This window comes from Mesorhizobium sp. CA6, from assembly GCF_020165035.1.
Classification (GTDB): domain Bacteria; phylum Pseudomonadota; class Alphaproteobacteria; order Rhizobiales; family Rhizobiaceae; genus Mesorhizobium.
Genome location: NZ_JAIUHI010000021.1, coordinates 1 through 84,932 on the forward strand (window position 1 = coordinate 1; position 84,932 = coordinate 84,932).

The 84,932-nt window shown below is 63.8% G+C and carries 78 protein-coding genes and 1 pseudogene; 34 read left to right on the top strand and 45 right to left on the bottom strand.

What is annotated here, in order from left to right; all coding sequences use genetic code 11:
- The 5 genes from LB526_RS25495 to coaD form a co-directional block, all read right to left on the bottom strand.
- Window positions 1-614, bottom strand: a 614-nt coding sequence (locus tag LB526_RS25495) for an S-adenosylmethionine:tRNA ribosyltransferase-isomerase (protein WP_224630218.1), incomplete at its 3' end; no start/stop codon positions are given.
- 90 nt (window positions 615-704) lie between these two features.
- On the bottom strand, window positions 705-1,154 hold the full coding sequence (locus tag LB526_RS25500) for a DMT family transporter (protein WP_095765301.1): 450 nt from the start codon (window positions 1,152-1,154) through the stop codon (window positions 705-707).
- A gap of 10 nt (window positions 1,155-1,164) precedes the next feature.
- Window positions 1,165-1,677, bottom strand: coding sequence for a peptidylprolyl isomerase (locus LB526_RS25505; RefSeq protein ID WP_095765300.1), 513 nt, complete (start codon window positions 1,675-1,677; stop codon window positions 1,165-1,167).
- Between the two features lie 29 nt (window positions 1,678-1,706).
- Window positions 1,707-2,297, bottom strand: coding sequence for a peptidylprolyl isomerase (locus LB526_RS25510; RefSeq protein WP_411909041.1), 591 nt, complete (start codon window positions 2,295-2,297; stop codon window positions 1,707-1,709).
- An 18-nt stretch (window positions 2,298-2,315) separates the two neighbouring features.
- Complete coding sequence (coaD, locus tag LB526_RS25515) at window positions 2,316-2,816, bottom strand: pantetheine-phosphate adenylyltransferase (RefSeq protein WP_140696281.1); 501 nt, start codon at window positions 2,814-2,816, stop codon at window positions 2,316-2,318.
- Between the two features lie 191 nt (window positions 2,817-3,007).
- Here coaD and LB526_RS25520 point away from each other — a divergent pair, with 191 nt between their 5' ends.
- The gene (locus LB526_RS25520; protein ID WP_095765297.1) at window positions 3,008-3,160 is read left to right on the top strand and encodes a hypothetical protein; all 153 of its coding nucleotides are present in this window, start codon (window positions 3,008-3,010) and stop codon (window positions 3,158-3,160) included.
- A gap of 41 nt (window positions 3,161-3,201) precedes the next feature.
- On the opposite strand, the gene gyrA is transcribed toward LB526_RS25520, so the two are convergent.
- On the bottom strand, window positions 3,202-5,988 hold the full coding sequence (gyrA, locus tag LB526_RS25525; RefSeq protein WP_224528955.1) for a DNA gyrase subunit A: 2,787 nt from the start codon (window positions 5,986-5,988) through the stop codon (window positions 3,202-3,204).
- A 163-nt stretch (window positions 5,989-6,151) separates the two neighbouring features.
- Window positions 6,152-6,982, bottom strand: coding sequence for a helix-turn-helix domain-containing protein (locus LB526_RS25530; protein ID WP_224528958.1), 831 nt, complete (start codon window positions 6,980-6,982; stop codon window positions 6,152-6,154).
- An 85-nt stretch (window positions 6,983-7,067) separates the two neighbouring features.
- Between LB526_RS25530 and LB526_RS25535 the strand changes: the two genes are divergently transcribed.
- The gene (locus LB526_RS25535) at window positions 7,068-7,601 is read left to right on the top strand and encodes a hypothetical protein (protein WP_224528975.1); all 534 of its coding nucleotides are present in this window, start codon (window positions 7,068-7,070) and stop codon (window positions 7,599-7,601) included.
- A gap of 145 nt (window positions 7,602-7,746) precedes the next feature.
- A complete protein-coding gene (locus LB526_RS25540) occupies window positions 7,747-8,376 on the top strand; it encodes a MarC family protein (protein WP_224528978.1) in 630 nt (209 codons plus the stop codon).
- A gap of 31 nt (window positions 8,377-8,407) precedes the next feature.
- Here LB526_RS25540 and LB526_RS25545 read toward each other — a convergent pair whose 3' ends face one another.
- From LB526_RS25545 to LB526_RS25555, 3 genes and pseudogenes are all read right to left on the bottom strand, one after another.
- Window positions 8,408-8,833 (bottom strand): OsmC family protein, encoded by a 426-nt coding sequence (locus LB526_RS25545; protein WP_224630219.1) that lies wholly within the window; start codon window positions 8,831-8,833, stop codon window positions 8,408-8,410.
- Window positions 8,834-8,916: 83 nt separating this feature from the next.
- Window positions 8,917-9,314 (bottom strand): annotated as a pseudogene (locus tag LB526_RS25550) (DUF2306 domain-containing protein).
- Window positions 9,315-9,348: 34 nt separating this feature from the next.
- Window positions 9,349-9,864, bottom strand: coding sequence for a single-stranded DNA-binding protein (locus LB526_RS25555; RefSeq protein ID WP_140841185.1), 516 nt, complete (start codon window positions 9,862-9,864; stop codon window positions 9,349-9,351).
- 236 nt (window positions 9,865-10,100) lie between these two features.
- Here LB526_RS25555 and LB526_RS25560 point away from each other — a divergent pair, with 236 nt between their 5' ends.
- From LB526_RS25560 to LB526_RS25600, 9 genes are all read left to right on the top strand, one after another.
- A complete protein-coding gene (locus LB526_RS25560; protein ID WP_224630220.1) occupies window positions 10,101-10,415 on the top strand; it encodes an ArsR/SmtB family transcription factor in 315 nt (104 codons plus the stop codon).
- Window positions 10,412-10,885, top strand: a complete 474-nt coding sequence (locus LB526_RS25565; protein WP_224630221.1) for an SRPBCC family protein — start codon at window positions 10,412-10,414, stop codon at window positions 10,883-10,885. Before LB526_RS25560 ends, LB526_RS25565 begins: the two co-directional genes overlap by 4 nt.
- Before the next feature lie 27 nt (window positions 10,886-10,912).
- On the top strand, window positions 10,913-11,515 hold the full coding sequence (locus LB526_RS25570) for an ATP-dependent Clp protease proteolytic subunit (RefSeq protein WP_095765288.1): 603 nt from the start codon (window positions 10,913-10,915) through the stop codon (window positions 11,513-11,515).
- Between the two features lie 75 nt (window positions 11,516-11,590).
- Window positions 11,591-11,869 carry a hypothetical protein gene (locus LB526_RS25575; protein ID WP_224544440.1) on the top strand — a complete coding sequence of 93 codons (279 nt, stop codon included), beginning with the start codon at window positions 11,591-11,593 and terminating at the stop codon, window positions 11,867-11,869.
- 801 nt (window positions 11,870-12,670) lie between these two features.
- Entirely contained in the window at window positions 12,671-15,592 is a 2,922-nt protein-coding gene (gene uvrA, locus LB526_RS25580) for an excinuclease ABC subunit UvrA (RefSeq protein WP_224630222.1), read from the top strand.
- A 28-nt stretch (window positions 15,593-15,620) separates the two neighbouring features.
- Window positions 15,621-16,085 carry a GNAT family N-acetyltransferase gene (locus tag LB526_RS25585; protein ID WP_224601288.1) on the top strand — a complete coding sequence of 155 codons (465 nt, stop codon included), beginning with the start codon at window positions 15,621-15,623 and terminating at the stop codon, window positions 16,083-16,085.
- 26 nt (window positions 16,086-16,111) lie between these two features.
- Window positions 16,112-16,915 carry a DUF72 domain-containing protein gene (locus LB526_RS25590; RefSeq protein WP_263483462.1) on the top strand — a complete coding sequence of 268 codons (804 nt, stop codon included), beginning with the start codon at window positions 16,112-16,114 and terminating at the stop codon, window positions 16,913-16,915.
- 141 nt (window positions 16,916-17,056) lie between these two features.
- Window positions 17,057-17,314: a hypothetical protein gene (locus LB526_RS25595; RefSeq protein WP_095765284.1), complete on the top strand. Its 258-nt coding sequence runs from the start codon at window positions 17,057-17,059 to the stop codon at window positions 17,312-17,314.
- Window positions 17,315-17,429: 115 nt separating this feature from the next.
- Complete coding sequence (locus LB526_RS25600) at window positions 17,430-18,575, top strand: GGDEF domain-containing protein (protein WP_224630223.1); 1,146 nt, start codon at window positions 17,430-17,432, stop codon at window positions 18,573-18,575.
- A gap of 23 nt (window positions 18,576-18,598) precedes the next feature.
- Here the strand turns inward: LB526_RS25600 and LB526_RS25605 are convergent, their stop codons facing one another.
- The 6 genes from LB526_RS25605 to urtA all read right to left on the bottom strand — a co-directional run bounded on the left by LB526_RS25605 (window position 18,599) and on the right by urtA (window position 24,891).
- Entirely contained in the window at window positions 18,599-18,775 is a 177-nt protein-coding gene (locus LB526_RS25605) for a hypothetical protein (protein ID WP_095765283.1), read from the bottom strand.
- Window positions 18,776-19,038: 263 nt separating this feature from the next.
- Window positions 19,039-19,734, bottom strand: coding sequence for an urea ABC transporter ATP-binding subunit UrtE (urtE, locus tag LB526_RS25610; RefSeq protein ID WP_140841175.1), 696 nt, complete (start codon window positions 19,732-19,734; stop codon window positions 19,039-19,041).
- 70 nt (window positions 19,735-19,804) lie between these two features.
- Window positions 19,805-20,551 carry an urea ABC transporter ATP-binding protein UrtD gene (gene urtD / locus LB526_RS25615; RefSeq protein WP_140841173.1) on the bottom strand — a complete coding sequence of 249 codons (747 nt, stop codon included), beginning with the start codon at window positions 20,549-20,551 and terminating at the stop codon, window positions 19,805-19,807.
- 6 nt (window positions 20,552-20,557) lie between these two features.
- Window positions 20,558-21,784 carry an urea ABC transporter permease subunit UrtC gene (gene urtC, locus LB526_RS25620; protein WP_224630224.1) on the bottom strand — a complete coding sequence of 409 codons (1,227 nt, stop codon included), beginning with the start codon at window positions 21,782-21,784 and terminating at the stop codon, window positions 20,558-20,560.
- Complete coding sequence (gene urtB, locus LB526_RS25625) at window positions 21,781-23,397, bottom strand: urea ABC transporter permease subunit UrtB (protein ID WP_224630225.1); 1,617 nt, start codon at window positions 23,395-23,397, stop codon at window positions 21,781-21,783. The genes urtC and urtB overlap by 4 nt, the downstream gene beginning before the upstream one ends.
- Window positions 23,398-23,580: 183 nt before the next feature.
- Complete coding sequence (gene urtA / locus LB526_RS25630; protein ID WP_095765278.1) at window positions 23,581-24,891, bottom strand: urea ABC transporter substrate-binding protein; 1,311 nt, start codon at window positions 24,889-24,891, stop codon at window positions 23,581-23,583.
- Window positions 24,892-25,198: 307 nt separating this feature from the next.
- Between urtA and LB526_RS25635 the strand changes: the two genes are divergently transcribed.
- On the top strand, window positions 25,199-25,588 hold the full coding sequence (locus LB526_RS25635) for a hypothetical protein (RefSeq protein ID WP_224630226.1): 390 nt from the start codon (window positions 25,199-25,201) through the stop codon (window positions 25,586-25,588).
- A gap of 58 nt (window positions 25,589-25,646) precedes the next feature.
- Here the strand turns inward: LB526_RS25635 and LB526_RS25640 are convergent, their stop codons facing one another.
- From LB526_RS25640 to LB526_RS25650, 3 genes are all read right to left on the bottom strand, one after another.
- Window positions 25,647-27,218, bottom strand: a complete 1,572-nt coding sequence (locus tag LB526_RS25640; protein WP_224630227.1) for a GMC family oxidoreductase — start codon at window positions 27,216-27,218, stop codon at window positions 25,647-25,649.
- Window positions 27,219-27,266: 48 nt separating this feature from the next.
- Complete coding sequence (locus tag LB526_RS25645; protein ID WP_224630228.1) at window positions 27,267-27,815, bottom strand: gluconate 2-dehydrogenase subunit 3 family protein; 549 nt, start codon at window positions 27,813-27,815, stop codon at window positions 27,267-27,269.
- A 74-nt stretch (window positions 27,816-27,889) separates the two neighbouring features.
- Window positions 27,890-28,285, bottom strand: coding sequence for a VOC family protein (locus LB526_RS25650; RefSeq protein ID WP_224601306.1), 396 nt, complete (start codon window positions 28,283-28,285; stop codon window positions 27,890-27,892).
- A gap of 240 nt (window positions 28,286-28,525) precedes the next feature.
- On the opposite strand from LB526_RS25650, the gene LB526_RS25655 reads away from it, so the two are divergent.
- Window positions 28,526-28,831, top strand: a complete 306-nt coding sequence (locus LB526_RS25655; protein ID WP_095765274.1) for a ribbon-helix-helix domain-containing protein — start codon at window positions 28,526-28,528, stop codon at window positions 28,829-28,831.
- On the opposite strand, the gene LB526_RS25660 is transcribed toward LB526_RS25655, so the two are convergent.
- Complete coding sequence (locus tag LB526_RS25660; protein WP_224630229.1) at window positions 28,828-29,538, bottom strand: DeoD-type purine-nucleoside phosphorylase; 711 nt, start codon at window positions 29,536-29,538, stop codon at window positions 28,828-28,830. The two genes, LB526_RS25655 and LB526_RS25660, sit on opposite strands and share 4 nt — an antisense overlap.
- Before the next feature lie 104 nt (window positions 29,539-29,642).
- Entirely contained in the window at window positions 29,643-32,228 is a 2,586-nt protein-coding gene (gene cckA, locus LB526_RS25665) for a cell cycle histidine kinase CckA (protein ID WP_224630230.1), read from the bottom strand.
- Window positions 32,229-32,439: 211 nt separating this feature from the next.
- Between cckA and LB526_RS25670 the strand changes: the two genes are divergently transcribed.
- Window positions 32,440-33,081, top strand: coding sequence for a flagellar biosynthetic protein FliO (locus tag LB526_RS25670; RefSeq protein ID WP_224630231.1), 642 nt, complete (start codon window positions 32,440-32,442; stop codon window positions 33,079-33,081).
- Between the two features lie 117 nt (window positions 33,082-33,198).
- Here LB526_RS25670 and dksA read toward each other — a convergent pair whose 3' ends face one another.
- Window positions 33,199-33,615: an RNA polymerase-binding protein DksA gene (gene dksA, locus LB526_RS25675; protein ID WP_095765270.1), complete on the bottom strand. Its 417-nt coding sequence runs from the start codon at window positions 33,613-33,615 to the stop codon at window positions 33,199-33,201.
- 246 nt (window positions 33,616-33,861) lie between these two features.
- On the opposite strand from dksA, the gene LB526_RS25680 reads away from it, so the two are divergent.
- From LB526_RS25680 to LB526_RS25695, 4 genes are all read left to right on the top strand, one after another.
- Window positions 33,862-34,365 (top strand): SixA phosphatase family protein, encoded by a 504-nt coding sequence (locus LB526_RS25680; protein WP_095765607.1) that lies wholly within the window; start codon window positions 33,862-33,864, stop codon window positions 34,363-34,365.
- A 63-nt stretch (window positions 34,366-34,428) separates the two neighbouring features.
- On the top strand, window positions 34,429-35,901 hold the full coding sequence (locus LB526_RS25685) for a YcjX family protein (RefSeq protein ID WP_224630232.1): 1,473 nt from the start codon (window positions 34,429-34,431) through the stop codon (window positions 35,899-35,901).
- On the top strand, window positions 35,898-36,980 hold the full coding sequence (locus tag LB526_RS25690; protein WP_224630233.1) for a YcjF family protein: 1,083 nt from the start codon (window positions 35,898-35,900) through the stop codon (window positions 36,978-36,980). Before LB526_RS25685 ends, LB526_RS25690 begins: the two co-directional genes overlap by 4 nt.
- Before the next feature lie 99 nt (window positions 36,981-37,079).
- A complete protein-coding gene (locus tag LB526_RS25695) occupies window positions 37,080-37,634 on the top strand; it encodes a hypothetical protein (protein WP_224630234.1) in 555 nt (184 codons plus the stop codon).
- Window positions 37,635-37,683: 49 nt separating this feature from the next.
- Here the strand turns inward: LB526_RS25695 and LB526_RS25700 are convergent, their stop codons facing one another.
- The 7 genes from LB526_RS25700 to LB526_RS25730 form a co-directional block, all read right to left on the bottom strand.
- Window positions 37,684-38,673 (bottom strand): ABC transporter ATP-binding protein, encoded by a 990-nt coding sequence (locus tag LB526_RS25700; protein WP_224630235.1) that lies wholly within the window; start codon window positions 38,671-38,673, stop codon window positions 37,684-37,686.
- A gap of 8 nt (window positions 38,674-38,681) precedes the next feature.
- Window positions 38,682-39,641 carry an ABC transporter ATP-binding protein gene (locus LB526_RS25705; protein WP_224532029.1) on the bottom strand — a complete coding sequence of 320 codons (960 nt, stop codon included), beginning with the start codon at window positions 39,639-39,641 and terminating at the stop codon, window positions 38,682-38,684.
- The gene (locus tag LB526_RS25710) at window positions 39,638-40,609 is read right to left on the bottom strand and encodes an ABC transporter permease (protein ID WP_140542780.1); all 972 of its coding nucleotides are present in this window, start codon (window positions 40,607-40,609) and stop codon (window positions 39,638-39,640) included. The genes LB526_RS25705 and LB526_RS25710 overlap by 4 nt, the downstream gene beginning before the upstream one ends.
- Window positions 40,609-41,604: an ABC transporter permease gene (locus LB526_RS25715; protein WP_224602813.1), complete on the bottom strand. Its 996-nt coding sequence runs from the start codon at window positions 41,602-41,604 to the stop codon at window positions 40,609-40,611. Before LB526_RS25715 ends, LB526_RS25710 begins: the two co-directional genes overlap by 1 nt.
- A 61-nt stretch (window positions 41,605-41,665) precedes the next feature.
- The gene (locus LB526_RS25720; protein ID WP_224630236.1) at window positions 41,666-43,327 is read right to left on the bottom strand and encodes an ABC transporter substrate-binding protein; all 1,662 of its coding nucleotides are present in this window, start codon (window positions 43,325-43,327) and stop codon (window positions 41,666-41,668) included.
- A 4-nt stretch (window positions 43,328-43,331) separates the two neighbouring features.
- Window positions 43,332-44,249, bottom strand: coding sequence for a proline iminopeptidase-family hydrolase (locus LB526_RS25725; protein WP_224630237.1), 918 nt, complete (start codon window positions 44,247-44,249; stop codon window positions 43,332-43,334).
- Between the two features lie 38 nt (window positions 44,250-44,287).
- On the bottom strand, window positions 44,288-45,799 hold the full coding sequence (locus tag LB526_RS25730) for a leucyl aminopeptidase (protein ID WP_224630238.1): 1,512 nt from the start codon (window positions 45,797-45,799) through the stop codon (window positions 44,288-44,290).
- Window positions 45,800-46,057: 258 nt separating this feature from the next.
- On the opposite strand from LB526_RS25730, the gene LB526_RS25735 reads away from it, so the two are divergent.
- Window positions 46,058-46,954 (top strand): LysR substrate-binding domain-containing protein, encoded by an 897-nt coding sequence (locus tag LB526_RS25735; protein WP_224532034.1) that lies wholly within the window; start codon window positions 46,058-46,060, stop codon window positions 46,952-46,954.
- A 78-nt stretch (window positions 46,955-47,032) separates the two neighbouring features.
- Here the strand turns inward: LB526_RS25735 and LB526_RS25740 are convergent, their stop codons facing one another.
- The 3 genes from LB526_RS25740 to LB526_RS25750 are packed head-to-tail and all read right to left on the bottom strand — an operon-like array spanning window position 47,033 to window position 49,856.
- Window positions 47,033-47,557 carry a hypothetical protein gene (locus LB526_RS25740; protein ID WP_224630239.1) on the bottom strand — a complete coding sequence of 175 codons (525 nt, stop codon included), beginning with the start codon at window positions 47,555-47,557 and terminating at the stop codon, window positions 47,033-47,035.
- A 46-nt stretch (window positions 47,558-47,603) separates the two neighbouring features.
- Entirely contained in the window at window positions 47,604-48,812 is a 1,209-nt protein-coding gene (locus LB526_RS25745; protein ID WP_224630240.1) for an MFS transporter, read from the bottom strand.
- A 60-nt stretch (window positions 48,813-48,872) separates the two neighbouring features.
- A complete protein-coding gene (locus tag LB526_RS25750; protein ID WP_224630241.1) occupies window positions 48,873-49,856 on the bottom strand; it encodes an AraC family transcriptional regulator in 984 nt (327 codons plus the stop codon).
- 140 nt (window positions 49,857-49,996) lie between these two features.
- On the opposite strand from LB526_RS25750, the gene LB526_RS25755 reads away from it, so the two are divergent.
- Together LB526_RS25755 and LB526_RS25760 are read left to right on the top strand one after the other, a co-directional pair.
- Window positions 49,997-51,832: a monovalent cation:proton antiporter-2 (CPA2) family protein gene (locus LB526_RS25755; RefSeq protein ID WP_224630242.1), complete on the top strand. Its 1,836-nt coding sequence runs from the start codon at window positions 49,997-49,999 to the stop codon at window positions 51,830-51,832.
- Window positions 51,833-51,841: 9 nt separating this feature from the next.
- Window positions 51,842-52,390 carry a DUF924 family protein gene (locus LB526_RS25760; RefSeq protein WP_224630243.1) on the top strand — a complete coding sequence of 183 codons (549 nt, stop codon included), beginning with the start codon at window positions 51,842-51,844 and terminating at the stop codon, window positions 52,388-52,390.
- Window positions 52,391-52,460: 70 nt separating this feature from the next.
- Here LB526_RS25760 and folK read toward each other — a convergent pair whose 3' ends face one another.
- The 3 genes from folK to folP are packed head-to-tail and all read right to left on the bottom strand — an operon-like array spanning window position 52,461 to window position 54,173.
- Entirely contained in the window at window positions 52,461-52,973 is a 513-nt protein-coding gene (gene folK, locus LB526_RS25765) for a 2-amino-4-hydroxy-6-hydroxymethyldihydropteridine diphosphokinase (RefSeq protein ID WP_224630244.1), read from the bottom strand.
- A complete protein-coding gene (folB, locus tag LB526_RS25770) occupies window positions 52,957-53,316 on the bottom strand; it encodes a dihydroneopterin aldolase (protein WP_095765255.1) in 360 nt (119 codons plus the stop codon). The genes folK and folB overlap by 17 nt, the downstream gene beginning before the upstream one ends.
- 2 nt (window positions 53,317-53,318) lie before the next feature.
- Entirely contained in the window at window positions 53,319-54,173 is an 855-nt protein-coding gene (folP, locus tag LB526_RS25775) for a dihydropteroate synthase (protein WP_224630245.1), read from the bottom strand.
- 84 nt (window positions 54,174-54,257) lie between these two features.
- On the opposite strand from folP, the gene LB526_RS25780 reads away from it, so the two are divergent.
- Together LB526_RS25780 and LB526_RS25785 are read left to right on the top strand one after the other, a co-directional pair.
- The gene (locus LB526_RS25780) at window positions 54,258-54,878 is read left to right on the top strand and encodes a DUF922 domain-containing Zn-dependent protease (protein WP_095765253.1); all 621 of its coding nucleotides are present in this window, start codon (window positions 54,258-54,260) and stop codon (window positions 54,876-54,878) included.
- A 210-nt stretch (window positions 54,879-55,088) separates the two neighbouring features.
- Window positions 55,089-56,573 carry an MDR family MFS transporter gene (locus tag LB526_RS25785; protein ID WP_224630246.1) on the top strand — a complete coding sequence of 495 codons (1,485 nt, stop codon included), beginning with the start codon at window positions 55,089-55,091 and terminating at the stop codon, window positions 56,571-56,573.
- A gap of 150 nt (window positions 56,574-56,723) precedes the next feature.
- Here the strand turns inward: LB526_RS25785 and LB526_RS25790 are convergent, their stop codons facing one another.
- From LB526_RS25790 to LB526_RS25800, 3 genes are all read right to left on the bottom strand, one after another.
- Entirely contained in the window at window positions 56,724-57,755 is a 1,032-nt protein-coding gene (locus LB526_RS25790; RefSeq protein WP_224630247.1) for an NAD(P)/FAD-dependent oxidoreductase, read from the bottom strand.
- Window positions 57,756-58,146: 391 nt separating this feature from the next.
- Entirely contained in the window at window positions 58,147-58,467 is a 321-nt protein-coding gene (locus tag LB526_RS25795; protein ID WP_095765250.1) for a 2Fe-2S iron-sulfur cluster-binding protein, read from the bottom strand.
- 101 nt (window positions 58,468-58,568) lie between these two features.
- Window positions 58,569-58,937: an Hpt domain-containing protein gene (locus LB526_RS25800; RefSeq protein WP_140542794.1), complete on the bottom strand. Its 369-nt coding sequence runs from the start codon at window positions 58,935-58,937 to the stop codon at window positions 58,569-58,571.
- Between the two features lie 300 nt (window positions 58,938-59,237).
- Here LB526_RS25800 and LB526_RS25805 point away from each other — a divergent pair, with 300 nt between their 5' ends.
- Window positions 59,238-65,351: a kinesin gene (locus tag LB526_RS25805; protein WP_224630248.1), complete on the top strand. Its 6,114-nt coding sequence runs from the start codon at window positions 59,238-59,240 to the stop codon at window positions 65,349-65,351.
- A 99-nt stretch (window positions 65,352-65,450) separates the two neighbouring features.
- On the opposite strand, the gene LB526_RS25810 is transcribed toward LB526_RS25805, so the two are convergent.
- Genes LB526_RS25810 through LB526_RS25825 form a run of 4 tightly spaced genes read right to left on the bottom strand, consistent with a single transcriptional unit; the run spans window position 65,451 to window position 69,528 of the window.
- On the bottom strand, window positions 65,451-66,104 hold the full coding sequence (locus LB526_RS25810) for an ABC-type transport auxiliary lipoprotein family protein (protein WP_224630249.1): 654 nt from the start codon (window positions 66,102-66,104) through the stop codon (window positions 65,451-65,453).
- 37 nt (window positions 66,105-66,141) lie between these two features.
- The gene (locus LB526_RS25815; RefSeq protein ID WP_224532045.1) at window positions 66,142-67,515 is read right to left on the bottom strand and encodes an MCE family protein; all 1,374 of its coding nucleotides are present in this window, start codon (window positions 67,513-67,515) and stop codon (window positions 66,142-66,144) included.
- A 14-nt stretch (window positions 67,516-67,529) separates the two neighbouring features.
- Window positions 67,530-68,342, bottom strand: coding sequence for an ABC transporter ATP-binding protein (locus LB526_RS25820; RefSeq protein ID WP_140694926.1), 813 nt, complete (start codon window positions 68,340-68,342; stop codon window positions 67,530-67,532).
- A gap of 1 nt (window position 68,343) precedes the next feature.
- Window positions 68,344-69,528, bottom strand: coding sequence for an ABC transporter permease (locus LB526_RS25825; RefSeq protein ID WP_224630250.1), 1,185 nt, complete (start codon window positions 69,526-69,528; stop codon window positions 68,344-68,346).
- 77 nt (window positions 69,529-69,605) lie between these two features.
- On the opposite strand from LB526_RS25825, the gene dgcA reads away from it, so the two are divergent.
- Window positions 69,606-70,589, top strand: a complete 984-nt coding sequence (dgcA, locus tag LB526_RS25830) for an N-acetyl-D-Glu racemase DgcA (RefSeq protein ID WP_224630251.1) — start codon at window positions 69,606-69,608, stop codon at window positions 70,587-70,589.
- Here dgcA and LB526_RS25835 read toward each other — a convergent pair.
- Window positions 70,560-71,774 (bottom strand): MFS transporter, encoded by a 1,215-nt coding sequence (locus tag LB526_RS25835; RefSeq protein ID WP_224630252.1) that lies wholly within the window; start codon window positions 71,772-71,774, stop codon window positions 70,560-70,562. The two genes, dgcA and LB526_RS25835, sit on opposite strands and share 30 nt — an antisense overlap.
- A gap of 185 nt (window positions 71,775-71,959) precedes the next feature.
- Window positions 71,960-72,790: a UDP-2,3-diacylglucosamine diphosphatase gene (locus LB526_RS25840; RefSeq protein ID WP_140841106.1), complete on the bottom strand. Its 831-nt coding sequence runs from the start codon at window positions 72,788-72,790 to the stop codon at window positions 71,960-71,962.
- Window positions 72,791-72,911: 121 nt separating this feature from the next.
- Here LB526_RS25840 and LB526_RS25845 point away from each other — a divergent pair, with 121 nt between their 5' ends.
- The 3 genes from LB526_RS25845 to LB526_RS25855 all read left to right on the top strand — a co-directional run bounded on the left by LB526_RS25845 (window position 72,912) and on the right by LB526_RS25855 (window position 77,602).
- Window positions 72,912-73,691, top strand: a complete 780-nt coding sequence (locus LB526_RS25845; RefSeq protein ID WP_224630253.1) for an SDR family oxidoreductase — start codon at window positions 72,912-72,914, stop codon at window positions 73,689-73,691.
- A 162-nt stretch (window positions 73,692-73,853) separates the two neighbouring features.
- Complete coding sequence (locus LB526_RS25850; RefSeq protein ID WP_224630254.1) at window positions 73,854-76,178, top strand: NADP-dependent malic enzyme; 2,325 nt, start codon at window positions 73,854-73,856, stop codon at window positions 76,176-76,178.
- Window positions 76,179-76,378: 200 nt separating this feature from the next.
- The gene (locus LB526_RS25855) at window positions 76,379-77,602 is read left to right on the top strand and encodes a DUF2865 domain-containing protein (protein ID WP_411968156.1); all 1,224 of its coding nucleotides are present in this window, start codon (window positions 76,379-76,381) and stop codon (window positions 77,600-77,602) included.
- Here the strand turns inward: LB526_RS25855 and gltX are convergent.
- Window positions 77,520-78,893 carry a glutamate--tRNA ligase gene (gltX, locus tag LB526_RS25860; protein WP_224630255.1) on the bottom strand — a complete coding sequence of 458 codons (1,374 nt, stop codon included), beginning with the start codon at window positions 78,891-78,893 and terminating at the stop codon, window positions 77,520-77,522. The two genes, LB526_RS25855 and gltX, sit on opposite strands and share 83 nt — an antisense overlap.
- 711 nt (window positions 78,894-79,604) lie before the next feature.
- Here gltX and LB526_RS25865 point away from each other — a divergent pair.
- The 5 genes from LB526_RS25865 to LB526_RS25885 all read left to right on the top strand — a co-directional run bounded on the left by LB526_RS25865 (window position 79,605) and on the right by LB526_RS25885 (window position 84,786).
- Window positions 79,605-83,381 carry a vitamin B12-dependent ribonucleotide reductase gene (locus tag LB526_RS25865; protein ID WP_224630256.1) on the top strand — a complete coding sequence of 1,259 codons (3,777 nt, stop codon included), beginning with the start codon at window positions 79,605-79,607 and terminating at the stop codon, window positions 83,379-83,381.
- A gap of 8 nt (window positions 83,382-83,389) precedes the next feature.
- Window positions 83,390-83,590 (top strand): type II toxin-antitoxin system HicA family toxin, encoded by a 201-nt coding sequence (locus LB526_RS25870; RefSeq protein ID WP_127863793.1) that lies wholly within the window; start codon window positions 83,390-83,392, stop codon window positions 83,588-83,590.
- Between the two features lie 4 nt (window positions 83,591-83,594).
- A complete protein-coding gene (locus tag LB526_RS25875; RefSeq protein ID WP_140841094.1) occupies window positions 83,595-83,801 on the top strand; it encodes a type II toxin-antitoxin system HicB family antitoxin in 207 nt (68 codons plus the stop codon).
- 109 nt (window positions 83,802-83,910) lie between these two features.
- The gene (locus LB526_RS29865; RefSeq protein WP_095765236.1) at window positions 83,911-84,360 is read left to right on the top strand and encodes a DUF4145 domain-containing protein; all 450 of its coding nucleotides are present in this window, start codon (window positions 83,911-83,913) and stop codon (window positions 84,358-84,360) included.
- Between the two features lie 54 nt (window positions 84,361-84,414).
- Window positions 84,415-84,786 carry a VOC family protein gene (locus tag LB526_RS25885; protein WP_224532054.1) on the top strand — a complete coding sequence of 124 codons (372 nt, stop codon included), beginning with the start codon at window positions 84,415-84,417 and terminating at the stop codon, window positions 84,784-84,786.
- The last annotated feature ends 146 nt before the right edge of the window (window positions 84,787-84,932 follow it).

Below are 84,932 nucleotides of genomic sequence, written 5' to 3' on the forward strand. Positions count from 1 at the left end.
CCCCCCGCGAACAGCTCCGGGGTGAAATGCAGGCCAGCGGTAGGCGCGGCGACCGCGCCTTCCTCGCGCGCATAGATCGTCTGATAATCGGCGCGGTCGCGCTCGTCGTCCTCGCGCTTCGACGCAATGTAGGGCGGCAGCGGGATATGCCCGACGGCATGCAGCGCCTCGTCGAGAAAGGCGCCCGACAGATCGAAGCCGAGCAGCGCTTCGCCGCCCTCGCCTTTTTCAAGCACCGTGGCGTCGAGCCGGCCCAGAAAGCAGGAACTGCCGTCATGGCCGAACTGGATGCGGTCGCCGGCGGCGATGCGCTTGCCCGGCCGCATGAAGGCCAGCCAGCGGTCGGGACCGGTGCGCATGTGCAGCGTCGCCTCGACCTGCGCCGCCGCTTCGCCGCGCAGCCTGATGCCCTTCAATTGCGCCGGGATGACTTTGGTGTCGTTGAACACCAGCACGTCGCCGGCCTCGAGCAGCGACGGCAGGTCCCGGACCGTCCGGTCCTCGAAACCGGTGTCCGGCCTCACCACCAGCAGCCGAGCGCTGTCGCGCGGCTCGGCCGGCCTGAGCGCGATGCGGTCTTCGGGAAGATCGAAATCGAAGAGGTCCACTTTCATGCCTGCGGCAATAACCCGATCGCCGCGCTCTCGCCACCGTCTTGTTGCCGCGCCTTGCGAGCAATTGCCGTCGAACGAAACAGCCGACGCTCAGGTCAGCCGCACCAGCAGCGCTCCGGCCAAGAGCAGCACAGCGCCGGCGACGCGGCCAAGCGAGATTTCGCGCACCGCCACGCCAAGGAAGCCGGCGCGGTCGATCAGCATGCCGGCGATCAGCTGACCGGCGACCAGGAAGGCCATCAGCGCCGCCGCGCCGATGCGTGGCGTGAGGATCGTCGACAGCGTCACATAGAAGCCGCCGAGCATGCCGCCGGCGACGAACAGCCAGGGCGCCGGCGCCTTCCAGTCGAGCGAGATGCCCTGCAGCTTCACCACCGAAATCGAGATGATGCCAAGCACGATGGCACCGGACAGGAAGGAAAAGGCGGCGGCCGCGACCGGAAGGCCGAGGCCCTTAGCCAATTGCGAATTGATCGGCGCCTGGATGGCGATGAAGGCGCCGGACAGGATGCCGAGCAGAGACCAGACAGCGCCCATCATGGTTCCGCCTTTACTTGACGTCTGCCGCGACTTTCAGCGACACGATCTTGTCGGGATCCTGCACCGGCTCGCCGCGCTTGATCTTGTCGACATTCTCCATGCCTTCGATGACCTGGCCCCAAACCGTGTACTGGCGGTTGAGGAAGGCCGCGTCGTCGAAGCAGATGAAGAACTGCGAGTTCGCCGAGTTCGGGTTCTGGGCCCTAGCCATCGAGCAGGCGCCGCGGCCGTGATTGGCGTTGGAGAACTCGGCCTTGAGGTCCGGCTTGTCGGAGCCGCCCATGCCCGCGCGCGACGGCGCATAAGTGGGCTTGCTCGAATTGCCAAACTTGACGTCGCCGGTCTGCGCCATGAAGCCGTCGATGACGCGGTGGAACACCACGCCGTCATAGGCGCCTTCGCGCGCCAGCTCTTTAATGCGCGCAACATGGCCGGGCGCAAGCTCGGGATACATTTCGATGACGACCGGGCCCTTGGTCGTTTCCATGATGAGCGCGTTCTCGCGGTCTTTGATCTCAGCCATGTCGGAAAATCCTTTGAAAATTGAGGGAGTTACTTGCTGTCGGCGGCGATGCGAACCTTGATCATGCGGTCGGGGTCGGTGACCGTGCCGTTGTCGGGCTCGTCGCCCTTCTTGATCTTGTCGACGAGATCCATGCCGCCGACCACCTTGCCGACGATGGTGTACTGGCCGTCGAGGTTCGGCGCCGGCGCGAACATGATGAAGAATTGCGAGTTGGCCGAGTTCGGGTCCTGCGAACGGGCCATGCCGACCACGCCGCGCGCGAACTGCTCGCTCTGCGAAAACTCGGCCGGCAGGTCGGGAAGATCGGAGCCGCCGGTGCCGACGGCTTCAGGGTTGAACCCCTTCTTCATGTTGCCGAATTTGACGTCGCCGGTCTGCGCCATGAAGCCGTCGATGACGCGGTGGAAGGCGACGTTATCGTAAGCGCCGTCGCGCACCAGCTTCTTGATCTGCGCGACATGCTTGGGCGCCAGATCGGGACGCAACGCGATGGTCACGTCGCCGTTCTTGAGCGTGATGATCATGGTGTCTTCCTTGTCGGCGGCGACGGCCGGCAAGGACGCCGCGAAAAGGCCGGCAACCACGACAAGGAACGAAGCGAGCTTCTTCAGCTGCATGGGTATCTCCGGGAAAACCTATTTGGTGAACTTGGCGGCGAGCGCGCCGGCAACGGCCGCAGGCACGAACGGGCGGATATCGCCGCCCATCGACGCAATCTGGCGCACAAGTGTGGCGGTAATGGTGCGCACCGAAGGGCTGGCGGGCAGAAAAACCGTCTGCAATTCCGGCGCCATCGTCTCGTTCATGCCGGCCATCTGCATTTCGTAATCGAGGTCGGTGCCGTCGCGCAGCCCCCGGATCATGATCGAGGCGCCGTGCTTGCGGGCCGCGTCGATGACCAGCCCATCGAAGGACACGACCTTGATACGATCGCTGTCGCGACCGAATTCGGCCTTGGTTGCGGCCTCGATCAACTCAACGCGTTCCTCGAAGGAAAACAACGGCTTCTTGCCCGGATGAATGCCGATCGCCGCATAGACGGTATCGGCCACCGCCAGCGACGCTTTAAGCACATCGAGATGGCCATTGGTCAGCGGGTCGAAAGAGCCGGCGTAAAGGGCGGTGCGTTCCGTCATGGCAGGCTTCTAGCGAGCCTCTCGGACAAAGGCAAATCTCATTAGTTGCATTGCCGTGAACCTTTTCGCGCCGATGAACGACAGATGAATGCGGCAATCACGAACATTTCACGCAGCGTTCACTAGGTTGCCGCTTCAAGAGGTGAAACCAAATCCCCACCTCATCGTTGTACGCCCAGGAGAACACGCAAATGCTGATCTACATGCTTGCCACTGCAATGACCATTGTGATGCTGATCGCGACTGCATTCGGGTTGCATCAGGAAGCAGCGCGAGTGCGCGTCAAGGCCAATACCAAGCGGCTCGATGGTTTCGCCCATCGCAACGTCTACCGTCGCCACTGATCATGATCGCACCGGCCCAGAGAGGCCGGTGAAGCTTGAACCTATTCGCCTTCGCCCATGTCGTCGGTGCCGGTCTCGCTTGAAGCCACGTCTTCGGCCTCTTCGTCCGACTGCGGTTCCGAAATCCGCTCCACCGATACAACCTTCTCGCCTTCGGCCGTGTTGAAGATCGTCACGCCCTTAGTGGCCCGGCTGGCGAAGCGTATGCCGTTGACCGGCACGCGGATGACCGTGCCGCCGTCCGAAACCAGCATGATCTGATCGTCATTGCCGACCGGGAACGTCGCGACCAGCCGGCCGATCTCGGCTACCTTCGACACATCGGTGGCGCGGATACCTTTGCCGCCGCGGCCCGTCAGCCGGAAATCGTAGGACGACGAGCGCTTGCCGTAGCCATATTCGGTCACCGTGAGCACAAGCTTCTCATGCGCCTTGAGGAACTCGTAGCGCTCCTCGGAAAGCTCGGCTTCCTCGCCGATTTCCTCATTGGTGAGCGCGATCTCCTCCTCCTCGCCGGCTCCGCCGGCGGCAAGCCTGCGCTCCGCCGCGGCGCGCTTCAGATAGGCCGCGCGCTCTGCTGGCGACGCATCGACGTTCTCGATGATGGACATCGAGATGATGCGGTCGGTCTCGGCCATGGTTATGCCGCGCACGCCGACGGAATTGCGGCTCTGGAACACACGCACATCGGAGACCCGGAAACGGATGCACTGGCCGGAATTCGCGGTCAGAAGCACATCGTCATTGTCGGTGCAGGTCTCGACGCCAAGGATCTCGTCGCCCTCTTCCTCCAGCTTCATGGCGATCTTGCCGTTGCGGTTGACCTGGACGAAGTCGGACAGCTTGTTGCGGCGCACGGTGCCGCGCGTGGTCGCGAACATCACATCGAGCTCGCCCCAGCTGGTTTCGTCCTCCGGCAGCGGCATGATCGTCGTAATGCGCTCGCCCTGCTCGAGCGGCAGCATGTTGATCAGCGCCTTGCCGCGCGATTGCGGGTTTCCGATCGGCAGCCGCCAGACCTTTTCCTTGTAGACGATGCCGCGCGAGGAGAAGAACAGCACCGGCGTGTGCGTGTTGGCGACGAACAGGCGGGTGACGAAATCCTCTTCCTTGGTCGACATGCCGGAGCGGCCCTTGCCGCCGCGGCGCTGCGCTCGGTAGAGTGAAAGCGGCACGCGCTTGATGTAGCCGGAATGGCTGACGGTGACGACCATGTCCTCGCGCTGGATCAGGTCCTCGTCTTCCATATCCGAACCGCCGTCGGTCAGCTCGGTGCGGCGCGGTGTGCCGAACTCGTCGCGGACCGCGACCAGCTCGTGCTTGACGATCTGCTGGATACGCGCGCGCGATGACAAAATATCAAGGAAATCGACGATTTCAGCGCCGATCTGGTTCAATTCGTCGGCGATCTCGTCGCGGCCGAGCGCGGTCAGGCGCTGCAGGCGCAGGTCAAGAATGGCGCGCGCCTGTTCCTCGGACAGATTATAGGTGCCGTCCTCGTTGATGCGATGGCGCGGATCGTCGATCAGCTGGATCAGCGGAGCGACGTCGTGTGACGGCCAGCGCCGCTCCATCAACTGCTCGCGCGCCGTCTGCGGATCCGGCGCGGTGCGGATCAGCTTGATCACCTCGTCGATATTAGCGACCGCAATGGCCAGACCGACCAACACATGCGCCCGCTCGCGCGCCTTGCGCAGCAGATATTTCGTGCGACGGCTGACGACTTCCTCGCGGAAGCCGACAAAGGCCTTCAGCATGTCGATCAGCGTCAGCACTTCCGGCTTGCCACCGTTGAGCGCCACCATATTGGCGCCGAACGAGGTTTGCAGCGGCGTGAAACGGTAGAGCTGGTTGAGGACAACGTCGGCTACGGCGTCGCGCTTCAACTCCACGACGACGCGGTAGCCCTGGCGGTCGCTCTCGTCGCGGATGTCGGAAATGCCCTCGATGCGCTTGTCGCGCACCAGCTCGGCCATCTTCTCGATCATCGAGGCCTTGTTCACCTGATAAGGAATCTCGGTGACGACGATGGATTCGCGGTCATTGCCGCGCTGCTCGATCTCGACGCGGCCGCGCATGACGATCGAACCGCGGCCCGTCGAATAGGCATTGTAGATGCCCGAACGGCCAAGCACGATGCCGCCGGTCGGGAAATCCGGACCGGGCACGATCTCCATCAGCGCCGTCAGGTCGATCGCCGGATTGTCGATGAGAGCGATGGCGCCGTTGCAGACTTCGACGAGATTGTGCGGTGGAATGTTGGTGGCCATGCCGACGGCGATACCGCCGGAGCCGTTGACCAGAAGGTTCGGGAAACGGGCCGGCAGTACCTTGGGCTCGCTGCCGGACGCATCATAAGTATCCTGAAAATCGACGGTTTCCTTGTCGATGTCCTCCAAGAGCTCATGCGCGACCTTGGTGAGCCTGGACTCGGTGTAGCGCATCGCCGCCGGCGGATCGCCGTCGATCGAGCCGAAATTGCCCTGACCGTCGATCAGCGGCACGCGCAGCGACCAGTCCTGCGCCATGCGCACCAGCGCGTCATAGATCGAGGCATCGCCATGCGGATGGTATTTACCCATCACGTCGGCGACCGGGCGGGCCGATTTCACATATTTGCGGTTCCAGTGGTAGCCGCTCTCATGCGAGGCATAGAGGATGCGGCGATGCACCGGCTTCAGGCCGTCGCGCACGTCGGGCAGCGCACGGCTGACGATCACGCTCATGGCGTAATCGAGATAGGAGCGCTGCATCTCCTCGATGATCGAAATCGGCTCGATGCCGGTGGGGCCGCCGTCCGGCCCGCGCGGTGTCTTCTGGTCGGTCAAATCAGGTCACAATCCAGTCGGGAATCACTCACCGCTTATATAGGAAGCCTCGCCGAAACTCCAATGTCGGCCGGACTTTTCCAGAGACAATTTTGATGGCAATTTCAAATGGATATCGCTGATTGCGACGATATGGCCAAGGTCGATTTCGCTTCAGCCGGCGTTAGCGCCCTCTGGTCCGTCTGGCGCGATACGCGCCGGGAGCTTGTCCCATCTCGCGCCGGAACCGGCGGTTGAAGGTCGACAGATCGTTAAAGCCGGCATCGAAGGCGATCGTCGAGATCGCCGCGCTCGAGCTGCGCAGACGCACCGCGGCGCGGTGCAGCCTCGTCCTCAGCAGGAATTGATAGGGCGTCATGCCGGCAACCTGCCGGAACGTGCGCAGGAAGTGAAACGGGCTTGTCGCCACGCCGGCAGCGAGCTTGGCAAGCGACAATGGTCGATCGGCGTTGAGCTCGATCAGCCGCACCGCCTCGGCAACGCGTTTCTGGTCGCGGCGGCTGGGCGCCCGGCCAGCTGTGGAAGTGTCGGCCGCAGCCGTGGCGACCGCCCCGGCCATGCGCAGGCCGAGTTCCTCGAATGCGTCGCCGTCGCCCGCTTCCCGTGCCGCCTCCGCCTCGGCCAGCAGAGGCGCCAGCGCCGGCAAGGGCGGCAGGCGTGGATGGGTAAAGCCGAGCCGTTTCACATCCGGCAGGTCGGCCAGGACGCGCTCCAGATAGGCCGGCGAAAAATGGAAGGAGAGGCAGCGGTCGCCGGCGCCGTGCTCATGCCCGCATTCATAGCAGGCGCCGGGATTGCCGAGCAGGAGGGCGCCCGGCGCCAGCATCGCCGTCCCCTGGCGCGTGCGATAGCGGAACGTGCCCCTGGTCACGGCGGCGACGCAAAAGCTGCAATGCTCTTCCTCGAATGGCTTGTCGCCGGCGACGGCCGTGCACACCACGTCGGACACCTGCCAGCCATGTCCGGAAGCCAGAGTCTTCTGCGCGGTCGTCATGGCTGAAAGATAGCAATTTTTCCCAAGCGTAGAACCCTGCCATACCGCTATTGCTAGCCCTCTCCTGACAAACGAGGCAGCAACAATGACCGATCCTTTTGCCGAGGCCCTGCACAGCGACGGCCCAAAACCGGACCTTGCCGAAAAGCTGAAACTCTATGGCCGCTTCATCGGCGCATGGACGTTCGATGCCACACGCATTCTCGAGGATGGCACAAGGCTCACGGGTCGCGGCGAAGTGCATTTCGGCTGGGTTCTCGAAGGCCGCGCCGTGCAGGACGTCTGGATCTTGCCCGCGCGGAACACCGGGGTCCAGACTTCGCTCGGAGCATGGACCTTCTACGGCACCACATTGCGTGTCTACGATCCGGGCGCCGACGCCTGGCACATCTTCTGGAGCGACCCGCGCAACCAGTATTACAGCCGCCAACTCGGCCACACCGAGGACGGCACGATCGTCCAGGTCGGTACGGACGGCACCGGCGCGTCTGTGCGCTGGAGCTTTTCACGCATCACCGAAAACTCGTTTCGCTGGCTCGGCGAGCGCTCGCATGATGGCGGCGCGACCTGGCGAATGGAGGTCGAGTTTCTGGCTCGTCGCCTAAATGAACCTCGATAGCGATCGAAAAGCCGCAAGGAATTGAAAGCGATCCCTCGCGCCTGCTTTCACAGCTTCGCACACCATTTCCTTCCGCTTTCCAGCGCCACAGCTTTGCTCTACCAATTGCAAAACCTGGGCTTCGCCCGGCGGGAGGGGACCAGCGATGCCGAGTTTCGACAGCCTGTTCAACGCCTTCGTCACCATCCTGGTGACCATCGACCCGCCGGGACTGGCGCCGCTTTTCCTGGCCGTGACGCGCGGCATGAACCGTGACGAGCGCCAGCAGGTTTCGATCCGCGCCTCGGTGATCGGCTTCCTGGTCATGGCGCTGTTTGCGATTGCCGGCGCCTCGATCCTGTCGGTGTTCGGCATAACGCTGCCGGCCTTTCGCGTCGCCGGCGGCTTCCTCTTGTTCTTCATCGCCTTCGAAATGGTGTTCGAGCGCCGTCAGGACCGTAAGGAGAAGATCGGCGACGTCGCCATCACCAAGGACATGATTCACAATATCGCCGCCTTCCCGCTGGCAATCCCGCTGATCGCCGGTCCGGGCGCCATCTCGGCAACCGTGCTGCTGTCGGGCTCCTTCCAGGGTTTTGGCGCACAGGCGGCGCTGGTCGGCATCATAGCGATCTGTCTGGTGATCACCTTTCTGGTTTTCGTGCTGTCCGAGCGTATCGACCGCATCCTCGGCCAGACCGGCCGCTCGATCCTGACCCGTCTGCTCGGCGTCATCCTCGCGGCGCTAGCCGTTCAGTTCGTGGCGGACGGCATCAAGGCGCTGATGGCCGCTTGAATAAGTATCGTACTGCCTACTGCCTACTGCCTCACTTCGCCGCCGTCTCGACCACCTCGAAATCATGCGTGATGGTCGCCGTCTTGGCCATCATGGCTGAAGCCGAGCAGTATTTTTCGATCGACAGATCGATCGCGCGTTTCACCTTGTCGTGCGACAGGGCTCTCCCCTTGACGATGAAATGCATGTGGATGCGGGTGAACACCTTTGGATCGGCTTCGGCTCGGTCGGCGTCGAGCTCGACCACGCAATCCTCGACCGCCTCCCGGCCCTTCTCGAGGATGTGCACGACATCATAGGCCGAGCAGCCGCCGGTGCCGATCAGCACCAGTTCCATCGGGCTCGGTCCCGGCGTCTTGCCTTCCGGCCTGTGCGCCGCGCCCAGCACGACCTTGTGGCCGCTGCCGGACTCGCCGACGAAGGTGCGTTCCTCGACCCATTTGATGCGTGCTTTCACGTTGACCTTCCTTGAGAAATTGCCGTCCGCCAAGGCGTGTTGATATTCAGGTCAGGCCGGCCTCACCTGAATATCAACACGCCTTACTGGCCGAACACAACGGCGTGCATGATCCGGCCGGCAGCAGCGTGAAGATGCCGGCGCCGACCAGCGCGAACAGATAGAGCTTGATCATGGCGCCGCGATGCGCGGTTACCTTATGCGTGTGCGCATACCAGGCCGCCAGCGGCATGGTGACCAGCACCAGGATCGACAACAGATGGATCGGGCTGAACGGAGCGACGAGCCGGATCTGCTGGATCCAGAAACTCGATATGGCGATGACCAGCATCAACGCCACGCAGGTGTAGCCCAGCACACGATGACGCACAGTACCTTTCGGCAGCGCCAACTGGGCGCCGCCGATGGCCAAAGCGGCGAAGGCCGCGAATGCATGCCACGGAATGGGAGGCGACGCCGACAGAAGCGGTCCGAGCGACATCACGCCTTCCCCTCAGACGGCCGTTTCGAGACGCTTAGAACGGGATCTCGTCGTCCAGCTCGCGTGACGAGCCGCCGCCCCTGGAGCCGCCACTGCCGCCGCGGTTGAAGCTTTCATTCGGGCTGGACTGGCCGAAATCCGAGCCTCGGCTGTTGCCGCCACCGGAATAATTGCCGACCTGGCCGCCGCCGCCCTCGCCGCGCGCGTCGAGCATCTGCAACTCGCCTCGGAATTTCTGCAGCACGACCTCGGTGGTGTATTTGTCGGCACCGGTCTGGTCCTGCCATTTGCGGGTCTGCAGCTGACCCTCGACATAGACCTTCATGCCCTTCTTCAAATACTGCTCGGCCACCTTGGCGAGCTGGTCGTTGAAAATGACGACGTTATGCCACTCGGTCTTTTCCTTACGCTCGCCCGAGTTCTTGTCGCGCCAGCTTTCCGACGTGGCGATGCGAATGTTGACGACCGGATCACCGGAATTCAGGCGGCGGATTTCAGGATCCGCTCCGAGATTGCCGACCAGAATGACCTTGTTGACGCTACCCGCCATCTTACTTCTCCGCGCTCATCCGAAACAAATTTCAAGTCGCTCACCTTATAGCCTGCGGGTCGTCGCCGCCCGCAAAAGGCTGGCTTTTCCCACAAGGTTTTTGTTCTCTTTTCGTTCTAGTCGTAGCTGCACTTTCTGTCAAGGAATGTCAGCAAAGGCAGGGTTGGACGTGCGTTTTGATATGGCGATCAAATAGAAGCTTGCCAAATCGATAAGTATCGACTTATGCTTCTGCCATGATCGAAGCAGAGATTTTCCGCGCTCTGGCCGACCCGACGCGACGCGCAGTTTACGAGCGGCTGGCCGCTGGCGAGATCAGCGTGAGCGAGCTGCGCGCCGGCATGAGTGTGTCGCAGCCGGCGGTCTCGCAGCACCTTGCCGTGCTGCGCGGCGCCGGCCTGGTGGTCGAGCGGCGTGCCGGCCGCAACGCCTATTACCGCGCCGATCCGCAGGGGCTCGACCCGCTGCTCGGCTGGATCGAACGCTACCGCGCCTTCTGGCCGGAACGCATCGAGAAGTTGAAGACGGTTCTGAAGGGAATGGACCAATGACGGCAACCGAAAACCCGATTGTCAACGAAGCGCCGCTCAGCTTCGAATGCGACCTCCCTGAGCCGCCGGAAAAGGTCTGGCGGGCGCTGACCGAGCCGGAACTGCTCGCCGCCTGGATGATGCCGAACGACATCAAGCCGGAAGCCGGCAGCCGCTTCGCCTTTGTCGGACCGGATGCGCCGATCGAATGCGAGGTGCTCGACGCCGAGCCCGGCAGGCTGCTGCGCTATTCCTGGCGCGAAAAACCTGGTGCTGACGACGGCGGGCTTCCACCCTTCGACAGTGTCGTCACCTTCACGCTTGCCGGCACGGCCTCGGGCGGCACACATCTCAGCATCGTGCATGACGGCTTCGTGCCGGTCGCACAGCCTCTTATCGCTGTCTCCGGCGCCGGCTGCGGGCTTTCGCTCGACGCGCGCAAGAACCCGACCGCCGCCAATGCGCCCTGCATGATGCTGCGCGCGGCCTGATCAAAAAGAGGACCGAGGAAACCCGTCATGAGCATTGCCAATCTGGTGCCGATGGTCATCGAGCAATCGAGCCGCGGCGAGCGTTCCTTCGATATCTTTTCGCGGCTGCTGCGCGAGCGCATCGTCTTTATCAATGGCGAGATCAACGACAACGTCTCGGCTCTGGTTTGCGCACAGCTCCTGTCGCTGGAATCGGACCACCCCGACAAGGAGATCTCGCTTTACATCAACTCGCCGGGCGGCATGGTGACCAGCGGCTTCGCCATCTACGACACGATGCAGTACATCTCCTGCCCGGTGTCGACGGTCTGCATGGGCTTTGCCGCCTCGATGGGCTCCTTCCTGCTGATGGCCGGCGCGCCGGGGCGGCGGATCGCGCTGCCCAACACAAGGATCGTGCTGCATCAGCCGCTGGGCGGCTTTCAGGGCCAGGCCTCAGACATCCAGCGCCATGCCGAGGACATCGTGCGTACCAAGCAGCATATGACCGAGCTCTACGCCAAGCATTGCGGCCGGACCTACGAGGAGGTCGAGCGCACGCTCGATCGCGATTACTTCATGAGCGCCGCGGAAGCCAAGACTTGGGGCCTTGTCGACCACGTCTACGACACGCGCAAGAAAGCGGCCTGACGTTGCGGGAAGGCGCGCGGCAAATTGATCGCCGCGCGTCTGGCATTGCCCTAGCCGCGTCCCTATAGTCCGCGCATGATCGATCCGTTCCAATCCAGGCACTTGTGCGTTGCCCTCGCCGCGCTTGCCGGCGCGCTGGTGGCCGGCGCCGCCCTTGCCGACGACAGTTCGGCGCAGAAACTGCCTGGCGTCAGCGGCGACTACCGCATCGCCAAGCCGGCGCCGCAGCCGGAACCAGACGCGCTACCGGCCGGCAGCGACGGTTCCTTCAAGATCGGCGACACCGATGTCAGGATCGGCGGCAGCATAACGATCGATATGGCGACGGGCGGCGCTCGGATCCCGAACCATTGATCGCGAGCGGGTCAAACGCGAACACCACAAAATGTAAGCCCCGCCACTGCTTCCGCAGGTGGACGGGGCTTTCATGGATCTGATAATCCAATTTTAGCCGGGAGTGGACTGCCGGCGTTCTGTTTCGGATGCAACGCGGCGTTCAGCCGACGATCCGACTATCGTCTCTAATTGTTAAGAATCGGCAAGTCACGGTTTGTCGGGCCGGCGTTTCAAGTCTGCCCTGGCACTTATGCCCGCCGCGGCTCCATCTCAGTGTGGAGCCTCAAGGGACTGTCCGGTGGCGTCATGCTCCGCTCCTGGGTCCGTTGCGACAATGTCGTTCGAAGCGCAAATCGCTATCGCCTGCGGCGTCTCGCAGACCGCCTATTGGGCGGCGAGGCCATCGAAAGACGGCCGGCTTCGTTGACGCGTTTGAGACTGCTCCCCTGGGCTCGGGACGTCAACCGTTGAATAGTCGGTTACCGAAAAATGTGATCGCCTGGAGGTTACGTGCAGGTAAGTCGAGTGCTTCGACACACCCAACGGCGCGTAGCTCGGCCGCGATTGTTTCCACTACGTTTGGGCGATTGTTCTCACAACGTTTGGGCGGCGATTGTTTCCACAACGCTTTGTCAGCAGCGTGTTCGATCTTTGTTCTTTCCGCTTGCCCGCTCGCGCGAAAGACGGTTAAACCCATGATCGGCTTGTCCCGTCGAGATTGTGGCGTCTCTCGACGTGGCGGTGAAAATACCTACATAGGGGATGGCCGGGACAAACCCGCCAATCCAGCAAATTCCAGATCTGAGGCGGCGACCGGCGATGGCCGACCATAAATACCTTTCCATTCGCGGGGCGCGCGAACACAATCTCAAGAACGTCGATCTCGACCTGCCGCGCGACAGCCTGATCGTCATGACCGGATTGTCGGGATCCGGCAAGTCGTCGCTTGCCTTCGACACCATCTATGCCGAGGGCCAGCGCCGCTATGTCGAAAGCCTGTCGGCCTATGCCCGCCAGTTCCTCGAGATGATGCAGAAGCCGGACGTCGACCAGATCGACGGCCTGTCGCCCGCCATCTCGATCGAGCAGAAGACCACCTCGCGCAACCCGCGCTCGACCGTCGGCACCGTCACGGAAATCTACGACTACATGCGCCTGCTGTTCGCGCGTGTCGGCATCCCCTATTCGCCGGCCACCGGCCTGCCGATCGAAAGCCAGACGGTTTCGCAGATGGTCGACCGCGTGCTGGCGCTGGACGAGGGCACGCGCCTGTTCCTGCTGGCGCCGATCGTGCGCGGCCGCAAGGGCGAGTACCGCAAGGAACTGCTGGAACTGCAGAAGAAGGGCTTCCAGCGCGTCAAGGTCGACGGCGTCTTCTACGAGATCGCCGACGTGCCGGCGCTCGACAAGAAATACAAGCACGACATCGACGTCGTCGTCGACCGCATCGTCGTGCGCGGCGACCTGGCCACGCGGCTCGCGGACTCGATCGAGACCGCGCTGAAGCTTGCCGAAGGTCTTGCCGTGGCGGAATTCGCCGACAAGCCGCTCGACGCCAGCCAGACCGGCGAGGATTCGGTCAACAAGTCGAAAAACGAGACGCATGAGCGCATCCTGTTCTCGGAAAAATTCGCCTGCCCGGTGTCCGGCTTCACCATTCCGGAGATCGAGCCCAGGCTGTTCTCCTTCAACAACCCGTTCGGCGCCTGCCCGACCTGCGACGGCCTTGGCAGCCAGCGCGCCATCGATCCCAACCTCGTCGTACCGGACGAGAACGTGTCGCTGCGCGACGGCGCCATCAGCCCGTGGGCGAAATCGACCTCGCCCTATTACGCGCAGACGCTGGAAGCGCTGGGCAAGGTCTATGGCTTCAAGCTCGGCGACAAGTTCAAGGATCTGAGCGCCGAGGCCAAAGAAGCCCTGTTGCGCGGCACGGGCGAGCGCGAGATCACCTTCCAGTATGATGACGGCCTGCGCTCCTACAAGACGACCAAGACCTTCGAGGGCGTCATCCCCAATCTCGACCGGCGCTGGAAGGAAACTGAATCCGCCTGGATGCGCGAGGAGATCGAGCGCTTCATGTCGGCCACCCCCTGCCCCGCCTGCAACGGCTACCGTCTGAAGCCGGAAGCGCTGGCGGTGAAGATCGGCGGCAAGCATATCGGTGAAGTCACGGAGATGTCGATCCGCAAGGCCGACCAGTGGTTCACCGACCTGCCGGCGCAGTTGAATGACAAGCAGAACGAGATCGCGGTCCGCGTGCTGAAGGAAATCCGCGAGCGGCTGCGCTTCCTCAACGATGTCGGCCTCGACTATCTGACCTTGTCGCGCAATTCCGGCACGCTGTCGGGCGGCGAGAGCCAGCGCATCCGGCTCGCTTCGCAGATCGGCTCCGGCCTCACCGGCGTGCTCTATGTGCTGGACGAGCCGTCGATCGGCTTGCATCAGCGCGACAATGCGCGCCTGCTCGATACGCTCAAGCACCTGCGCGACATTGGCAACACGGTGATCGTCGTCGAGCATGACGAGGACGCCATCCTGCATGCCGACTACGTCGTCGACATCGGCCCGGCGGCCGGCATCCATGGCGGCCAGATCATCGCGCAAGGCACGCCGCAGCAGATCATGGCCACACCTGCCTCGATCACCGGCAAATATTTGTCGGGCGAGCTCGAAGTGGCAACGCCCGCGGTGCGGCGCGAGGCGAAGAAGAACCGGCGCATCAAGGTGGTCGGCGCGCGCGGCAACAATCTCAAAAACGTGACGGCGGAGATCCCGCTTGGCACCTTCACTGCGGTCACCGGCGTGTCCGGCGGCGGCAAGTCGACCTTCCTAATCGAGACGCTGTTCAAGGCGGCCTCGCGCCGCATCATGGGCTCGCGCGAGCATCCGGCCGAGCACGACCGCATCGAGGGTCTGGAATTCCTCGACAAGGTCATCGACATCGACCAGTCGCCGATCGGCCGCACGCCGCGCTCTAACCCCGCGACCTATACCGGTGCCTTCACGCCGATCCGCGACTGGTTCGCAGGGTTGCCCGAAGCCAAGGCGCGCGGCTATCAGCCGGGCCGTTTCTCCTTCAACGTCAAGGGCGGCCGCTGCGAGGCCTGCCAGGGCGACGGCGTCATCAAGATCGAGATGCACTTCCTGCCCGATGTCTACGTCACCTGCGACGTCTGCCACGGCAAGCGCTACAACCGCGAGACGCTCGACGTGCTGTTCAAGGGCAAGTCGATCGCCGACGTGCTCGACATGACGGTCGAGGAAGGCGTCGACTTCTTCTCGGCGGTGCCGGGCGTGCGCGACAAGCTGGAGACGCTGAAGCAGGTCGGCCTCGGCTATATCCATATTGGCCAGCAGGCGACGACGCTCTCGGGCGGCGAGGCGCAGCGCATCAAGCTTGCCAAGGAATTGTCGCGCAAGGCGACCGGCAAGACGCTCTACATCCTCGACGAGCCGACCACCGGCCTGCATTTCCACGACGTCGCCAAGCTGCTCGAAGTGCTGCACGAGCTGGTCGACCAGGGCAACACGGTGGTGGTGATCGAGCACAATCTCGAAGTGATCAAGACCGCCGACTGGGTGCTGGACCTCGGCCCCGAAGGCGGCGACGGCGGCGGGGAGCTGGTGGCGTCCGGCACGCCGGAAGCGATCGTGCGCGAGAAGCGCAGCTACACAGGCCAGTTCCTCAAGGAGCTGCTGGAGCGGCGCCCCGGAGGCAAACGCGAAGCGGCGGAGTGAGCGCGCATTTCGTCGGAAGGGCGCTTGAATGACAATTAGAAGAGCGCTTTCCGGTGATCTTCCGGCCGTTGCCGCGGTGACGACGGCTGCCTATGCGTCCTACACCGCTCTGTTCGGCGCCCCGCCGATTCCGGTGACGGAAGACTACGCGCCGCGCATCGAGCGCGGCGAGGTCTGGCTGCTCGAAGAGGACGGAGGACTGGCCGGGCTGATCGTCCTCGAACGGCATCCCGACCACGCCATGATCTTCAGCGTCGCCGTCGCGCCGGCCTTCCAAGGTAAAAAACTCGGCATCAAACTGCTCAACTTCGCCGACGAGCAGGCGCGGTTGTGGGCCGTACCGGAGGTGCGACTTTACACCAATTCGCGGATGGAGCGGAACATCGCGCTCTATTCCGCCTACGGCTATCGGGAAACGGGTCGCCGCGCCAACCCACACCGGCCAGGATGGACCCTGGTCGACATGATGAAGTCGGTCGACCGAGCCGCCTGATCACATTTGAACAGAGGAGGACGATAATGAGCCAAGGAAAAATCCGCTCCGGCATGGGCGGCTGGACTTTCGAGCCTTGGGACACCTCCTTCTACCCGGACAAGCTCGCCAAGGCCAAGCAACTCCACTACGCCAGCCGGCAGGTCCCGACCATCGAGGTCAACGGCACTTATTATTCCAGCTTCAAGGAACCGACTTTCGCCAAGTGGGCCAACGAAGCGCCGGAGGGTTTCGTCTTCTCGCTCAAAGGCAACCGCTTCGTCACCAACCGGAGGGTGCTCGGCGAGGCCGGCGAATCGATGGTGCGCTTCCTGGGCTCCGGCGTTGCCGCGCTCGGCGAGAAGCTCGGCCCGATTCTGTGGCAGTTCGCGCCGACCAAGAAATTCGACGCGGACGATTTCGAAGCCTTCCTGAAGCTGCTGCCCGAGAAGCAGGACGGTGTGCCTCTGCGTCACGCGCTGGAGGTGCGCCACGACAGCTTCGTCGTGCCGGAGTTTCCAGCGCTCGCCCGAAAATACAACGCCGCGATCGTCTATGCCGATCACGCAAAATATCCGGCGATCGCCGATGTAACCGGCGACTTCGTCTATGCGCGGCTGCAGACCGGCAGCGACGACAACCCTGACTGCTACACGCCGAAAGGCCTCGACGAATGGGCGGGACGGGTGAAGACCTGGGCGCAAGGCAAGCAGCCCGCCGACCTGCCGCGCGCCGATCCCAAGACCGATGCGCCGGTCAAGCCGCGCGACGTGTTCGTCTACTTCATCACCGAGGGCAAGGTGCGCGCGCCGTTCGGCGCCATGGCACTGATGAAGCGGGTGACCGATTGAAGGGGCGAGCTCCGCCGGAACTTACGGGGCATCTCGACCGTTTTGCCTTTCTCGCCGGGGGCGGGTTTCCATAGCGGTTGAGCGTCGCGGAACAATGGCCCGGGCTCCGGCATCGGGAGAGCCCGAAGAAAGCGAGGCGATATGGCTGTCATCCTCATCGGGGCATTGCTCATCGTCGCCGGCATCGTGTACATGGCCGGCGCGGTCCTCAGGCGCGGGAAACTTAGCGATCCGGCAGCTGCAGCCTCGGATCGCCCGGTGCCAAACCTCACAACGCCTGGCCCGACGCTTGAGCCACGCCGGCGCGGCCTCGGTTTCCTCGGCCTGTCGCAGAACTGGCCGGGTCTGCTGATGATGGGGGTCGGCATCATCCTGCTGTTGTTGGTGGCGGTCCTCTGACGCCGCGGAATTATGGCATCTTCACTGCCTATCGTAACGTAATCGATACTTCCTTGCTGCACTAATGGACCTACGTCAGGTTGCGGAAGCCCGGCGCGCCGGCAAGGACGGGTGCATGCTGCTCGACTACAACTCATTGCTGCTGGCCGTCGGCTTCTCCGCAGCCTGCCTCAGCCTCACTCTGTTCGGGACCTGGCTGACCGCCCGTTCCGACAGATTCCTGCTGACATGGGCGACCAGCGTGCTGGTGGTGGTGGCGGAGGTTTTTGTCTATGACGCCTATATCGATGCGCCCGGAACAGTCCTCGGCATCCTGGCGCTGGGGCTGCTGCTGTTCGGCTTCTCGGTGATGTTGGGCGCCGCCCACCAGTTCCGGACCGGCCGCTCGCCGCTGCCGCGCATCACGCTTGGCACTGCCATCTCCTTTGCGCTTGCGTTACCGCCAATGGCGCTCGGCTATGACGGTCTGGGCTTCATGCTTGAGAATTTCCTTGCCGCGCTGCTCCTATTCGGCACCGCGCATGAATATTGGAAGGGTCGCGAGGAGGCACCGGCGCAACTCGTGGGCGTGGCGCTGCTCTATTCATTGACCGCTGTTTCCTTCGTGCTTTGCGCGGCCGTGCTGGCTTGGGACGGCAAGCTCATCCTCGGCCACGCGCCGAGCAACTGGGCGGAGGATCTGAGCTTGGTCATCGTCATCGCCTCGATGACCGGCATCGGCGCGCTGTCGCTGGCGCTCAACCAGGGGCGGCTCGCGCGCCACCACAAGCATGAGGCCGAGACCGACGTGCTGACCGGGCTGCTCAACCGCCGCGCGTTGTTCGACCTGCACGGCAAGACGCCGGTCAGCGCTTTCACGGCGGTGGTGGTGTTCGACCTCGATGGCTTCAAGGCGATCAACGACCAATTCGGCCACGCCGCGGGAGACGAAGTGTTGAAGGTCTTTGCCCAAGTGCTTTCCGCTGACCTGCGCCCGAACGACTCCGTCGCCCGCATGGGTGGCGAGGAATTTGCCATGGTGTTGAAGCGCACTTTGCCCGAGACAGCCGAGGCGACGGCCGAACGCGTCCGGGCCGCGTTCGCCGCGCGCACGGTCGAGACCGAGACCGGACCGCTGCGCTGCACGGTCAGCGCGGGCTTCGCATTTGGCAGCAGGGATGGCATGAGCTTCGACAAAGTGCTCAGCGCCGCCGACAAGGCGCTCTATGCCGCCAAGCGCGGCGGCCGCAACCGCGTCCTGGATTTTCGCCGCGCCGGTTGAGTTTTAGCGCCGCGTGCAAACTCTCAATGGTGTGAGATTACTTCGTTGAAGGCGTCGAGATCGACGTAGAAAACCTTGGTGATCTCATCCAGGAGATGATCTTCGTCATAGCCTTGCGACATCAGGATGTTGATCGCGGTCATGATGTCGACGCGCTCGGTGAGGCGCCGCTTTTGGTAGTCCTCGACAAAACGTTCCATCGCCGTCCCCTGGCAAAATTCTTTTTGGACGCATTGACCGACAATCACTGCGGGGAAAGCTAGGTGGATTGGCTTGCGTGGAACTTGCGGACGGAGTCCGCGCCTTCCCCCCATTCGCAACTGATACGGAAAGCGGCCGACTCACCAAGGCCAAGAAAAGACTAGCATGCGGTATTCAACGCGCCAGAGCTCGGCCTGGCCAGCGGAGAGAAATACTGGGGTTGCTGCGCCTCGCGATGTCGACCGAAGTCGAGCAAACGATTCTAGACTGTCAGAAACTTCCGCACATCCGCCCGGTCCAGGTCTTCGGCGGGGCCGGTATGCACGATCTGGCCGCGATCCATGATGTTGACCTCGTCGGCAAGTTCCCGGCAGAAGTCGAGATACTGCTCGACCAGAAGCACGGCGATCCCCGCCTGGTCGCGGAGATAGCGGATGGCGCGGCCGATATCCTTGATGATGGACGGCTGGATGCCTTCGGTCGGCTCGTCGAGCACCAGGAGCTTGGGCCGCATCACCAGCGCGCGGCCGATGGCAAGTTGCTGCTGCTGGCCGCCGGAGAGATCGCCGCCGCGGCGGCCGAGCATCTGCTTCAAGACCGGAAACAGCTCGAAGACATAGGCCGGAATGTTGCGGTCGGCGCGCCTCAACGGCGCGAAGCCGGACTCCAGGTTTTCGCGCACCGTGAGCAGCGGAAAGACTTCCCTGCCCTGCGGCACGAATGCGATGCCCGACCGGGCGCGATCATACGCCGCGCTCCGGTCGAGCGCCTTCCCCTCGAAGGCAACGCTTCCGCTCGTCAGCCGGTGATGGCCGACGATCGATCTCATCAAACTGGTTTTGCCGACGCCGTTGCGGCCGAGCACGCAGGTAATCTTGCCGGCGCCGGCTTTCAGCGAAACGCCGCGCAGCGCCTGGGCGGCGCCGTAATGCAGCGTGGCATTGGAGACCTCGAGCATGGTCAGCCCCTTCTCCAGCGCTTCAGGAAAGCGAAATCGAAACGGTGGAAGGGAACCCGCCAGACCATGCTCACCGCCCCAGATAGACTTCGACGACGCGCTCGTCGGCCGAAACGAAATCGAGCGTGCCTTCCGACAGCACAGAGCCCTCGTGCAGGCAGGTGACCTTGACGCCGAGCTCGCGCACGAAATGCATGTCGTGCTCGACGACGATCACCGAATGGTCGCGGGCGATGTCCTTGAGCAGACGCGCGGTCTCCTCGGTTTCCGCATCGGTCATGCCGGCGACAGGCTCGTCGACGAGCAAAAGCTTTGGGTCCTGCGCCAGGAGCATGCCGATCTCCAGCCACTGCTTCTGGCCATGGCTGAGATTGGCGGCGAGCTCGCCGCGCTTGTCGCCGAGACGGATGATGCCGAGGATATCGTCGATGCGCCGCGTCTCGGCCGCCGAACGGCGATGGAACAGCGCGGGAAAGATCGAGCGCGGCCCTTTTAGCGCCAGCATGAGATTGTCCTCGACGCTGTGGCTCTCGAAGACGGTCGGCTTTTGGAACTTGCGGCCAATGCCCATCATGGCGATCTCGGCCTCGTCATGCCGCGTGAGATCTACCTCGCCGTCGAAGAACACCTCGCCCTCGTCCGGCCGCGTCTTGCCGGTGACGATGTCCATCATCGTTGTCTTGCCGGCGCCGTTGGGCCCGATGATCGCGCGCATTTCGCCCTTGTCGAGCACCAGCGACAGGTTGTTGATAGCGCGAAAGCCATCGAAGGAAACCGAGACGCCGTCGAGATAAAGGATGGTGTTCGACTTGCTCATGATCGTTCACTCCGCTGGCTGCGGCTCGGCGCCGGTGGCAGACCAGGCGCCGGGCGTCGTCGCCGCCGAGCGCATGATCTTCGGCTGCGGCGGCTCCTCGGGATCGGCGCCGGCTTCCGCCGCAAGCGAAGCTGAGCGCCGCGCCTTGGCCTGGCTGCGCCAGGCATCCCACATGCCGACGATGCCTTTGGGCAAAAGCAGCGTGACGGCGACGAACAGGCCACCCAGGGCGAACAGCCAGAATTCCGGCAGCACGCCGGTGAACCAGGATTTGCCGGCGTTGACCAGCAGCGCGCCGAGGATCGGGCCGACAATGGTGCCGCGCCCGCCGACAGCGGTCCAGATCACCACCTCGATCGAGTTGGACGGCTCGAATTCGCCGGGATTGATGATGCCGACCTGCGGCACGTAAAGCGCGCCGGCGATGCCGGCCATGATAGCCGAGACCGTGAAGGCGAACAGCTTGACGTTCTCCGCCCGCCAGCCGAGGAAACGGGTGCGGCTTTCGGCGTCGCGCACCGCCATCAGGAGCTTGCCGTATTTTGAGCGCACGATCGCAGCGGTGACGAAGACGGCGAGCGCCAGCGTAACGGCGCTGGCCGCAAACAGCGCCGAGCGCGTAGCGTCGGCCTGGACGCTGAAGCCGAGTATATCCTTGAAATCGGTCAGGCCGTTGTTGCCGCCAAAACCCATGTCGTTGCGGAAGAAGGCGAGCAGCAGCGCATAGCTCATCGCCTGGGTGATGATCGAAAGATAGACGCCGGTGACGCGGCTGCGGAAGGCGAACCAGCCGAAGACGAAGGCGAGCAGGCCGGGCACGGCCAGCACCATGAGCGCCGCGAACCAGAAATGATCGAAGCCGTACCAGAACCAGGGCAGCTGCTTGTAGTTCAGGAACACCATGAAGTCCGGCAGGATGGGATTGCCGTAGACGCCGCGCGAGCCGATCTGGCGCATCAGATACATGCCCATCGCATAGCCGCCAAGCGCGAAGAAGGCGCCGTGGCCGAGCGAAAGGATGCCGCAATAGCCCCAGACCAGGTCGAGCGCCAGCGCCAGCAGCGCGTAGCAGAGATATTTGCCAATCAGCGCCACGATGTAAGGCGGGATGTAGAAGGCGCTTTGCGGCGAGACCGCCAGGTCGAGCAGGGGCACGATGATGGCGGCGGCCAGCAGGACGAAGATGGCAATGCCGATGCGGCGATCGGCGGAAAGGAAGCGCTGCGCGATCATGCTTCCACCGCCCTGCCCTTCAGCGCGAACAGGCCGCGCGGACGCTTCTGGATGAACAGGATGATCAGCACCAGAACGACGATCTTGCCGAGCACCGCGCCGGCATAGGGCTCGAGGAACTTGTTGATGATGCCGAGCGAGAAGGCGCCGACCAGCGTCCCCCACAGATTGCCGACGCCGCCGAAGACCACGACCATGAAACTGTCGATGATGTAGCCGCGGCCGAGATTGGGCGAGACATTGTCGATCTGGCTGAGCGCCACGCCCGCGATCCCGGCGATGCCCGAGCCCAACGCAAAGGTCAGCGCGTCGACCCAAGGCGTCCTGATGCCCATCGAGGCGGCCATGCGGCGGTTGGCGGTGACGGCGCGCATCTGCAGCCCCCAGGGCGTGCGCTTCATGACGTAGAGCAGCACACCGAACACGGCGAACGCGAACGCCAAGATCCACAGCCGGTTCCAGGTGATGGCCAGCTGGCCGACATCGAACGAACCCGACATCCAGGACGGATTGCCGACCTCCTGGTTGGTCGGCCCGAAGATGGTGCGCACCGCCTGCTGCAGGACCAGCGAGACGCCCCAGGTGGCCAGAAGCGTTTCCAGCGGGCGGCCATAGAGGAGGCGGATGATGCCGCGTTCGATTGCAAGGCCGACCAGCCCCGCCACAAGGAAGGCGAGCGGCAGCGCGATCACCAGCGACCAGTCGAACAGGCCCGGAAACGAGGTGCGGATAACTTGCTGGACGACGAAGGTGGTGTAGGCGCCGAGCATCACCATCTCGCCATGCGCCATGTTGATGACGCCCATGACGCCGAAGGTGATGGCAAGCCCGATCGCCGCAAGCAGCAGCACCGATCCCAGCGAAATGCCGTACCAGATGTTCTGGCCCGCATCCCACAAAGCCAGCTTGGAGTTGATCTTGCCGATCGCGGCGGCTGCCGCCTCCTTGACCGCGCCCTGGGCGTTCGCCTCAACTGAGGTGAGCAGCGAGAGCGCGTCGCGATCACCACGCGCGGCGACGACCGAGATCGCCGCGAGCTTATCGGCTTCGGGCTTGTCGGAAACCAGAACCGATGCCGCGCGCGCCTGCTCGAACAGGGCCTTGACGCCGGGATCGATTTCGGCGGCGATTGCGGCATCCAGCGGCCCGATGTTCGCCGCATCGGGCGTCTTGAACATCGTCATTGCCGCGGCAAGACGCACGCTTGCGTCCTTGGCGCGCAAGGTCAGCGTACCTAGGGCATCGCGGATCGTGCGGCGCAGGCTGTTGTTGACCTTGATCTTGGTGAGATCGGCCTTGGCCGCTTCGGCGGCGTTCTCGCCGCTCAGCGGATCGAGCAGCTCGATGCTGTCGCCGCTCTCCTTGCCGACAAAAACCTGGGAATCGGCCTTGCGGATGTAGAGATTGCCGTCGGCCAGCGCCGAAAGCGGCCGCTCGACGGCGGGATCGCCGCTCGCGGCAAGCTCGCGCACGACGGCCTCGGTAGCCGAGAAGCCGGCTGCAGCTGCGAATTTGCCGATCGATGCGCGAAGGTCGGCCTCAGCCGCCTTCGACGGCGTCAGTCCAGCCATCGTCAGCAGCAACATCAGACCAATTGCGCGCAGCAGCAGCATTGTCGTCTTCAAGCAGCTTTCTCAAGCAATTCCAGGAAAAGTGTGAAGCGGTTTTCCGTCCGGAATTGCGCAAAACTTAGGTTTCAGGGATCTTGCCCGGGCGGGTCAGGAACCTGCCCGGGCGGCGGTCTCGGATCGCGGGGCCACTCCGCGATCCGACAGACCTGGGATCACGGACCGGGATCAGTTGGTGCCCTTGCCGCCGCACTTTCCGGTGGCGACGTTGAAGTTGCCGCAGGACAGAGGCGCGCGCCAATCGGAGATCAGGTCCTTGGAATCCGGCAGGTAGTCGGACCATTCGTCGCCCATGACGAGGCCGGGCGTTTGCGAGACGGTCTCGAACTGGCCGTCGGCCTGGATCTCGCCGATCAGCACCGGCTTGGTGATGTGGTGGTTGGGCATCATCGTCGAATAGCCGCCGGTCAGGTTCGGCACCGAAACGCCGACCATGGCGTCGATGACCTTGTCCGGATCGGTGGTGCCGGCCTTCTCCACCGCCTTCACCCACATGTTGAAGCCGATATAGTGGGCTTCCATCGGGTCGTTGGTGGTGCGCTTGTCGTTCTTGATGAACTTGTGCCAGTCGTCGATGAACTTCTTGTTCGCCGGCGTGTCGATGCTTTCGAAGTAGTTCCAGGCGGCGAGATGGCCGACCAGCGGCCCGGTGTCGAGACCGGCCAATTCTTCCTCGCCGACCGAGAAGGCCATGACCGGAATGTCCTCGGCCTTGACGCCCTGGTTGCCGAGCTCCTTGTAGAACGGCACGTTGGCGTCGCCGTTGACGGTCGACACCACGGCCGTCTTCTTGCCGGCCGAGCCGAATTTCTTGATCGCCGAGACCTCGGTCTGCCAGTCGGAGAAGCCGAACGGCGTGTAGTTGACCATGATGTCCTCGGCCGGCACGCCCTTCGACTTGAGATAGGCTTCGAGGATCTTGTTGGTGGTGCGCGGATAGACATAGTCGGTGCCTTCAAGCACCCAGCGCTTCACCGAGCCGCCGTCGGCGCTCATCAGGTAATCGACGGCCGGAATGGCCTGCTGGTTCGGCGCCGCACCGGTGTAGAAGACGTTGCGCTCGCTCTCCTCGCCCTCATACTGGACGGGATAGAAGAGGATATTGTCGAGTTCCGAGAACACCGGTAGCACCGATTTGCGCGACACCGAGGTCCAGCAGCCGAACACGGCCGCGACCTTGTCCTTGGAAATCAGCTCGCGCGCCTTTTCGGCGAAGAGCGGCCAGTTGGACGCCGGATCGACCACCACGGCTTCCAGTTTCTTGCCGAGCAGGCCGCCCTTGGCGTTTTGCTCGTCGATCAGCATCAGCATGACGTCTTTCAGCGTCGTCTCCGAAATCGCCATGGTCCCCGACAGCGAATGGAGGATACCGACCTTGATCGTGTCTTCAGCCGCCTTGGCGGAAGCGGAGGCCAGCAGACCAGCCGCGACGACGCCGGCGGACAGGATTTTTGTTATTTTCGCGAAATTACCCCTCATATGACACACTCCCAAGCTGGTTGTTTTGCATCGCAATATTAGCGGTGCAAGCGACGTGCCAGATAGGAATGCGCTGAACTGATTTTCGCGATAACGCAGTGATTACAGCCGGTTATATGATAGCCGAGCAACTGTCGCTGCTACTGCAACGCGGCAGGATTGAGAAAAGTTTACGCACCTCTGCCTATATTTTGCCCAAATTGTGAAAATGCCTATGATTTCACCACATAGGCAAGGATAGCTTTGTCGACGCTGTTGCGGGCTCATGGCGAAATGGGGCAAGGTCGCCGTGCAAACGAGCGACGTTATGGCCCTGCGAACAATCCTGGCTTTCCTGCTTTTTGTGTCCGCCGCCGGCGGCGCCCGCGCCGATTTTGCCGACGGCAAGCTGCCGGACGGCGTCTATCACTGCGAGGTCTACCTGCTCGGCCTGTTCCTCAACCTGGGCGACATCACCATCAAGGGCAGCCTCTATAGCGGCCCGGTGACCTTCGGCGCCGCGCCGCCGCCTTACAATTACCAGATGAATCCCAATGGCGAGATCACCTGGCTCGGTCCGCTCGGCGGCTACACCAGCGGCGGCAATTCGATCTCGATGACCCAGGCGACCTTGGATGACCCGAGCGGTCCTTCGTTCGACATCATCATGAAACAGCAGGACGGCGCCTTCACAGCCTCGACCTGCACCAAAAGATAGCCCGCATAAAAAAGGCGCGGAACCCGTTTGGGTCCCGCGCCAGCAGGCAGTCGGGAGGTCAGATCGTTTTCGCCGACATCTGGGCGGCGATGTAGTCAGCCTGGCGGATCGCCAGCGTCACGATGGTCAGCGTCGGGTTCTCCGCAGCACCCGTGGTGAACTGGCTGCCGTCTGAGATGAACAGGTTCTTGATATCGTGCGACTGGCCGTGCTTGTTGACGACGCCGTCCTCCGGCTTTTCGCTCATCCGGTTGGTGCCGAGATTGTGGGTCGAAGGATAAGGCGGCGTCGGGAAGGTCCGCGTCGCGCCGACCGCGGCGTAGAGCGCCTGGCCTTGGCTGTAGGCATGGTTGCGCATGGCCTCGTCGTTCGGATGGTCATCGAAATGGACGTCGGCGATCGGCATGCCGTGCTCGTCCTTCTCGTCCTTGTGCAGCGTGATACGGTTCTCTTCGCGCGGCATGTCCTCGCCGACGATCCACAGGCCCGCCATATGGTCGTAATGGTCGAGCGCCGTGGTGAAGGAGCGGCCCCAGCCGCCGGGATTGAGGAAGGCCGCCATGAATGGCAGGCCAAGCGACAGCGTCTCCATCTCATAGCCGCCGACGAAGCCACGCGACGGATCGTGGCGCGCCTCGTCGCGGATGATGCCGGCCATGGTGGTGCCGCGATACATATGCACCGGCTTGTCGAAGATGGCATAGACCGAGCCGGTGGTGTGGCGCATGTAATTCTTGCCTACCTGTCCCGACGAGTTGGCGAGCCCGTGCGGGAATTTCGATGATTCCGAGTTGAGCAGCAGGCGCGGACTCTCGATCGAATTGCCGGCGACGGCGACGATGCGGGCTTTCTGCTCCTGCAGCTTGCCGTCCTTGTCGGCATAGACGACGCCGGTCACCTTGCCTGAAGCGTCATGATTGATCTTGATTGCCATCGAGTTCGGCCGCACCTCCAGATGCCCGGTCGCCTCGCCCTTCGGGATCTCGGTGTAGAGCGTCGACCATTTGGCGCCCCATTTGCACCCCTGGAAGCAGAAGCCGGTCTGCTGGCAGGAATTGCGGTCGTCGCGCTCCACCGAATTGATGGCCATGTTGCCGGTATGGCATTCCTTGTAGCCGAGCTTGTCGGCGCCGGCCTTGAGCACCTTGAAATTGTTGTTGCCCGGCAGCCGCGGCCAATTGTTGGTGCCGGTGACACCCATCTTGGCTTCGGCCTTGGCGTAATACGGCTCCATCTCGGCCAGCGTCACCGGCCAGTCGAGGAGGTTGGCGCCCTTGACCTTGCCGTAGGTCGTGGCCGCCTTGAACTCGTGCTCCTGGAAGCGCAGCGAGGCGCCGGCCCAGTGCGTGGTCGAGCCGCCGACCGACTTGACGATCCAGGCCGGCAGGTTCGGAAAATCCTTGGCCACGCGCCAGTCGCCCGAAGTGGTGCGCTTGTCCTTCCAGGCGAGCTGGGCGAACGACTCCCACTCGTCGTTGATGAAGTCCTCATATTCGTGGCGTGCGCCCGCCTCGAGGATGACGACGTCGATGCCTTTCTGGGCGAGCTCGTTGCCGAGCGTGCCGCCGCCCGCGCCCGAGCCGATGATGACGACCACGCCGTCATTGTTGAGATCAAATTGTGCTGCCATGGTTTCCTCCCATGAAATCTGTCGAAAAGCGGTTCGTGGCAGAGCGGCTCAGAGCCACTCGATGTCGTTGAAGCCGCGCGCGATGTAGCCGCCCTTGGAGTAGGACTCGCCCTCGTAACCGAAGATCGGCCACACCTCCTTCTGGTTGTAGAGGCTGACCACAAGCCCGCCGCGCACCGCCTGGAAGAACGGCGTCTTCTCGATACCGGTGAGGAGCGCCACCCTCTGCTCTTCCCAGCCAAGCCCGCGATAGCCGCCCTTGCCTGCCTTCTTGTCGAGCTCGGCGATGCCTTTCTCGATCAGCTCCTTGTGGGCAGGGTCCTTGGCGGCCGTCTCGTCATGGCCCTTGACGGCAATGGCGTAATATTTGTCCGGCACCTGGTCGTGCGGGTAGATGTCGCGCGCCACCTGGATCAGCGTCGCCATCGTTTCGGGCTTCAGCGCCGAGGTTTCGAGACCCCAGGCGTGTTCGGGGCTGATGACGGCGCTGCCGGAGATGATGAGCAGCGCGCCCGCGCCGCCACATTTCAGAAGCTCGCGCCTAGATAGTCCGGCTTTCCTCTCGTAACCCGGTTTCTTCTCGTAGACTGTAACCATGATTTTCCTCCCTGCTTGCTGTTCGCACCCCTGAGAGTGCCGTTGCTGGCGCCGCGCCTCTCCGCGGCGTATCCTTATTGGAAGCGCCCTCCCCGCTGCAGGACCTCGATCTTGTAGCCGTCTGGATCCTCGATGAAGAAGAAGCGGGCGATCAGCGCCCCGTCGTGATTGAACTCGACAATCTTCTTCGGATTGAGACCGAGCGCGCCGATCCGGTCGTGCTCGCTGTCGAGATCGGCGACCGAGACGGCGAGATGGCCGTAGCCGTCGCCAAGCGCGTAGGGCTCGGTACGTCCCTTGTTGACGGTCAGCTCCACCTCGAAGGGCGAACTGGCATTGCTGAGATAGACGAGCGTGAAGGTCTCGAAATCGAGCCGCTGGGCGACCTCGAGGCCGAAGGCCTTGTTGTAGAAGTCGACGGAGCGCGCTTCGTCGAGAACCCTGATCATGGAATGGATCGTCTTCGCCAAATCGGACTCCGTGAGCTCTCATGCTTTCGAAGCCGATTATGCGCGCCGGCGAAAAATGGTGGTGGCAGCCGATTACCACGCGTGGAGCAGGAAAACGGCTAGTGTCGCTCCAATTTTAAGGACGAAAGTCCGATTGCCGTCGGCGGCTATCGGATCGAAAATGACCAACGCAGGCAGTGTTCAAAAAAGGCGCCAGCCAACCCAATCGGCGCCCAAGACAAACAACAACGGGAGGTACCGATGTGCAGAGTCTTCGCCGGGCAGGACCCGGAAGGCTACCGGCAGATCAACAGGTCGATCCGCATCGACGGCCATTCGACCAGCATCCAGCTCGAAGCGACATTCTGGGGTCTTCTTGACGAGATCGCCGACAGCCAGGGACTGACGACGCCGAAATTCATCTCGAAGCTGTATGACGAGGCGATCGAGATCAACGGCCAGATCCCGAACTTCGCTTCCATGCTGCGCACGACCTGCGCGCTCTATTTGCGCGGCCATCGGCCCAGCGCCGAAGACCAGGCCGCATTGAAGCAGGAAGCCGCCTAACTGCTCTCGACTGCGACTTCGAGCGCCAGCCGGGTCATGTCGGTGAAAAGCGCCTGGCGCTCCGAATCGTCGATCAGCTCGCCGGTGGCGACATGGTCGACGACGGTCAGCAGCGACAGCGCTCCAGCGCCGAACTGTGTCGCAATGCGATAGAGCGCGCTGGTTTCCATATCGACGGCCAACGCCCCCAGCGCCATCGGCTCGTCAAACCGAGCGCGGCCATCGGGATGGTGGAAGACGTCGCTGCAGATCGTCAATCCGGCGCTGCAGGCGATACCGAGATCGGCGGCGCATTGCAGCGCCCGCGCATGCAGCGCCGGGTCCGGCCCCGCCGGCTGGTAAAGCCCGAACACTTGCCCGCTGATTGCACTCTCGGCCCGCACCTCGCTGGAGATGACGACGCCGCGCAAAGGCACGTCTTCCGACAAGCCGCCGCATGTGCCGGTGCGGATCAGCGTTTTGACGCCGTAATACTCCATCAGCTCAAAGGCATAAATCAGGAAAGACGGCGCTCCTATCCCGGTCGCCTGGATGCTGACCGGCTTGCCGCGGAACCGGCCGGTGAAGCCCAGCGCGCCCCTTCGGCGGTTCACGCAGCGCGGCGCCTCGAGAAACATCTCCGCCATCCATTGCGCGCGCTCGGGATCGCCCGGCAACAGCACCGTTTCGGCATAGTCCCCCCGGCCCGCCTCGATATGCGGCGTCACGCGCTACCACCCCTGATAGACCCATCCGGCGACCATCATGGCAGGACTGCCGCAATGCGCAAGCTCTGGCTTATTTAGAGCAATCCAAGGAAGCGCTGAACGCCCTAGGATTCCAGCACGTCCTTGACGATCGTCGCCAGTTGCTTGAGCGAGAACGGTTTCGGCAGGAAACCGAAATGCGCCTGGGCCGGCAGGTTCTTCGCAAACGCGTCCTCGGCATAGCCCGAAACGAACACGAACTTGATGTCCGGCTGGCGTTTGCGCAGCTCGCCGAGCAATGTCGGCCCGTCCATCTCCGGCATCACCACGTCGGACACCACGATATCGACCTTGCCGCCGAGCGCCTCGAACACTTCAAGCGCCTCGACGCCGGACGACGCCTCGTGCACGGTATAGCCGCGCGAGGTCAGCGCCCTGACGCCGCCCATGCGCACGGCATCTTCGTCCTCGACCAGAAGCACCGTGGCGGAGCCGGAAAGATCTTTTGCGGTATCGGCGGTCTTGGCCGGAGCAGTCGCCGCTGTCGACGGCGCCTCGCCAGGCTCGGCCTGCTTCTTCACCTCGGCGATGTGGCGCGGCAGGAAGATACGGAACACCGTGCCCTTGCCGACTTCGGAATCGCAGAAGATGAAGCCGCCGGTCTGCTTGATGATGCCGTAGACCATCGACAGGCCGAGGCCGGTGCCCTTGCCCACTTCTTTGGTTGTGAAGAAGGGCTCGAAGATCTTTTTCAGCACCTCGGGCTCAATGCCGCTGCCGGTGTCCTCGACGTCGACGAGCACATAGTCGGCCGGCGTCAATTCGCGGTAGGCGAAGGATTTGCACTCGTCGGCGGTGACGTTGCGGGTGCGCACGGTGAGATCGCCGCCGCTCGGCATGGCGTCGCGCGCATTGACGGCGAGATTGACCACCACCTGCTCGAACTGGCCGATATCGACCTTGACCGGCCACAGGTCGCGTCCGTGGTCGATCTTAAGCTTGATGTCGTTGCCGACGAGGCGCGCGAGCAGCATTCTGAGATCGGCCAGAACATCGGTCAGGTTGAGCACTTCCGGCCGCAGCGTCTGCTTGCGCGAGAAGGCGAGCAATTGCCGCACGAGCGAGGCCGCCCGGTTGGCGTTCTGCTTGATGTTCATGATGTCGGGGAAGGACGGGTCCGACGGCCGGTGATTGGTCAAGAGAAGGTCGGACGCCATGATGATGGCGGTCAGCACGTTGTTGAAGTCGTGCGCGATACCGCCGGCGAGCTGGCCGACTGCCTGCATCTTCTGGCTCTGCGCCATCTGGCCCTCGAGCGCCTTCTGCTCGGTGGTCTCTACCGCATAGACGATCGCCGCCTCCTCCGCGCCTTCGCTGCCCGCGCTGTCGGCGACGGCATTGACGTAGAAGCGGATGTGGCGCTCCTCATTGCCGGGCAGGACGGAATCGATCGGCTCGATATTGGCCTGCCGCTGCCGGGCCTTCTCGAAGGCGGCGGCGAATGCCGGCCGGTCGCGCTCGTGGACAATGGTCTCGAACCGCACCCGCCGGTCGACGGCGTCGCGGTCGACCACGGACGAAAACAGCTGTAGGAACGGCGCGTTGGTGCGCAGGATGCGTCCGCTCGCATCGACGCCGGCAATGGCCATCGGCGTCGAGTTGAAGAAGCGGGTGAAGCGAACCTCGGAGGCCCGCAGCTCCGCGGAAGCGTCCTCGCCCTGGGTGCGGTTGAGCACGATCGTGCGGGTCGGGCCGTTCACGCCTTCGCGGCTTGCCGAAACCCGGTGCATGAAGCGCACCGGCAGCGCCTGGCCGCTCATCGTGGTGAGGTCGAGGTCGATGACGGCGTTGCGTGTGGTGCCCGGATCGGCCTTGACCGAACGGACCAGCGCCATGCCGTCGCCGGCGATGATTTCCGGCAGCGTGATGGCGCCCGGCGTGAAGGAGGCAAGGTCGATGCCCAGCCACTCGGCGAGCGTGGCGTTGATATAGGTGACGCGGCCTTCCTGGTCGGCCGAGAAGAATCCGGCCGGCGCATGGTCCAGATGGTCGATGGCTTTCTGCAGGTCGAGGAAGAAACGCTCCTGCTCCGCCCGTTCCTGCGAGATGTCGGCCAGCTGCCAGGCCAGCATCGGCAGCCTTTGCCCGGGCATGCTGAAGGCGCGGGCGCGAGCGCGGTACCAGCGCGCGCCCGGCTCGGCGCCTGGTTTGATCGACTGCGCCAGCCGGAACTCGCCGTCGCCGGCCTGGCCGTCGCGCAGGCCCGACGCCAGCCGGTAGATCGTCATCGAGGCCTCGGGAACATCCGACAACAGCCCTTCGACGGTCTTGAGATCGGCGGCCGAGGCAGCGCCCGTCATGTCTGCATAGGCGCGGTTGGCGTAGACGACGCGGCCCTTGGTGTCGGTGACCAGCAGGCCCTGCGACATGGAGTCGACGAAGGCTTTCGACAATTCGTCGCCGGTCGACCGCGGTGCGATCTGCACGAAGCCGATCGCGGTCGCGAACAGGAAACCGACGCCGATCATGGCGAGCACGCCGAGCATGCCGAGCAGGAAAGGATCGCCGAGGCGCTCGCGGAAAAGTCCGAAGACGATTGCGGCGCCGGTCAAGACGACGATGAAGACGATGAGCCTAGTGACGGCGCCCGGACGCGTGTTCTGGTCGACGATCGGTACCGGATAGAAATCGCCGCGCGCTTCCTTGGCCATGTTCCCCCTGCTCGTGATTCCGGTGTCCGACGGGCACGGACGGCCGGTTGAATCACATTCTCCTGTAGCGGAAAAGGCCTCGGCGGCAAATGTCCGATAAAATCAACGATTCATGTTTCAAACTGTTCACGATGGGTGATGTGAACTTGCGGTCGCTGGTCCCAACGGTCTAGTGTTCCCTGACTTCAAAGATGGCGATTGGGGTGCACCGATGCAGTGGCTGGATAATGTAGCGGGCCCGGGTTATGTCGCTGCAATCCTGTGGACGGTAGCGGCTCTTATCATGCTGGTTGTCGTCCTGCTCGCCATCAAGGTGGTCCGCAACCTGACGTTCGGCACCTTCGTCGCCGGCGGCAGGAACCGCAAGACGCGGCTTGCCGTGATGGATGCCACCGCTGTCGACAGCCATCGCCGGCTTGTCCTGGTGCGCCGCGACGACATCGAGCATCTGATCCTGATCGGCGGGCCGACCGATGTCGTGGTCGAGCGCGACATCAGGCTGGCGGCGCTGCGCCGCCCGGCATTGACGGGCGACGCCGGTCAGCAGCAGACAGGAGTTGCGCAACGCCCGCGCGCGCCGCAACCGGCGCCCGCACCCGCGCCCAAGCCGGCGGCGCCTAGCCAGCCGACGGCGAAGGTTATGCCGCTGCCGGGCTACGGAACGACGAACGGCAGCACCCGATATGCGCCGCCGCCCCCGAACGATTCCATCGACGACACGCTGATGCACGAGCTCGAGACCTCTCTCGACGAGACGCATTTCCAGCCGGCACCCAGCAAACCGGCGGCCAAGCCTTCGCTCGATGACGAGATGACCAAGCTGCTTGGCGAGTTGGGTAGCCACAAGCGCTGACCGGCCACCGGCGCAAACGAGCCTTTCGCGCCTTTGTCGGCAAAGACAATGGGAGCGCTGAAAACAAAAATGGCCGGAATTCCGGCCATTTTTGATGTTCCTGCCTGTTGGATCGCGTCAGTCGTCGCGATAGACCTTCTCGCGGCGTTCGTGACGCTCCTGCGCCTCGATCGATAACGTCGCGATCGGACGCGCATCAAGCCGCTTCAGAGCGATCGGCTCCCCGGTCTCCTCGCAATAGCCGTAGGTGCCTTCGTCGATGCGCTGGAGCGCGGAGTCGATTTTCGAGATGAGCTTGCGTTGGCGATCGCGGGCGCGCAATTCGATGGCACGGTCTGTTTCGGAGGAGGCGCGATCGGCTAGGTCGGGATGGTTGGCGTTTTCCTGCTGCAGGATTTCTAGGGTTTCGCGCGCTTCGCGCAGAATGTCGTTCTTCCAGGTGATAAGCTTTTGACGGAAGTACGATTTTTGCCGTTCGTTCATGAACGGCTCGTCTTCGGAGGGTACGTAATTGGCGGTAACGATATCGTTCATTCGACTCACCCAACAACCCCAAAATTTGGCGCCTATATATTCGGGGAAAAGAGCCTGCACAAGCGCTATCGGCGACAGTTTCACGCAATTGTTAATCTTGCATCGGCAACTCCGGCGACAACGTTGTTCAACGGCAGAAAACGAATTCGCACATGATTCGTTGCAGTTGCCGGCCGACCATTGTGCATGACATCGTTCTGGTGACTAATCGCGCTTTGTCACGAAGGCAGCGCCATGGGGGTCCGGTTGAGCAGACTTTATCTGTTGCGGCATGCCAAAGCCGGCTGGGCGCTGCCCGGCATGCGCGATTTCGACCGCCCGCTCGACGAATCGGGCATGGCCGATGCCGAAGCGATCGGAGAGGCCATGCGGGCCCGCAACTATGTGCCGGACGTCACCCTTTGCTCCAGCGCCAAGCGGGCCAGGCAGACGCTGGAAGGCTTGGCGGGGCGCACCGACACCGGCCGGGTGCTGTTCTTCGACACGCTCTACAGCGAGGATGCGGCAGGCTATCTGGAGATCATCCGCAAAAATCGGGACGCTGGCCAGCTTCTGGTGATCGGCCACAACCCCATGACCGAAGATCTGGCCATGGCGGTGTCCGGAAATGGCGAGCAGACGGCGCGCGGCATGATGAATCACGGTTTTCCGACCTCCGGCCTTGCCGTGGTTCGCTTTCCCGGCAACCTTGCCGAAGCGGCCCAGGGCAATGGCTATCTCGAAGCTTTTCTCACGCCGGCCGACCTCTGAGGCCATTTCAAACGCGCGGTGCAGGGCCTATATCGGGCGCTGACGCGCAACCAGAGGCCTGATTTGGCATCATCGCTGACCAGTTTTACCGATGAGGCGAGGATTGCGCTCGACACGTTGTCGGGCCGCGCCGCCGGGCTCTTCTCTCCGTCAATGCGCCTTGGCGTCACCGGCCTGTCGCGCGCCGGCAAGACGGTGTTCATCTCCGCCCTCGTCCACAATCTCATTCATGGCGGTCGCCTGCCGCTGTTCGAGGCGCAGAAATCCGGCCGCATCGCCCGCGCCTTCCTTGAGGAGCAGCCGGACGATGCCGTTCCGCGTTTCCAATATGAAGACCATGTCGCGGCTTTGGTGAACGAGCGCGTCTGGCCCGACTCGACCCGCGCGATCTCCGAGCTCCGGCTCACCATCGAATATGAGTCGGCTTCCGGCTGGAACCGGTTGTTTTCAGCCGGAAAACTGTCGGTCGACATCGTCGACTATCCCGGCGAATGGCTGCTCGACCTACCACTGCTCGGCAAATCCTTCGCCGATTTTTCGCGCGAGGCGGTCGAGTTGGCCGCCCTGCCCGTCCGCTGCGACTTGTCGCAGGCCTGGCGTGAGTTGGCCTCCACCATCGATCCCGATGCCGACGCCGACGAGATGACCGCCCGGCGATTGGCCGAAAGCTTTGCCGCCTATCTCAAGGCCTGCAAGCTCGACGACCGCGCGCTGTCGACGCTGCCGCCAGGCCGCTTCCTGATGCCGGGCGATCTCGAAGGCTCGCCGGCGCTCACCTTCGCGCCGCTGATGACGCTGTCGCAAGGCCGGCCGCGCTCCGGATCGCTACGGGCGATGATGGAGCGCCGCTACGAGGCCTATAAGACGCATGTCGTCAAACCGTTCTTTCGCGAGCACATCGCCCGCCTCGACCGGCAGATCGTGCTGATCGACGCCATGCAGGCGCTCAATGCCGGCCCGGCCGCGATGGCCGATCTGGAGCGCGCGGTGACCGAGATCCTGTCCTGCTTCCGGCCCGGACGGGGCAATTTCCTGACCGACTTCTTCTCGCGCCGCATCGACCGCATCCTGGTGGCCGCGACCAAGGCGGACCATTTGCACCACGAAAGCCATGACCGGCTGCAGGCGATCGTGCGCCGGCTGACCGACCGGGCCGTCGCGCGGGCGAATTTCAGCGGTGCCGCCGTCGATGTCGTCGCCATGGCGGCGGTTCGCTCGACCCGCGAAGGCACGGTGAAGCGGGGGCGAGAGACACTCCCCGTCATCATCGGCACGCCGCTGAAAAGCGAGACGATCAACGGCGAGACATTCGACGGAAAGGCCGAAACCGCCATTTTCCCGGGCGATTTGCCGGAAAAGGTGGATGCCGTCTTCGACGTTTCCGGATCGCAGGTGGACAGCGCCGAACCGGCGATCCGCTTCGTGCGTTTCCGCCCGCCGAAGCTTGAACGCACCGCCGAAGGCGTCACGCTGTCCTTGCCGCATATCCGGCTCGACCGCGCGCTGCAGTTCCTGATCGGAGATCATCTGGCATGACCGCGCCCCGCAAACCGGCGGCCTTCCGCATCGAGCCTGAGACCGAGGCGCCGCCGCAACCACAGCGAAACAGCGCCGCCGAGGAGCCGCCGGCGCGCAGACCACGTGCCGCGAGGGCTGATGTAGCGGTCGTGATCCCCTCGGAAGTCGACGTCTTCGACGAGCCGGATATCGAGGCCGCGGTCCCGCCGCCGGCGACAGCGCCGAGAAAGCGCTCGCTGTTGTCCCGGCTGTTCTTCGGCGCTCTCGGCGTGCTCGTCTCGCTGGCGGTCGGCCTTTGGGCCGACCAGCTGATCCGCGACCTGTTCGCACGCGCCGAATGGCTCGGCTGGCTGGCGGCCGGCATGGCGGCGATCGCGCTGCTCTCGCTGCTCGTCATCCTGATCCGCGAATTCCTCGCCGTCGCCCGCCTTGCCGAAGTCGAAAAGATGCAGAAACGGGCCCTGGATGCCGTGGCGCGCGACGACCCGAAGGCGGCGCGCGCCTTGGTCGACGAGCTCTCGGCTTTCGTCGCCGCAAAACCCGAGACCGCCGCCGGCCGCCGTTCGCTGGCCGAATTGCGCGGCGAGATCATCGATGGCGCCAATCTGGTGCGGCTGGCCGAGACCGAGATCCTGTCGCCTCTCGATGCCCGCGCCAAAGTCATGATTCTGGAGGCGGCGAAACGCGTGTCCCTCGTAACGGCGGTCAGCCCGCGCGCGCTGGTCGACATTGCCTATGTCGTGTTCGAAGCCGGGCGGCTGATCCGGCGCCTCTCCGAGCTCTATGGCGGCCGCCCAGGCACGCTCGGCTTCTTCCGGCTGGCGCGCGGCGTGCTCGCGCATCTGGCGGTGACCGGCTCGATCGCGGTGGGCGATAGTTTCGTGCAGCAGATCGTCGGCCATGGGCTTGCCGCAAAACTCTCGGCAAAACTCGGCGAAGGCGTCGTCAACGGCATGATGACGGCGCGCATCGGCATCGCCGCGATGGAAACCGCCCGCCCCTTGCCGTTCATCGCCGTGAAGCGCCCGGGCCTCGGCGATTTCCTTTCGGCGCTGACGTCGTTCGCGGCACGAAAGGACGGCCGGGACGACCGATAAGGTAAACGCGCGACCCATCGCGGGTGACGAAGCATTAACCAATCTTCTGCATGGTCGGTCCGGTCCCAAGAATAGACTCTTTCGTGCCGGGTGTCGTCGATGAGAAGCGTGATCCTGTCCTGCGTCCTGCCTGCCGCCATTGCGATCGTCGCGCCGCTCGGCCTCGTCGAAAAGGCCCTTGGCGCAGAGCCGGACAAGCAGTTTTTTCGCTCCGTCGAAGGCAGATGGGTCGGCCCCGGCGAGATCATCGCCGGCAAGTACAAAGGCACCAAATTCACTTGCGATTTCAATGGCTCGACGCCCGCCAGCAAGCTCGGCATGACGCTTGACGGCGGCTGCAGGGTCGGCGTGTTCACGCAAAAGATGTCCGCCAGCGTCGAGCGCAAGGGCCGCGATGGCTATCGGGGCACCTTCATGGGCGGCTCGACCGAAAGCGGCATGGACATTGTCGGCGGCAATGTCGTCGACGCTGAGAAGGTCGTTTTCACCATCAACCGCAAGCAGTTGAACGGCGTCATGCAGGCGCGTGTCCCCGACGGCAATTCGATGACCGTGACGGTGGCCGTGCGCGTCGACAATCAGCTGGTGCCGGTGATCGGCATGAGCCTGAAGCGGGTCGATTCGGTCGAAGTCGGCGCCATCGCCAAGAACTGATCCGGCGCGGTTCCGGCAGTCCGCATCCGCCACCCCGCTACAAGACGGTTCAGGTCAAAGTCGGGAAGTGGCAGGCCACTTTGCGGCCCGGACGATATTCCTTCAGTTCCGGCCGCTCGGAACGGCACCGGTCCGCCGCGATTGGGCATCGCGGATGGAAGCGGCATCCGGACGGAGGCTTCAGCGGACTCGGCACGTCGCCGGTGAGGATGATGCGCTTGCGCGCGCCCGCACGCGTCGTCTCGACGATGGGAACCGCCGAGATCAGTGCCTGGCTGTAGGGATGGGCAGGTGTCGCAAAGATCTCTTCCGCCGGGCCCTCCTCGACGATAGAGCCGAGATACATGACCGCGATGCGCGTCGAGACCTGGCGCACTACAGAGAGATCGTGGGCGATGAAGATATAGGTGAGCTTCAACTTCTCCTGCAGATCGGCGAGCAGGTTGACGATCTGGGCCTGCACCGACACGTCGAGGGCGGAGACCGGCTCGTCCAGCACGACAAGGTCGGGGTTCAGCGCGATCGCCCGCGCTATGCCGACGCGCTGGCGCTGCCCGCCGGAGAATTCGTGCGGATAGCGCATCATATGGTCCGGCAACAGCCCGACCAGTTCGAACAGCTCCGCCACGCGCACGGTGATCTCACGCGCCGAAACCTTGCCGTGAATGCGCAGCGGCTCGGCGACGAGGTCGCCGACGCGCCGGCGCGGATTGAGCGAGGCCGAGGGATCCTGGAAGACCATTTGCAAGCGCCGCCGCAGCGGCCTGAGATCGGACAGCGACTTCGCGGTGATGTCGTCGCCTTCGAACAGAAGCTTGCCGTCGGTGATGTCGTAGAGCCGAACCAGGCAGCGCGCCAGCGTGGACTTGCCGCATCCGGATTCGCCGACAAGGCCGACAGTCTCGCCGCGCCGCACACTCAGCGAGACGTTGTCCACCGCATGGACCGTCCGCCTGCCCTCGGCGGAAAAGCGAGTGCCGATCGAAAAGCGTTTTGTCAGCGAACGCGTCTCGAGGATCGGCCGATCTGTATCTGTCATCAGCTCGCTCATGCCTGCGCCACCCGAAAGCACGCGGCGGCGTGCGCGCCCGCGCCGAGATCCGGCTTGCCGGCCTCGCAAGGCTCGTAGCGGACCGGACAGCGCGGGCCGAAGGCGCAGCCTTCCGGCAGCCGCAGCAACGACGGCGGCGAACCGGGGATGGCCGGCAGGCGGCGCGGTTTCTGGCCGGTCAGCGGCGGGATCGAGCCGAGCAGCGCGCGCGTATAAGGGTGTCGCGGATCGGAAAACAGCTCGGTGCGGGTGCCGCGCTCGACAACGCGGCCGGCATACATGACCATGACCCGGTCGGCGAGCTCGGAGACCACTCCCATATCATGCGTGATGAAGACCACCGCCGACTTGTGCTTCGCCCGCAATTTGCGCACGAGATCGAGAATGCCGGCCTGCACGGTGACGTCGAGCGCGGTGGTCGGCTCGTCTGCCACCAGCAGCGCCGGATCGCAGGACAAGGCCATCGCGATCACCGCCCGCTGCCGCATGCCGCCGGAAAGCTGGTGCGGATAGCGCGACATCGCCTCGTGCGGGTTGGGGAAATTCACCTCCGCCAGCAGCTGCTCGACGCGCTCCATCGCCTTGGACTTGCTGACACCACGATGCGCCCGGATCTGCTCGGCGATCTGCCAGCCGATGGTGTAGACCGGCGTGAGCGCCGTCATCGGGTCCTGGAAGATCATCGCGATCTCGTTGCCGCGCAGGCGCCTCAGCTCGCGCGGCGGCAGTCCCACCAGTTCGCGACCCTTGTAGCGGATCGAACCTTCGATGGTGGCGTTCGGGTCGGTGATAAGCCCCATCACGGCGAGCAGCGACACCGTCTTGCCGGAGCCGGATTCGCCGACGACGCCGAGGATCTCGCTTTCCTCCAGGTCGAAGGAAACGCCGTCGATGGCGCGAACCGGCCCATCATGGGTGCGGAAGGACACTTTGAGGTCGCGCACCGACAATATCATGAAGCCCTCAGGCGCGGATCGAGAAGGATGTAGACGAAATCGACCACCGCATTGGCGATCACCACGAACATGGACGCATACATGACCGTCGCCATGATCATCGGCAAATCGAGGTTCTGCAGCGCGTCATAGGTGAGCTTGCCGATGCCGTGCAGGCCGAACACGACCTCGGTCAGCAAGGCCGAGCCGCCCACCAGCGCGCCGAAGTCGAGACCAAACAGCGTGACGAAGGCGATCAGCGACGTGCGCAGCGCATGGCGAAACAGGATACGGGTCTCCGACAGGCCCTTGGCGCGGGCAGTGCGGATATAATCCTCCTGCATGGATTCGATGATGGCCGCGCGCAGCACGCGTCCGTAGATGCCGATATAGAGGATGGCCAGTGTGATCCATGGGATGACCAGCGTCAGGAACCAGCCTTTGGGATCGTCGGAAAAATTCTTGTAGCCAAGCGGCGGCACCCAGGAGAATGCCCAGCTGTCGTGATAGCGGCTCTGGGTGATCAGGTTCATCACCTCGCCCAGCCAGTAGACCGGCATGGAAATGCCGAGCAGGCCCAGCGCCATCAAAAGCTTGTCCAGCCAGCTGTCGCGGGTGGCCGCGGCGACGATGCCGATGATGATGGAGACGACCACCCACAGGACCGCGGCGCCGAACACCAGCGAAAGCGTGACGGGGATCGAATCCATGACGGCCGGCACAACCTTCCAGCCGCGGTTGACGAAGGAGGTCAGGTCGCCGGTGACGAAGATCTTCTCCATCATGCGTGTGTATTGCACGTAGAGCGGCTGGTCGAAGCCGAAGCTGTGGCGCACCGCAGCCAGCACTTCCGGCGACGCGTTGCGGCCGGCGATACGCGCGGCGGGATCGGCGCCGGGTGTGGCGAAGAAGATCAGGAAGACGATGACCGAGATGCCGAACATCACGAACAGCATCTGACCGAAGCGGCGAAGGATGGCATAAAACATCAGTCGCGCCCCAGCCGGACCTTGGAGCGCGGGTCGAGCGCATCGCGCAGGCCGTCGCCGAAGACGTTGAGCGCCATGACGGAAACGGCGATCGCCAGGCCAGGCACCAGCGCCACCAGCGGCCTTGTGTAGAGCAGCGCCTGCCCGTCCTGGATGATGGTGCCCCAACTCGCGGCCGGCGGCTGCACGCCGATCGACAGGAACGACAGCGCCGATTCCGTCAGCATGTTCAGCGCCATCATCAGCGGCACGAAGACGATCAGCGTGGTGGTGATGTTGGGCAGGATGTCGCGCCACAGGATGCGCCAGCCCGGCACGCCGAGATTGATCGCGGCGAACACGAACTCGCTGTGGCGCAGCGCCAGGACTTGGCCGCGGATCGGGCGCGCGACATAGGGTATATAGACAATTCCTATGATGATGATCGGCAGCCATAGGCTGCCCGACTGGATCTCGATCGGTCCGATCGCGATGCCTTGCGCGATGGTGACGATGGAAAGCGAGATCGCCAGCAGATAGATCGGAAACGCCCAGAGCACGTCGAGCAAGCGCGACAGCACCGTATCGGTGATGCCGCCGAAATACCCCGCGATCAGGCCCGCCATCGTGCCGACGATCAGCGTGAAGATGGTGGCCGCCCCCGAGATCAAAAGCGAGTTCAAGCCGCCATAGAGCAACCTTGCCATGACGTCCCGCCCCTGGCTGTCGGCGCCGAGGAAATAATTGCCGAGCCGCCAGGTCGGGCCGATCGGCGTGTAGCCAAGCCCCAGTCCCTCGGTCGACTGTTCCATCACCGGAACGTCGGCGCCGTCGATCTGGATGACGGCGTCGAGCGTCGAGGCGAACGGATCCGTGCCCGCCCATTTTGCGTAAAGCGGCGCGCTGAAACAGGCGAGGACGATGATGAGGAACACGGCCAGGGACGCCATGGCGGCCCTGTCCGTTGCCAGCTTCGCAAACGCGACGGCCCAGGGCCCTCGCGTCTTGCGCGGCATGGCGGCGACTTGGCTGGACACGATATGTGCCTTCCGCGGTTCGTTATTGCACCCAGGCCCCTTACTGCACCCAGGATTGGGTGATAATCCAGTTGAACTGCGGGTTGAACTTGAAATTGCCGATGCGCTTGCTGACGAAATCAAGCCGCTTCGGCGTGAAGAGGCCGACCGCCGGCGCCTTGTCGGTGACCTGCTTGTCGATTGCCGCCCACAATTTGTCGGCCGCCTTCTGGTCGGTCACGCCGAGGTCCAGCGCCTTCTGCATCTGGGCGTCGATATCCTTGTCGCAGAAGCCGGAAATGTTGATCGAGGCGTCCGAACCTTCGCGATAGGAAGCGCAGCTGAACAGGATGTTCAGGAAGTCCGACGCCGCCGGATAGTCCTTGTACCATTGGGTGACGGACATCTGCACTTTGTTGTTGGTGTTCTGGATATAGGTGAACTGCAGGTTGGACGAGATCGGCTTGACGTCGGCGACGTAGCCAATGTTGGTCAGCACGCTCTGCAGATAGACGCCGATGGAACGCGAAATGGCGGTGTCCTCGACGATGATGGTCACCTTCTGGCCCTTGGTGCCCGATTCCTCGACGAGCTGCTTGGCCTTCTCGACATCCGGAGCCGACCATTTGGCGCCCGGATTCTTGGTGAAGGGGCAATAGTCCTCATGTCCGGGGAAATCCGGCGGCAGGACCTGGCAGACCGGCGAAGCCAGCACCTTGCCGCCGAACAGCTTGACCAGCGTGTTGCGGTCGACCGCATAGGCGACGGCCTGGCGCGCCTTTTCATTGTCGAATGGGGCCATGCGGGTGTTCAGCGGCGCGTACCACCAGGCCGAAAGCGGCGAGATGTGCAGCTGGTCCATGGACTTGCTGCCGAGCTCGCCGAGGCGGTCGCTGGGCAGCGCGTCGAACATCCAGTCGGCTTCACCGTTCTGGATCGCCGTCACGGCGGCCTCTTCCGACAGGCCGAAATCATACTGCACGACATCCGGATAGCCGTCCGGCTGGGCTTCCTCGCTCCACAGCTTGAAATTGGGGTTGCGGGAAACCGTCATGCCCTTGTTCGGATCGAAGGCCGAGATCATGTAGGGGCCGGTGCTGGGGATCGGCTTGGAGCCCATATCTTCCGCCGGCGTGTCCGCCGGCAGGATCACGGCATGCGGCAAGGCAAGCTTGTAGAGGATCTCGGCGTCCGGCTTGGTGAGATTGAGGGTGATCGTGCCGGCCGTCTCGTCGGCGACGACACCGCCTTCCAGCGTGCAGCTCTTGGTATCGGCCAGGCATTTGTCGGCGCCAACGATGCCGGCATAGAAGGTGCCCGAGGTCGGCCCGGAAATCTTGAAGATGCGCTGGAAGGAGGCGACGACGTCCTTCACGCCAAGATCCTGGCCGTTGGAGAACTTGATGCCCTTGCGCAGCTTGAAGGTGAAGGTCTTGCCGTCATTGCTGACCGTGGGCAGCGCCTCGGCCAGGTCGGGAACGATGGAAAAGCCGTCGACGCCCTCGGCTTTGCGGAAGGCGACCAGGCCGTCATAGATCGGCTGGTACATTTGCCAGCCCTGGTCCGTGTAGTTGATATGCGGATCGAGCGTTCCGGCCGCCGATCGGGCGAGAAGGCGAATGGTGCCGCCGCGGTGCTCCTTGAGATATTCGGCCTGTGCCGGAGCGAGCCACGAGCCGGCCAGCAATGCGGCGGCCGACGCCGCCAAAAGCAGTTTCTTCATGTCGTCATTCCCCTTTTCTGTTGTCGTTGTCGTCCAGGAAGTCTCCCACCACACGCATGCAGAGTTCCTGCTCCTCGACATGCGGCATGTGGCTGGAATGCTCGAATATCTGCCAGCGCGATCCCTTGATGCCGTCCTTGAACGGCTGCACGGTCGCGGGCGTGGCTTCGTCGTGCCGGCCGGAGATGAGGAGTGTGGGAACCTCAATGGCCGACAGTCGGTCGATGACGCTCCAGCTCTTCAGCGTGCCGATAACGTGGAATTCGTTCGGGCCGTTCATCACATTGTAGACGGTCGGATTGCGCACGATCTGGGCGAAGGTTTCCGTCACCTCGGGCGGGAACGGCACGACCCGGCAGACATGCCGTTCGTAGAACCGCATCGTCGCTTCCTGGTAGGCCGGATCGTCCGTCGTGCCGGCCTGCTCGTGCTTCGTCAGCGTCTCCTGCACGTCCCTGGGCAGGTCGGCGCGCAGCCGGTTGGCCTCCTCGACCCAAAGCTTCATGGATGCCGGCGAGTTGGCGATGGTCAGCGACTTCAGGCCCTTCGGCCTGGTCACGCCATATTCGGCGCCCAGCATGCCGCCCCAGCTTTGACCCAGCACATGGAAGCCGCCACGGATGCCGAGATGGTCGACGAGGTTTTCCAGCTCGTCGATGAAGAGTTGGGGCGTCCAGAAGTCGGCGCCCTTTTCCGGCAGCAAGGTGGAATTGCCGCAGCCCAACTGATCGTAGTGGATGACGGCGCGGCCGCCTCGGGCAAGAAGCTTATAGGCATCGACGTAATTATGGGCAGCACCCGGCCCGCCATGCAGGATCACGACTGGGGCCTTGCCGGCATCGAGCGCGCCGCTGACCCGGTACCAGGTTTCATAGGCGCCGAACCCGGCCCGCCCTTCCTTGCTGACGATCTCGGACGGCATCCCGGCTCCCTGCGTGGTTGAAGACATCTCGCTGTCGCCTAGTTCGCTGCCCGGCCGGACTGCACCCACTCTTCCAGCATCTGCACGCCGAAGGCCGTGGCGCCTTCCCGGCCCAACGGCCGATCCTTGTCGGCGATTTCCTTGCCAGCTATGTCGAGATGCACCCAGGGGCGGTCCTCGGTGAAATTGCGCAGGAAGGCCGCGGCATAGGGCGCGTCGCCGTCTTCCATGTCCTTGGCGTGGTGACGGATGTCGGCGAAGGGCGATTGCAGCCCCTCGTCATAGGCCCGGTCGAGCGGCAGTTGCCAGAACCGCTCGCCGACCTTTTCCCCCGCCGCGATCATGCGCGAGGCGATGGTGTCGTCGGTGCTGAAAAGTCCGGCGAAGACCGAGCCGAGGCCCCGCATCACCGAATAGGTCAGCGTCGCCAGGTCGACGATCACCGAGGGACTGAAGCGCGAAGCGGCATAATAGAGGCAGTCGGCCAGGATCAGCCGGCCTTCCGCATCCGTGTCGAACACTTCCACGGTCTGGCCCGACGCCGTCGTGATGATGTCGCGCGGCTTGAGCGCCGTCCCGGACGGCATGTTCTCGGCAATGCCGAGCACACCGACGGCATGCACCGGGCTGCCTTGCCGGGCGAGCGCGATCAGCAGCCCGACAACGGCGGCCGCGCCGCCCATATCGGCCTTCATGTCGAACATCTGCTCGCCGCGCTTTATGCACAGACCACCAGAATCGAAGCAGACGCCCTTGCCGACGAAAGCCAGCGGCTGCGCGGGAGCGCCCTTACCGCGATAGCGCAGGACCGCGACGCGCGGCGGTCGCGCCGAGCCGGAGCCGACGGCCAGGATCGCATTCATGCCGAGCTCCTTCAGCCGCGCCGTGTCGAGGATCTCGACATCGATGCCGGCCTCGCGCAGCGGCTCCAGATGATCGTGGAAATTCTCGGGATGGAGATGGTTCGGCGGCAGGTTGACCAGCGTACGCGCATATTCGACGCCGTCGGCGATGGCATTGACCCGTGCCAGCGCCGCGTCTAGCTCCTGACCGGCGCCGATCAATTGCACCCGCAAAGTGCGGTCGGCGCCTGCTCCCTGACGGCGGTTGCGCAGGTCGAAACGGTAGCGCCGCAGCCGCATGCCGAGGGCGACCCGCGCCAGGATTTCCGCTGCGGGCAGGTCGACGCCGGCAAGCGGGTCCAGCATGAGGGTGGCTGCGCATTCGCCCTTGCCTTCCAGGTGCGCTGCAAGCAGACCGCCGGCGCGCGCCAGCGAAAGCGGGGTTACGGCCTCGGCCTTGCCCAAGGCCAGCACCACCACGCGGCGGGTCGACATCGCCTTCGGCGCGATGACATCGACGCAGGCGCCGGACTCCTCAAGCGCGGCCGGCTCGGAACACGCGCGGGACAAAATCCCGTCCATTTCAGCGTCGAGCGCCCCTGCCCGGGGGCCAAAACCGGTTTGAGCGGTTTGCAGGATGACGACGACCGAGGTTTCCGCGGAAATCTCGTCAGCCGCTTCGAAGACCGGCGCCGGCGACTGAGGCAAAAGCTCGTTCTCCCATTCTGAGGCCCTCCGCCGAGGCTCAGCTGGCGTCTAACGCAAAGCTTCGCCGGTCACCGGTGAAAACCGGCCATGCCGGTTTCCGCCGCTGGTGGAATGGCATCGGAGTGCCCAAACAATCGTTTTCGGATGGCGACTTGGTCGCTCTTGCCTTTTGGGTATCCCCGAACCGGCCAAGCGATCAAACGCCAATTTTGCTCAAGTCGATTGACAAAAACTCAACTGACATTTCATGATCGGCCAATGGCCCTGCCCTCACTCAATGGCATGCGCGCTTTCGAGGCCGCCGCGCGTCTCGGCAGCATCAAGGATGCAGCGGAAGAGCTGCATTTGACGCCCTCGGCCGTCAGCCGCCACATCCGCGCGCTCGAGAAGAACCTTGGCCAGGAGCTGTTCGAGCGCGGCTTTCGCCAGATCACGCCGACCATCAGGGGCTCATATTATGCGCGCGGCCTCTCCGAAGCATTCGAGGCTATCTGGCGCGCCACCGACGATGTCAGCTTCGTCCATGGTCACGGCAGGACCCAGCGGGTCAGGGTTCTCTGCGTGCCGGCGGTTTTGAACCTTTGGCTGGCGGACCGGCTGCCGAATTTCCGCAAGCTGCATCCGTCCGTGAACCTGGAGATCTCGACGTCGGGCAAGCGCGCCAACTTCGATTTGGCCATTGTCGACGAGTTCGTCTACAAGGCCGGCCCGGCCCTGACGCTGCTGATCCCGCTCGTTCTGACGCCGGTCTGCGCGCCGTCGCTGCTTGAGGGACCGGTGCCGCTCAGAACGCCCGCCGATCTGGTCAATCATCACCTCATCCACGAATGCGAGAGCATGCGCTGGCGGCGCTGGCTGGAACAGGAAGGCGTTCTGGACGCCACGCCGAAATCCAGCACGACGCTCGATGACTGCACCTTGATCATGCGCGAGGTGATAAACGGCGCGGGGATCGCTTTGGCCGACACCATGATGGCCCAAGACCTTTTGCAGCAAGGCAAGCTTGTCGCCCCGTTCAGCGCCCGCCACACCTATCCCGCCGGAATCTACCTGCACCAGCGCCGCAGCATCGGAAACAAGCCAGGCACCGGCCTGTTCCAGGATTGGCTGCTCGCCGAGATCGCCGACCATAAGCGCACGATGGGTATCTCGTAGCGCGTCTTGTCCGAAGCGCCGCGCAAGAAAAAGGCGGCGACCGACCGGCCACCGCCTTCGCATTGTCGACGGCTGGACTCAACCCTTGATGGTGGCGGTCAGCTCGTCATAGGCCTTGCAGGCTTCGTCGAGCGTCGTGGCGCCCTGATACTTCGTCGTCACAGCCTGCGCCTTGGCGGTCAAATCAGCCGCCTTGCTCGGATCCTTGGTGATGGCTTCCTGGAGCGCGGCAGCCATGTCCTGCGCATTCTTGGCGGCGATTTCCTGCGTGCATTCCGGTCCCTTGGAGCAAGCCGACCCGGCCAACGCCGCAACACCGACGGCAACGAGCAAAAACTTCTTCATGTCAATCATCTCCTCAAAAAAGGCAGCCGCCCATCGCCGCTGCCTCCACTGGCCGAAGCCGAACGTGCCATAACCTCCGATTGTGGCGTGAAGCAACGACCGGACCGCATAAACTTGTGTAATCAGGCTGCAACGTCGCGGCGTCCGTGTTGAGGCCGCCCGATGCATGTCGCCCAAAGCGCGCAGCGGTTTTGGGTCGACGACAGGAAATGTACGAAACGGGTTTTCAGCCCCGAAAACAAAGAGATAGCGTCTCACCGTTTTCGTGAAACGATGAGACGCTCCATGTCAGCTGGAGCAAAGTTCACCCGCGAGGCTGTAGCAGCGCCAGCACGACGGTCAATGCGGCAAGGACGGCGGTAAGGGTCAAAGGTCCCGTGGCGCCATGGGTATCCACGACATAGCCGCCGACAACCGCGCCGATGGTGATGGCAACCTGGAAGGAGACGACCATCAGGCTACCCGCAGCTTCCAGCGCATCAGGTGCCGCGCGGGACAGATTGGTCGGCAGCACGACCGGCGCCATGCCGAAGGCCAAGCCCCAAAGCGTGACGAATGTGAACGCGACGCCAATGTGCACGCCCCAAAGCACCAATGCCAGCGCCGCAAACGCCATCAATGCGGCGTTGCCCGCGAGCGCCATGCGGATATTGGCGTCGGCCATACGGCCGCCGGCGACGTTGCCGATCACAGCCGCGATGCCAAATCCGAGCAGGGCCAGGGCAATTGGCCCGGTGGCGAGGAGCGTCACGTGTTCGAGGAAGGGGCGCACATAAACAGAGCCGGCAAAATGCCCCGTCATCAGCAAAAGAATGGCAAGCATACCGAGTTGGATGCCGCGCCGCTGTGTCAGCCGAAATACGTCAGCCAGACTATTGCTGGCCGTCGCAGGCAGGGTCGGTAGGCTCAGCAATTGCAGCAGCATGGCAATCACTGCCAATCCCGCCGTCAAGGCCATGGCGCTGCGCCATCCCAGCCAGTCGCTGATCAACGCCCCCATTGACGGGGCGGCGATGGTGGCGAGCGAGACGCCGAGGGTGACGATGCCCATGCCCCGACCTGTCGCATTGGCGCCGACCAGCCTGGCCACGACGGCAACCGAGAGTGCCCAGAATGCGCTGAGAGCGATTCCGAGCCCGGCCCTGCCCAGCAGCAACAGCCAGAAATTGGGCGCTAGCGCGGCAAGGAGGTTGGAACCGACCGCCAAGGCGCTGAGGCCAACCAGCACCGTCTTGCGGTTCAATCGTCCGATGAGAACATTGCTCAACATGGCCGTCACGGCGCCGACCGAAGCCGTGGCGGTGACGACCTGTCCGGCGGTTCCTTCGCTGATGCCGAGGTCCCGCGCCATCGGCGTCAGCAGGCCTGCCGGCAGGAATTCGGCTGATACCAGGGCAAAGCTGGTGGCCGCCAATGAAATGACCGCAAACCAGGCGGCTGCGTTCCACGGGGCTGGCGCGGCGTCATCAAGGTCTATCGCCGCGTCTTCAGGCTGTAATGTTGTGTCTGTCACTGAAAGATCTCCAAGGTCTGGAGGTCTTCAATAGACGAGTCTTCTCGGATGATATGTACCTTATAATCCGAAATTCATGTCCGTTCGTCCGGGCATTGTGCGGCGCACAACGCCTGGCGAGACATTGGTGATGCGTTTGAACGCGCGCGCGAAGGATGCTTCGCTATCATAGCCCAAACGGGTAGCGACCTCGGCAACCGACAGGCCGTTTTGCCCGAGCAACTCGCGGGCAAGCTGCATCCGCAGACGGGCGAGATAGTGGGCAGCGCCCTCCCCTAACACAGCGCTGAAGCGCTCGGCGAAAATCGAGCGCGATTGGCCTGCCAGGGCGGCAAGGCTTTCCAGGGTCCAGTTATGACCGGGGTCTCGATGCATGGCTGCCAGAGCGCGGCCGATATGGGGGTCGCGGATGGCTGCAAGCCAGCCGGTGGTCGAAGCTCCAGTGCAATTGACCCAGCAGCGGATAAGCCGGGCGGTCAGCAAGTCCGCCATACGGGACAGAATCGTGGCGCTGCCCATCTGCGGTTGCGCGGCCTCCGCCGTCATAGCCGCCAGCAAAGGACGGACGACCGGATCGTTGCCGGCCACATCGCACCCCTTGATAATAGATGGCATCAACGTGATCAGTGGATTGAGCGCACAGACGCCCAGGGCCATGGAGCCGCAGAAAAGGGTGCTTGTCGCGCCCGTCCCTTCCCGCACCACCTCACAGACATTGCTCCCCAACTTGGTAACCTGGCAACTCTCGAGCGAGTCGTCGACAACGTCCGGCGCACTAGCCAGCCGATGGGCGATACCTTGCGGCAACAGCACCAGATCGCCATCACGCAACTCCTGCCAGCCATCCGCCTCGGTATAAATCCAGCATGGACCCTGGCCGACAAAGTGAAAGCGAAGCAGCTTCTGTTGCGGAAAGGCGATGCTCCATGGATGCCGGAGCTCGCAGCGGCCATAGTTGACCCCACTCAAGCGAAAGTCCTGTAGGACTTCGCTGAGCGCATCCATCGGGATATGCAGAGGCGGGCGGGACGAATAGTCAGGCATTCGGCTACTGTATACGCCGAACGTCCGGCAGGCAAGCGGAGGCCGCTTCAACGGCACCCTACCCTTCAAGTCAGTCCGCCCGCCCTTGCCTCTCGCTCCCGGGGCATGCAAGGAGTGCTTCGAGCAACGGGATGACAGGCATGGCAGTTGAAGCGTCGAGCAGCGATCTGGTGCAGGTTGTGGCGCTGCTCGCCGCGGGCGTCGTCGCCGTGCCGATCTTCAAGCGCATGGGGCTGGGCTCGATCCTCGGCTACCTCGCCGCCGGCGTGGTCATCGGTCCGTTCGGCCTGCGCATCTTTTCTGAATCGGAAGCGATCCTCCACGTCGCCGAGCTCGGGGTCGTCATGTTCCTGTTCATCATCGGGCTGGAGATGCAGCCGTCGCGGCTCTGGGGCCTGCGTCGCGAGATTTTTGGCCTGGGTGCCTTGCAGGTCGGCGTCTGCGCAGTCCTGCTCACTCTCGTCGGACTGGCCGGAGGCTTTCCCATCGCGCAGTCCTTCGTCGCCGGCGCCGGCTTCGTCCTGACCTCGACGGCGATCGTCATGCAGTTGCTCGAAGAGCGCGGTGAGATCGCCACGCAGAAAGGCCAGCGCATCGTCTCCATCCTGCTGCTCGAAGACCTGATGATCGTGCCGCTGCTCGCGCTTATCGCATTCCTCGCGCCGGGCGGCGCCGAAACCAGCCTTTCGGAGCGGCTGACCGAAGTTGGGATCGGCATCGCCGCGATCGTGGGACTGGTCGTGGCCGGCCGTTACCTGCTCAATCCGCTCTTCCGCATCCTGGCCGATGCCCGCGCCCGCGAGGTCATGACCGCCGCGGCGCTGCTGGTGGTGCTGGGATCGGCCTTGGCCATGCAGCTCTCCGGCCTGTCGATGGCGATGGGCGCCTTCCTCGCCGGCGTGCTGTTGTCGGAATCGACCTTCCGCCACCAGCTCGAAGCCGACATCGAGCCCTTCCGCGGCATCCTGCTCTGCCTGTTCTTCCTCGCCGTCGGCATGTCGCTCGACCTTGGCGTCGTAGCCCAGAACTGGCGGCTCATCGCCATCTATGTCGTCGCCTACATGGTCATGAAGGCATTCGGCATCTACGTCGTCGCGCGCATTCTGAAAAGCGGCCATCGCGAGGCGCTCGAACGCGCCGTCTTCATGGCGCAGGGCGGCGAGTTCGCCTTCGTGCTCTATTCGTCCGCTGCCGCGGTCGGCATCATCGACGGCCGCGCCAACGCCACGCTGACTGCCATCGTCATCATCTCGATGGTGCTGACGCCGCTCGCGATCGTGGCGCTGCATTACCTCACCCCGCGCGACGAGCAGTCCCTCGACGGCGTCGACATCGCCGACGGCCTCACCGGCAGCGTGCTGATCATCGGCTTCGGCCGCTTCGGCCAGATCGCCAGCCAGCCGCTTTTGCTGCGCGGGATGGACGTCTCGATCATCGACAACGAGGTGGAGATGATCCAGGCGGCGGCCGATTTCGGCTTCAAGGTCTACTACGGCGACGGCACGAGGCTGGACATCCTGCATGCGGCTGGCGTCGGGCGCGCCCGCGCGGTGCTGATCTGCGTCGACAAGCCCGACGCCGCCGTGCGCATCGCGCAGCTTATCAAGGCCGAATTTCCACTGGTCACCATCCTGGCGCGCGCCTTCGACCGCGGCACCGCGCTGCAGCTCGTGCGCGCCGGCGTCGACTATCAGCTGCGCGAGACCTTCGAATCGGCGCTGGTCTTCGGCGGCTCCGCGCTGGAGGCGCTTGGCGTCGATCCCGAGGAGGTCGCCGAAGTCATGGAGGATGTGCGGCGCCGCGACGAAGCGCGCTTCGAGACGCAATTGGCCGAGGGCGTGCGCGCCGGCCAGCGTTTCCTCAAGGGCAATATAGGCACTCCGATCCCGACACCGCTTACCCAGCCGCGCCGCGCCGGCCGCGCGCTGAACCAGGAAACCGCCGTCGTGCTGAACCAGGCAGAGACCAAGAACTGAGGGGCAAATATGGCAGGGCTTGATCCGCGAGCGCTTTCGGTCATCAAATTCTGGCGCGACGCCGGCGAGGACGCCTGGTTCGAAAAGAGCGACGCCTTCGACGCCGGTTTCCGCAGCCGCTTTCTCGAGCTGCATTACGCCGCCGCGCGGCGCGAATGCGACGACTGGAATGCGCATGCCGAAGGATCGCTGGCGTTGATGATCCTGCTCGATCAGTTCCCGCGCAACTGCTTCCGCGGCACCGGCCACATGTACGCGACCGATCCGCTCGCCAGATACTTCGCCGACAGGGCGATCGCCGCCGGTCAGGACCTCGAGCTGGAAGAACTGTTTCGCGTCTTCCTCTATCTGCCGTTCGAGCATTCCGAATTGCTGGCGGATCAGGAACGGTCGGTGGAACTCACCGCCGAGCGAGCGCCGCACTATCTTAAATACGCCAATGAGCATCTGGAGATCATCCAGCGCTTCGGTCGCTTTCCGCACCGCAACCGCATGCTCGGCCGTGCGACGACGGCCGAGGAGCAGGCATTTTTGGACGGCGGCGGGTTTTCCGGCTGACCGGCCGGCTTCGGAGCAATTCCAGGAAAAGTGTGGGCGGTTTTCCGTCCGGAATTGCGACAATGCAAAATCAGCCGAGCCACCATTCGCGGCCCGAAGGCAGCCGCTCGATGCCGGACGTATCGACGGCTTCGAGCCGCTCCGATACGCTTCTGCCGCCGACGGAAAGCCCTGGCGCGATCTCGGCCAGCGGCGCCAGCACGAAGGCGCGCTCCAGCATGCGCGGATGCGGCACTTCGAGGCCGGTCTCGTGGATCACCCGGTCGCCGAACACCAGGATGTCTATATCGATGCGGCGCGGCCCCCAGCGCTCCTCGCGCACGCGCTTCAGCCGCTTCTCGACATCGAGGCAAAGCTCAAGCAGCGCGCGTGGCGAAAGCGCCGTCTCGATCGCGGCAGCGGCATTGAGGAAATCGGGCTGGTCGAGCTTGCCCCACGGCGGCGTGCGGTAGAGCGACGAGACGGCGGTGACGCGCGTCGCGTCGTCGCCGTCCAGCATTCGCAATGCCGCGCCCATGGACTTCGCCGGCTCGCCGAGATTGCCGCCGAGACTGAGGTAGACGGCGCTATTCTGGCCAGACAACGGTCACCTCGACATGATCGAGCACGCCCGGCACCGGGGCGTTCGGCTTGCGCACGGTGATCGCAGCTTTCCTGATCTGCGAGAATCGCGCTGTCAGCGCCTTCGCCACCTCCAGCGCCAGCGCCTCGATCAGGAAGCGGCGATGTCCGGTCACGATCTTTTCGATAACCGAGAAGGCGACGCCATAATTGACGGTGTCTTCGATGGAATCCTCAGTCAGCGGCCGGCTGGGCTCGACCGTCAGCTCGGCATCGACGTAGAAACGCTGGCCAAGCGTCTCCTCCTCGTCCAGCACGCCGTGGCGGGCGAAGAAGGCGCAGTTCTTCATGCGGATGAGGTACATGATCAGTGTCCGGAAGGAAGCTCGGTTTCGCGTTGAAGCATAGCATCGGTGACCGCCAGCGCATCCACGTTGATTGCGACATCGTGGACGCGAAACAGGTCGGCTCCCTTCAAGCGCAGGATGACACTGGTGGCCGCCGTGCCGGCAGCCCGTTCCGCGGGATCGCGCCCGGTGGCGGTGCCGATGAAGCGCTTGCGCGAGGTTCCGGCCATCAACGGGTAGCCGAGCGCCTGAAGCTCGGAAAAACGCGCCATCAGGTCGAGGTTTTCCTCCGCCGTTTCCTTGGCGAAGCCGAAGCCGGCATCGAGCACGATCTGGCTGTCGGCGACATTGCCGGCGCGCGCGATCTCCAGCGATTTGCGCAGGAACAGGAACTGGTCCTCGATCACGTCGGGCAGCTTCTGCCGTTCGCGCCCGGTATGCATGATGACGAGCCCGGCGCCTGTCTCGGCCGCGACGCGCGCGATGCCCGGCTCACGTTGCAGCCCCCAGACGTCGTTGACGATATGGGCGCCGGCGGCGACGCCAAGCCGCGCGGTGTCCTCGCGATAGGTGTCGACCGAGATCAGCGCCTCGCCGGAAGCGGCGAGCGCCGCGATGACCGGCAGCACGCGCGCCTGTTCTTCCTCGGCGGAGATCGGGGCGAAACCGGGCCGCGTCGATTCCCCGCCGACGTCGATGATCGCCGCGCCCTGCTTCACCATGCGGTGCGCCTGCTCCAGCGCCTTCTCGGGCGCGATGAACAGGCCGCCGTCCGAAAAGCTGTCGGGCGTCACGTTGAGGATGCCGGCGACGACCGCCTTCGGACCGAGGTCGAGATAGCGTCCATGCGCCAGCTGCCATCGCCTTGTCGTCATTGTCCATCAACCATGCGTGATCCGCGCGAAATCAATTCCGTTGCGCTGGCGACGGCCCTAAAGCAAGGTGCGTGAAGAGGCAATATGATGAACCGCTCCCTGCTCTGCGCCCTGATGCTCTCGCTCACTGCCCTGCCGGCGGGCGCGGCCAGTCTGGTCAAGACCTACAGCTATTTCAGCGTCGGCGGCCGCACGCTCGACGATATCCAGAACCAGCTGTCGAGAAACGGCCCCGAGGTGAAGAGCACCGGCTCGCGGCATCCCGGCGCCACGCAAATGGCCTTCACCACCCGCATCAGCTACGCGCAGAGCGCCGGGTCCTGCCGCATCGCCGACGCGGCCGTCACCTTGAAGGTCAAGGTAATCCTCCCCGAATGGCGGCGCCCGCGCAAATCCGATCCCGGCGTCAGGCTGGTCTGGGATACGCTCTCGGCCGACATCAAGCGGCATGAGGAGCGCCATGTCGAGATCGCCAAGAACCATGCGCGCCTGCTCGAGGATGCGCTGAAGGCACTCCCACCGCAAAAGACCTGCGAGCAGGCGAAGCTCAACGCCGCCGCGGTCCAGGCAGCCGAGCTCGCCAGGCACGATCAGGACCAGGTCCGCTTCGACCGCGTCGAGAGCGTCAATTTCGAAAGCCGTATCCTTCGGCTGATGCGCTACCGGATGGAGCGTGTCGAAGCCGGCCAGCTGCCGCCGCCTTGACTTGAGAGCCGAGCCCTGTCCGGGGCCAATTTCATCCAAGCATGGTGCCAGACCGGAAAAACTTTCGAGTGATGGTCGAAATCGGCCTATATCGAACGACATAATGCGGGTTCGAAGCGCCAAAGCCTCGGGTCCACGATGAGAAATGACAGGTGCGACCGGCCAAAGCCGTCTTGGCGCACCAAGCACCAGCCTTTGAAAGAATGACGCATGGACCAGACCGTCGAGAACCAGGCGATGGCGCCGAAAGCCGCGCCGCTGATGAGCGAGAGCGAGAAGAATACCATCATCGGCGGCGTGCTGTTGTCGATGCTGCTGGCGGCCCTCGATCAGACCATCGTAGCCCCTGCCCTGCCGACGATCGCCGGCGCGCTCGGCCATGCCGAATATCTGCCGTGGATCGTCACCGGCTATCTTCTGACCGCGACCGCGATGGCGCCGCTCTACGGCAAGATTTCCGATGTCTACGGGCGCCGCCCTGTCATCTACGCCGCCATCCTCGTCTTCCTGTTCGGGTCGCTGGTCAGCGCGCTCGCTCCCAACATGCTGGTGCTGGTCATCGGCCGCGCCATCCAGGGCGCCGGCGGCGGCGGTCTCTTCGCGCTGGCCCAGACGGTCATCGGCGACCTCGTGCCGCCGCGCGAGCGCGCCCGCTATGCGGCCTGGATCGCAGGCACATGGGCGGTCGCCAGCGTCGCCGGCCCACTGCTCGGCGGCGTGTTTGCCGAACATCTGCACTGGTCGCTGATCTTCTGGATCAACCTGCCTATCGGCTTCCTGGCCATGGCCATCATCAACAACCCGTTAAAGAAGCTGCCGGTCGCGGCCAAGAACCATCGCATCGACGGCTTGGGCGCCGTGCTGCTGGTTATCGCCACGACGCTTCTGCTCCTGGCGCTCAGCTGGGGCGGCAGCGCCTATCCCTGGTTTTCCCGCGAAATCCTTGGGCTGGTTGCCTGCTCGGCGGTGTTCTGGGCCGCCTTCGCGCTCAGGCTGCTCAAAGCGGCCGAGCCTTTGATCTCGCTCGAAGTCTTGAGCAACCCGATCGTGCTCGCCGGCACACTGTCGATGTTCCTCTTGCAGGCCGCAAATATCGGCGCCTCGGTATACCTGCCGGTCTATCTGCAATCGGTCGTCGGGCTTTCGGTCAGCGAATCCGGCACCGCGATGCTCGGCCTCCTGCTCGGCACGGTCGCCGGCGCGACCTTCAGCGGCCGCACGATCCCGCGCTTTGTCCATTACAAGCGCATCGCCATGATCGGCGTCGGCCTGGCCATCGTCTGCATTGGCGTGCTCAGTGCCATTGCGGAACACGCCTCGTTGCTCGAGGTGGAAATCCTGACGACTTTGATCGGCCTTGGCAGCGGAACGACATTCCCGGTTGCCACCGTCTCGGTCCAGAATGCCGTCGATCGCGCGCATCTCGGTGTCGCGACGGGCGTTCTGACCTTCCTGCGCACGCTGGGCGGCGCGCTCGGCGTGGCCATGCTCGGCGCCGTCGCGCTCGGCTACGGCCTGCCATTGTCCTCAGAAGGCTCGCACACGCATATCCATCAGGCATCGGCGTTGCCGTTCGTGATGATCTTCGTCGCCGCCGGAGCAACGCTCGTTCTGGCGCTGATCACGCTAGCCCTGATGCCCGAAAAGGAACTGCGCGGTCACGACGAGCAAACCGCCCCCGCGCTTGCGGAGTAGATCGCTTGAAGGTGCGTTGAGATTCAGGTCAGGCCGAGTCGAGAAGGGCAGTTTCCGAGAACCGGAGCGGAGCGTACTTGAAGTACGTGAGCACCGGAAGCGCAGGAAGCTGCCGTTCGCAGTCCGGCATCACCTGAATATCAATATGCCTTAATCATGCACGCCGAGCTTCTTCTGCAGGCTGGTCGACGAGGTCGTGTACTGAAAGACGATGCGCTCGCCCGGGCTGACGATCCGCTTGGCGGCCTGCGCCATCAGCGCCACCTCATGGAAGCCTGACAGGATCAGCTTGAGCTTGCCCGGATACCAGTTGATGTCGCCGACGGCAAAGATGCCCGGGATCGACGTCTGGAACTTCTCGGTGTCCACCGGGATCAGGTTCTCGTGCAGGTTAAGGCCCCATTCGGCGATCGGCCCGAGCTTCATGGTGAGGCCGAAGAATGGCAGCATGCGGGTGCACGGCACCTCGACGTCGCCATCCGGGCCGCCCTTGATGGTCGCCGATGACAGCTGGCCGTCGGCGCCGGCAAGGCCGCTGACCTGGCCGACCAGGAATTCGAGCTGCTTCATCTCCTGCATGGCATACATTTTGTTGACGCTGTCGGGCGCGGCCCGGAATTCCGGGCGGCGATGCACCAGCGTCACGCTTTTGGCGATCGGCTGCAGGTTGAGTGTCCAATCGAGCGCCGAATCGCCGCCGCCGACGATGACGAGATCGTGGCCGCGAAATTCCTCCATGCGCCGGACCGAATAGAAGACGCTCTTGCCTTCGTACTCCTCAATGCCCGGAATGGGCGGACGCTTGGGCTGGAACGAGCCGCCGCCGGCGGCGATCACCACCACCTTGGGCTCGAACAATTCACCTTCATCGGTGGCGACGCGGAAACTGCCGTCCTCCAGCTGTTCAAGGCTCGACACCATGCGGTTGAAGGTGAAGTCCGGCTTGAACGGATGGATCTGCTCCATGAGCTTGTCGACCAGGCCTTGCGCGGAGATCGTCGGCCAGCCTGGAATGTCGTAGATCGGCTTTTCAGGATAGAGCTCGGCGCATTGGCCGCCGGGACGATCGAGAATGTCGATCAGATGGCATTTCATGTCGAGCAGACCGAGCTCGAACACGGCGAACAGGCCGATCGGCCCTGCCCCGACAATGAGAACGTCCGTTTTGATGGTATCGGTCATGCGCTGCGCCCTGATTGGGAATGCGGCGAGACTGCATGAGCTATGGGCCGCTGCCAAGCTGCCGGCGCGAAAGAATATTGGGAAACTGCCAAGGTGTGTCGAGATTCAGGTCAGGCCGAGTCGGAGTCGAAGACGGGCGCGAAGCGACCAAACTGGGTGACTTCCGAGAACCGGCCAACGCCGGCCGTAGCCTTCGTAGAGCGGAGACACTCATGAGGGCTTCGGCCGGCGAAGGCCGGAGCGGAGCGTACTCAAACTACGTGAGCACCGGCCTACGCCGGCCGTAGCTTATTTTAACCGCCACGCCATTCGTGAGTGCTTCGGCCGGCAAAGGCCGGAAGCGCAGGAAGTCGCCATTTGCAGGCCGGCCTCACCTGAATATCGACGCGCCTTAACCCTGGCGCGCGGGGACCCGAACCACCAGCCCGTCCAGCGCGTCGCGCACCTTGATCTGGCAGGAGAGGCGCGAGTTCGGCTGGACCTCGTAGGCGAAGTCCAGCATGTCCTCCTCCATCGCCTCCGGCTCGCCGACCTCCGCCGTCCATGCTTCGTCGACATAGACATGGCAGGTCGCGCAGGCACAGGCGCCGCCACATTCGGCTTCGATGCCCGGAACCGCATTGCGGATCGCGTTTTCCATGACTGTCGAGCCGTTTTCGGCTTCCACGTCAAATCGGGTCCCGTCATGGGCGATGTAAGTCAGCTTGGTCATTAAGTCACCTGAGGAGTCGCAGCCGAGATAATCACTCTGCCGGACAAGTCAACTGCGGCGCGAAAGCGCCACGAAATGACGTTTTTCAGAAAGGCGGGATACTAGCGGCTGATGCCGGCGATGAAGTCGCGCACTTCCTCGATCAGCGTGCTGAGCCGCTTGAGCGCCCGGACGTCTTCCGGCTGGGTTTCGATGATCGCCGCACAGTCGGCCACCGCAAAGGCGCCGATGCCGCGCGCCGAGCCCTTCAGGCCATGCGCCAGAAGCACCCTTTGCCTCGCGTCGGCATCCGCGATCTGGTCACGGACCGACAGCGACTGATGCACGAACAGCGCCAGAACCTCGCGTTCGAGGTCGCGGTCGCCCATTGTCTGGCGTGCCAGATGGCCGAGATCCACCGGTCGGGCTCCAGCCGTTCCGGAGGCGTCGCCCCCCGGCATGGAAAACGCAATACCACTTTCGCCACGCATACGCACTGCAACTCCATCAAGCGGGCAGACGGGCCCACGAAAATAGGCGCTCCCGGTCGCCAACGGGTTAACGACTGCAGGGAAAAATGTTGTCACGGAGGCAGCCGGATCACGTCTCCGTTAACCTTATATTTAAAGTTTTACGTATCGCCCGGAATGCATGTTTTCTTTACCCCTGTGTGTCATTACGATACGAAGGTCCATTTTTCAGCCTCCTGCGCGGGATAGACAAGCCAGAATCGGGCCAGAATCAGGCCAAAATCATAAGTCCCGCGGCAGCTAGTACAGGGTAGCGAAGGCATGGCTAAGAAACCAACGACGACGAAGTCTCTCGAGAATGACGTGGCCGCGGAACTGGAAAAGGCGCTTGACCTTGACCTTAACGGCGACGAAGGCGGCCTCGACATGGCGGCGTCGATGGAGGATCTCGAAGCGCAGATTTCGGCGGCGGCCGACGAGCTGGCGCGCGAAGGGCGCAGCCATAGGACGGAGCCGGCAAACAATCCCCAGCCTGCCAACCCCCAGCCTCCGAGGGCGCCCGCTGCCAAGCCGGCCGAGTTGCGCCCGGTCGAGCCGCGCAATGGGCAGCCGTCCGGTTTTACGCCTCCAGCCGGCTTCACGCCCGCCAATGATGACCGCCAGAAGGACTACAAGACGCTGCTGCACAGCCTCAATCGCCGTGCGTCCAGCACCGTCTACTGGGTGATCGCCTTTATCTCGCTGGCCTGGATCGCCGGCGCCGGCGGCCTGGCCAACCTGTTGTTCGGTCCCGGCATCTGGAAGATCCGTACCGTCGACCAGTTCTTCGCCCGTCCCGAGTTGATCGGCCTGGCGGTTGCCGCGATCGTTCCGGTCATCCTGTTCTGGGCTTTCGCCGCCATGATCCGGCGCGCGCAGGAAATGCGCCTCGCCGCGCAATCCATGACCGAGGTCGCCTTCCGCCTGGCGGAGCCCGAAAACCTCGCCCAGGACCGTGTCATGATGATCGGCCAGGCCGTTCGCCGCGAGGTGGCGGCCATGGGCGAAGGCATCGAGCGCACCCTGGCCCGCGCGGTCGAGCTCGAAACGCTCGTCCACGGCGAAGTCAGCCAGCTCGAACGCTCCTATTCCGAGAACGAGGCCCGCATCCGTTCGCTGGTCGACGGTCTCGGCAGCGAGCGCGAGGCGGTCGTCACCCATGCCGAGCGCGTGCGCGCCTCCATCGCCAGCGCTCACGAGACGCTGCGCGACGAGATCGGCTCGGCCAGCGACATCATCCGCGACTCGATCCTCAACGCGTCGACCAAGCTGTCGATGACGATCAACAATTCCGGCGACACGCTGATCGACCGCATCAATGAAAGCTCGACGTCGATCTTCGATTCGGTGGAATCGCGCCTTGACAACATCACGGACCGTCTTTCGACCTCCGGCGAGGCCTTCGCGAGCCTGCTCGACACCCGTATCGCCAAGCTCACCGACACCACGGACGGCCTGACACGCTCGCTAACCGACCTGCTCGACGACCGCACCAACGGCATGGTCTCGCTACTCGGCGGCGCGGCGCGTACCTTGAGTTCGGAGTTCGAGACGAGCCTCAGCGGCATCGAACGGACCCTGGCCGAACGCGGTCAGGCGCTGATCAGCGAATTCCAGACCCGCGCCGAGGCGCTCGACACCGGTACGCAGAAACTCAACGCCGCCCTTGAAGCCCGCGCCCGCCAGATCAACGAGACGCTGGTCGAGCGCGCCCGTGAGATCGCGCACACCTTCGCCGAGAGCAAGGACCAGCTGTCGTCGATGATCGATCAGGGCAAGACGCAGATCGGCGCCGACATGGCGGACATCATCTCGTCGACCTCCTCCATGCTCGAAGCCCGCGCCACCGACTTCGCGGGGCGCATGGAAGCGGCCAGGCATGTCGTCTCGCGCTCATTCGATTCCGATATCCAGCGGCTGGCCGATGCCCGTGTCGGCATCGAGGAAGCCGTCGAGAACCACAGCCGCGCGCTTTCGGAGAGCCGCGAGCGCATGGCGGCCGCCATGCAGGAGGACTTGGCGAAATTCGCCGAAGGCCGCGTGGCAATCGATGCCGCCGTCACCAACCAGGTGCAGAAGCTGGCAGAAGGCCGCAGCCTGATCTCGCGCGCGCTGGAAGAAGACCTGCGCAAGGTCAACGAGTCGCGCGCTGCCATCGATGCGTCGCTGGGCAGCCATCTGGAGCAGCTCGAAGAAGGCCGCAACCGCCTGTCCCAGGTCTTGAACGAAGACTCCGGCAGGCTCGTCCAAGCCCGTACTATGATTGACGAAATGGTCGCCGGCCATGTCGGGAAGCTGGCCGAAGGCCGCAACATCCTGGCGCGCGCCCTGGAGGCCGATCTCAACAAGCTGCAGGACAGCCGCGCCTCCATCGACGGCCTTGTCGCCGGTCAGGTCGAGAAGATCGCCGAGGGCCGCGCGGTGCTCGCCAAAGCGCTCGAGACCGACATCATCGGCATCCGTGGCCTGATCGAGACCCACTCGACCAAGCTCGCCGAGGACCGCGGCGAGCTCAGCCGCGCCCTTGAAAGCGATCTGAGCGACATCCGCGGCCTGATCGACAGCCACGCCGGCAAGCTCGCCGAGGACCGCAGCCTGCTGTCGCACACGCTGGAAGCCGACCTCGCCAAGCTCGCCGAAAGCCGCGCCTCGATCGACGGCCTTGTCGCCGGCCAGGTCGAGAAGCTCGCCGAAGGCCGCGACATCCTCAAGCGTGCCCTGGAAGCCGACCTCAACGCCATCAAGGGTGCCATCGCGGGACATTCGGACAAGGTGCTGGAAGATCGCTCACAGCTTTCGAAAGCGCTTGAAACCGACCTACAGGCCGTCAGCGGCGCCATCGCCGACCATCAAAACAGGCTCGTTCAGGACCGTTCCGTGCTGTCGAAGTCGCTGGAGGACGATCTCGCCAAGCTGGCGGAGAGCCGCTCCAGCATCGACGGGCTGGTCGCCGGCCAGGTCGAGAAGCTCGCCGAAGGCCGCGACATCCTCAAGCGCGCGCTGGAGGCCGACCTCAACACAATCCAGGGCGCGATCGTCGATCATTCGCAGAAGATCACCGATCACCGCGCCGAGCTTTCGCGTGCGCTGGAGACCGATATGGCTAATGCCAGCGGCCTCATGCAGACCCATGCCGACCAACTGTCGCAGAACCGGGCGACGCTGTCCAAGGCGCTCGAGGACGATCTTGCCAAGCTCGCCGAGAGCCGCGCCGGCATCGACGGCCTGGTCTCCGGCCAGGTCGAGAAGCTCGCGGAAGGCCGCGACATCCTCAAGCGTGCGCTGGAAGCCGACCTCGCCAAGCTCGCCGAAAGCCGTTCCTCGATCGACGGCCTGGTCGCCGGCCAGGTCGAGAAGCTCGCCGAAGGCCGCGATATCCTTAGGCGCGCCCTCGAAGCGGACCTTCAGAAGCTGACGGAAAGCCGCTCGGAGATCGACGACGTCATCGCCGGCCATGTCGGCAAGCTGTCCGAGGGCCGCAACATGCTGGCCAAGGCCCTCGAGGACGATCTCGTCAAGCTTGCCGATGCGCGCAAGGACGTCGACCGTTCGGTTTCCGGCCATATTGACCAGATCGCTGCCCGAAGCAGCGATATCTCGGCGGCGATTGCCGCCGATGTCGAGAAGATCGAGCAGGCCTTCAGCCGGCAGACCGGTGTCATCGAGGAGCGCGCCGGCACCATGGAGCGTGCGCTGTCGACCGGCGTCGACAATGTCCGCGGCGTGCTGGAAAAGACCGCTGTGTTCGTGGCGGGCGCGCTGCGCGACAAGGTCATGGAGATCACCAGCACCCTGCACGAGCAGGCCGGTGCGGTTTTCAGCGACGCCGACCGCAAGATCGCCGAACGCGCCGAGCAGACGTCCGCCGCGCTGCTTGCCAGGGCCGAGGACATCGCGCAGGCTTTCGAGGCGGCGGACCGCCGCCTGCACGAGCGCGCCCAGGATACGTCCAACATGCTGATGGCGCGCGCCGACGAGGCCTCCAACTCGCTCATGGCCCGCGCCGAGGAAACCGCCGACAAGCTGGCCGCACGCGCCAGCGACATCGCCAACACCTTCGATGCAGCCGACCAGAAGCTGGTTGCCCGCGCCGTCGAGACGGCGCAGTCGCTGGCCGCCCGTGCTGGCGACATCCTGCGCAACTTCGAGGGCGCCGACGAGCGGCTTTCGATGCGCATCAGCGAATCGGCCGAAGCGCTGGCCGCCCGCGCCTCGGACCTCGGCCGCATCTTCGACAGCGCCGACCAGCATCTGATCTCGCGTATTGCCGAGGGCTCGGAGGCACTGTCGTCGCGGGCGTCCGAAATTGCCCGTATCTTCGACGACGCCGACAGCCGTCTGGTGTCACGTATCGCCTCGAGCACCTCGACCATCGGCGAGCATGCCGACACGATTGTCGGCGCCTTCGCGGCGACCGAACAGCGCGTCGCCGACCGTGCCCGCCAGACCGGGCAGGAGCTTGCCGTGCATGCCCGCGAGATCGAGCAGGCGCTGGCCGGAGCCGACGAACGGCTGGCCGCAAGCGCCTCGGCCGCGGCCGCACGTGTTGAGGACCAGGTGGCGAGCGTGGAAAACCGCCTCGCCTACAGCGCCGAGACCATGGGCCAGAAGCTCAACGAGCAGGTCTCCAGCGCCGAGGCCCAGCTCATCTCGCGCGCCAATGTCATCGCCGAAACCTTCACGGCGGTCGGCCAGCATATCGGCCAGAGCACCAACGAGGCCGCGCGCACGATCGGCGCCAACACCCGCGAGCTCAACACCATGCTCGCGGCGCGTTCGGCAGAGATGGCGAAAATCCTCGACGAGACGGCCAAACCACTGGTCGAGCGCTTCGCCCAGGGCGGCTCCGAGCTGCAGCGCAGCATGGAAGAGGTCACCGAACGGGCGGCCGAGAAGCTGCGCAGCGAGAACACGAACCTCGTCAATGCTCTGGCCAGCCGCACGGCCGAGACGCTGTCGGCCGTCGAAGGCGCCCGCTCGTCGCTTGCCGACAGCGTGGCCGATCTTATCGGCCGCATGACGACCTCCAGCGCGCAACTCGGGCAATTGATCGACCAGGCTGCCGTCAATCTCGGCCAGGTCGAGGAGCGGCTCTCCGGCAGCACGCAGAGCTTCGCCACGACCACGGAGAAGGCCGCCCAGACTTTCGCCAGTTCGGCGCGTCTGGTCGATTCCAACACGACACGGCTCACCGACCTGTCCTCGGCGACGCTGCGCGAGGTGGCCTCGATTGCGACCAAGTTCGACGAACACAGCCGGTTGCTCTCCAGCGCCTCGAATTTGCTCAGCTCCGCGCAAAGCAATCTTGAGCACACGCTGGAGCGTCAGTCCTCGCTGGAAGACCTCGCCGTCGGCTTGGTCAAGAAGTCGGAAGACCTCGAGAAGGTGATGCGCTCCTTCGAAAACCTCGTCGGCCAGACGATGCAGACTGCGGAGGGCCGCACGATGGAATCGGCGGAAAAAATCCGCGCCGCCATCGCCGACGTCGTCGATTCGGCGACACGGCGCTTTGCTGACGCGACCGAAGAGATGCGTCGCACCGCAGGCTCGATCAAGAGCGAGCTCGACCTTACCCGCGCCGAGCTGAAGAAGGGCGTGATCGAGATGCCGGAGGAGGCTAAGGAATCGACCTCGGCCATTCGTCGCGCTGTCGCAGAGCAAATCAATGCGCTCAAGGAACTGTCGGATATCGTTGCGAAATCCGGCCGCAGCGGCAGCAGCGAACAGGGCGAGCCACGCGGTCTGCGCCCTGCTCCGCAGGCGCCGGCCCGAGCCGCCGAACCGCCGCTGCGCCGTCCCCCGGCCCCGCAGCCACAGCAGCAACCGCAACCAACGGCCCGCGCTCCGCAGGCGCCGCTCGCCGAGACCACGCTGCGCGGCACGCTCGACCTTGAACGCCCCGCCGAGGCGCCGCGCCGTGATCCGAACGGCAAGCCCGCGCAGGGCGGATGGGTGCGCGACCTCCTGACCAATGCCTCGCGTGAGGAAGAGCTGCGGCCGGCAACGCCGGCGGAAGCGCCGCGCGCGACGCCTGCCCAGCGCTCGCCGCTGCATGTCATGGAGTCGCTTAACTCGCTCTCCGTCGACATCGCGCGGGCCATCGACCATGACGCCTCGATCGAGCTCTGGAACCGCTACCGGCGGGGCGAGCGCGACGTCTTCACCCGTCGCCTCTACACGCTGAAGGGCCAGCAGACCTTCGACGAGATCCGCCGCAAGTATCAGGCCGAGGCGGAATTCCGCGCCGCGGTCGACCGTTACTGCGAGGATTTCGAGAAGCTGCTCAAGGATGTCTCGCGCAACGACCGCGACAACATCATGGCGCAGACCTATCTGACGTCCGACACAGGCAAGGTCTACACGATGCTGGCCCATGCCAGCGGCCGGCTCCAGTGAGCGGCCGACAAGTCTGACAAAAAAGGCGGGCCTCGGCCCGCCTTTTTCTTTTGTCCGTTGATCGATGGAATTGGTTTCCCGTCGCCTTGGCGCCCGCGTTCAGATCGTCGAATCCGTCCAGCGGACGATGTCTGCCGCCGCCTGGCCGAAGGCGCTGTCCAGCGCGCCGACGTAAGCCGCATTTCCGCCGCCTGAGACCGGGGCGCTCGCGGTGAAGTTCTTCGAGGCGCGCACCTCGCCGTTGCGGTCGTTCAGGATGCGCACGAACAGATCGACATCGGCATGCTCGCCGCCATTGACGCGCACCTCGAAGGAGCGCACCTCGACGATGATCTGGTAGTCGATCGCCAGCCCCTCGCCCGGCTTTCCGACGCCGGCAAAGCTGCCGGAGCGCTGGAAGGTTTCGGCCAGCCTCGCCTGCACGATCAGCGGCAGCCGGTCCGCCCATTGCGCGCCCTTGAGGAACTGGATCGACCGGTCGGAAGGCCTGATGACGATGTTCTGGCTGTCCAGCGCCTTGAGCGCCGACGGCTGGGCGATCAGGATCTGGCGGCGGCTGTGGGCACGCACATCGAGCGACGGGGCCGACAATTCGAACGTGTCGAGCGGCGCCGGCTTGGCGCCCAATGCCGCGCAGCCGGCAAGCGTAAGCACCAGCAACGCTGCCGCGGATGATCTGAAAGTCCCCGCCACCACCCTCACCGACTTCACGCCTGATCCCCGTCGTCCCCGGATCTTACGATCAACCCGCATTTGCAGTTTATTTTCTTGGCTGTCGCGGCAGCCGAAGTCAACGCCGCGCCCTTCCATCGAACTGCCGGACCTCGCCGGCGCCGCCGGACAGAATGCGCTGCGGGTTGCGGCTGAGGTCGGTCACCGCTTCCTCGATGCGATTGATCGAGCGCCGGCTGTCCTGCACCAGCCCCTCTACGTTCTGCAGGCCCTGGCCGGAGAAGCGCGACAGGTTGTCGACGATTGTGCCGAGGCGGGAGTTCAGCGTGTCGGCCACCTGCTTGAATGATTTCAATGTCGCCCTGGCATCGGCCATGACGCCGTTGGCCTCGCCGGAGCCGAGGAGCTTGTCGACCTTGACCAGGATGCCGTCGACGCGCACCGAAGCGTCGTTGAGCCGCTGCGCGAGCTGGCGGGCGTCCTTGATGGTCTCGTTGATGTCGTCGGAACGGTTGGCGATCTTGTCGGTGACCTTGGCGATGTCGGACGCCGCCTTGTCGGCGTTGGCGCTGGCCTTCTGGATGTTGGCCAAAGCGGCCTTGACGTCGGCCGGATCGATGCCGTCGAGCACGCTGTTGACCTTGGCCAATGTCCCTTGCGTCTGCTTGGCGAAATCGTTGATCGAGCCGACCGCCGTGTTGACGTTATCGATGACGGTATCGAACTGCTTCGAGGTCTCTTTCAGGTTCGTCGTCACCGTGTCGACATTGGCCACGATGCTCTTGATCTGGTCCTTGTCGACGGAATTGAGCAGGCCTTCGGCGGCCTTCAGCGTGCTGTCGAGCCGGCCCGAGACATTCTTCAGCTGATCCGAAAGCGAGCTCACCGCCGACAGGAACTTGTCGATGCCGTCGGAATTCTTGGCCAGCGCGTCCGAGAAGGTCTCGACGTTCTTGACCGTCTGCGTCAGCGGACCGCGAACGTCCTTGGTGAAGCCTTCGAGCTCGCCAAGGACCTTGTCCGCGCGGGTAAAGATGTTCTGCGCTGTCTGCAAAAGGTTGGTGACCGCGGACGGATTGGCGACGATTTCGGCGACCTTGCCTTCCTTCTCCGCTTCGTCGAGCAGCCTGGTCTCCTTCGGATCGGCGCCCTTGAGCTCGATGTTGGCCTGGCCGCTGAGGCCGGTCAGTCCGATATCGGCCTGCGTCGATTTGGTGATCGGCGTCCAACGGGCGATTTCGGTGTCGGCGATGGCGACGGTCGGATCGTCGCCGTCGATATAAACGTTCTTCACGTCACCCACCCTGACGCCGTTGAACAGCACAAGGCTGCCGCGGCTGAGGCCGGAGGCCGAGCCCGGGATGCGCACGCGCAGCATCGCCGTTTCGCCCCTGTCGCCGATGGCGGCCGTCCAATAGACGAAGGCAAAGGCCGCCAGGATCGCGCCAAGCGTGAAGATGCCGACAATTACGTAGTTGGCTCTTGTTTCCATCGCCCCACTTATGGCTATGCGCGCGCCGCAAGATCAAGTTGCCGGGCGCGTTTTCCGCGGAAATAGGATTTCACCCACGGCTCGTCGCTCTTCAGCATGTCGTCGATCGTGCCTTCGACCAGCACCTTCTTCTTGCCGAGCACCGCGACGTGATCGCAAGCGGTGAACAGCGTGTCGAGATCATGCGTAACCATGTAGACGGTCAGATCCATCGTGTCGCGCAGCTTGACGACAAGCTCGTCGAACTCGGCGGCACTGATCGGGTCGAGCCCCGAGGTCGGCTCGTCGAGAAAGACGATGTCGGGATCGAGCGCCAGGGCGCGCGCCAGCGCCGCGCGCTTGATCATGCCGCCGGACAGCTCGGACGGGAATTTCAGCGCGGCGTCGGGCGGCAATCCGACCAGCTCGATCTTGAGCAAGGCCAGTTCGTCCATCAGCGCCTTGGGCAGGTCGAGATATTCGCGCATCGGCACCTGCACGTTTTCCATCACCGTCAGCGCTGAAAACAGCGCGCCATGCTGGAAAAGAACGCCAAGCCGCATGTCGATGCGCAGGCGATCGGCGTCGCTGGCCTTGTCGACGTCGACGCCGAACAGGCTGATCGTCCCCGATTGCTTCGGCATCAGCCCCAATATGGTGCGCAACAGCACCGACTTGCCGGCGCCCGAAGCGCCGACGAAGCCAAGAATTTCCCCGCGCTTGATATCGAGCGAGAGCTTGTCGAGAATCACCTTGTCGCCGATGGCGACGGTTACATCGCGGACCGAAAGTACGATCTCGTCGTCATTCGTGTCCTGCGCCGCCGTGGCGCCGTTGCCGTTCGCCATCTCAGAACCCGATCGCTGCGTAGAACATGGCGAAAAGCCCGTCGAGGATGATGACGACGAAGATCGACTTCACAACCGACGCGGTCACGTGCAGGCCGAGCGATTCGGCGCTGCCGCCGACCTTCATGCCCTCGACCGACGCGATGATGCCGATGATGAGGGCCATGAACGGCGCCTTGATCAGGCCGGCAAAGATGGTGCTGAGGTCAATGGCGACGCGCAGCCTGTCGATGAACGCGGCCGGCGGGATGTCGGAATAGAGCCAGGCGGCGACGATGCCGCCGCCAAGCGCGGCAAAATTGGCGATGATCGTGAGGCATGGCAGCCCGATCACCAGCGCGACGAGCCGCGGAAAGACCAGCACGCCGATCGGATTGAGGCCGATCACCTTCAGCGCGTCGACCTCCTCGCGCATTTTCATCGAGCCGATCTCGGCGGTGATGGCGCTGCCCGAACGGCCGGCGAGCATGATCGCCGTCATCAGCACGCCGAGCTCGCGCAGGATCAGCACGCCGACGAGGTCGACGACGAAGATGTTGGCGCCGAAATAGCTGAGCTGGTAGGCGCCCTGCTGGGCGACGATGGCGCCGACAATGGCCGACATCAGCACCACCACCGGTATCGCGCCGACGCCCATGCGATCGATCTGATTGAAGATCGCGGCAGGGTTGACCGCGTGGCCGCGGCCGAGCTTCATCTGCGCGCCGCGGATCGTGGCGCCGAGAATGTTCATGGAGGCGAAGAAATCGTCGCGCATCTCGTAGACACGCCGGCCAACCAGCTCCAGCGCGCGCAGGATGATGTTGGGCGGCCCGGACGGACCCGATTCGGGCTCCCGGCGAACCGCATCGCCGACCGCGCCGAGCAGGATCGAGGCGATCTCGCTCTGCCCCTGCAAATGGACCTCGACGCCTTTCTTCTCGAAGGCGCTGGCCAACCGGTCGATAAGCCATGCGCCGGCGGTGTCCATCTTTTCGATGTGAGAAAGGTCGAGCATCAGCTGTTTTGCGCCGCTTCTCTGCTCGATCTTGCGCATATCGGCATCGACCAGCGCCACGGTGCGCGTCGTCCACACGCCGGAAAAGGCGCAGCCCAGCACGCCCTCTTCCTCGCCCACGGCAATGCGAGGCCGGTGCTCGGCGTCCTTGGCCTCGCTGCTTGCGTCGCGTTTGCGGATGGTCAACATGGCGTCCTGTTTAGCGTGACCGGACTGGCGTGTCGATTTGCCGGCAGACCGGTGTCGCACAGCCGGAGAAGAAAATTATGGCGCGTGTCATTTCGGTCGAAATGGAGCGATTCCCGATCGCCGGCACCTTCACCATCTCACGCGGATCCAAAACCGAGGCCGAAGTCATCACCGTAACGATCGCTGACGGGGGACGTTCCGGGCGCGGCGAGTGCGTGCCGTACAGGCGCTACGGCGAGACCATGGAGGGGGTGCGCGCGGCCATCGAGGCCATGCGCGATCCGGTCGTCTCCGGCATCGACCGGACCGCCTTGCTCTCAGCCATGCCCGCGGGCGCCGCACGAAACGCCATCGACTGCGCCCTTTGGGACCTGGAAGCCAAGCTGACCGGAACGCCGGTGGCGGCGGCCATCGGGGCCCTTCCGACGAGGTCACTGGAAACCGCCTACACGCTGTCGCTCGCCGAACCGGACGCCATGGCGGCGCAAGCGCGCGCCAATGCCGCGCGGCCTTTACTCAAGGTGAAGATCGGCGGCGACGGCGACATGGCAAGGATCCGCGCGGTGACGGAAGCCGCTCCCGAAAGCCGCATCATCCTGGATGCCAACGAGGGCTGGACCGACGACAATGTCGAGGCGAACCTCAGCTTCGCCGCGCAGCACGGCGTCGCGCTTGTCGAACAGCCGCTGCCGGCGGGCAAAGACGACATCCTGCGCCGGATCGCGCATCCGGTGCCGATCTGCGCCGACGAAAGCGTGCATGCGGCAAAGGACCTCGATGCGCTGGCCGGGCTCTATGACGCCGTCAACATCAAGCTCGACAAATCCGGCGGCCTGACCGAGGCGTTGAAGTTGCGCGACCGCGCGCGCGAACTCGGCTTCGGCATCATGGTGGGCTGCATGGTCGGCACCTCGCTCGCCATGGCCCCGGCGGTGCTGCTTGCGCAGGACGCCGACTTCGTCGACCTCGACGGTCCGCTGCTGCTGGCACGAGATCGCGAGCCCGGTCTCGTCTACCGGGGATCGCTGGTTTCACCCCCCGACAGGGTGCTTTGGGGCTGAACGGGAAGCTAAGCCTATCAGCACCATGCCGACGACAGCGATCGGGATCATCGCCCAGAAACCGTCGACGCCCAAACGGTCATAGAGCGGGCCTGAAGCGAGCGTCACCGCCGCCATGAAGAAGCCGTTGAAGAAATAGGCGATGCCTTGCGCGGCGCCCGTGCGCTCTTCGGAGACCGTTTCGCCGATCATCTTCTGCAGGCCGATCAACACCATCGCCACCGATACCGAATGCAGCGTCTGGACGCCGAAGAAGCCGACGACGCCCAAGCCGAGCGGCCAGACCAGCGGAAAGGCGATCCAGCGCACGATCGAACCGATGCCGGCGATCATCATCACCCGGGCGACCGAGATCGAAGCAAAAATGCGGTTGAAAAACAGAAACATGCAGACTTCCGACACCACGCCCCAGGCCCATAGCAGGCCAACGACGGAATCGCCGATTCCGATCGATTTCCAGTAGATCGAGACGAAGCCGTAGAGGAAGGCATGGCTGGCGGTGATGATGCCGACGCCAAGCGTGAAATAGAGGAAATAGGCGTTGAACAGGCTCGGCGCCTTGTGCTGGATTTCGGTCGCCGATAGCGGCGAGGCCTTGCGCGGCCGCCCCATGCGCGGCGACAACAGCGCCGCGACGAGGGCCGCGCCGAGCGCAATGAAGATGATGACCGGAACCGCCTGCGGACCCGTGGCCGCCAGGATGAACCCGCCCACGACATTGGCGCACAGATACGAGATCGAGCCCCATTTGCGCATTGCCGTGTAGTTCGAGCCGAAACGGCGCACGCCCGAAAGCGCCAGCGAATCGGCCATCGGCGAATGCGGCGTCCAGACGATCGTCAAAAGCAGCGACACGGCGAGCACGACGGCATAGGTGGCCGGCAGGAAATAACCGGCAGAGATGACCATGGAGGCTGCAACCACCGCGATATAGACATCGGCGCGATCCCGGGCCCGGTCGGCAAGCGCGGTCAGCATCGGCGTCGTCAACACGCGCAGGAACATCGGCGCGGCCAGGATGACCGCAATCTGCTCGGCATGAAAACCTTTCGCCTGCAGCCAGAGCGGAAAGTAAGGCAGATGCGTGCCTTGCGAGACGAACAAGGTCGCGAAGATCAGGCTCATGCGCAGTTCGAAATGGCTCGGCTTGACAAGCTGTTCGGGCGATAGCGGCGGCAGCGACATGAATCGATCCAATTTCGCTGCATTCGACTCCCATGCAACGTCTCTCGATCCCTAACATGCGGCAAAGCGCGACGGAACCGGCTGGACCAATCGATCGAGAGCTAGGCTGTTGAAGGACGGGGCCTTCGAGCGAGCGCTGCGCGAGCGCGAAGGCAGCAGGCTGAACCGGGGAAAGGCGGCCGGGCTCAAGCCGCCTGAGCCGCCCTGCCCTTCAGGTCGATGATATCGATCGGCACCAGCGCTTCATTGCCGGCCGACGCCTCAGGGAGCACATGCGCCCAGGTCAGGATTTCCATGCGGCCGTCGAAATGCTCGACCACCGCCGTGCAGCTTTCCACCCAGTCGCCGGTGTTGATGTACTGCACGTCGCCGTAGCTCTCGATTGCGGCGTGATGGATGTGGCCGCAGATCACGCCGTCGACATGCGAGCGCCGCGCCTCCTCCGAAAGCACGGTCTGGAACGAGCCGATGAAGTTCACCGCCTTCTTCACCTTGACCTTGGCCCATGACGAGAACGACCAGTAAGGCAGGCCTAGCAGGTGCCGCAGCTTGGTCACGACACGGTTGACCAGCATCGCCGCGTCATAGGCATAGTCGCCGAGATAAGCCAGCCAGCGCTGGTTATGCACCACCGTGTCGAACTGGTCGCCATGGATGACCAGCAGGCGCCGGCCGTCGGCGGTCTCGTGGATGGCGCGGTCGGCGACGACGATGCCGCCGAAATGCACGCCCTGGAACTGGCGGGCGAATTCGTCGTGATTGCCGGCGATATAGGTGATCGAGGCGCCCTTGCGCGCCTTGCGCAGCAGCTTCTGCACCACGTCGTTGTGGCTCTGCGGCCAGTGCCAGTTGCGCCGCAGCCGCCAGCCGTCGACGATGTCGCCGACCAGATAGATGATCTCGGCGTCGTGATGACGCAGGAAGTCGATCAGGAAATCGGCCTTGGCCGCTTTCGAGCCGAGATGCACGTCGGAAATGAACAGGGCGCGAAAAGTGCGGGGCTCTGGGTCTGACATCACGATTTTACCCTTTGCTTTCGCGTGCCTATGCCCCGATTCATGCAACAACCGTATGACGGTTGCGGTTGGTCCAGCCCAGGCGCTAGCTTGCGCGCGACACAATCAGGAGAAAAACGTCATGGATCTCGGCATTCGCGGCAAGAAGGCCATCGTCTGCGCCTCGAGCAAGGGACTGGGTCGCGGCTGCGCCATGGCGCTTGCCGAGGCCGGCGTCGACCTCGTCGTCAACGGCCGCAACGCCGAACTCGTGGCCAAGACCGCCAAGGAGATCCGCGACCGGTTCGGCGTCGATGTCATCGAAGTTGCCGGCGACGTGTCGAAGCCCGAGGTGCAGAAAGCGATGCTCGCCGCCTGCCCCGATCCCGACATTCTGGTCAACAACAATGGCGGCCCGCCGCTGCGCGATTTTCGCGAGCTCGACCGCACCAAGATCCTCGAGGGTGTGACGCAGAACATGGTCACGCCGATAGAGCTCATCCAGGCGGTGATCGACGGCATGGCCAAGCGCGGCTTCGGCCGCATCGTCAACATCACCTCGCTGTCGGTCTATGTTCCGATCCCCGGTCTCGATCTGTCGTCCGGTGCGCGCGCCGGCCTGACCTCGTTCCTCGCCGGCGTGGCGCGCACGGTCATCGACCGCAACGTGACCATCAACAGCCTGCTGCCCGGCAAGCTCGACACCGACCGGCTGCGCGGCCCGCACGAGACCGGCACTCCGGAAGACCCGGCCGCGGCGGCCGCGCGCAAGGCCCGCATAAGCGCCGACGTGCCGGCAAAACGCCTCGGCACGCCGGAGGAATTCGGCCAGATCTGCGCCTTCCTGTGCTCGGTCCATGCCGGCTACCTCACCGGCCAGAACATCCCGGTCGACGGCGGCCTCTACGTCAGCGCGTTCTGACGAGCCGCTATTCATCCGCCCGAAATTTTCATGCCAACCGGCTGGAATCGTTTGATTATTTACGCTCCGGCATTGTGAAGGCCGGAGTCCGAGATTTTGGCGTCGCGAAATCGTCGACGCATGCTAAAAGGCTCCAAACCAGTATCGCAGGGAGGGGCCGCAATGGACGGCGAGAACAAGAAAACGGCCCGGTCGGACCTCGACGAGGCCGCCCTCTTCTTCCACAAGCACCCGACGCCGGGAAAGCTCGAGATCCAGGCGACGAAGCCGCTCGGCAACCAGCGCGACCTGGCGCTTGCCTATTCGCCGGGCGTGGCGGCGCCCTGCCTCGAGATCCGCGACGATCCAGCCAGCGCCGCCGACTACACCGGCCGCGCCAACCTCGTCGGCGTCGTCTCCAACGGCTCCGCCGTGCTGGGGCTGGGCAATATCGGTCCGCTCGCCTCCAAGCCGGTCATGGAAGGCAAGGCGGTGCTGTTCAAGAAGTTCGCCGGCATCGACGTCTTCGACATCGAGATCGACGCGCCCGAGATCGAGCGGATGGTCGAGACGGTGGCGGCGCTCGAGCCGACCTTCGGCGGCATCAACCTCGAGGACATCAAGGCGCCTGAATGTTTCGAGGTCGAGGAGCGGCTGAAGGCCCGCATGGGCATCCCGGTCTTCCACGACGACCAGCATGGCACGGCGATCATCGTTGCGGCCGCGGTGCTCAACGGGCTCGAATTGGCCGGCAAGGCGATTTCCGACATCAAGATCGTCACGTCTGGCGCGGGTGCCGCGGCGCTCGCCTGCCTCAACCTTTTGGTCTCGCTCGGCGCCAGGGTGGAAAACATCTGGGTCACCGACCGGTTCGGCGTCGCCCATAAGGGTCGCGTCGAAGAGATGGATCGCTGGAAAGATCCCTATGTGAAGGATACCGAGGCGCGCACGCTGGCCGACGTCATCTCCGGCGCCGACGTCTTTCTCGGCCTTTCCGCCGCCGGCGTGCTGAAGCCGGAGTTGCTGCAGCACATGGCGCCGAAACCGCTGATCCTGGCTTTGGCCAATCCCAATCCCGAGATCATGCCGGAAGTGGCGCGCGCCGCCCGACCGGACGCCATGATCTGCACCGGCCGCTCGGATTTTCCCAATCAAGTCAACAACGTACTGTGCTTTCCTTACATCTTCCGCGGCGCGCTAGATTGCGGCGCCAGCGCCATCAACGAGGAAATGAAGATGGCCGCCGTGCGGGCGATCGCCGCCCTTGCCCGCGAGGAGCCTTCCGACGTCGCGGCACGCGCCTATTCCGGCGAGACGCCGATGTTCGGCCCCGATTTCCTGATCCCCTCGCCCTTCGATCCGCGCCTGATCCTGCGCATCGCGCCAGCAGTAGCGAAGGCTGCCTGCGAAACCGGCGTCGCGACGCGGCCGATCGCCGACTTCGCAGCCTATATCGACAAGCTCAACCGCTTCGTCTTCCGGTCCGGCCTGGTGATGAAGCCGGTGTTCTCCTCCGCCAAGGCTTCCAGCGCCAAGCGCGTCATCTATGCCGACGGCGAGGACGAGCGCGTGCTGCGCGCCGCACAGGTGGTGCTGGAGGAAGGCATTGCCGAGCCGATCCTGATCGGCCGTCCGCATGTCGTGGAGGTCCGGCTGAAGCGTTACGGCCTGCGCATCCGTCCGGGCGTCGATTTCGGCCTGATAAACCCGGAAGACGATCCGCGTTACCGGCACTATGTCGACCTCCTGATCGAGCTTGCCGGCCGCCGCGGTATCACGACGGAAGCCGCCCGCACCATGGTGCGTACCAACAATACGGTGATCGCCGCTCTTGCGCTGAAGCGCGGCGACGCGGATGCCATGATTTGCGGGCTCGAAGGCCGCTTCGAGCGGCATCTGCGCAACGTCACGCTGATCATCGGGCCTCGCGCCGGCATCAAGGACCGCGACCTGTCGACATTGTCGATGCTGATCTCGCAGCGCGGCATCATCTTCCTCACCGACACGCATGTCTCGGTCGATCCCACAGCGGAAGAAATCGCCGAGATGACTGTGCTCGCGGCCGAGGAAATCCAGCGCTTCGGCATCGAGCCGAAAGCAGCGCTTCTGTCGCATTCGGATTTCGGCTCACGCGATTCACCCGGCGCGCTGAAGATGCGTCAGGCCGCGGCGATCCTGGCTCGCATCGCCCCGGAACTCCAGTGCGATGGCGAGATGCATGCCGACTCCGCTCTTTCAGAACATCTGCGCCAGCGCGTCTACCCGCATTCGCGGCTGAAAGGCGAAGCCAATCTGCTGGTCTTCCCGAACCTCGATTCGGCCAACATCACGCTGACGGCGCTGCGCGCCATGATGGACGCGCTGCATGTCGGGCCGATTCTGCTCGGCACCGACAAGCCCGCGCATATATTGACGCCGTCCGTAACCTCGCGCGGCGTCGTCAACATGACCGCGCTTGCGGTGGTCGAGGCGGCGCACAAGGCGCAGGCCCTCGTCGACTTGAACTGAGGTGGCGCGACAAAGCGCAATTGTGCCGGGTTGCAGACAAGAGCAATTCCAGGAAAAGTGTGAGCGGTTTTCCGTCTGGAATTGCGTAAAAACAAAGAAATAGGGCGTTTCGCCGTTTCCGTGAAACGGTGAAACGCATAGCGAACAGTTAACCACGAACGCGGTAGCCTTCCGGCACGGGCAATCGGGATTCCAGGCGAATGAAGGGGCTGAAGCTGATGCATCTTGCGACGCTGCTTGCAGCGCTTGCAGGTTCAGCTGTCGCCGGCGCTGAAACCCAGGCCGCCTCTCGCATATGCAGGCAGCTCGAAGCTGAACTCGCCACCGCCCGCGGTGGTGGCGGAGGCCCAGGCATCGTGCGCAAATATGACGATGCCATCCAGCGGCAGAGCGAGCAGCTTGCCAAGGCCCGCGGCCGGGCAAGCGAAGCCGGTTGCGGCTTCACGCTGTTTTCGCGCAATGTCAGCCAATGCGCCGCGATCAACGCCTCGATAGAGCGGATGAACGCCAATCTCGACACTTTGCAGGCCAAGCGCGAGCGGCTGGCCGCCGGCGGCACGCGGCGCGACCGCAGCCGCATCCTGGCGGCGCTCGATGCCAATGGCTGCCGGGACGACGAGATCGCGCCGCGCCGCGCGCCGCTTCGGGAGGCGGCCCGCGACAATGGCGGCGGCAATCTGTTCGAGCAGCTTTTCGGCCGCCACGACCAGCAGCTCGAAACGCCCGATGCCCCCGGTATGCCGGACTCGGCGGACGTGCCGTCCGATGATCCGAGCGTGCGCAACATTCGCCGCGTCATCAACCAGCCGGACGGCATGGACCTGCCCCGGCTGGGCGGCGAGTTCCACACGATGTGCGTGCGCACCTGCGACGGCTATTTCTTCCCGATGTCGAATGCCGCTTCCATCGGTGACTTCGAGCGCGACCAGAAGAATTGCGAGTCGAGCTGCCCAGGTACCGAGATGCAGGTCTTCTATTCGCGCGGAATGGACGACGACTCTGGCTCGATGACCTCGTCGGCGACAGGTCAACCCTACAGCGAGCTGCCGACCGCCTATCTCTACAAACAGGCCAATTACTCGCGCCCGCCCACCTGCGGCTGCAATGCGCAGGCCGGCAATTTCACGATCATCGGCGGCAACCCGCCTGATCCTGAACAATCGCAGCCGAACGGCGAGGCAGCGCGCTTCATACCGATGCCGGCGTCCAAGCCCGATCCGGGCGCCGATCCGGAAACGCTCGCCAATGCCGAAGGCGGGCTCGACCTTGATGCGATCAGGCGGCTGACCACCAAAGTGCCGGTGTCGCCGGTCTCGGCGCTGCCGCCCGATCAGCGCAAGGTCAGGGTCGTCGGGCCAGCGTTCCTTCCCGACCCATCAGCGGCAATAGATCTGAAAGCTCCGGCCCCGAAGTCCGCCCGGTAAGGGCCAGCCTCAGCGGCATGAACAACGGCTTGCCCTTGCGCCCGGTGGCTTCCTTGATCTTGCCGGTCCAGTCCTTCCACACCGTGCCGTTCCACGGCTCCTCGGGGAGAACGTCGAACGCCTGATTGAGGAAATCGCGGTCTTCGCCGGAAAATTCCGCCGGCTCCTGCGGACCCTCGCTCAGGATACGCCACCAAGCGACCGCGTCCGACAGGCGGTCGAGATTGCCGCGCACCGCCATCCAGAACGGCTCGGCCTTGTCGCCGGAAATGCCCAGCACTATCAGCCGGTCGCGCGCTTCCTCGAACGACATGCGATGCATCAGCGTGCGGTTGAGCACGAAGAGCTCGTCCGGGTCGAATTTGGAGGCGGACTTGGACGTCGCCGCCGGGTCAAAATGGCCGGCGAGCTCGTTGAGATCATGCGCGGCGGTGACATTTTCCGACGTGCCGACAAGCACAGCCAGCGAAGCGACGGCCATCGGCTCGATGCCGTCCTCGCGCAGGCTTTCGATCGACAGCGCGCCGGTGCGCTTCGACAACCCCTCGCCCGACACTGTGGTGAGCAAATTGTGGTGGCCGAAGATCGGCGGCTCGGCGCCCAGCGCCTTGAAGATGGCGATCTGCACGCCGGTGTTGGTGACATGGTCGTCGCCGCGGATGACATGGCTGACACCCATCTCGATGTCGTCGACCACCGAGGGCAGCGTGTAGAGATAGGTGCCATCCTCGCGCACCAGGACAGGATCCGACAGCGAGGCGAGGTCGACCGTCTCCTCGCCGCGCACCAGGTCGTTCCAGCGCACCTCGGTGCGCTCCGGCTGCAGCGGGTCGTTGGTGTAGTTGGGCAGCAGGAAACGCCAATGCGGCCGGCGGCCATCCGACTGGTACTCGGCCACCTGCTCCGGCGTCAGCGTCAGCGCCTCGCGGCCATAGACCGGCGGCAGGCCGCGCGTGCGGCGCACCTTGCGGCGCAGGTCGAGCTCTTCCGGCGTCTCGTAGCAGGCATAAAGCACCCGCGCCGCCTTCAGCCGCTCGACCGCCGCGTCATAGATCTCGAAGCGGCGCGACTGGTATTCGGTGACATCCGGGAAGATGCCCAGCCAATGCAGGTCGTAAAGGATGGAATCGGCATATTCCTGCGTCGAGCGGGCAATGTCGGTGTCGTCAAAGCGCTGGATGAAACGGCCTTTGTTGTTCATGGCGAAAAGCCAGTTGAACAGCGCGGTGCGCGCATTGCCGATATGGATGCGGCCGGTCGGCGATGGGGCAAAACGTACGGTAACTGTCATGAGCGGGGCGTAGCGGATGCTTTTGGTGTTGACAAGGCGCGCCCCCGCGCGAACGCAACAGATAGTGCAAGCCAGCTAAAATGAAAAGCCATCGGCCCGACACGGCTTCCAGCCTGGCCGGTCGCCGCGTCAAGCGCCTGCAAAGCCGGGCTTCTTATGTCCCCGTTATCCACATATGTGACACACAAGATGTTGGGGTCATAAAAGCTACGCAAACGAATCCTTGACGGGTCGGAACGAGTCGCTTTTTATAGGCCATGCGCTCCTGTAGCGGGCGCGACCGGAGAGTTCTGAGGCCGGTCTTTTTTCCCGGATTTTGTGCGTTTTGCCCGGATTTCCGCCTGTTCACGAGGCCGGCGGAAGCGTTGGGATCGTTAGGGCTTGGGTGGGCGAAAGGGAGAATTGTCGGCCTGGAAAAAATGATCTGTTAACACTATATTTAGTGTTTGCAGGCAGGCTCGACGCTAGATAGTGTGAACCTCCCTCCACGGAGGGAATCGACAAAAGTTTCAGTTCGAGGGACCCGCGGGTCGGCCGGCAGCCTGGGTAAGCGCCTGGAAAGGCGTTTGCTTGTCTGCATGGCGGCGCCCGCGACGAGGAGAGTGTCGGCGTCGCCCGCGATGCCGGCAAACGGCGGACTGCGCTTTTCGCCATGTGGGGCAGCAATCCCTTGGGAAAGGCGCTATATATAGACACAAAGGAACGGGACCCATGCGCATCGAGCGTCGCTTCACCAAGCCAGATCAGTCCGCCTATGCGGAGATCGAATTCCGCAAGGCTTTGTCGGAGATCAAGAATCCCGACGGCTCGGTGGTGTTCCGCCTGGACAATATCGATGTGCCGGCGCAGTTCAGCCAGGTCGCAGCCGACATCCTGGCCCAAAAGTATTTCCGCAAGGCCGGCGTGCCGGCGCGCCTGAAGAAGGTTGAGGAGAATGACGTTCCCTCCTTTCTGTGGCGTTCGGTTGCCGACGAGGCCGAGCTCGCCAAGCTGCCCGAGGCCGAGCGCTATGGTTCGGAAACCGACGCCCGCCAGGTTTTCGATCGCCTCGCCGGCACATGGACCTACTGGGGATACAAGGGCGGCTACTTCAAATCCGAGGATGACGCGCGCGCCTTCCGCGACGAGCTCGCCTATATGCTCGCCACCCAACGCGTCGCGCCGAACTCGCCGCAATGGTTCAACACCGGCCTGCACTGGGCCTATGGCATTGACGGCCCGAGCCAGGGCCACTTCTATGTCGACCCCTTCACCGGCAAGCTGACCAAGTCGAAGTCCTCCTACGAGCACCCGCAGCCGCATGCCTGCTTCATCCAGGGCGTGCAGGACGACCTCGTCAACGAGGGCGGCATCATGGACCTGTGGGTGCGCGAGGCGCGCCTGTTCAAATACGGCTCCGGCACCGGCTCGAACTTCTCGATGCTGCGCGGTGAGGGCGAAAAACTTTCCGGCGGCGGCCGCTCGTCCGGCCTGATGAGCTTCCTCAAGATCGGCGACCGCGCGGCGGGCGCCATCAAGTCGGGCGGCACGACGCGCCGCGCGGCGAAAATGGTCATCGTCGACGCCGACCACCCGGATATCGAGGACTTCATCGACTGGAAGGTCAATGAGGAGCAGAAGGTCGCCTCGCTGGTGACCGGTTCCAAGATCGTCAAGAAGCATCTCGAAGCCATCATGAACGCCTGCGTCAATTGCGAAGGCCATGGCGACGACTGCTTCGACCCGGCGCTGAACACCGCGCTGAAGCGCGAGATCAAGGCGGCCAAGAAGGACGCCGTGCCGGAGAACTATATCTACCGCGTCATCCAGTTCGCCCGCCAGGGCTACACCTCGATGTCGTTCAAGACCTACGACACCGACTGGGATTCGGACGCCTATCTCACCGTCTCCGGCCAGAACTCCAACAATTCGGTGTCGCTGAAGGACAATTTCCTGCGCGCCGTCGAGGCCGATGGCGACTGGCAGCTCACCGCCCGCAAGGACGGCAAGGTGCTGAAGACGCTGAAGGCGCGCGACCTGTGGGAAAAGATCGGCTACGCCGCCTGGGCTTCCGCCGATCCGGGCCTGCACTTCAACACGACGATGAACGACTGGCACACCTGCGCCTCCGCCGGTGCGATCCGGGCTTCCAACCCGTGCTCGGAATACATGTTCCTCGACGATACGGCCTGCAACCTCGCCTCGATCAACCTTTTGCCCTACCGCCGCGAAGACGGCACGATCGACATCGCCGCTTACGAGCACACCGTTCGGCTGTGGACCATCGTGCTCGAAATCTCGGTGATGATGGCGCAGTTCCCGTCCAAGGAGATCGCCAAGCTCTCTTACGAATACCGCACGCTCGGCCTCGGCTACGCCAATATCGGCGGCCTGCTGATGACCTCAGGCATCCCCTACGATTCCGACGAGGGCCGCGCCATCTGCGCCGCGCTCACTGCCATCATGACCGGCGTCGCCTACTCGACCTCGGCCGAAATGGCCGCCGAGCTCGGCGCCTTCCCGGACTATGACCGCAACGCCCAAAACATGCTGCGCGTCATGCGCAATCATCGCCGCGCCGCTTACGGCGACAAGGACGGCTACGAGAAGCTCGCCGTCAACCCGGTGCCGCTGGTCGCCTCCGACCTGAAGCAGCAGGCGCTGGCCGAGCATGCCCGCGCCGCATGGGACCGCGCCATCGAGCTCGGCGAGGAGCATGGCTACCGCAATGCGCAGGCAACCGTCATCGCGCCGACCGGCACGATCGGCCTCGTCATGGATTGCGACACAACCGGCATCGAGCCCGATTTCGCGCTGGTGAAGTTCAAGAAGCTCGCCGGCGGCGGCTATTTCAAGATCATCAACCGCGCCGTGCCGGAAGCGCTGCGCACGCTGGGCTATTCCGAGAGCCAGATCGCCGAGATCGAGGCCTATGCGGTCGGCCACGGCAACCTCAACCAGGCGCCCGGCATCAACCCCTCCTCGCTGAAGGCCAAGGGTTTTAGCGATGAGAAGATCGCGGCGCTGAATGCAGCGCTGAAGTCGGCCTTCGACATCAAGTTCGTATTCAACCAGTGGACGCTCGGCGCCGACTGGGTGAAGGAGACGCTCGGCTTCACCGACGAGCAGCTCGGCGACATCTCCTTCGAGATGCTGCCGGCTCTCGGCTTCTCGAAGAAGGACATCGACGCCGCCAACATCCATGTCTGCGGTGCGATGACCTTGGAAGGCGCGCCCTTCCTCAAGGCCGAGCATCTGCCCGTGTTCGATTGCGCCAGCCCCTGCGGCAAGATCGGCAAGCGCTCGCTCTCGATCAACAGCCACATCCTGATGATGGCGGCAGCGCAGCCCTTCATCTCGGGCGCCATCTCCAAGACCATCAACATGCCGAACGAGGCGACGGTCGAGGACGCCAAGAACGCCTATATGCTGTCGTGGAAGCTGGCGCTGAAGGCCAACGCGCTTTATCGCGACGGCTCGAAACTGTCGCAGCCGCTCAATGCCTCGCTGCTCGTCGATGACGACGAGGACGAGGACGAGGCGGTCGAGCAGCTGATCGCGGCGCCCGCCGCGCAGCGCGCCGTGCAGGTGACGGAAAAGATCGTCGAGCGCGTCATCGAGCGGCTCTACCGCGACCGCGAGAAACTGCCGAACCGCCGCAAGGGCTACACCCAGAAGGCCGTCGTCGGCGGCCACAAGGTGTATCTCAGGACCGGCGAGTTCGACGACGGTCGCCTGGGCGAGATCTTCATCGACATGCACAAGGAGGGCGCCGCCTTCCGCGCGATGATGAACAACTTCGCCATCGCCATCTCGCTCGGCCTGCAATATGGCGTGCCGCTCGACGAATATGTCGAGGCCTTCACCTTCACCAAGTTCGAGCCGGCCGGCATGGTGCAGGGCAACGACGCGATCAAGAACGCGACGTCGATCCTCGACTATGTGTTCCGTGAGCTCGCGGTCTCCTATCTCGGCCGCCACGATCTCGCCCATGTCGACCAGTCGGACTTCGACAAGACCGCGCTCGGCCGCGGCATCACCGAAGGCAAGGCGACGCCCTTCTCCAAGGGCCTCTATCGCGGCGCCTCGCCGGTGAAGCTGGTGTCCGCTGCTGGTTCAGACCCGAAGGGTTTCGGCGGCTCTGGGCCGTCGACCGCCCCTGCCCGCGCTGCGCCGACGGCCTTCTCAGGCTCCAACGTGCTGGCGCTGAAGCCGGCAAGCGACGAGGCTATCGCCTACAAGCGCGACTATGAGGAGCGCGCCAGGGAACTGGCCGAGGATATGGTGGAAGAAGAAGCCGAAGCCGCCGGCGGCGCCGAGGCGTTATTCACCGACGCTGCCGCCAACGAGGCGGCCGAAGCGAAAAAGCTCGCCGCGACAAGGCGCCAGCAATCGCTTCTCCAGGGCTACACCGGCAACGAATGCTCCGAGTGTCACAACTTCACCATGGTGCGGAACGGCACCTGCGAGAAGTGCGACACGTGTGGAAGCACGAGCGGATGCAGCTGAGAAGCTAGATGCCGCCTCGGCTTACAGTCCGCGAAGTTATTCGCATGCTGGAGGCCGACGGCTGGTATTTGGTTGCAACCAAGGGCAGCCATCGCCAATATAAGCATAAGACCAAAGCCGGCCGCGTCACCGTGGCCGGCAAGCCGTCTGAAGAGGTTGCACCAGGAACGTTGAACAGCATCCTCAAGCAGTCCGGCCTGAAGGAGTGATGGTATGCGTTACGCCGTGGTGATCGAAAAAGCCGGAAAGAACTTTTCTGCATATGTGCCCGACCTGCCAGGCTGCATCGCCACCGGAGCGACGGTAGCTGAAGTGGAAACCGAAATCCGTGATGCGATCCGCTTCCACATCGAAGGCTTACGTGCGGACGGGCTGGATGTGCCGAAAGGCGTCAGCCTGGCGGAGTATGTAGAGGCGTAGCGTCTGGCGCCACGGCATTAGGGTAGAGGCATAACATGCCACAAGCCAGGCAAGATTAGCTTTTCGGAAATCGGGGCCTTGCTCGCTTACCCTTAAGGTCAATCTTAGTTTGGATTACTCATATACCCCAAGAGATTTTCTCTATGTCCCCCATGACGTTTGGCGCACATATGAGGACGCATGCAAGATTCTTCCTGTCAGCCCAGCTGGCTCGGCTGTCATTTCAAGACGCTGCCTTGAAGACCTATTGCTGTCGCTTGGTCACACCCAAAGAAGTCTAGCCAAACAGATTAGGTCAGCTACCAAAACCGATCGCCCAGGGGGAATGGCGGGAACTTATACAGCCTATGCCGATATGATCAGGTGCATTGGCAATCTTGCAGCACACCCTTTCATGACGAGCAACGGACTTCGGTCCTTCGAAGTCGAATATGAAGACGCTCATTGGTGTCTAGAAATGATCGAGGAATTATTCGACTTTTTTTATGAAAAACCTGAGGCCTTTGAGACGCGCACAATGGAGCTACAAGGCAGATTGATGAGACTGCACCGTCCCTGACGAACCGCGGCGCAGGCCGACCGCCACCATGACCGCCGAGTGTTCCGCCCTACCATGATCGACCACATCACCATCGAAGTCAGCAACCTCGACAAGAGCAAGCTCTTCTACGAAAAGGCTTTTGCGCCGTTGGGCTACAGCCTCTCCTTCGGCAAAAACGGCGTGTTCTGGGCCTTTGATGTCGGCAATGGCAGCCTGTTCGAGATCCAGAGCACGGGCGAAACGCCGCCGCTCACCCATCTGCATGTCGCCTTCCGGGCAAAGAGCAAGGCCGAGGTCGATGCGTTCCATCGCGCGGCGCTCGATGCTGGCGCGGCGGACAACGGCGCGCCCGGGCCGCGTCCGGATTATGCTGAGCACTACTACGCCTGTTTCGTGCTCGATCCCGACGGCTATAACATCGAAGCGATGATCAATGAGGGGTAGGTGGCGGCAAACCCTCCACTTCGTCATTCCAGGGCGGAGCAAGGAGCGAAGCGACGCGCGCAGACCCTGGAATCCTGTGTGTTGGTTCTGGTGTATGGTTGAAGTGGGAAGGAGACCGAATGAATCCTGGTCGTCCTTTCGGACAG

Excerpts from the sequence above, each read along its gene's own strand:
- LB526_RS25600 (WP_224630223.1), top strand. The coding sequence starts at position 17,430 with ATGCTGCTCGACTACAACTCATTGCTGCTGGCCGTCGGCTTCTCCGCA.
- LB526_RS25780 (WP_095765253.1), top strand. The coding sequence starts at position 54,258 with ATGATGAACCGCTCCCTGCTCTGCGCCCTGATGCTCTCGCTCACTGCC.
- LB526_RS25645 (WP_224630228.1), bottom strand. The coding sequence starts at position 27,815 with ATGGTTACAGTCTACGAGAAGAAACCGGGTTACGAGAGGAAAGCCGGA.
- LB526_RS25705 (WP_224532029.1), bottom strand. The coding sequence starts at position 39,641 with ATGATATTGTCGGTGCGCGACCTCAAAGTGTCCTTCCGCACCCATGAT.
- folP (WP_224630245.1), bottom strand. The coding sequence starts at position 54,173 with ATGACGACAAGGCGATGGCAGCTGGCGCATGGACGCTATCTCGACCTC.
- LB526_RS25510 (WP_411909041.1), bottom strand. The coding sequence starts at position 2,297 with ATGCAGCTGAAGAAGCTCGCTTCGTTCCTTGTCGTGGTTGCCGGCCTT.
- uvrA (WP_224630222.1), top strand. The coding sequence starts at position 12,671 with ATGGCCGACCATAAATACCTTTCCATTCGCGGGGCGCGCGAACACAAT.
- LB526_RS25755 (WP_224630242.1), top strand. The coding sequence starts at position 49,997 with ATGGCAGTTGAAGCGTCGAGCAGCGATCTGGTGCAGGTTGTGGCGCTG.
- LB526_RS25805 (WP_224630248.1), top strand. The coding sequence starts at position 59,238 with ATGGCTAAGAAACCAACGACGACGAAGTCTCTCGAGAATGACGTGGCC.
- LB526_RS25870 (WP_127863793.1), top strand. The coding sequence starts at position 83,390 with ATGCCGCCTCGGCTTACAGTCCGCGAAGTTATTCGCATGCTGGAGGCC.
- LB526_RS25555 (WP_140841185.1), bottom strand. The coding sequence starts at position 9,864 with ATGGCGGGTAGCGTCAACAAGGTCATTCTGGTCGGCAATCTCGGAGCG.
- urtE (WP_140841175.1), bottom strand. The coding sequence starts at position 19,734 with ATGCTCGAGGTCTCCAATGCCACGCTGCATTACGGCGCCGCCCAGGCG.
- LB526_RS25835 (WP_224630252.1), bottom strand. The coding sequence starts at position 71,774 with ATGTCGCTGCCGCCGCTATCGCCCGAACAGCTTGTCAAGCCGAGCCAT.
- LB526_RS25855 (WP_411968156.1), top strand. The coding sequence starts at position 76,379 with ATGAAGGGGCTGAAGCTGATGCATCTTGCGACGCTGCTTGCAGCGCTT.
- LB526_RS25570 (WP_095765288.1), top strand. The coding sequence starts at position 10,913 with ATGAGCATTGCCAATCTGGTGCCGATGGTCATCGAGCAATCGAGCCGC.
- LB526_RS25845 (WP_224630253.1), top strand. The coding sequence starts at position 72,912 with ATGGATCTCGGCATTCGCGGCAAGAAGGCCATCGTCTGCGCCTCGAGC.
- LB526_RS25785 (WP_224630246.1), top strand. The coding sequence starts at position 55,089 with ATGGACCAGACCGTCGAGAACCAGGCGATGGCGCCGAAAGCCGCGCCG.
- LB526_RS25885 (WP_224532054.1), top strand. The coding sequence starts at position 84,415 with ATGATCGACCACATCACCATCGAAGTCAGCAACCTCGACAAGAGCAAG.
- LB526_RS25695 (WP_224630234.1), top strand. The coding sequence starts at position 37,080 with ATGAGAAGCGTGATCCTGTCCTGCGTCCTGCCTGCCGCCATTGCGATC.
- LB526_RS25710 (WP_140542780.1), bottom strand. The coding sequence starts at position 40,609 with ATGTTTTATGCCATCCTTCGCCGCTTCGGTCAGATGCTGTTCGTGATG.
- LB526_RS25800 (WP_140542794.1), bottom strand. The coding sequence starts at position 58,937 with ATGCGTGGCGAAAGTGGTATTGCGTTTTCCATGCCGGGGGGCGACGCC.
- LB526_RS25520 (WP_095765297.1), top strand. The coding sequence starts at position 3,008 with ATGCTGATCTACATGCTTGCCACTGCAATGACCATTGTGATGCTGATC.
- folB (WP_095765255.1), bottom strand. The coding sequence starts at position 53,316 with ATGTACCTCATCCGCATGAAGAACTGCGCCTTCTTCGCCCGCCACGGC.
- LB526_RS25825 (WP_224630250.1), bottom strand. The coding sequence starts at position 69,528 with ATGTTGACCATCCGCAAACGCGACGCAAGCAGCGAGGCCAAGGACGCC.
- urtB (WP_224630225.1), bottom strand. The coding sequence starts at position 23,397 with ATGCTGCTGCTGCGCGCAATTGGTCTGATGTTGCTGCTGACGATGGCT.
- LB526_RS25575 (WP_224544440.1), top strand. The coding sequence starts at position 11,591 with ATGATCGATCCGTTCCAATCCAGGCACTTGTGCGTTGCCCTCGCCGCG.
- LB526_RS25875 (WP_140841094.1), top strand. The coding sequence starts at position 83,595 with ATGCGTTACGCCGTGGTGATCGAAAAAGCCGGAAAGAACTTTTCTGCA.
- cckA (WP_224630230.1), bottom strand. The coding sequence starts at position 32,228 with ATGGCCAAGGAAGCGCGCGGCGATTTCTATCCGGTACCGATCGTCGAC.
- LB526_RS25850 (WP_224630254.1), top strand. The coding sequence starts at position 73,854 with ATGGACGGCGAGAACAAGAAAACGGCCCGGTCGGACCTCGACGAGGCC.
- urtA (WP_095765278.1), bottom strand. The coding sequence starts at position 24,891 with ATGAGGGGTAATTTCGCGAAAATAACAAAAATCCTGTCCGCCGGCGTC.
- LB526_RS25795 (WP_095765250.1), bottom strand. The coding sequence starts at position 58,467 with ATGACCAAGCTGACTTACATCGCCCATGACGGGACCCGATTTGACGTG.
- LB526_RS25690 (WP_224630233.1), top strand. The coding sequence starts at position 35,898 with ATGACCGCGCCCCGCAAACCGGCGGCCTTCCGCATCGAGCCTGAGACC.
- LB526_RS25530 (WP_224528958.1), bottom strand. The coding sequence starts at position 6,982 with ATGACGACCGCGCAGAAGACTCTGGCTTCCGGACATGGCTGGCAGGTG.
- LB526_RS25540 (WP_224528978.1), top strand. The coding sequence starts at position 7,747 with ATGCCGAGTTTCGACAGCCTGTTCAACGCCTTCGTCACCATCCTGGTG.
- LB526_RS25720 (WP_224630236.1), bottom strand. The coding sequence starts at position 43,327 with ATGAAGAAACTGCTTTTGGCGGCGTCGGCCGCCGCATTGCTGGCCGGC.
- LB526_RS25505 (WP_095765300.1), bottom strand. The coding sequence starts at position 1,677 with ATGGCTGAGATCAAAGACCGCGAGAACGCGCTCATCATGGAAACGACC.
- LB526_RS25565 (WP_224630221.1), top strand. The coding sequence starts at position 10,412 with ATGACGGCAACCGAAAACCCGATTGTCAACGAAGCGCCGCTCAGCTTC.
- LB526_RS25840 (WP_140841106.1), bottom strand. The coding sequence starts at position 72,790 with ATGTCAGACCCAGAGCCCCGCACTTTTCGCGCCCTGTTCATTTCCGAC.
- LB526_RS25635 (WP_224630226.1), top strand. The coding sequence starts at position 25,199 with ATGGCCCTGCGAACAATCCTGGCTTTCCTGCTTTTTGTGTCCGCCGCC.
- dksA (WP_095765270.1), bottom strand. The coding sequence starts at position 33,615 with ATGAACGATATCGTTACCGCCAATTACGTACCCTCCGAAGACGAGCCG.
- LB526_RS25670 (WP_224630231.1), top strand. The coding sequence starts at position 32,440 with ATGCAGTGGCTGGATAATGTAGCGGGCCCGGGTTATGTCGCTGCAATC.
- LB526_RS25790 (WP_224630247.1), bottom strand. The coding sequence starts at position 57,755 with ATGACCGATACCATCAAAACGGACGTTCTCATTGTCGGGGCAGGGCCG.
- coaD (WP_140696281.1), bottom strand. The coding sequence starts at position 2,816 with ATGACGGAACGCACCGCCCTTTACGCCGGCTCTTTCGACCCGCTGACC.
- LB526_RS25815 (WP_224532045.1), bottom strand. The coding sequence starts at position 67,515 with ATGGAAACAAGAGCCAACTACGTAATTGTCGGCATCTTCACGCTTGGC.
- LB526_RS25760 (WP_224630243.1), top strand. The coding sequence starts at position 51,842 with ATGGCAGGGCTTGATCCGCGAGCGCTTTCGGTCATCAAATTCTGGCGC.
- LB526_RS25605 (WP_095765283.1), bottom strand. The coding sequence starts at position 18,775 with ATGGAACGTTTTGTCGAGGACTACCAAAAGCGGCGCCTCACCGAGCGC.
- LB526_RS25865 (WP_224630256.1), top strand. The coding sequence starts at position 79,605 with ATGCGCATCGAGCGTCGCTTCACCAAGCCAGATCAGTCCGCCTATGCG.
- LB526_RS25820 (WP_140694926.1), bottom strand. The coding sequence starts at position 68,342 with ATGGCGAACGGCAACGGCGCCACGGCGGCGCAGGACACGAATGACGAC.
- urtD (WP_140841173.1), bottom strand. The coding sequence starts at position 20,551 with ATGAGCAAGTCGAACACCATCCTTTATCTCGACGGCGTCTCGGTTTCC.
- LB526_RS25655 (WP_095765274.1), top strand. The coding sequence starts at position 28,526 with ATGTGCAGAGTCTTCGCCGGGCAGGACCCGGAAGGCTACCGGCAGATC.
- LB526_RS25595 (WP_095765284.1), top strand. The coding sequence starts at position 17,057 with ATGGCTGTCATCCTCATCGGGGCATTGCTCATCGTCGCCGGCATCGTG.
- LB526_RS25750 (WP_224630241.1), bottom strand. The coding sequence starts at position 49,856 with ATGCCTGACTATTCGTCCCGCCCGCCTCTGCATATCCCGATGGATGCG.
- LB526_RS25715 (WP_224602813.1), bottom strand. The coding sequence starts at position 41,604 with ATGCCGCGCAAGACGCGAGGGCCCTGGGCCGTCGCGTTTGCGAAGCTG.
- LB526_RS25560 (WP_224630220.1), top strand. The coding sequence starts at position 10,101 with ATGATCGAAGCAGAGATTTTCCGCGCTCTGGCCGACCCGACGCGACGC.
- LB526_RS25735 (WP_224532034.1), top strand. The coding sequence starts at position 46,058 with ATGGCCCTGCCCTCACTCAATGGCATGCGCGCTTTCGAGGCCGCCGCG.
- LB526_RS25535 (WP_224528975.1), top strand. The coding sequence starts at position 7,068 with ATGACCGATCCTTTTGCCGAGGCCCTGCACAGCGACGGCCCAAAACCG.
- LB526_RS25700 (WP_224630235.1), bottom strand. The coding sequence starts at position 38,673 with ATGACAGATACAGATCGGCCGATCCTCGAGACGCGTTCGCTGACAAAA.
- urtC (WP_224630224.1), bottom strand. The coding sequence starts at position 21,784 with ATGATCGCGCAGCGCTTCCTTTCCGCCGATCGCCGCATCGGCATTGCC.
- LB526_RS25585 (WP_224601288.1), top strand. The coding sequence starts at position 15,621 with ATGACAATTAGAAGAGCGCTTTCCGGTGATCTTCCGGCCGTTGCCGCG.
- LB526_RS25500 (WP_095765301.1), bottom strand. The coding sequence starts at position 1,154 with ATGATGGGCGCTGTCTGGTCTCTGCTCGGCATCCTGTCCGGCGCCTTC.
- LB526_RS25725 (WP_224630237.1), bottom strand. The coding sequence starts at position 44,249 with ATGCCGTCCGAGATCGTCAGCAAGGAAGGGCGGGCCGGGTTCGGCGCC.
- LB526_RS25590 (WP_263483462.1), top strand. The coding sequence starts at position 16,112 with ATGAGCCAAGGAAAAATCCGCTCCGGCATGGGCGGCTGGACTTTCGAG.
- dgcA (WP_224630251.1), top strand. The coding sequence starts at position 69,606 with ATGGCGCGTGTCATTTCGGTCGAAATGGAGCGATTCCCGATCGCCGGC.
- gltX (WP_224630255.1), bottom strand. The coding sequence starts at position 78,893 with ATGACAGTTACCGTACGTTTTGCCCCATCGCCGACCGGCCGCATCCAT.
- LB526_RS25810 (WP_224630249.1), bottom strand. The coding sequence starts at position 66,104 with ATGCGGGTTGATCGTAAGATCCGGGGACGACGGGGATCAGGCGTGAAG.
- LB526_RS25640 (WP_224630227.1), bottom strand. The coding sequence starts at position 27,218 with ATGGCAGCACAATTTGATCTCAACAATGACGGCGTGGTCGTCATCATC.